Annotated in this window: 114 protein-coding genes, 1 other RNA gene and 2 pseudogenes (1 of these 117 running past the window's edge); 65 read left to right on the forward strand and 52 right to left on the reverse strand. The window is 65.2% G+C overall.

All coding sequences use genetic code 11. The features are described from left to right. The first annotated feature begins 81 nt into the window (after positions 1-81). Positions 82-1,116 (forward strand): sodium:calcium antiporter, encoded by a 1,035-nt coding sequence (locus U5S82_18755; protein MDZ7753623.1) that lies wholly within the window; start codon positions 82-84, stop codon positions 1,114-1,116. A 12-nt stretch (positions 1,117-1,128) separates the two neighbouring features. Here the strand turns inward: U5S82_18755 and U5S82_18760 are convergent, their stop codons facing one another. Beyond that, positions 1,129-2,406, reverse strand: coding sequence for a DUF4010 domain-containing protein (locus U5S82_18760; GenBank protein MDZ7753624.1), 1,278 nt, complete (start codon positions 2,404-2,406; stop codon positions 1,129-1,131). 138 nt (positions 2,407-2,544) lie between these two features. Here U5S82_18760 and U5S82_18765 point away from each other — a divergent pair, with 138 nt between their 5' ends. Both U5S82_18765 and U5S82_18770 read left to right on the forward strand, forming a co-directional pair. Beyond that, a complete protein-coding gene (locus U5S82_18765; protein ID MDZ7753625.1) occupies positions 2,545-3,165 on the forward strand; it encodes a hypothetical protein in 621 nt (206 codons plus the stop codon). After that, positions 3,149-3,610, forward strand: a complete 462-nt coding sequence (locus tag U5S82_18770; protein MDZ7753626.1) for a CYTH domain-containing protein — start codon at positions 3,149-3,151, stop codon at positions 3,608-3,610. Before U5S82_18765 ends, U5S82_18770 begins: the two co-directional genes overlap by 17 nt. A gap of 279 nt (positions 3,611-3,889) precedes the next feature. On the opposite strand, the gene U5S82_18775 is transcribed toward U5S82_18770, so the two are convergent. The 3 genes from U5S82_18775 to U5S82_18785 all read right to left on the reverse strand — a co-directional run bounded on the left by U5S82_18775 (position 3,890) and on the right by U5S82_18785 (position 4,565). Beyond that, positions 3,890-4,063 (reverse strand): CsbD family protein, encoded by a 174-nt coding sequence (locus U5S82_18775; GenBank protein ID MDZ7753627.1) that lies wholly within the window; start codon positions 4,061-4,063, stop codon positions 3,890-3,892. 95 nt (positions 4,064-4,158) lie between these two features. Continuing rightward, positions 4,159-4,374 carry a hypothetical protein gene (locus tag U5S82_18780; GenBank protein MDZ7753628.1) on the reverse strand — a complete coding sequence of 72 codons (216 nt, stop codon included), beginning with the start codon at positions 4,372-4,374 and terminating at the stop codon, positions 4,159-4,161. 44 nt (positions 4,375-4,418) lie between these two features. Continuing rightward, a complete protein-coding gene (locus tag U5S82_18785) occupies positions 4,419-4,565 on the reverse strand; it encodes a lmo0937 family membrane protein (GenBank protein ID MDZ7753629.1) in 147 nt (48 codons plus the stop codon). A gap of 230 nt (positions 4,566-4,795) precedes the next feature. Between U5S82_18785 and U5S82_18790 the strand changes: the two genes are divergently transcribed. From U5S82_18790 to U5S82_18815, 6 genes are all read left to right on the forward strand, one after another. After that, positions 4,796-5,524 (forward strand): Crp/Fnr family transcriptional regulator, encoded by a 729-nt coding sequence (locus U5S82_18790; protein MDZ7753630.1) that lies wholly within the window; start codon positions 4,796-4,798, stop codon positions 5,522-5,524. Between the two features lie 186 nt (positions 5,525-5,710). Further along, positions 5,711-6,433 (forward strand): Crp/Fnr family transcriptional regulator, encoded by a 723-nt coding sequence (locus U5S82_18795; protein ID MDZ7753631.1) that lies wholly within the window; start codon positions 5,711-5,713, stop codon positions 6,431-6,433. Positions 6,434-6,602: 169 nt separating this feature from the next. Beyond that, on the forward strand, positions 6,603-6,878 hold the full coding sequence (locus U5S82_18800; GenBank protein MDZ7753632.1) for a DUF1488 domain-containing protein: 276 nt from the start codon (positions 6,603-6,605) through the stop codon (positions 6,876-6,878). Between the two features lie 458 nt (positions 6,879-7,336). Then, a complete protein-coding gene (locus U5S82_18805; protein ID MDZ7753633.1) occupies positions 7,337-7,963 on the forward strand; it encodes a hypothetical protein in 627 nt (208 codons plus the stop codon). A 623-nt stretch (positions 7,964-8,586) separates the two neighbouring features. Continuing rightward, a complete protein-coding gene (locus U5S82_18810) occupies positions 8,587-8,784 on the forward strand; it encodes a hypothetical protein (GenBank protein ID MDZ7753634.1) in 198 nt (65 codons plus the stop codon). A gap of 554 nt (positions 8,785-9,338) precedes the next feature. Next, positions 9,339-9,650, forward strand: a complete 312-nt coding sequence (locus U5S82_18815; GenBank protein MDZ7753635.1) for a PilZ domain-containing protein — start codon at positions 9,339-9,341, stop codon at positions 9,648-9,650. Between the two features lie 69 nt (positions 9,651-9,719). Here U5S82_18815 and U5S82_18820 read toward each other — a convergent pair whose 3' ends face one another. The 6 genes from U5S82_18820 to U5S82_18845 form a co-directional block, all read right to left on the reverse strand. Next, positions 9,720-10,031 carry a BON domain-containing protein gene (locus tag U5S82_18820; GenBank protein ID MDZ7753636.1) on the reverse strand — a complete coding sequence of 104 codons (312 nt, stop codon included), beginning with the start codon at positions 10,029-10,031 and terminating at the stop codon, positions 9,720-9,722. A gap of 113 nt (positions 10,032-10,144) precedes the next feature. After that, on the reverse strand, positions 10,145-10,303 hold the full coding sequence (locus tag U5S82_18825) for a DUF3309 family protein (GenBank protein ID MDZ7753637.1): 159 nt from the start codon (positions 10,301-10,303) through the stop codon (positions 10,145-10,147). 61 nt (positions 10,304-10,364) lie between these two features. Then, positions 10,365-10,589, reverse strand: a complete 225-nt coding sequence (locus U5S82_18830; protein MDZ7753638.1) for a hypothetical protein — start codon at positions 10,587-10,589, stop codon at positions 10,365-10,367. Positions 10,590-10,685: 96 nt separating this feature from the next. After that, positions 10,686-11,120 carry a YqaA family protein gene (locus tag U5S82_18835; GenBank protein MDZ7753639.1) on the reverse strand — a complete coding sequence of 145 codons (435 nt, stop codon included), beginning with the start codon at positions 11,118-11,120 and terminating at the stop codon, positions 10,686-10,688. Between the two features lie 155 nt (positions 11,121-11,275). Further along, entirely contained in the window at positions 11,276-12,622 is a 1,347-nt protein-coding gene (locus U5S82_18840) for a class II fumarate hydratase (protein ID MDZ7753640.1), read from the reverse strand. 16 nt (positions 12,623-12,638) lie between these two features. After that, entirely contained in the window at positions 12,639-13,382 is a 744-nt protein-coding gene (locus U5S82_18845) for a flavodoxin family protein (GenBank protein MDZ7753641.1), read from the reverse strand. A gap of 413 nt (positions 13,383-13,795) precedes the next feature. Between U5S82_18845 and U5S82_18850 the strand changes: the two genes are divergently transcribed. Continuing rightward, the gene (locus U5S82_18850) at positions 13,796-14,020 is read left to right on the forward strand and encodes a hypothetical protein (GenBank protein MDZ7753642.1); all 225 of its coding nucleotides are present in this window, start codon (positions 13,796-13,798) and stop codon (positions 14,018-14,020) included. 102 nt (positions 14,021-14,122) lie between these two features. Further along, positions 14,123-14,572 (forward strand): ligand-binding protein SH3, encoded by a 450-nt coding sequence (locus U5S82_18855; GenBank protein ID MDZ7753643.1) that lies wholly within the window; start codon positions 14,123-14,125, stop codon positions 14,570-14,572. A gap of 54 nt (positions 14,573-14,626) precedes the next feature. On the opposite strand, the gene U5S82_18860 is transcribed toward U5S82_18855, so the two are convergent. Then, on the reverse strand, positions 14,627-14,752 hold the full coding sequence (locus U5S82_18860; protein MDZ7753644.1) for a hypothetical protein: 126 nt from the start codon (positions 14,750-14,752) through the stop codon (positions 14,627-14,629). A gap of 94 nt (positions 14,753-14,846) precedes the next feature. Here U5S82_18860 and U5S82_18865 point away from each other — a divergent pair, with 94 nt between their 5' ends. The 3 genes from U5S82_18865 to U5S82_18875 all read left to right on the forward strand — a co-directional run bounded on the left by U5S82_18865 (position 14,847) and on the right by U5S82_18875 (position 18,822). Continuing rightward, positions 14,847-16,787 (forward strand): AsmA family protein, encoded by a 1,941-nt coding sequence (locus tag U5S82_18865; protein MDZ7753645.1) that lies wholly within the window; start codon positions 14,847-14,849, stop codon positions 16,785-16,787. A 126-nt stretch (positions 16,788-16,913) separates the two neighbouring features. Beyond that, positions 16,914-17,405: a hypothetical protein gene (locus U5S82_18870; protein ID MDZ7753646.1), complete on the forward strand. Its 492-nt coding sequence runs from the start codon at positions 16,914-16,916 to the stop codon at positions 17,403-17,405. A gap of 421 nt (positions 17,406-17,826) precedes the next feature. Then, on the forward strand, positions 17,827-18,822 hold the full coding sequence (locus U5S82_18875; protein MDZ7753647.1) for an IS110 family transposase: 996 nt from the start codon (positions 17,827-17,829) through the stop codon (positions 18,820-18,822). 146 nt (positions 18,823-18,968) lie between these two features. On the opposite strand, the pseudogene U5S82_18880 reads toward U5S82_18875, so the two are convergent. The 4 genes and pseudogenes from U5S82_18880 to U5S82_18895 form a co-directional block, all read right to left on the reverse strand. Then, positions 18,969-19,523, reverse strand: a pseudogene (locus U5S82_18880) (DEAD/DEAH box helicase). A 127-nt stretch (positions 19,524-19,650) separates the two neighbouring features. After that, the gene (locus U5S82_18885) at positions 19,651-20,058 is read right to left on the reverse strand and encodes a type II toxin-antitoxin system VapC family toxin (GenBank protein ID MDZ7753648.1); all 408 of its coding nucleotides are present in this window, start codon (positions 20,056-20,058) and stop codon (positions 19,651-19,653) included. Positions 20,059-20,061: 3 nt separating this feature from the next. Continuing rightward, positions 20,062-20,304, reverse strand: coding sequence for an AbrB/MazE/SpoVT family DNA-binding domain-containing protein (locus U5S82_18890; GenBank protein ID MDZ7753649.1), 243 nt, complete (start codon positions 20,302-20,304; stop codon positions 20,062-20,064). A 377-nt stretch (positions 20,305-20,681) separates the two neighbouring features. Next, complete coding sequence (locus U5S82_18895) at positions 20,682-21,617, reverse strand: hypothetical protein (GenBank protein MDZ7753650.1); 936 nt, start codon at positions 21,615-21,617, stop codon at positions 20,682-20,684. A gap of 319 nt (positions 21,618-21,936) precedes the next feature. On the opposite strand from U5S82_18895, the gene U5S82_18900 reads away from it, so the two are divergent. Beyond that, entirely contained in the window at positions 21,937-22,491 is a 555-nt protein-coding gene (locus U5S82_18900; GenBank protein ID MDZ7753651.1) for a Slp family lipoprotein, read from the forward strand. 103 nt (positions 22,492-22,594) lie between these two features. Beyond that, positions 22,595-23,062, forward strand: a complete 468-nt coding sequence (locus U5S82_18905) for a Slp family lipoprotein (protein MDZ7753652.1) — start codon at positions 22,595-22,597, stop codon at positions 23,060-23,062. A 208-nt stretch (positions 23,063-23,270) separates the two neighbouring features. Here the strand turns inward: U5S82_18905 and U5S82_18910 are convergent, their stop codons facing one another. After that, positions 23,271-23,909 carry a hypothetical protein gene (locus U5S82_18910; protein MDZ7753653.1) on the reverse strand — a complete coding sequence of 213 codons (639 nt, stop codon included), beginning with the start codon at positions 23,907-23,909 and terminating at the stop codon, positions 23,271-23,273. Between the two features lie 351 nt (positions 23,910-24,260). Here U5S82_18910 and U5S82_18915 point away from each other — a divergent pair, with 351 nt between their 5' ends. The 8 genes from U5S82_18915 (at position 24,261) to U5S82_18950 (ending at position 34,054) form a co-directional block, all read left to right on the forward strand. Further along, positions 24,261-24,452 carry a CopG family transcriptional regulator gene (locus U5S82_18915; GenBank protein MDZ7753654.1) on the forward strand — a complete coding sequence of 64 codons (192 nt, stop codon included), beginning with the start codon at positions 24,261-24,263 and terminating at the stop codon, positions 24,450-24,452. 8 nt (positions 24,453-24,460) lie between these two features. Continuing rightward, on the forward strand, positions 24,461-26,920 hold the full coding sequence (locus U5S82_18920; protein ID MDZ7753655.1) for a type I restriction-modification system subunit M: 2,460 nt from the start codon (positions 24,461-24,463) through the stop codon (positions 26,918-26,920). Beyond that, positions 26,913-28,289 (forward strand): restriction endonuclease subunit S, encoded by a 1,377-nt coding sequence (locus U5S82_18925; protein MDZ7753656.1) that lies wholly within the window; start codon positions 26,913-26,915, stop codon positions 28,287-28,289. Before U5S82_18920 ends, U5S82_18925 begins: the two co-directional genes overlap by 8 nt. Continuing rightward, a complete protein-coding gene (locus tag U5S82_18930) occupies positions 28,286-28,993 on the forward strand; it encodes a DUF3800 domain-containing protein (GenBank protein MDZ7753657.1) in 708 nt (235 codons plus the stop codon). Before U5S82_18925 ends, U5S82_18930 begins: the two co-directional genes overlap by 4 nt. Next, positions 28,990-29,484, forward strand: a complete 495-nt coding sequence (locus U5S82_18935) for a hypothetical protein (protein MDZ7753658.1) — start codon at positions 28,990-28,992, stop codon at positions 29,482-29,484. Before U5S82_18930 ends, U5S82_18935 begins: the two co-directional genes overlap by 4 nt. A gap of 169 nt (positions 29,485-29,653) precedes the next feature. Beyond that, positions 29,654-32,734, forward strand: a complete 3,081-nt coding sequence (locus U5S82_18940) for an HsdR family type I site-specific deoxyribonuclease (GenBank protein MDZ7753659.1) — start codon at positions 29,654-29,656, stop codon at positions 32,732-32,734. Further along, on the forward strand, positions 32,724-33,452 hold the full coding sequence (locus tag U5S82_18945) for a SprT family zinc-dependent metalloprotease (GenBank protein ID MDZ7753660.1): 729 nt from the start codon (positions 32,724-32,726) through the stop codon (positions 33,450-33,452). The genes U5S82_18940 and U5S82_18945 overlap by 11 nt, the downstream gene beginning before the upstream one ends. A gap of 365 nt (positions 33,453-33,817) precedes the next feature. After that, on the forward strand, positions 33,818-34,054 hold the full coding sequence (locus tag U5S82_18950; protein MDZ7753661.1) for a ribbon-helix-helix protein, CopG family: 237 nt from the start codon (positions 33,818-33,820) through the stop codon (positions 34,052-34,054). 299 nt (positions 34,055-34,353) lie between these two features. Here U5S82_18950 and U5S82_18955 read toward each other — a convergent pair. The 4 genes and pseudogenes from U5S82_18955 to U5S82_18970 form a co-directional block, all read right to left on the reverse strand. Next, positions 34,354-34,641, reverse strand: a pseudogene (locus tag U5S82_18955) (YnfA family protein). Positions 34,642-34,656: 15 nt separating this feature from the next. Continuing rightward, on the reverse strand, positions 34,657-35,817 hold the full coding sequence (locus tag U5S82_18960; GenBank protein MDZ7753662.1) for an IS4 family transposase: 1,161 nt from the start codon (positions 35,815-35,817) through the stop codon (positions 34,657-34,659). Further along, positions 35,786-35,974 (reverse strand): hypothetical protein, encoded by a 189-nt coding sequence (locus U5S82_18965; protein ID MDZ7753663.1) that lies wholly within the window; start codon positions 35,972-35,974, stop codon positions 35,786-35,788. The genes U5S82_18960 and U5S82_18965 overlap by 32 nt, the downstream gene beginning before the upstream one ends. Continuing rightward, positions 35,971-36,384: a helix-turn-helix domain-containing protein gene (locus tag U5S82_18970; protein MDZ7753664.1), complete on the reverse strand. Its 414-nt coding sequence runs from the start codon at positions 36,382-36,384 to the stop codon at positions 35,971-35,973. Before U5S82_18970 ends, U5S82_18965 begins: the two co-directional genes overlap by 4 nt. A gap of 146 nt (positions 36,385-36,530) precedes the next feature. On the opposite strand from U5S82_18970, the gene merC reads away from it, so the two are divergent. Together merC and merA are read left to right on the forward strand one after the other, a co-directional pair. Continuing rightward, complete coding sequence (merC, locus tag U5S82_18975) at positions 36,531-36,953, forward strand: organomercurial transporter MerC (GenBank protein MDZ7753665.1); 423 nt, start codon at positions 36,531-36,533, stop codon at positions 36,951-36,953. Between the two features lie 79 nt (positions 36,954-37,032). Then, complete coding sequence (merA, locus tag U5S82_18980; GenBank protein ID MDZ7753666.1) at positions 37,033-38,472, forward strand: mercury(II) reductase; 1,440 nt, start codon at positions 37,033-37,035, stop codon at positions 38,470-38,472. A gap of 271 nt (positions 38,473-38,743) precedes the next feature. Here merA and U5S82_18985 read toward each other — a convergent pair whose 3' ends face one another. The 9 genes from U5S82_18985 to U5S82_19025 form a co-directional block, all read right to left on the reverse strand. Further along, positions 38,744-39,205: a hypothetical protein gene (locus tag U5S82_18985; protein MDZ7753667.1), complete on the reverse strand. Its 462-nt coding sequence runs from the start codon at positions 39,203-39,205 to the stop codon at positions 38,744-38,746. Positions 39,206-39,687: 482 nt separating this feature from the next. Next, entirely contained in the window at positions 39,688-40,665 is a 978-nt protein-coding gene (locus U5S82_18990) for an arsenic resistance protein (GenBank protein ID MDZ7753668.1), read from the reverse strand. Positions 40,666-40,783: 118 nt separating this feature from the next. Continuing rightward, positions 40,784-41,290 carry a GNAT family N-acetyltransferase gene (locus U5S82_18995; GenBank protein MDZ7753669.1) on the reverse strand — a complete coding sequence of 169 codons (507 nt, stop codon included), beginning with the start codon at positions 41,288-41,290 and terminating at the stop codon, positions 40,784-40,786. Beyond that, positions 41,287-41,565 (reverse strand): DUF1778 domain-containing protein, encoded by a 279-nt coding sequence (locus U5S82_19000; GenBank protein ID MDZ7753670.1) that lies wholly within the window; start codon positions 41,563-41,565, stop codon positions 41,287-41,289. Before U5S82_19000 ends, U5S82_18995 begins: the two co-directional genes overlap by 4 nt. A 610-nt stretch (positions 41,566-42,175) precedes the next feature. Further along, positions 42,176-42,508 (reverse strand): helix-turn-helix domain-containing protein, encoded by a 333-nt coding sequence (locus U5S82_19005; GenBank protein MDZ7753671.1) that lies wholly within the window; start codon positions 42,506-42,508, stop codon positions 42,176-42,178. Then, complete coding sequence (locus U5S82_19010) at positions 42,505-42,825, reverse strand: type II toxin-antitoxin system RelE/ParE family toxin (GenBank protein ID MDZ7753672.1); 321 nt, start codon at positions 42,823-42,825, stop codon at positions 42,505-42,507. Before U5S82_19010 ends, U5S82_19005 begins: the two co-directional genes overlap by 4 nt. Before the next feature lie 57 nt (positions 42,826-42,882). After that, on the reverse strand, positions 42,883-45,243 hold the full coding sequence (locus U5S82_19015) for a DEAD/DEAH box helicase family protein (protein MDZ7753673.1): 2,361 nt from the start codon (positions 45,241-45,243) through the stop codon (positions 42,883-42,885). A gap of 17 nt (positions 45,244-45,260) precedes the next feature. Continuing rightward, positions 45,261-46,175 carry a nucleotidyl transferase AbiEii/AbiGii toxin family protein gene (locus U5S82_19020; protein MDZ7753674.1) on the reverse strand — a complete coding sequence of 305 codons (915 nt, stop codon included), beginning with the start codon at positions 46,173-46,175 and terminating at the stop codon, positions 45,261-45,263. A 67-nt stretch (positions 46,176-46,242) separates the two neighbouring features. Beyond that, the gene (locus U5S82_19025; protein ID MDZ7753675.1) at positions 46,243-46,842 is read right to left on the reverse strand and encodes a type IV toxin-antitoxin system AbiEi family antitoxin domain-containing protein; all 600 of its coding nucleotides are present in this window, start codon (positions 46,840-46,842) and stop codon (positions 46,243-46,245) included. Between the two features lie 1,076 nt (positions 46,843-47,918). On the opposite strand from U5S82_19025, the gene istA reads away from it, so the two are divergent. The 7 genes from istA to U5S82_19060 all read left to right on the forward strand — a co-directional run bounded on the left by istA (position 47,919) and on the right by U5S82_19060 (position 52,499). Next, positions 47,919-49,433, forward strand: a complete 1,515-nt coding sequence (gene istA, locus U5S82_19030; protein MDZ7753676.1) for an IS21 family transposase — start codon at positions 47,919-47,921, stop codon at positions 49,431-49,433. After that, positions 49,430-50,197 carry an IS21-like element helper ATPase IstB gene (istB, locus tag U5S82_19035; protein MDZ7753677.1) on the forward strand — a complete coding sequence of 256 codons (768 nt, stop codon included), beginning with the start codon at positions 49,430-49,432 and terminating at the stop codon, positions 50,195-50,197. Before istA ends, istB begins: the two co-directional genes overlap by 4 nt. 2 nt (positions 50,198-50,199) lie before the next feature. Further along, positions 50,200-50,376: a hypothetical protein gene (locus tag U5S82_19040; GenBank protein ID MDZ7753678.1), complete on the forward strand. Its 177-nt coding sequence runs from the start codon at positions 50,200-50,202 to the stop codon at positions 50,374-50,376. A 409-nt stretch (positions 50,377-50,785) separates the two neighbouring features. Then, a complete protein-coding gene (locus tag U5S82_19045; protein ID MDZ7753679.1) occupies positions 50,786-51,019 on the forward strand; it encodes a hypothetical protein in 234 nt (77 codons plus the stop codon). Next, positions 51,016-51,441 (forward strand): type II toxin-antitoxin system VapC family toxin, encoded by a 426-nt coding sequence (locus tag U5S82_19050; GenBank protein ID MDZ7753680.1) that lies wholly within the window; start codon positions 51,016-51,018, stop codon positions 51,439-51,441. Before U5S82_19045 ends, U5S82_19050 begins: the two co-directional genes overlap by 4 nt. A gap of 382 nt (positions 51,442-51,823) precedes the next feature. Beyond that, a complete protein-coding gene (locus U5S82_19055) occupies positions 51,824-52,201 on the forward strand; it encodes a type II toxin-antitoxin system RelE/ParE family toxin (GenBank protein ID MDZ7753681.1) in 378 nt (125 codons plus the stop codon). Beyond that, positions 52,191-52,499, forward strand: coding sequence for a DNA-binding transcriptional regulator (locus U5S82_19060; GenBank protein ID MDZ7753682.1), 309 nt, complete (start codon positions 52,191-52,193; stop codon positions 52,497-52,499). Before U5S82_19055 ends, U5S82_19060 begins: the two co-directional genes overlap by 11 nt. 365 nt (positions 52,500-52,864) lie before the next feature. On the opposite strand, the gene ssrA is transcribed toward U5S82_19060, so the two are convergent. Together ssrA and U5S82_19070 are read right to left on the reverse strand one after the other, a co-directional pair. Next, positions 52,865-53,234, reverse strand: a transfer-messenger RNA (tmRNA) gene (gene ssrA / locus U5S82_19065). A gap of 66 nt (positions 53,235-53,300) precedes the next feature. Next, positions 53,301-53,753, reverse strand: coding sequence for an RnfH family protein (locus U5S82_19070; protein ID MDZ7753683.1), 453 nt, complete (start codon positions 53,751-53,753; stop codon positions 53,301-53,303). Between the two features lie 507 nt (positions 53,754-54,260). On the opposite strand from U5S82_19070, the gene U5S82_19075 reads away from it, so the two are divergent. The 14 genes from U5S82_19075 (at position 54,261) to U5S82_19140 (ending at position 67,431) form a co-directional block, all read left to right on the forward strand. Further along, positions 54,261-55,598 (forward strand): ABC transporter substrate-binding protein, encoded by a 1,338-nt coding sequence (locus U5S82_19075; GenBank protein ID MDZ7753684.1) that lies wholly within the window; start codon positions 54,261-54,263, stop codon positions 55,596-55,598. A gap of 825 nt (positions 55,599-56,423) precedes the next feature. Continuing rightward, positions 56,424-57,164, forward strand: coding sequence for an ABC transporter permease (locus U5S82_19080; protein ID MDZ7753685.1), 741 nt, complete (start codon positions 56,424-56,426; stop codon positions 57,162-57,164). Then, positions 57,161-58,045: an ABC transporter ATP-binding protein gene (locus U5S82_19085; GenBank protein ID MDZ7753686.1), complete on the forward strand. Its 885-nt coding sequence runs from the start codon at positions 57,161-57,163 to the stop codon at positions 58,043-58,045. Before U5S82_19080 ends, U5S82_19085 begins: the two co-directional genes overlap by 4 nt. Positions 58,046-58,132: 87 nt before the next feature. Continuing rightward, the gene (locus U5S82_19090) at positions 58,133-58,873 is read left to right on the forward strand and encodes a GntR family transcriptional regulator (GenBank protein MDZ7753687.1); all 741 of its coding nucleotides are present in this window, start codon (positions 58,133-58,135) and stop codon (positions 58,871-58,873) included. A gap of 33 nt (positions 58,874-58,906) precedes the next feature. Continuing rightward, entirely contained in the window at positions 58,907-60,652 is a 1,746-nt protein-coding gene (locus U5S82_19095) for a fumarate reductase/succinate dehydrogenase flavoprotein subunit (protein MDZ7753688.1), read from the forward strand. 11 nt (positions 60,653-60,663) lie between these two features. Beyond that, on the forward strand, positions 60,664-60,897 hold the full coding sequence (locus tag U5S82_19100; GenBank protein ID MDZ7753689.1) for a ferredoxin family protein: 234 nt from the start codon (positions 60,664-60,666) through the stop codon (positions 60,895-60,897). Positions 60,898-60,935: 38 nt separating this feature from the next. Next, positions 60,936-61,898, forward strand: coding sequence for a HEAT repeat domain-containing protein (locus tag U5S82_19105; GenBank protein MDZ7753690.1), 963 nt, complete (start codon positions 60,936-60,938; stop codon positions 61,896-61,898). A gap of 10 nt (positions 61,899-61,908) precedes the next feature. Next, complete coding sequence (gene fdxA, locus U5S82_19110; protein ID MDZ7753691.1) at positions 61,909-62,235, forward strand: ferredoxin FdxA; 327 nt, start codon at positions 61,909-61,911, stop codon at positions 62,233-62,235. A 76-nt stretch (positions 62,236-62,311) separates the two neighbouring features. Then, on the forward strand, positions 62,312-62,887 hold the full coding sequence (gene rsxA, locus U5S82_19115) for an electron transport complex subunit RsxA (GenBank protein MDZ7753692.1): 576 nt from the start codon (positions 62,312-62,314) through the stop codon (positions 62,885-62,887). Positions 62,888-62,894: 7 nt separating this feature from the next. Continuing rightward, positions 62,895-63,464, forward strand: coding sequence for an electron transport complex subunit RsxB (gene rsxB, locus U5S82_19120; protein MDZ7753693.1), 570 nt, complete (start codon positions 62,895-62,897; stop codon positions 63,462-63,464). Then, complete coding sequence (rsxC, locus tag U5S82_19125) at positions 63,461-64,996, forward strand: electron transport complex subunit RsxC (protein ID MDZ7753694.1); 1,536 nt, start codon at positions 63,461-63,463, stop codon at positions 64,994-64,996. Before rsxB ends, rsxC begins: the two co-directional genes overlap by 4 nt. Next, positions 64,993-66,057 carry an RnfABCDGE type electron transport complex subunit D gene (locus U5S82_19130; GenBank protein ID MDZ7753695.1) on the forward strand — a complete coding sequence of 355 codons (1,065 nt, stop codon included), beginning with the start codon at positions 64,993-64,995 and terminating at the stop codon, positions 66,055-66,057. Before rsxC ends, U5S82_19130 begins: the two co-directional genes overlap by 4 nt. Then, entirely contained in the window at positions 66,047-66,709 is a 663-nt protein-coding gene (gene rsxG / locus U5S82_19135; GenBank protein MDZ7753696.1) for an electron transport complex subunit RsxG, read from the forward strand. The genes U5S82_19130 and rsxG overlap by 11 nt, the downstream gene beginning before the upstream one ends. Beyond that, positions 66,706-67,431 (forward strand): electron transport complex subunit E, encoded by a 726-nt coding sequence (locus U5S82_19140; protein ID MDZ7753697.1) that lies wholly within the window; start codon positions 66,706-66,708, stop codon positions 67,429-67,431. The genes rsxG and U5S82_19140 overlap by 4 nt, the downstream gene beginning before the upstream one ends. Positions 67,432-68,013: 582 nt before the next feature. On the opposite strand, the gene U5S82_19145 is transcribed toward U5S82_19140, so the two are convergent. Next, positions 68,014-69,774, reverse strand: coding sequence for an adenosylcobalamin-dependent ribonucleoside-diphosphate reductase (locus U5S82_19145; GenBank protein MDZ7753698.1), 1,761 nt, complete (start codon positions 69,772-69,774; stop codon positions 68,014-68,016). A gap of 477 nt (positions 69,775-70,251) precedes the next feature. Further along, positions 70,252-70,725 (reverse strand): SsrA-binding protein SmpB, encoded by a 474-nt coding sequence (smpB, locus tag U5S82_19150; protein MDZ7753699.1) that lies wholly within the window; start codon positions 70,723-70,725, stop codon positions 70,252-70,254. Positions 70,726-70,895: 170 nt separating this feature from the next. On the opposite strand from smpB, the gene U5S82_19155 reads away from it, so the two are divergent. The 5 genes from U5S82_19155 (at position 70,896) to U5S82_19175 (ending at position 76,565) form a co-directional block, all read left to right on the forward strand. Continuing rightward, positions 70,896-71,048, forward strand: coding sequence for a hypothetical protein (locus U5S82_19155; GenBank protein MDZ7753700.1), 153 nt, complete (start codon positions 70,896-70,898; stop codon positions 71,046-71,048). A 12-nt stretch (positions 71,049-71,060) separates the two neighbouring features. Then, positions 71,061-71,546: a cupredoxin domain-containing protein gene (locus U5S82_19160; protein ID MDZ7753701.1), complete on the forward strand. Its 486-nt coding sequence runs from the start codon at positions 71,061-71,063 to the stop codon at positions 71,544-71,546. A gap of 54 nt (positions 71,547-71,600) precedes the next feature. Next, positions 71,601-73,220, forward strand: a complete 1,620-nt coding sequence (locus U5S82_19165) for a cbb3-type cytochrome c oxidase subunit I (GenBank protein ID MDZ7753702.1) — start codon at positions 71,601-71,603, stop codon at positions 73,218-73,220. Positions 73,221-73,222: 2 nt separating this feature from the next. Beyond that, complete coding sequence (locus tag U5S82_19170; protein MDZ7753703.1) at positions 73,223-73,897, forward strand: c-type cytochrome; 675 nt, start codon at positions 73,223-73,225, stop codon at positions 73,895-73,897. A 115-nt stretch (positions 73,898-74,012) separates the two neighbouring features. Next, on the forward strand, positions 74,013-76,565 hold the full coding sequence (locus tag U5S82_19175; protein ID MDZ7753704.1) for a heavy metal translocating P-type ATPase: 2,553 nt from the start codon (positions 74,013-74,015) through the stop codon (positions 76,563-76,565). Between the two features lie 492 nt (positions 76,566-77,057). On the opposite strand, the gene glp is transcribed toward U5S82_19175, so the two are convergent. From glp to mobA, 3 genes are read right to left on the reverse strand one after another with little or no spacing between them, the layout of a single operon-like run. Beyond that, positions 77,058-78,335 (reverse strand): gephyrin-like molybdotransferase Glp, encoded by a 1,278-nt coding sequence (glp, locus tag U5S82_19180; GenBank protein MDZ7753705.1) that lies wholly within the window; start codon positions 78,333-78,335, stop codon positions 77,058-77,060. Positions 78,336-78,339: 4 nt separating this feature from the next. Next, on the reverse strand, positions 78,340-78,903 hold the full coding sequence (gene mobB / locus U5S82_19185) for a molybdopterin-guanine dinucleotide biosynthesis protein B (protein MDZ7753706.1): 564 nt from the start codon (positions 78,901-78,903) through the stop codon (positions 78,340-78,342). Next, positions 78,890-79,528, reverse strand: coding sequence for a molybdenum cofactor guanylyltransferase MobA (mobA, locus tag U5S82_19190; protein ID MDZ7753707.1), 639 nt, complete (start codon positions 79,526-79,528; stop codon positions 78,890-78,892). Before mobA ends, mobB begins: the two co-directional genes overlap by 14 nt. A gap of 504 nt (positions 79,529-80,032) precedes the next feature. Between mobA and U5S82_19195 the strand changes: the two genes are divergently transcribed. Next, a complete protein-coding gene (locus U5S82_19195) occupies positions 80,033-81,421 on the forward strand; it encodes a sigma-54 dependent transcriptional regulator (GenBank protein ID MDZ7753708.1) in 1,389 nt (462 codons plus the stop codon). Positions 81,422-81,506: 85 nt separating this feature from the next. On the opposite strand, the gene U5S82_19200 is transcribed toward U5S82_19195, so the two are convergent. The 11 genes from U5S82_19200 to gspH all read right to left on the reverse strand — a co-directional run bounded on the left by U5S82_19200 (position 81,507) and on the right by gspH (position 93,169). Next, on the reverse strand, positions 81,507-82,424 hold the full coding sequence (locus U5S82_19200) for a helix-turn-helix transcriptional regulator (protein ID MDZ7753709.1): 918 nt from the start codon (positions 82,422-82,424) through the stop codon (positions 81,507-81,509). 7 nt (positions 82,425-82,431) lie between these two features. Beyond that, positions 82,432-83,334 (reverse strand): formate dehydrogenase accessory sulfurtransferase FdhD, encoded by a 903-nt coding sequence (locus U5S82_19205; protein ID MDZ7753710.1) that lies wholly within the window; start codon positions 83,332-83,334, stop codon positions 82,432-82,434. A gap of 579 nt (positions 83,335-83,913) precedes the next feature. Beyond that, a complete protein-coding gene (locus U5S82_19210; GenBank protein ID MDZ7753711.1) occupies positions 83,914-86,262 on the reverse strand; it encodes an HDOD domain-containing protein in 2,349 nt (782 codons plus the stop codon). A gap of 88 nt (positions 86,263-86,350) precedes the next feature. Then, on the reverse strand, positions 86,351-88,321 hold the full coding sequence (gspD, locus tag U5S82_19215) for a type II secretion system secretin GspD (protein MDZ7753712.1): 1,971 nt from the start codon (positions 88,319-88,321) through the stop codon (positions 86,351-86,353). 28 nt (positions 88,322-88,349) lie between these two features. Further along, entirely contained in the window at positions 88,350-88,901 is a 552-nt protein-coding gene (locus U5S82_19220; protein MDZ7753713.1) for a type II secretion system protein N, read from the reverse strand. Then, positions 88,898-89,416, reverse strand: coding sequence for a type II secretion system protein M (locus tag U5S82_19225; GenBank protein MDZ7753714.1), 519 nt, complete (start codon positions 89,414-89,416; stop codon positions 88,898-88,900). Before U5S82_19225 ends, U5S82_19220 begins: the two co-directional genes overlap by 4 nt. Next, positions 89,413-90,642: a type II secretion system protein GspL gene (gspL, locus tag U5S82_19230; protein MDZ7753715.1), complete on the reverse strand. Its 1,230-nt coding sequence runs from the start codon at positions 90,640-90,642 to the stop codon at positions 89,413-89,415. Before gspL ends, U5S82_19225 begins: the two co-directional genes overlap by 4 nt. Next, a complete protein-coding gene (gene gspK, locus U5S82_19235; GenBank protein MDZ7753716.1) occupies positions 90,639-91,613 on the reverse strand; it encodes a type II secretion system minor pseudopilin GspK in 975 nt (324 codons plus the stop codon). The genes gspL and gspK overlap by 4 nt, the downstream gene beginning before the upstream one ends. Next, positions 91,613-92,236: a type II secretion system minor pseudopilin GspJ gene (gene gspJ, locus U5S82_19240; GenBank protein MDZ7753717.1), complete on the reverse strand. Its 624-nt coding sequence runs from the start codon at positions 92,234-92,236 to the stop codon at positions 91,613-91,615. Before gspJ ends, gspK begins: the two co-directional genes overlap by 1 nt. After that, positions 92,233-92,625, reverse strand: coding sequence for a type II secretion system minor pseudopilin GspI (gene gspI / locus U5S82_19245; GenBank protein MDZ7753718.1), 393 nt, complete (start codon positions 92,623-92,625; stop codon positions 92,233-92,235). The genes gspJ and gspI overlap by 4 nt, the downstream gene beginning before the upstream one ends. After that, positions 92,615-93,169, reverse strand: coding sequence for a type II secretion system minor pseudopilin GspH (gspH, locus tag U5S82_19250; protein ID MDZ7753719.1), 555 nt, complete (start codon positions 93,167-93,169; stop codon positions 92,615-92,617). The genes gspI and gspH overlap by 11 nt, the downstream gene beginning before the upstream one ends. Positions 93,170-93,767: 598 nt before the next feature. On the opposite strand from gspH, the gene U5S82_19255 reads away from it, so the two are divergent. From U5S82_19255 to U5S82_19265, 3 genes are read left to right on the forward strand one after another with little or no spacing between them, the layout of a single operon-like run. Next, positions 93,768-95,153 carry a sodium-dependent transporter gene (locus tag U5S82_19255; GenBank protein MDZ7753720.1) on the forward strand — a complete coding sequence of 462 codons (1,386 nt, stop codon included), beginning with the start codon at positions 93,768-93,770 and terminating at the stop codon, positions 95,151-95,153. A gap of 35 nt (positions 95,154-95,188) precedes the next feature. Beyond that, the gene (locus tag U5S82_19260) at positions 95,189-95,626 is read left to right on the forward strand and encodes a type II toxin-antitoxin system RatA family toxin (protein ID MDZ7753721.1); all 438 of its coding nucleotides are present in this window, start codon (positions 95,189-95,191) and stop codon (positions 95,624-95,626) included. Then, complete coding sequence (locus U5S82_19265; GenBank protein MDZ7753722.1) at positions 95,613-95,960, forward strand: RnfH family protein; 348 nt, start codon at positions 95,613-95,615, stop codon at positions 95,958-95,960. The genes U5S82_19260 and U5S82_19265 overlap by 14 nt, the downstream gene beginning before the upstream one ends. Positions 95,961-96,025: 65 nt before the next feature. Here U5S82_19265 and U5S82_19270 read toward each other — a convergent pair whose 3' ends face one another. After that, on the reverse strand, positions 96,026-96,811 hold the full coding sequence (locus U5S82_19270) for an outer membrane protein assembly factor BamE (protein MDZ7753723.1): 786 nt from the start codon (positions 96,809-96,811) through the stop codon (positions 96,026-96,028). A gap of 83 nt (positions 96,812-96,894) precedes the next feature. Between U5S82_19270 and fur the strand changes: the two genes are divergently transcribed. Beyond that, entirely contained in the window at positions 96,895-97,320 is a 426-nt protein-coding gene (fur, locus tag U5S82_19275) for a ferric iron uptake transcriptional regulator (GenBank protein ID MDZ7753724.1), read from the forward strand. A 30-nt stretch (positions 97,321-97,350) separates the two neighbouring features. Here the strand turns inward: fur and U5S82_19280 are convergent, their stop codons facing one another. Genes U5S82_19280 through U5S82_19290 form a run of 3 tightly spaced genes read right to left on the reverse strand, consistent with a single transcriptional unit; the run spans position 97,351 to position 100,451 of the window. Next, positions 97,351-97,821 (reverse strand): RidA family protein, encoded by a 471-nt coding sequence (locus tag U5S82_19280; protein MDZ7753725.1) that lies wholly within the window; start codon positions 97,819-97,821, stop codon positions 97,351-97,353. A gap of 40 nt (positions 97,822-97,861) precedes the next feature. Next, positions 97,862-99,538: a DNA repair protein RecN gene (recN, locus tag U5S82_19285; GenBank protein ID MDZ7753726.1), complete on the reverse strand. Its 1,677-nt coding sequence runs from the start codon at positions 99,536-99,538 to the stop codon at positions 97,862-97,864. A 34-nt stretch (positions 99,539-99,572) separates the two neighbouring features. Further along, positions 99,573-100,451: an NAD(+) kinase gene (locus U5S82_19290; GenBank protein MDZ7753727.1), complete on the reverse strand. Its 879-nt coding sequence runs from the start codon at positions 100,449-100,451 to the stop codon at positions 99,573-99,575. Positions 100,452-100,780: 329 nt separating this feature from the next. Between U5S82_19290 and hrcA the strand changes: the two genes are divergently transcribed. The 5 genes from hrcA (at position 100,781) to dapB (ending at position 106,821) form a co-directional block, all read left to right on the forward strand. Continuing rightward, positions 100,781-101,830 (forward strand): heat-inducible transcriptional repressor HrcA, encoded by a 1,050-nt coding sequence (hrcA, locus tag U5S82_19295; GenBank protein ID MDZ7753728.1) that lies wholly within the window; start codon positions 100,781-100,783, stop codon positions 101,828-101,830. 240 nt (positions 101,831-102,070) lie between these two features. Then, the gene (gene grpE / locus U5S82_19300; GenBank protein MDZ7753729.1) at positions 102,071-102,706 is read left to right on the forward strand and encodes a nucleotide exchange factor GrpE; all 636 of its coding nucleotides are present in this window, start codon (positions 102,071-102,073) and stop codon (positions 102,704-102,706) included. 85 nt (positions 102,707-102,791) lie between these two features. After that, positions 102,792-104,744: a molecular chaperone DnaK gene (gene dnaK, locus U5S82_19305; GenBank protein MDZ7753730.1), complete on the forward strand. Its 1,953-nt coding sequence runs from the start codon at positions 102,792-102,794 to the stop codon at positions 104,742-104,744. A 122-nt stretch (positions 104,745-104,866) separates the two neighbouring features. Continuing rightward, positions 104,867-105,994, forward strand: a complete 1,128-nt coding sequence (gene dnaJ / locus U5S82_19310) for a molecular chaperone DnaJ (protein MDZ7753731.1) — start codon at positions 104,867-104,869, stop codon at positions 105,992-105,994. A gap of 20 nt (positions 105,995-106,014) precedes the next feature. After that, a complete protein-coding gene (gene dapB / locus U5S82_19315) occupies positions 106,015-106,821 on the forward strand; it encodes a 4-hydroxy-tetrahydrodipicolinate reductase (protein ID MDZ7753732.1) in 807 nt (268 codons plus the stop codon). 92 nt (positions 106,822-106,913) lie between these two features. Here dapB and U5S82_19320 read toward each other — a convergent pair whose 3' ends face one another. Continuing rightward, the gene (locus U5S82_19320) at positions 106,914-107,270 is read right to left on the reverse strand and encodes a Rieske 2Fe-2S domain-containing protein (GenBank protein MDZ7753733.1); all 357 of its coding nucleotides are present in this window, start codon (positions 107,268-107,270) and stop codon (positions 106,914-106,916) included. A 187-nt stretch (positions 107,271-107,457) separates the two neighbouring features. Here U5S82_19320 and carA point away from each other — a divergent pair, with 187 nt between their 5' ends. The 3 genes in view from carA to greA are tightly spaced (at most 7 nt apart) and all read left to right on the forward strand, a layout consistent with a single transcriptional unit that may run on beyond the window. After that, the gene (carA, locus tag U5S82_19325; GenBank protein MDZ7753734.1) at positions 107,458-108,603 is read left to right on the forward strand and encodes a glutamine-hydrolyzing carbamoyl-phosphate synthase small subunit; all 1,146 of its coding nucleotides are present in this window, start codon (positions 107,458-107,460) and stop codon (positions 108,601-108,603) included. A gap of 7 nt (positions 108,604-108,610) precedes the next feature. After that, positions 108,611-111,835, forward strand: a complete 3,225-nt coding sequence (carB, locus tag U5S82_19330) for a carbamoyl-phosphate synthase large subunit (GenBank protein ID MDZ7753735.1) — start codon at positions 108,611-108,613, stop codon at positions 111,833-111,835. Next, on the forward strand, positions 111,832-111,946 hold the beginning of the coding sequence (gene greA, locus U5S82_19335; GenBank protein MDZ7753736.1) for a transcription elongation factor GreA. It continues 362 nt past the right edge of the window; the window shows 115 of its 477 coding nt (coding positions 1-115); its start codon is at positions 111,832-111,834; its stop codon lies beyond the right edge, outside the window. Before carB ends, greA begins: the two co-directional genes overlap by 4 nt.

The following is a 111,946-nucleotide window of genomic DNA, read 5'->3' on the forward strand; positions in this document are numbered from 1 at the left end:
TAGGGCACCCGCAGCGCCCTGCAGCCATGCGCCACCACCCTCCATCGAACTCTTGGTCTTGACTGAGTCCGGGATGCCCGCGTGAACCTGTCGGCCTGGCCCCTGGCCGCCGTGGTGGCCCTGTTCCTGGCGGGGGCAGTGGTCATCGCCATCGCCGGTACCCGCATCACCCGGCTCGCCGATCGCCTCGCCGATGTCACGGGCATCGGGGAGGCCATCTTCGGGGCGGTGCTGCTGGGTGGCACCACTTCCCTGCCGGGCATCGTCACCTCGGTGACCACCGCCTGGCAGGGCCATCCGGAGCTGGCGGTGAGCAATGCCGTGGGCGGCATCGCCGCCCAGACTGCGTTCCTCGCCATCGCCGACATCACCTACCGCCGGGCCAATCTGGAGCATGCCGCCGCCTCCCTGGAGAACCTGATGCAGGGCGCCCTGTTGGTGACCCTGCTCACGCTCCCCCTGCTGGCCATGGGCGGGCCCGAGGTGACCCTGCTGGGGATCCACCCGGCGTCGGTGTTGCTACTGGCCGGTTACGCCTTCGGTCTGCGCCTCACCTATCAGACTCGCGCCACGCCCCAGTGGCTGCCCCGGCACACCCGCGAGACCCGTGTCGACACGGGGGCGGAAGGGAAGGGTGAGGATGACCGTGGTGTGGTGCGGTTGTGGCTCGCCTTCGGAGGCCTGGCACTGGCGTTGGTGCTGGCGGGCTACGTGGTGGCCCAGACGGGTCTCGCCCTGGCCGCCCGCACCGGCCTGTCGGAGACGGCGGTGGGCGCCCTGTTCACGGCGGTGGCCACCTCGCTGCCCGAACTCATCACCGTGATGGCGGCGGTACGCCAGGGCGCCCTGACCCTGGCCGTGGGTGACATCATCGGCGGCAACAGCTTCGACGTGCTGTTCCTGGCCTTCTCCGACGCCGCCTATCGCCAGGGCTCCCTGTACTATGCCATGGGGGACATGCAGGTGTTCATCATCGCGGCGAGCCAGGCCATGACGGGGATCCTGCTGCTGGGCCTGTTGCGGCGCGAGAAGAGCGGCATCGCCAACATCGGCTTCGAGAGCTTCCTGGTGCTGGTGTTCTACGGCACCGGCGTGGTCATCCTGCTGGCCGTGTGAGCGGGAGTCGCCTCAGGCCCACAGGGTGAGCCAGGCCGCCGCCAGGCCCACCAGTCCCGCCACGGCGAGGGCCGGTGCCACCCGCAGGCCCAGGGCCCGCCCCGCGATGGCCCCCGCCATGCCCCCCTTGACCAGGCCGTTCACCGCCGCCGCGATGATGATGCCGGTGGCGGCCACCGCGGGCGCCAGGTCGGCCCCGCCCATGCGGGCCAGGTACACTGTGGCGGCATCCATGTTGGCCGCCCCCGAGGCGAAGGCCATGGCCAGCACCCCGGCATCCCCGAACCACGCCTTGAGGGCCTCGGCGAGGAACACCACCGCGGCGAGCAGGGCGCCGAAGGTCAGGGCGGCCTTGAGTTCAAGTGGGTTCTTCATGGGCGCGGTGATCTCCTCGGTCTTGGGCGCCCGCCGCCAAGTCACCAGGGCCGCCGCGACGATCACCAGGGCCATGACCGCCGCCGGCACCACCAGCGGCAACACCAGGGCCGGGTCGAGCAGGGCCACTATGGCCACCATGCGCGGGATCATCACGGCACTGGCCAGCAGGATGCCGCCGGCCAGCACGGGGGCGGCCTGCGCGTCGCTGCGGGCGAGGCGCGAGAAGTGCATAGTCAGGGCCGTGGAGGAGGCCAGTCCCCCCAGCAGGCCGAGCATCAGGGCGCCCCGCCCGGCGCCCGCCAACTTGATGGCGAAGTAGCCGACGAAGGAAAGGGTGGCCACGAGGATCACCAGCCACCACAGCTCGTAGGGATTGAGGGCGTTCCATGGGCCGTAGCTGCGGTCCGGCAGGATGGGCAGCAGCACCACCGTGATCAGCAGCAGCTTCAGGGTGGCGTGCAGCTCCTGCCGCTCCAGGGCGTTGACCCAGCCGTGGAGCACCGGCTTGAAGCCCAGCAGCAGGGTGGTGACCACCGCCGCCGCCCCCGCGATGGCCACCTCGCCGAGGCCCGCCAGGGCCCCCAGCATGAAGGCCAGCAGCCCGGCCACCAGGCTGGTGATGCCCACCCGGTCGTTGCAGCGGAAGTCCGCCAGATAGGCCGCCACCATGACGCCGGCGACGGCGACGAAGGCGAGGCCGAGTACCACGGCACCGAGCTGCACCGCCACCATGGCGCTGCCACCCCCGAGGAGCCCGATGAGGGCGTAGGTCCGGACCCCGGCCACTCGATCGCCTTCTTCCAAATCCCGTTCCTTCCAGCCCCGCTCGAGGCCGATGAGCAGGCCCACCGCGAGGGCCGCGGCGAGCTGTAGGATGATGATCTGCTGGTCGGGATGAAGTTCCAGGCCCATGCTTGTCAGCCTTTTTGCCGGGTATGTCCAGAGCATAGCCGGGCGTTCCGGCCTTGCCCTGGCGCCCCGTCCCTGCTATCCAAACAGGTATAAGTGTATCAACCCGGCGACCCGCCAGTTCCGATGCCCCTGAGTCCCATGCAAGAGACCACACCACGATTCGAGTTCCGCATCTTCGGCGACGGCCTCCAGTTCATCGAGCAGCGCATGCGCCACCTTGCCCCCTGCGAAGCCATCGATGAGAGCCGCGAGATCTACATCCTCGGCGCCGCCGGCACGGACCACAACCTCAAGATCCGCCACGGTCGCCTCGAATCCAAGACCCTGGTTGAGCGGGACGGGGACCTGGAGCGCTGGCGGCCGTCGGGCCGCTGGGCCTTCCCGGTGCCGGGCGAGGTGCTCCAAGGACTTTCTCTGGAGCCGCCGGATATCGATGACCGCGATGCCGGTCCCGCCATCGAGCTGGACGGGCTGCTGGCCCGGATCCGGCCCCACCACGGCCTGTTCCGGGCCAATATGCACAAGCGCCGTTTCCGTTTCACCATCGCGGGCTGCGCCGCCGAACGGGACGAGGTCTGGGTCAATGGCGCCGCCACCCAGTCCCTGGCCCTGGAGGCCCCCGAGGCCGGGGCGGTGACCGCCCTGCGGGCGCGCCTCGGCCTCGGGGATGCCGAGAACGTGTCCTATCCCCTGGCCCTGTCCCGTATCCTCGGCCTGTGCCCGCTACCCGAGGAGAACACCTATGAGCAAAGAGATTGAGCGCAAGTTCCTGGTCATCGAGGACAGCTGGCGCACCAACGAGGGTATCCCTTATCGCCAGGGCTATCTGTCCACCGACAGGCACCGCACGGTGCGGGTGCGTATCGCCGGATCGGACGCCTGGCTGACGGTCAAGGGCATTACCCGGGGTGCCACCCGCGCGGAGTACGAGTACCCCATTCCGGTGGACGATGCCCGGGAGATGCTGGACACCCTGTGCCACCAGCCCCTCGTCGAGAAGACGCGCTACCGCGTGGACTTCGGCGGCCTGACCTGGGAGGTGGACGAGTTCGAGGGCGCCAACGCCGGCCTGGTGGTGGCGGAGGTGGAGCTGGAAAGGGAGGATCAGCCCTTCGAGCGCCCGCCCTGGCTGGGCCAGGAGGTCACCCACGATCCCAAATACTTCAATGCCAACCTGGTGGAGAAGCCCTATACCCGGTGGTAGGTGCTTGCGACCGGGGGCAGGGAGGGCGCCCCCGGCCGCACCGGCGCAGGATGACGCCGATCTTCGGCTCGTTGTCTCAGCACCGAGGCCACGCCTGGCCGGTATCAGTCGTCCGTCGGTATGCTGTGCTGCTCGTGATGAATGGTGATCCGTGGGGTGGCGGCCGGGACCTCGCCCGCGGCGTTTACCACCTGCCCCTGGAGGGTATGCGTGCCGCGGTCCACCCCCTCGAGGACGAAGTAGGTGTGAGTGCCGGGGCTGGCTCCCGGGTTGCGGCCATCAGCCGTCCTCGACGTCGCTCTTGACGTCTCCGTAGCCGGCTTCGACCTTGCCGGCGGCTTGCTGGATCTTCCCCTTGGTTTCCAGGGACTTGTTGCCGACGAGTTTCCCCGTGATCTCCTTCACCTTGCCGGTCGATTGCTTGATGCGTCCTTTGAATTGATTCTTGTTCATGATTCACGCTCCATGGAATGGACTTGTGCTTGATTTACAGCCAGCATGGATACCATGCCGCCGTTTACCGGATTTCCCCACCGCCCCGGGTGGCGCTATTTCCTCCCCCAGACCAGCAGGACGCCGCCGACGACGATGGCGCCGACCCCGGCCCAGATGGGGAGACTGACGTATTCCTTCTCATCCACCGAGAATTCCAGGGGCCCCAAATCCACATCGTGGGTGGCCTTGGTGTAGCTGAAGCCGCCGTAGGCGAGGGCCAGGGATCCGGCCACTATCAACAGTATGGCTGCGAGTTTCTGTGCGTTCACTCATATGCTCCGGCAGGCGATGCGGACCTGGTTTCGAGGGATGTTCAGATGGCCCGGCCCCGCAACAGGCGGAATAGAAGGATCACCACCGCCGCCACCAGGAGGATGTGGACCAGCCCCCCCAGGGTTGTGGATGACACCAGACCCACCAGCCACAGGATCAATAATAAGACGATGAGGGTTTCGAGCATGGCCATATCCTTTTCTATGCGTGGAAAAACGGGTGTTGCCTGAGACCGACAATGCCCCGCAATGGCCACCCGGGTCTGTACGATAGCGAACCCACTTCCCTTTTTTTGGGGTTTCCTTTCGTGTCGTAGCGAACCGACTTCGCGATACCCATAAGCCACGCTGCGATAGCGGATGCATCGCCGTATGAACCAGGCCGCGTCCTGGTCTATCCCCGCAGCAGGAGCATCGGATGTCGCTGAAACCCGAAAGCCCGCCTCCAGGACCCACTCGCGTGGTCAACCGTCTCATCGGCAGCCTGCCGCGGCAGGATGCGAGGCGGATGGAGGCGCTATGCGAGGCCGTCGACCTGGTACCGGGGTCGGTACTGTGTGAGGCCAACGAACTCCTTGAACATGCCTATTTTCCCTTGACGGGTTTCATTTCCCTGGTAACCCCCATGGCCGGTCATGAACCCCTGGAGACTGAACATATAGGGAGCGAAGGCATGCTCGGCGTAACCCTTGCGCTGGACATACCCTTCGCGCCCCAGCGGGGCCTCGTTCAGGGTGCGGGCAGTGCGTTGCGCATGACCGCCGGGCAATTGCGCTCCGCCACCCACGATAGCCCGGCGCTGCTGCGCCTCCTCAGGCGTTACCTTTATGTGGTTATGGTGCAGTTGTCGCGGACCACCGGTTGTGCCCGCTTTCATGAAGTGGAGGCGCGGTTGGCCCGGGGGTTGCTGATGATTCACGACCGGGCCCACGCCGACCATTTCCACCAGACTCACCAGTCCCTCGCCGATATGCTGGGCGTACAGCGGGGTGCCGTGACCATCGCCGCCGGCCATCTGCAGCAGAAAGGGGCCATCCACTATTCACGAGGGAAGATCACCATTGCCGATCGCAAGGTGCTCGAAGGAGAGTCCTGCTCCTGCTATGCCGCCGTGGCGGCGGATTACGCCCGCCTGCTGCCGGGTTGACGCGCCGGCACGGCCGCCGCACCACCCCCTGACGAGGGTGTCATCGCCCCATGAACTCCGCGCCACCTCCACGGGCAGGGCGTGTGGCCTTATGTGCGGTATCGTATGCTGATGTCATAATGATGGCCTATACTTCAGCCGCTGGGAAGATGGGCCTGCCGGCCCCCACGTCCAAAGGAACAACCGTTGCCCACCACCCCTACTACCCCTCCTGCGGAGCAAAACCGCCTGCTGGGCGCCCTGCCGTTGGAGGTGCGGGAGCGGCTCTTGGCCCATCTGGAGCCGGTGTCTCTTCCCCTCGGCAAGGTGGTCTACGAGTCCGGGGATACCCTGCGCCACGTCTACTTTCCCGCCGATTGCATCATTTCATTGCTCTATGTCATGGAGAGTGGTGCGTCGGCGGAGATCTCCGTGGTGGGCAACGAGGGCATTGTCGGCATAGCGCTTTTCATGGGCGGTGAAAGCACTCCCAGCCGCGCCATCGTCCAGAGTGCCGGGACCGCCTACCGGCTGCCGGGACAGCGCCTGAAGGACGAGTTCTACCGTCATGGCAGCCTGCAGGGGTTGCTGTTGCGCTACACTCAGTCGTTGATCACCCAGATGGCCCAGACCGCCGTGTGCAACCGTCACCATTCCATCGACCAGCAGTTGTGCCGCTGGCTTCTGATGTCCCTCGACCGGCTCTCCGATAACCACCTCACCATGACCCAGGAACTCATCGCGAACATGCTCGGCGTGCGCCGCGAGGGCGTGACCGAGGCCGCAGGCAAGCTGCAACGCCTCGGCGTCATCGAATACAGACGGGGCGATATCAGGGTACTGGACCGCCCCCTCCTCGAAAGGCTCTGTTGTGAGTGCTACATGGTGGTCAAGAAGGAAACGGACCGCCTGCTGCCCTACCTCGCCTGACCTCCCCCCCCCCCTCCCGGCGTAAGCCGACCTGGTTGAATCCAGGAGGGGCGCCTTCTGTACGCCAGCGAACGGAACCCCGCGCCACGGACGCGTATTTTGATGGAGACCAGCCTCCGTGCCTCGATCCGAAGTCGGGGCGCATTCCCCTAACTTGGAGCGTATACCCGTGAAACTGATCTTTCCCAACCCGAGTCGCAGTTTCGATGACAGTGCCCATCGGGTCCGCTTCTGGGGATACGACCGCGCCAGCGAGGTGGCCTTCTTTGTGGAAAGTGGGGCGCTCCGGCGTCTCCGTCCGAACCTGGAAGCCGCCGAGGCCGGGTTCCTGCAGGCCTTCGATGAGGCACGCAGCCGGATTGAGGAAGTGGCGGAAAAGGTCTATGGGCGCGGCAGTCGAGGCAAAGGTGGTTATGGCTACGTCCTGACGGCGGCCGACTTCTAAAGCGCTGGTATTCTCAGGGGTCCGATTCTCAGGGGTTGGCCCTTAAGGCGAAGCGGCGGCGATATCTTATGCCCCGGCTCGGCGATCGTGTGAGATGCTGCTCTAGCCCGGATGCTGAACAAAGCCGTCCGCGACTTTGTTCAGCGACGGTTGCGCGGCCCATGCCTGCGCTACCTCCCGCACGCCGTTGGTCGTTTACGAGACTGGCGCGGTGCCCCATCCCTGGGCCCTATGGGAAACACCGAATCGTTTGGCGTTTCCCGAGGATGGACAGCGCCCTCGCGTGTCTGTGGGGTCCTGGGCCTTTGTCATGTGGATTCCGGGATCACCCGGTCCACGGCGGGTCCCCTGCATGCACCTCCCCGCGGGGGTCACTACTGGCGACCACCCATCATGCCCGGGCCCTGGGGGCCGCCCATCATGCCGGGATATCCCTGGGGTCCGCCCATCATGCCAGGATGGCCCTGGGGTCCGCCCATCATGCCGGGATGGCCCTGGGGGCCGCCCATCATGCCCGGATGGCCCTGGGGGCCATCCATCATGCCCGGATAGTCCTGGGGTCCGCCCATCATGCCGGGATAGCCCTGGGGGCCACCCATCATGCCCGGGCCCTGGGGTCCGCCCATCATGCCGGGATGGCCCTGGGGGCCGCCCATCATGCCCGGATAGTCCTGGGGTCCGCCCATCATGCCGGGATGGCCCTGCTGGTAGCCACCCATGGGGCCCGGGTGACCCTGCTGGTAGCCACCCATGGGGCCCGGGTGACCCTGCTGATAGCCACCCATGGGGCCCGGGTGACCCTGCTGATAGCCACCCATGGGGCCCGGGTGACCCTGCTGATAGCCACCCATGGGGCCCGGGTGACCCTGCTGATAGCCACCCATGGGGCCCGGGTGACCCTGCTGATAACCACCCATCGGGCCCGGGTGACCCTGCTGATAGCCACCCATGGGGCCGGTGTAACCCTGGGAGTTGCCCATCATGGCAGGTTGTTCTTGGGACCTGCCCATGGCGTGCGGCCCACCTGGCGGTTTACCCGGCGCACCGGGACCAGCCTGGGCGACGCTTGGGCCATCGGTTTTTGAGGCGGCGGGCGCGGCTGCTTCCTGTGCAGCTAGAACCGGTGCAGCAAGAACGCAGGCTGCGATGGCTGCCGCGAGAATTGAGATTTTCATGATGGAGTTTCCTTTTGTCGGTGGTGGCTCTGAAACCAGAGCATTGACCATGCAATGCGCTCTTCAGAAGCAGTGGCGCGCTTGGGATGTTTTGTGAATCCTTTCCCCGGTGATGCTGCTGTTCCCGAGGGTACCTACAGAAAATACCATGACCAAGCGCGATGCCACCCTTGTACCGGCAGCCGTTCCAAACGTCGGTACGGTAGCGCACGGAAGGTCCATGCAGGTGATCTTCGTGGCTGGCACGAAGAGCAAGGCTCAGCACTTCAATTTCAGCGGATGCTCACATTCGGGGACAGACGATCGGACCCCCTTTGAAAAAAACTTTGGATCGATTCGCCGGCGGGAGAAAAGCACAACGGTTATGGCGCGAGGCCGAGATGCGCCAGCTCGCTGACCAATGTGCGGCGCCAGACAGACGGGGGCAAGGACCCTGCGTACCCTTACTCCTACGCAACCGATTCGGCACGCGCTCGGATCGGGCTTGCGCCTTCAATCCGAACATGCAGATGGAAATTACCTGGAGAGCTGTGATGAACAATGAATTTATCAAAACCGTCGGTGCGGCCATGGTCGCGGGTGCGCTGTTCGTTACGTTATCGGCCTGCGACTCGCAGGGGCCGGCGGAATCGGCCGGCGAGAAATTCGACGACGCGGTGGAAGACACCGGCAAGAAGATGGAAGAGGCCGGTGACAGTATTCGGGACGCGACGACGCCCGGAGGCAATTAGGTCCCTCAGGGCTCATACATGGTTTGAACCCGGGCCCGGCAGGGCCAGTTGGCGCGTCGCGCCGCCGGGTCCTTGTGCGACACCCCCGGGGCCGGGACCGGGCCAAGCGCAGACAGAAGTCGCTGCTTTGCACTGTGGCCAAGGCTGCAATCCGAACCCTTCGTGACGTCAGAAGCGGCACGGCTTTCCATGGGGTTGGGCCTCGCGGCAGTGCAATTAGGTGTGACAGCGTACAGATGGGCCGCGGCGGTGTGGGCAGTCTGTGCCTTCCCTGTGGATATTTCGCCCCGGCGCGGCATATTCGCTCGGAGGATCCATCAGTCGAAACGCAAAGTGGAAATCTTCCACGCCGCCGAGCAGATCAACGGTATGCGCCCTGGGGCGATTACGAGGAGGAGATGATCATCCGCCGCAATGTCAGCGGTGTGTTCCAGAGCCATGGGTATTGACCCCTGGTTTGAGCGAGTGAGCGGGCCTGAACCGTAAATCTTGGGCGGCGGCTGGACGACGCCGGCCGCGCTTCACTAATCAGGATTCGAAGACGACAAGCAATGATGGAAAGACGTCGAGTAGACGAACAACGACGCCGTGAACGCATAGCGGCAGCTTTCATGACCGAGGTGTTCGTGAGCCTCGGGCTGTCCGGGCGCTTCATGTCCCGCAACGTCAGTGCCGAGGGTATGTTCCTGGAGACAGGTTCCACCTTCCTGGCCTATGGTGACGAGATCGAATTGAATGTGGTGGTTTTCGGCGACAAATATCCCATGCGCGGCAGGGTGGTGCGCCATGGCTCGGGCGGTGTGGGCATAAAGCTGTCCCATGTGAATTCGCTCTACTACCGAGCCTTGACGTCCATGGTGGGATGAGTGTGAATGATCGCCTAAGGAGCTGAATCAGAAGGCGCTCGTTTCAGCACCTTCAGTTCCGGTTTGCTGTTACTTGGTGCGCATATCGTTCTTGACGGACTTCACGCCCGACACTGCGCGGGCGATCTCGACTGCCTTGTTGATGTCGGCCTGGGAGTTGACGAAGCCGCCGAGCTGCACTACGCCTTTGAAGGTTTCCACATTGATCTCTGCGGATTTCAAGGATGGCTCGTTGAAAATGGCCGCCTTGACCCGCGTCGTCACGACCGTATCGTCGATGTACTCGCCGGTGCTTTCCTGGTGGGCCGTACCCGCGCAGCCGACGAGTAAGGCCAGCAGAAGTGGCAGGAATATTGCCTGAAAGCGTCTGAGTCGTTTCATGTTCGGATTCTCCATGTGAAGGGTCAGGTGCCGCGGGTTCGCGGTAAAGCGCGACTCGGCGGGCGGTGGAGGCTATGGGCCGGCCTGCGGCGGGTAAGCATAGTGCAGTCGTGTTAGATCTTGCCTAAGAGCAACAGCAGGACGATTACAACCAGGATCAGGCCGAGAGCGCTGCTGGGGCCGTAACCCCAACTCCGGCTGTGGGACCAGGTCGGGATCACACCAAGCAGCATTAGAACCACCACGATGAGCAGGATTGTCCCTAGTGACATTTCAATTCTCCCTAGGCTCGGAGCAGCAAAATCAGAACGAGGACCAGCATTGTCCCTAGTGTCATTTCGTTGTTCCGAAGTATCTGAACGTCAACAACGTCGCCGGACGGCAATAGCCTTGCAGCACGGCGGCGACCTTTTGTCCAACCTCGATACAATGGCCGACGATTGAACTTTCACTGATCTCCGGGGTTTGGTCTGTACGCCAGCGCACATCAATGCCGAAGTCATCTTCCCGGAAGAACCTGGGACGCATCAGATAGTAATCCAGAGCAGTGTCCGCCATTGGGGCTCCGGTTGCAGGGTTGCCCGGTGCGAGAAGCGGTGGTGGGCACGACGATAGGCGGGGCTGGCAACGGTCCTCTATGGAACAGGCTCCGGCTCAGGGCGTGAGGCCGAACAAATCCACCAGGCCGAGGAGGACGGCATAACGCAGGCCCTTGCCGATGCCGGTGAGCAGGATGAAGACGTCGAAGCGCACCCGCATGAAGCCGGCGACGAAGGTCAGGGCGTCGCCGCCCACCGGGGCCCAGGCCATCAGCAGCGACCACACGCCGTAGCGCTGGAACCAGCGCTGGGCGTGGCCCATACGGTCGGGCCGGAACGGGAACCAGGGCCGGTCCTGGAAGTGCAGCAGGTAGCGCGCCAGGGCCCAGTTCACCGCCGATCCCAGGGTGTTGCCCGCGGTGGCCCAGGCCCACAGGGGCAGGGGCTCGTAACCGGCGGTCAGCAGGCCGGCGAACATCACCTCGGAGTAGGCCGGCAGAATGGTGGCCGCCGCCAACGAGACCAGAAACAGGGTGAAGTAGGCCTCCACGCCGGTCGCCGAATCCTCAGGCGCGCCCGAACGCCGCCGTCACCACCGCAGCGAACAACCGGCTGTATTCACGATTCACCATCCACCAGCCATCATCCGCCATTCACCATTCACCATTCACCATTCACCATTCACTATTCACTATTCCCCCACCCCTAAACCATCCCCACCGGATCCAGCAGCCGCTTCAGCTCCTCCCCCGGTATGTCCGTCTCCTCCAAGGCCACCTCCAGCACCGTCCGGCCCTCGTCCACGGCACGCCGGGCGATGGCGCCGGCGCGCTCGTAGCCGATGCGGGGGGTCAGGGCCGTCGCCAGCATGGCGTTGCGCTCGACGTGGCGGCGCAGGCTGTCCACGTCGACCTCCATGTCCCGCAGCGCGCGTTCGTCCAGGGCGCGGGCGGCGCCGGTGAGGAGTGCTATCTCCAGGTTCAGGTTGTAGGCGACCAGGGGCAGCATGGTGGCCAGTTGGAAGCGGTTGTCCCAGGCACTGGCGGCGATCGCGGCATCACAACCCACCACCTGGGCGCACACCATGGACACCGCCTCGGGGATCACCGGGTTCACCTTGCCCGGCATGATGCTGCTGCCGGGCTGGAGGGCCTTCAGGCGGATCTCCCCCAGCCCCGCCACCGGGCCGCTGTTCATCCACCTCAGGTCGCCGGCGATCTTCGCCAGGGTGGCGGCGGTGACCCGGAGCTGGCCCGACAGCTCGATGGCGGTATCCTGGCTGGAGATGGCGGCGAAGGCGTTGGCGGCAGGACGGAACTCGAGGCCTGTGCACCGTGCCAGCTCGGCAGTGGTCTCCAGGGCCAGCCGCGGGTGGGCATTGAGCCCGGTGCCCACCGCGGTGCCGCCCACGGCCAGCTGCAGCAGCCGTGGCTCCACATCCGCCAGGCGCGCGTGGTCGTTCCTGACCTGGGCGGCCCAGCCCGAGATCTCCTGGCCCAGGGTCAGGGGAGCGGCATCCATGAGATGGGTACGCCCGGTCTTCACCACGCCGTGGTATTGCTGGGCAAGCCCCTCCAAGGTTGCGGCCAGGGTCGCGAGGGCGTCCTTCAACTTCTGCAGGCCACGGGCGGCGCTGACGTGGATGGCGCTGGGAATGACGTCGTTGCTGCTCTGGCCGCGATTGACGTGGTCGTTGGGGTGCGCCTCCCTGCCGAGGCGGCGCGCGGCCAGGGTGGCGATGACCTCGTTGGCGTTCATATGGGTGCTGGTGCCGGAGCCGGTCTGGAACACGTCCACCCCGAACTGGCCGTCGTGGTGGCCGACGGCCACCTCGTCGGCGGCCAGGGCGATGGCCTCGGCCATGTCCGCGGGCAGCTCGCCGAGGCGGCCGTTGGCCCGCGCCGCCGCGGCCTTGATGAGCCCCAGGGCATGGATGAAGGCCGGTGGCAGGGTCAGGGCGCTGATGCGGAAGTTGTCCAGGGCGAGGCGCGTCTGCTCACCGTAGAGTATGTCTTCCGGCTGCGCCGCCGGGCCGGGGGAAGGGTCGGTCATGAGGCGCTCCGGGGCATCAGCGGTACTCTGGGTCGGGGGCATCGAAGCGGCAGCCGGCCTCCCAGGCCGAGCGCTGGTTGCCGTGGGCGGGGATGCCACCGGCCTCCTTCAGCATGCGCGCGAGGTGGAGCAGGTTCCAGGTCATGAAGGTGGTGTTGCGGTTGGTGAAGTCGTTCTCCGGCCCGCCGGAATCGGGGTCGCGATAGGAAGGGCCGGGGCCGGCCTCGCCGACCCAGGCGGCGTCGGCCTGGGGTGGCACGGTGTAGCCCAGGTGCTGCAGTGAGTACAGCAGGTTCATGGCGCAGTGCTTGGCGCCGTCCTCGTCGCCGGTGATGAGGCAGCCTCCCACCTTGCCGTAGGTGGCGTACTGGCCGGCGTCGTTGAGGTCGCCGGACTGGGCATAGAGTCGTTCCACCACCTTGGTCGCTACCGAGGATTTCTCTCCCAGCCAGATGGGTGTCGTGAGTACCAGGATGTCCGCCCGGCGTACCTTGTCGTAGAGTTGCGGCCAGTCATCGCGCTCCCAGCCGTGCTCGGTCATGTCGGGATAGACACCGGCGGCGATGTCGTGGTCCACCGGACGGATGAGTTCCGTCGCCACGCCGGCGCTGTCCATGATGGTGCGGCTGATGCGGATCAGCCCTTCGGTATGGGACATCTCCGGGGTCTTCTTGAGGGTGCAGTTGAGAAACATGGCCCGCAGCCCGGAAAAGTCCCAGGGGTGCTCATCACACCACTGCTGCTGGAGTTCGTTGAGCATGGTTCGATCCTCCCGATTGCCGGTAGTGAGGTTGCCTCGTTCCCCCTAGTGCTTCCGCGACCCTACGGCCCGCGCCGCCGGAGGCTCCTTCACATTTGATAAACTCCAAAGCCGCCCATCCAGTCAAGCATGAGACGCCGTGCGGCGTCGGTCCAGGAGAGCCCTGCCATGGCCTTTCATCTTAAAAGCAAGGAATCGGTGAAGAAGGGCGTACGCCGCATCGCCCTCGGCTAAAAAAAACGGTGTCAGGAACCGTTTCCCTCACAGCGGAAACGGTTCCTGACACCGTTTTTCGGCGCGCACCTGCCCGGCCGTGCGGGTCGCTGGCCGGGCCCTGGAACGATCCGGGTCACCGCGGGTGGGTTGAGGAGAGGTATGCCGGACGTTTGCCGCCAGCCACCGGAGGATCGATCATGGTCAGAGTACGCCATCAGGACCCCGCCGAGTTCGAGGGCGGCCACTCACGCTCCCCGCGCCGCGCTCCGCGCACCCGCGAGCGGGGCGGCTCCAAGAGCATGCACGAGGGCGTCGCCGTGTGGTGCGACTGCTGCAGCTGCGAGATGGAGCCCTACTGGGCCGAGGCGGCGGCGGAGATGGGCGTGGAACTGGTGAGTGACTACGAGGACGGGGAGGACTGAGGCACGATCTGAGACATGGCCCAAGGCCGTGTTCGTTCATGGAACTAATCCTGAGCAGAATAGTCAGTTATTAAGAATATTCTGAAAAACCGGAGGTTTATCATGAGCGGACTTATTGCTGACTTTCCCTACAACGGCGTGGTCACCGTCAACCGGGTGATCATCAGGCCGGAGTACACCGTGGACGATCTGCAGGAGCGGGTGGCCGAGCTGTGCGAGAACGTCAAGACCTACCACTCGGATACCGGCTTCGTGGGCGGTTTCGTGGCGCTGAACCGTGGCCAGATCTCCAACGAGGGTTCCACCATCGGCCAGCCGGTGGATGACGAACTCAAGGACCGCGAGGCCCTCATCGTCACCTTCTGGAACTCCTTCGAGGACCACGAGGCGTCCCATCGCAGCGAGACCTTCCAGCCCCTGTTCAGCAAGGTATTGGAGCTGTGCGAGAACGGTAACGAAGAGATCGCCTACGACATGCTGTGGTCGGGCAAGGCCTACAGCGCGGAGGAGGCGGCCGCGGCCCGCGAGGCCAAGGAGAAGTACGCCGCCTGATGCCGGTGGCACAGGCAGTTGACAGAGCGGGGCCCGCGGGCCCCGCTTTGCATTTCAGCCCTCGATACAGACCACCAGCCGCAACCGCGCCACGCTGCGCGCCAGTCCGGCGGGGTCGGTGGCTTCCACCGCCGCCGACACGTCCTTGTAGGCCCCGGGGCCTCCTCGGCAGACGGCCAAATCCCAGGGCGGGGCGGAATATGTCTGCTAGTCTCTTTCCTATGATATGGGTAATTCACCGGCAATGTCCGGCCGCCACCCGAGAGGACTTGCCATGAGCCGCCGTGGACTCATCATCGGCGGCGTCCTGGCCGTCGTGCTGCTGGCGGCCGCGGTCATAGGCTTGTGGCTGGCGGTGGATGCGGAACGTTACCGCGGTCGCCTGGTGGCGGCGGCGGAGCAGGCCGTCGGCCGGACGGTGACCATCGACGGCCCGCTGGAGTTCCGTATCCTTCCCTCTCCCCGCCTCGTCGTCAGGGGCGTGGGTCTGGCCAACACCGACTGGGGGTCGCGACCACAAATGCTGCGCATCGGACGCGTCGAGGCGGCGGTGGACCCCCTGGCCCTGATGGGCGGGCGAGTGGTGATCCGCTATCTCGATCTCGACGATACCGAGCTGCTGCTGGAGACATCGCCTCAGGGCCAGACCAACTGGCGCTTTCAGGGTGGTGGCCAGGAAGCAGGGCCGGCGGTGGCGCTGCAGGGCGACGTGACGGTGCGGGACTTCACCCTCATCTGGCGTGGCGCCGGCGGGCCCCTCGAGGTGATGGTCCGGCGCCTCGGGTTGACCGCCGCGGATCCCGGCGCCGCCCTGGAGCTGGACGGTGAAGCCGTCCTGCGGGGCGAGACCGTGAACTTTTCCGGCAGTCTCACGGATCTGGCGACCCTCACCGCCGGACGCGGGGTGGAACTGGACCTCGCCCTGGAGGCCCGCGACAGCGTGGTGGCGGTGGCCGGGCAGGTGGCGCGGCCGCTTGAGGCCGGCGGCCTCGAGCTGTCCCTGAAGGCCGCGGGGGAGGGCGTAGCCACCCTTTCGGCCCTCACGGATGCCGCCCTCCCAGCCATCGGTCCCTGGGAGGTGGAGGCGGAGGTCACGGATACCGACACCGGTCTGCGCCTCTCCGGCCTCCATGCCGGCCTGGCCGCTGGCTCCGTGACGGGCGAGATGGAACTCTCCGGCGGCGGCCCTCGCCCGCGCCTCAGCGGGCGCCTGCAGGCCACCGGGTTGCGTCTGCCCGGGCCGGCCGGGGCCGGCGCAGCGCCGGGGAAGCGGTTGTTCGGCACCGAGCCGCTGCCCCTCGGCCCCCTCGCCCGGGTCGACTTGGCCCTCGATATCACCGCAAAGGACCTCGGCGTCGCCAGCGTGATCCTCCGCCGGTTGGCGGGCACGGTGTCTCTGGAGGCCGCCAGGCTGCGCCTGGCCGGCGTGGAGCTGGAGCTGGCGGACAGCGCCTTCGCAGGTGAGCTGGAACTGGACGGCGATGCCGAGCCGCCGGCCCTGTCCCTGCGCCTCGTCTCCGAGGCGCTGGACATGGCGCGTCTGCAGGAACTCATCGCCGGGCACCATTGGTTGCGGGCCAAGGGCCGCATGGAGGTGGACGTGACCGCGCGCGGGCGCACGCCGGCGGCCTTGGCCGCCAGTCTGGACGGTACCGTGCGCCTGCTGGTGGAGCAGGGCGAGGCCAGTACCGAGGACATCGATGCCATGGTGGGCGGGCTCACCAGGCTGGTGGGGACGCTGGTGGCTGCCGACAAGGAGCGCGCCACCCTCAACTGTGCCGTAGCCGACTTCGAGGTGGAGCAGGGCGTGGCCACCGCCCGCGTGCTGCTCGCCGACACCGAGCATTCGACGGTCTATGGCGCGGGCACGGTGGACCTGGGCAAGGAGCGCCTCGACCTGCTGTTCACCCCCAAGCCCAAGGCCATCACCCTCAGCGTAGCGGTGCCGGTGGAAGTGGCGGGCCCGCTGATGGCCCCCAGCTACAACCTCGAGGAGATGGCGGTCACCCGCAAGGCGGTGGGAATCCTGGCGGCGTTGGGGATCATCTCCTTCCCTCCGGCCGCGCTGCTCGGTCTCGCCGAGCTGGGTACCGGGTCCGGGAACCCCTGCCTGGCCATCGCCCGGGAGCACGGCGAGAAGGCCGAGTCAGGGACCGGAAAGGGCGGTAATGCCCTCGACGCCCTGGGGGAGGGCCTGAGAGGCCTGTTCGAATGATGAGGGAGACGGTTCGCTCCGGGCGAGGGGGTGGGATCCGGGGCCGGGATCGAAGCCCCGGGACGGGGGTCTTCGGGCGCCTCATGGCATGACCGCCGTCGCCCGCGCAGCCATTGCGAATTCTCATTGTCCGGCCGCCTGGCGCTCGCTGCCGAGGACCATGGCGTGCGGGTCTGCATCAGCCGCACCGGCATCGTCATGGGCCGTGGCGGCGGCGCCCTGGCGGGCCTGGCGCCCATGTTCAGGATGGGTGTGGGGGCCGTGGCCGGCCGCGGCGACCAGTGGGTGTCGTGGGTCCACATGGAGGACTTGCTCTGCATGTTCGAGGACTTCATGGCCGACGACGCTCTGGCCGGCCCATTCAACAACACCGCCCCCAACCCGGTCACCAACCGCGACTTCTCCCGCGCCATCGGCCGTGTCCTCCACCGCCCGGTGTTGCTCAAGGCCCCGGCCTTCGCCATGCGCCTGGCCTACGGGGAGTTGGCTCACCGCGGCGAATTCTTCCGGCTCACCCAGCATGGTGGCTGGCAGCTGGAACTGCAGGGCATGTTCCTGGCCACCGCCGTGGCCCTGGTGCTGCTGGGGCCGGGTCGCTTCGCCGTCAACCGGCGCTGAAGGCGTGGCGCAAGGGCGGGCTGCGCGGTGGCCCTGAGGCGATCCCGTAGGGCCGATACGCCGCATGTGCGGCGGAACGAACTGACGGCCCTGCCGTCAACACTAATCTACAAAGCGAACCGTGGTGTCAGGGATCCACTCAAGTTTGAATGTCGGGATGAATCCCGACCTTGTATGTTGGAGTTATCTGGCATGTTAGGTTTTTTGCCAGACACCGGGGAAGCCGTCCCGACCTGGAGGCAGGAAGTTTCTGACCTCGCGCGTAGATGGGCTCCCCGCCTCATTGCCGATTTCGAGGAGTATCGGGAAGCCAGCCTGGCTGGACTTCGTATCACAAGGTCGAACCGGCAAGAAATGCGAGGTCGGGGAACCGGTGATCAGTGTGACGCAACCGACCCCAGAAGGGAAAGGAGGAACAACGATGAGCGTTTATATCGGCATTGATGTCGCCGCACGCTCCTTCGACTTGCTCTGCCGTCGTGACGGCAAGAACAGTAAGGTCTACACCTTCCCACAGACTGCCCAAGGTCACGCCCAGGCGATCCGCAAGCTGCAGGCGCTGCAACCGGCGGGCATCGTGCTGGAGGCCACTGGCATCTACTACCTGGACCTCGCGCTGGCCCTGCACGAGGCCGGGCTGCCGGTGTCCGTGATCAACCCGCGCAGCTTCCGGCATTTCGCCGAAATTACGCTGCGCGGCAGTAAGACCGACCCGCTCGACACCGCCCTGTTGGCCGAATACGCCGAACGCATGACGCCTAGGCGCTGGACCCCGCCGCCATCGACCTATCGGGCCCTACGCGACTTCGGCCGGCATCTCAACCGCCTAATGGACGCGCGGACCCAGGCCAAGAACCACCTGCACGCCCTGAAGGCGCAACGGGGCACGCCAGCCCTGCTGATCGAGGATGCCGAGGAAAGCATCGCTCAACTGGACCAACGCATCGAACGGGTGCAACAAGCGGCCCAGGACTTGATCCAGCAGACCCCCGAGCTGGCGCAACATCAGGCCCATCTCTGTGCCGCCACCGGCCTCGCGGCAGCCAGCAGCCTGGCTCTGCTGGCCGAGCTATCCACACTGCCCAGGGACCTGAAGGCCAAACAAGTCGCTCGTCATGCTGGGCTGGACGTGCGCCTGCATGAGTCGGGCTCTAGCGTCCATCGACCCGGGCGCCTAGCCAAGACCGGCAATGCCTACCTGCGTAGCGCCCTGTACATGCCAGCGATGGTGGCGATCGTGCATGACCCGTATGCCAAGGCGTTCTATAACGCTCTGGTGGCCCGGGGCAAAAAGCGGATCCAAGCCTTGTGCGCCGTCATGCGCAAGTACCTCACCGGAATCTGGGCCTGCATGCAGCATGATCAGCCTTTCGACTCCTCCAAGCTGTTTAGCGATCAGCATCTCCAAACCGCTTGACAGGAAACGGAGTATCTACATGTGTGCCCAAGGAATGGGCGGTGGGGGTGTCGCGTAGGTCGGGCTGTAGGTCGGGCTTCAGCCCGACACCCAACTTGGCGTTCGCCGTGAGCGCAACATTTACCCACAGATTCTGCGGACGAGCCAATCCATGCATGTCCACCGTTTCCCGAGCGCGATATCTCCAGTGAAACGGGTACGTTCAGTTCACGGCAGGACTGAACAATGGCTTTGGCGTCCTCGCGCCATTCGGCCTTGTCAAAGTCGATCGCGAGAAAATAGCAGCTGTTGTCCGGTAGGAGAGGATAGATGCCGATCGTCTTATCGCCGGCAAGGTGTTTGTAGATGACCGCATCCGATACGGGTATCAGCACCCGATTGCCGCAATCGGCGCACTTGATTCGCGGCTTATCGCAGATTCCGGGACGCCACTCGTTACCGCACGCCGGGCCATAGCCTGACCTGCCAGTTGTCGCGTTTTCCCAGCGCACAGAGTGCACATCAGTGCGCCCCCGGAATAGGCGCCGAAACAGCGCGACCTTCTCCGCTGATGAGAGATTAAATGGCTCGGGTCGTGGTGGCTCCGACGCGGATGCACTCGCCGGTGTGCGACGCCAGTCTATGCGATGGGATTCGAGCAGGGTGATCAGGCGCGCGTTTTCGGCTCGTAGCCTTCTCAGCTCATCGGATTCGTTCGACATCGAATTGGATTGCTTACCTGGAAATCGAAACGTTCGCGAACACCTTGATATGAATCCCCTGCCCCTAGGGTGTCAGCGACAAGGAGTCGTCTCAGTGGCGGGTTGGACTTGGGGCACGCTTGTGCATTCACGCCGATAACCAGTTCTCTACGCGCAGGGACGGCACGCGCTCGAATTCGCGCGTGTTTGCGGTGACAAGGGTCAGGTCGGCGGCCAGCGCGTGTGCGGCGATCAACAGATCGTTCGGGCCGATGGGGGTACCCTGCCGCGTGAGGTGGTGACGGATCTCTGCGTAGCGTTGATCTGCGTGCGCTTCCAGCGGCAGGATCTCCAGGGCGGATAGCAACAGGTCGACCCGTTCGGAAAGTTGTTTCGAATCCGATTTCGCTGCGCCGTAGCAGAGTTCCGCTGCCACGACGATGCTGGTGCAGATCGAATCCTCGCCGACCTCGGCGATCCGGCTGGCCACCTGGCCCTTTGGTCGTTGGACAAGGTCCGAGATGATGTTCGTGTCGAGCAGATAGCGGAGCGCCATGCGCTATAGTTCCGCGTCGTCCAGGGGCGCCAGGTCTTCGTCGACGTCGGGGAAGGCCTCTTCCAATGGCTCCAGCGATGCCAGCATTGCCAGCAGCCGACCCTTGCGAACCGGCTCGATGATCAGGCGGTCGCCTTCTTTGCGCAGGATGGCCTCTTCCCCCTCCAGTTCGAACTCGCGGGGAATGCGCAAGGCCTGATTGCGGCCGTTGCGGAACAGTCTGACGTGTCGTTCAGCTTCAACCATGGCGCGAACTCCGTTCGAGGCATATGCTTTAGCGTATGCCGAGTCTCCTGGATCGTCAATTGCGATGGTCGGGACCGTCCAATGGCATTGCGGTTCAATTCGGCGCCGGCATGTCGACTTCGAGGCGAAATCTGGTCAGAAGACAAGCTGGGGGCGATCTCGTATTGTTCCGGACTCTTCTGGTGCCCGTTGCTGCACATTTGAGCCGTTCGACGATGAGCCAAAGGGGGGCGGCTACACCAGCAGCGCGTAGAAATAAGCGGTGCGGAGCGCCTGAAGACTTACTCCACGACATGCAATGTAGTCGGAAGGTCAAAAGTACCCGGAAACCCCGGTTCCAGTAAGTTTTCCCAGAGACTGGCGCCGGATTTAAAGGGCTATGTTGGCCCGAAGGGCACGGGCTCCACCCGCACCAGCCAGCGCTCGCGTGCGGGGTCATGGCGGAAGACGAACATCTTGCCCGCGAAGGCCGGCCAGCGTCCGCCCCACGCCATGAAGCCGAACTCTTCATCGAAGAACAGGTTGGCCTGCAGCGCCTTCAGCAGGGGCGGGCCCTCTACCTTCACGTTGAGAATGTACTGCAGTTGCAGCCGCACCTCTTCGAGCAGCGCGGCGTGGGTCTGTTCACCGATGGGCACGACCCACCCGGTATCCAGGTAGTCCACCTCGAGGCGGTCCGTGTCCAGGTCTAGGTCCAGGTCCAGGGCCTGGGCCGCCGGGCCGCTCACGGCCAGCACCAGGGGCTCCGCCGCCGCCCAGGCCGCCGCCAGCTGGCGGCCGCGCTGGGCCAGGTGCTTTGCGCGCCGCTCACCCTCCGGCACCAGCCGGTCGTTGCCTCGATCCTCGTCGAGGCGGCGCTCGCTGGCTACGAAGGACTTCGTGGGCGGGTGATAACGGAGAACCAGCCGTCTGTCTTTTCCGGCGGCAAAGGCCAGGCGGCCCACCCAGTTACGGCGCAGGGCATCGAGCTGGGAAGCCAGGGCCGGCTGGTCCTCGAGGACGTCCCTAACCGCGGCCGGCTCCAACCCCGGAGAGGCCAGCGCAACGCGCCAGGATCCGTATTCCCCTCCCAGTGTCACGCCCGCCTGTCCACGCAGCCGCTGGTCAAGGGCATCGAGACCCGCGAGGGTGCGCCCGGCGAATCGGGACCGCGCGGCCTTGTCCCCCTGGGCCACGGCGTCCAGCAGCCCGTCGATGGCGACGCGTATATCCTCGATGAGTGCGTCCGTGGCCTCGATGACGACGTCCGTGGCGACCTCCCCGGCCCCTTCCTCCGCGGCGGGGGAACCTGCCTGCGAGGGGGCTATGGGCACGGTGGACGCCAGGAACGCTATGGCCGCAAGGGCATGTACTCTCATCGTGATGGACTGGGACACCGGCTTACTCTGGAAGAACCATATCTTCCCACCATTACGCCCCAGGGTGTCGCTCGGTTCAGGAACCCAAGGGCAAACGAGGGGGGCAAGCTGGAATAAGGGGATCAGGGTCAGGGCTTCCCTTTTACATTCCAAGGTATGTTGATTCTGAACACGCTTACACTGACTAAAGTTACCATGCGCGCCCGCGGCATGCCCGTGGAACTAATTCTTTGCGGCAGAATCTGCACATTCAATGGGTCAAAGGAGAGTGATCATGGCCGGCGAGTCTGTGGGTCTGGTGGCGCTGGCAGTCGTATGCGGCGGGCTGCTCGCGGCGTGCGCCAGCGCGGTGCCCCAAGGTTTGCGCGGTGAACTTCCCGATGGTCCCGAGCCGGGCGTGGTGCGGGCCGAGCCCCATCGCTACATCGGCCGGGAGGTGCGATGGGGAGGCAAGATCCTCGATGTGCGCAACGAGCCCGCGTCCACCGACGTCGAGGTCTACGCCTGGCCGTTGAGCGACAGCGGCGAGCCCAGGCCGGAGGACGGGCAAAGCGCCCGCTTCATCGCCCGTTTCGATCGTTTCCTCGACCCGGCGGAATACGCGCCGGACAAGCGGCTGACCGTTCGTGGTGAGTTGGTCGAGCCGGTCACCCGGCCGGTCGGTGAATACCCCTATCGTTATCCGGTGGTCGAGGTGGGTGTGCATCATCTATGGCCCGAGTACCTGCCGCCCCACGAACCGGGCTGGTTCCACGACCCTTTCTATGATCCCTGGTGGCCCTGGCGACCATGGGGATCTTACCGACACTGGCCGTACGGGTGGTACTAGTGTCCTGTCCTGCGAGAATCATTCAATTCCTGCGGCTTCGCGCCGCATCGGGCACGACTTCATGAACATGCTCAAGGGCCCAGCACAGCGGATGAGGTGGGTCATGCTGCTAATGGTCGTCGTGGCGGCCCTGTCCACCGCGTGCACCACCGGTGTGAAGCGCGCCGACACGGGGCCGACGCCGGCCGAGGTGATGGCCGCCGGCGAGGCGAGGGGGGCGGTGCACTGGGGTGGCCGGATCGTCAGAGTGGAGAACCTACGCACCCGCACGCGAATCGAGCTGCTTTCCCTGCCCCTCGACAGGGAGGGCAGACCGCAGACCGATGCCAGGCCCCAGGGCCGCTTCATCGTCGAGCACCAGGGCTTCCTCGAACCCCAGGAGTTTGCCCCCCAACGCCTGCTCGAGGTGTACGGCCAGCTCGACGGCTTCATCAGCGCTAAGGTCGGTGACACCTCCTACCGGTATCCCCTGGTGAGGGAAGAGAAACTGGTGCTGTGGGACCGGCCGGAATATGTAGCCCCATCCTCGCCGCGCATAAACTTTGGCATTGGTGTCGGCATCGGTTTCTGAGCCCATCCTCGGCGCCGTCAGCCTGAACGCTGTCGCGATCCGTGAAGGGGACGTCGCAGTTGCGGTGGTGCTTTATCTGACTCCCCTGGGTGGCAGCGGAAAGAAGTAAACTCTCCCCCCAACGGGCTGTTCACTCGAGTAACCAGTTCTCGACGCGCAGGGTCGGGACGCGCTCGAATTCGTGCATGCCCCTTTGCCGTATGGCCACTCATACGTCTTCGCCAGTGTCCGCGGGATCCTTCCCGTTGGAAAAAGAGATTCCGGATTGGAGCTGCTCCCGGATACGCCTTATGTCACGCCAATTCTCCAGCTTGGCGATGAGCACTTCGGCGAAGAGGTAGGCGCCGAAGAGCACGAAGCCCCCCGCCGCCAGGCCGGCAATGGGCCACAGCAGCGCGGTTAACGTGGCGAGCCCATAGGTTGCAGGCCCGACAATGTCCCCTCGAAGGTCCAGCCAGGTCACGGCAGTCTGCGCGGCAGGCTCCGCAGCCACCAGGGACGCGATGGAAAATGCCAGGGAGCTGAGCACAAACAGGATGGCGATCAATTCACCCAGCAGGCGCATGCATGCCGCGGTACAGGTCATCACAGGATAGTCCTTCGCGACGAGACCCCGCAGCATGCCGGCGCGACGCCAGATCAGCCAGACCCAGGCGACGATCGCCACCACGAAGAGGATCTGCAGCAGGATGACAGCGGAGAGCGGCCAGGGAAGTGGTGGCGTCTGCCAATGGAACACCCAGTAGATTGTCGATGCGAGGATGCCCCCGACGAGGATCATCACCGCGAAGGCCCGGAGCCCGGCGGCGGCGAAACGCTGGATGGGGATCGCCTGATCAGGATCCATGGTGCTGATCCGATCCAGGTCCGTCGCCGGGGCTGTGAGCACCAGGGATCACCAGGGACAGGGGCGATTCCGGACAGCTATGGACCACGCGTGCCATCACCGGCCGCCCCTGCCTGTAATGGGGGCGGTGGAGTTGGTCACAGGACTGGCAGGCGAAGAGTTTCATGGTATTCCAGGGGGCAAAGGGCGATCACGATGGCATCAAATATAGCGGAAGAAGCTCATTCTGGAGTAGTGCCGGGCCGTGATTGTGTTCCTTGTCGCCACCGCCTCGCGTAGCATATCCGCAGTACATGCGACAGCCTGCCTGCGTGCGGACATGCGAAGACAGGCGCCATCCGGGAGCCCGCCGTGAAAGCAGCCAAGACCGAGACCACCACCGTGCGCATGGAGCCGGCCGTCAAGGCCGGGCTGAAGGCCATGGCGGAGCGAGAACGGCGCAGTCTGGCCAATATGATCGAGGTGATGATCCGGGACTATTGCGGGCGGGAGGGGGTCGAGATCGGTGATGACCTGCCGGCTTCACGAGGGCAAAAGGGGTAATTGGATTCATGGCATTAAAAAAATCCCAGCTCTACAACTCCCTCTGGCAGTCCTGCGACGAGCTGCGCGGTGGCATGGATGCCTCGCAGTACAAGGATTATGTCCTGACGCTGCTGTTCATGAAGTACGTCAGCGACAAGCGGGATTCGCTGATCGAGGTCCCGGAGGGCGGGAGCTTCCAGGACATGGTCGCGCTCAAGGGCGACAAGGAGATTGGCGACAGGATCAACAAGATCATCGGCTGCCTGGCCGAGGCCAATGATCTGAAGGGCGTCATCGACCAGGCCGACTTCAACGACGAGACCAGGCTCGGCTCCGGCAAGGACATGCAGGACCGGCTGTCCAAGCTGGTCGGCATCTTCGACCAGCTCGACCTGGGCGCCAACCGCGCCGACGGTGACGACCTGCTGGGCGATGCCTACGAATACCTGATGCGCCACTTCGCCACGGAGTCGGGCAAGAGCAAGGGGCAGTTCTACACCCCGGCCGAGGTCTCCCGCGTGATCGCGCAGGTGGTGGGTATTGGTCCGGACACGCGCCAGGACCAGACGCTCTACGACCCGACCTGCGGCTCGGGCTCCCTGCTGCTGCGCGCCGCCTACGAGGCACCCACCGGCATGAGCATCTACGGTCAGGAGAACGACAACGCCACCTGGGCGCTGGCCAGGATGAACATGATCCTCCACGATTATCCAACCGCCGAACTGTGGCGGGACAACACCCTGACCCGCCCCAATTTCAAGGACTCGTCCAAATCTGGCGACGGCGGCCTCAAGACCTTCGACTTCGCCGTCGCCAATCCGCCGTTCTCCGCCAAGTCCTGGACCAACGGCCTGGACCCGGCCAACGACGAGTGGGGCCGCTTCGAGTACGGCATCCCGCCGGCCAAGAACGGCGACTACGCCTTTCTGCTGCACCTGATCAAATCGCTCAAGTCCACCGGCAAGGGCGCCATCATCCTGCCCCACGGGGTGCTGTTCCGGGGCCACAAGGAGGCCGACATCCGCCACAACCTGGTCCGGCGCGGCCTGATCAAGGGCATCATCGGCCTGCCGGCCAACCTGTTCTACGGCACCGGCATCCCGGCCTGCATCCTGGTCATCGACAAGGAAGACGCGGATCGCCGCCAGGGTATCTTCATGATTGATGCCAGCCGCGAGTTCATGAAGGACGGCAACAAGAACCGCCTGCGCTCGCGCGATATCCACAAGATCGTGGACGTGTTCAACAATCAGCGCGAGGTCCCACGCTATGCCCGCCTGGTGCCGCTGGCCGAGATCGCAAGTCCGGCCAACGACTACAACCTCAACATCCCGCGTTACATCGACGCCAGCGAGCCGGAGGACCTGCACGATCTCCACGCGCACCTGAACGGTGGCACACCTAAGCGCGACGTGGACGCGCTTGAGCCCTACTGGTCCGTGCTGCCCGGCCTGCGCGAGGCGCTGTTCCGGGACAATGGCCGCCCCGGCTACCTGGAGCCCAAGGTGGAAACGCGGCAGGTCAAGCCCACGGTGCTGGAACATCCCGCGTTCAAGGATTTTACCGCCACCGTGGCCGAGGTGATCAACGGCTGGCAGGCCGCCCACCGCTCCGCCCTGCTGGTCCTGAAGCAGGGCGACAAGCCGCGGAAAGTGATCCACGCCCTGTCCGAGGATCTGCTCCGGCGCTTTGCCGGCGTGCCCCTGCTGGACCGCTACGCCGTCTACCAGCGCCTGATGAACTACTGGGCCGATGTCATGCAGGACGACGTCTACCTCATCGCTGCCGACGGCTGGCAGGAGGCGGCCCGGCCCCGCGGCGTGATCGAGAACAAGGAGCGCAAGATCAAGGAAGAGCCGGACCTGGTGATCGGCAGCGGCAGGAAGGCGAAGAAATACAAGCTGGACCTGATCCCGCCGGGGCTGGTCATCGCCCGCTTCTTCGCCGACGCGCAGGCCCGGCTTGAAGCCCTACAGACTGAGCACGAATCAGCCATCCGCGAGCTGGAGGAGTTCATCGAGGAGCAGGACGGCGAGGATGACCCGCTCAGCGAGGTCAGGAACGACAAGGGCAAGGTCACCAAGACTGAGATCCCCAGGCGTCTCAAGGCCCTCGAGGGCGAGCCGGAGGCCGAGGAGGAGATCGCCGTCCTCAAGCAGTGCAAGACGCTGATGGACGCCGAGGCCGATGCCAAAAAAGCCGTCAAGGACGCCGAGGCCGAGCTCAACCAGGCCGTGCTGGCCCGCTACGGCGAGCTCACCGAGGACGAGATCAAGCGACTCGCCGTGGGCGACAAATGGCTGGTCGACATCCGCGCCGCCATCGAGGCCGAGGTGGAACGGATCACCAACCGCTTGGCCTCCCGCGTGCGCGAGCTGGAGGAGCGCTACGCCGAGCCGCTGCCCGCCATCGAGCGGGAAGTGGTGGAATTGGCCGCCAGGGTGGCCGGGCATCTGGAGAAGATGGGGGTGCGGGCCGATGTCTGAGTGCAGTCAGGCAATCAAACAGGACGCTGTGCGGGATGCCGCGCCGGCGTATCGAGTCAATGCACCTGAAGTTGCGCAGAACGAAGTGCCGCCGGGCTACAAGCGGACTGAGGTGGGAGTGATTCCAGAAGATTGGAGCGTAAAAGCACTTGCGCACTTTGTTAGTGCCCTTCAAGCGGGGGTGAGCGTCAACTCAATTGCATCGGACCAACCGATAAATGACACCCCGTCGGTTTTGAAGACGTCATGTATCCAGGCCGGCACCTTCTTTCCAAATCAAGCAAAGCCAATTTCGGCTAAGGACCACGATCGGGCAAAGCTTAGTCCTAAGGCCGAAACAATACTGATTAGCCGGATGAACACGCCGGACCTGGTTGGCGAGTCCGGCTTCGTCGAAAAAGATTACGAGCATCTTTTCCTACCAGATCGAATCTGGATGACCATATTTAAGCAAGCTGTTAGGTTTTCGCCTAGGTGGCTTGCTTATATCCTGAGCAGTCCAGTTTATCGGAAGCACCTAAAAGAGTTTGCCACTGGAACAAGTGGCAGCATGAAGAACATTGCAAAAGGCAGTTTGTTGAATCTAAAGGTTCCTTGTCCTCCAGACAATGAGCAAAGCGCCATCGCCACCGCCCTATCGGACGCGGACGCGCTAATCGAATCCCTCGATCGCCTGATCGCCAAAAAACGCGCCATCAAACAGGCCGCCATGCAACAACTCCTCACCGGCCAGACCCGCCTGCCGGGCTTCACCGGCGAGTGGGAGACTAAGCAGTTGGGGGAAGTCGGACGATTTCGTGGTGGCAGTGGTTTCCCAACGATGCTCCAAGGCGAGACGTCTGGTAGGTATCCCTTTTTTAAGGTCTCAGACATGAACAACGAAGGGAACGAGACTTTTATGGAAGTCGCCAGCAACTATATTAGCGAGGTAACCAGGAAGCAGCTAGGAGCTATCGCTTTTCCAGCGAAGAGTATCGTCTTTGCAAAGGTTGGTGCAGCCGTTTTTTTGGAAAGGAAAAAAATCCTATCTAAGCCAGGCTGCTTGGATAACAACATGGCCGCTTTTGTGATCGAAGACGCTGCTGCAGATTTTCGGTTTATACATTACGTTTTACTCAGTACAAAGCTGGGAAGCCTTGTCAGCACCACCGCGCTGCCGTCCCTTAATGGCAAGGTGCTCGCTGGCATTGAGTGTCGCCTTCCCTCGCTCAATGAGCAGCAGGCCATCGCCACCGTCCTCTCCGAAATGGACACCGAAATCGAAGCCCTGAAACACCGCCGCGACAAGGCCCGCCAGATCAAGCAGGGCATGATGCAGCAGCTTCTCACCGGGCTGGTCCGGCTGGTGACGCCGGAGGCGGCGGCATGAGCGATCAGATTCATATCTATTGCGATGAGTCCTGTCATCTGGAGCACGATCACCAGCCCGCGATGGTATTGGGTGCCATCTCTTGCCCGGCCGACAGGCGGCAACGGCTCGGGCGAGCCATCAAGGCGCTGAAAGCACGGCACGGTATTCCGGCAAAGCGCGAGATCAAGTGGACGCAGGTGGCCCCGTCAACGCTGGCGTTTTATCGGGATCTGGTGTCGGTGTTTTTTGATGAGCCATCGCTGGGCTTTCGCGGCGTCGTGGTACCGGACAAGCAGGTCCTGGACCATGACCGCTTCGATCAGGACCACGATGATTTCTACTACAAGATGTGGTGGCAGCTGCTAACCCGGTTGATCGACGATCAACACACCTTTCGCGTTTTCGTTGATATCAAGGATACCCATAGCAATACAAAGCTGGGCAAGCTGCAAGAAGTGCTGTGCAACACGCACTACGACTTCAACAATGAGCGAATCCAGAGCATCGAGGCCGTACGGTCGCACGATGTGCCGCTGGTACAACTGGCGGATGTCCTGACGGGCTTGCTATCTCACCATTTCCGGGGCATCGAGGGCAGTCAGGCCAAGCAAGCACTGATTCAGCAACTGAGGGAGCGTAGCGGTTTGGGGTTGAATCGGTCCACGCTACCCGGTGCCCGGAAGTTCAATCTGTTCGTCTGGCGCGCGCGGGAGGCGGCATGACGGAGCCGCCCGAGCGGTTGCCGTTCGACGGCGACTGGCTGAATTATGTGGAGAGGGTATACGAGGCATTTGTCGAGTCCTTCGTCCGGCCTGAGGTCCGGTTTAAGGGGTGCCGCGTGACTGCGCCCTACAGGCCGGAAAGCCAAGGCAAGCATTTCAGCTTCTGGCACGTCATTTCGGAAGCACCGCACCCCGGTAACCGTAGGGAGGAAGACCGCATACCCGATCTCGCCCGCTGCGAGCGGATTCGTTGGATTGCGTGGGCCGTACGACAGGCTGACGCAGGTGAAGAAGGAGTGAACTGGTGGGAGAATGCGCGTGGGCGTGATACTCACGTCGTCATCTGGGCAGAAAAGCACGACTTTGCCGTTATCCTGGGCAAACGCCGGGATTACTACGTGCTGAAAACGGCCTATTGCAACCTTAGGTCGGGCCGCCGGAGGGCCTTCGAGAAGGAAAAGCAGAAATTTTGGAGGGGCCAGAGAGGCTGAAGCCCCGCGACATTACTGCCGAAGGGCTTCGGATGCTCCTTCCGCTAAAGGCGGATGAGACGACGAGTATTATAGGTCCGGAGGCGAGCAGATTCAATCCCACCGATGCCGGCGGTGCAGCTTCTTGGTGGTGATTTGCAAAACAGTTAAAGAACAGATGGTTATGGAAATTTCCACGGTCGGTCAACGCGAACGTCTCACCCAGGCGCAGGTGCTGAAGTTCTTTCAGGAGCACCTGGGTTATCGCTATCTGGGCGACTGGAAGGATCGCGATGGCAACAGCCATGTCGAGGCGGATCTGCTGCGCGACTGGCTGAGGCGGCAGGGCTTTGATGAGCGCATCATCAGCCGCGCCCTGCGCGAGTTGGATCAGGCAGCGGCCATTTCCGGCAGCAAGACGCTGTTTGATGCCAATCGCGCCGTCTACGAAAAGCTCCGCTATGGCGTACACATCAAGCCCTCTGTGGAAGAGCAGACGATCACCGTCTGGCTGATCGACTGGGATAACCCGGAGAACAACGACTTCGCCGTGGCCGAGGAGGTCACGCTGGCGGGGGTCAACACCAAGCGCCCGGACTTGGTGCTCTACGTCAACGGCATCGCCCTGGGGGTGCTGGAACTCAAGCGTTCCACGGTGGCGGTGGCCGAGGGCATCCGCCAGAACCTGGACAACCAGAAGCGCGAGTTCATCCAGCCCTTCTTCGCCACGGTGCAGTTGCTGATGGCCGGCAACTCCACCGAAGGCCTGCGCTACGGCGTGATCGAGACGCCCGAGAAGTACTGGATGGAGTGGAAGGAACCTTCGGAGATGGAGGACCCGCTGGAGCGCGGGCTGGACCAGCTCTGTAGCAGGCAACGGCTGCTGGAGCTGGTCCACGACTTCGTGGTCTTCGACGCCGGGATCAAGAAGACCTGTCGGCACAACCAGTACTTCGGCGTGCGCGCCGCCCGGGACTACGTGCAGGGCCGCCAGGGCGGCATCATCTGGCACACCCAGGGCAGCGGCAAATCGCTGACCATGGTCTGGCTGGCGAAGTGGACCCGCGAGCATGTCACCGATGCCCGGGTGCTGGTGATCACCGACCGCACCGAGCTCGACGAGCAGATCGAGAAGGTCTTCAAGGGCGTGGACGAGCAGATCTACCGCGCCAAGAGCGGCGCGGACCTGATCGCGGTGCTGGACCGCAGCGAGGAGTGGCTGATCGCCTCGCTGATCCACAAGTTCGGTGCGTCCGAGGAGGGCGATGTCGATGCCTTCATTCAGGACATGGAGAGCCACCTGCCCAGGGGCTTCCGGGCCAGGGGCAACCTGTTCGTGTTCGTGGATGAATGCCATCGCACCCAGTCCGGCAAGCTGCACGAGGCCATGAAGGCCCTGCTGCCGGCTGCCACCCTGATCGGTTTTACCGGCACGCCGCTGCTGAAAAAGGACAAGAAGAAGAGCGTCGAGGTCTTCGGGCCCTATATCCACACCTACAAGTACGACGAGGCGGTGCACGACGGCGTGGTGCTGGACCTGCGCTACGAGGCGCGCGACATCGACCAGCACATTACGTCACAGGAGAAGATCGACCAGTGGTTCGAGCTCAAGACCCGGGGCCTGAACGACTACGCCCGGGCCCAGCTCAAGAAACGCTGGGGCACCCTGCAAAAGGTGCTTAGCTCCCGGGACCGGCTGGAGAAGATCGTCTCCGACATCCTGTGGGATATGGCCACCCGCGACCGGCTGTTGAGTGGCCACGGTAACGCCATGCTGGTGGCGGGCAGCATCTACTCGGCCTGCCGGCTGTTCGAGATGTTCCAGGCGACCGAGCTCAAGGGCAAGTGCGCCATCGTGACGTCCTACGTACCTTCCACCGCCGACATCAAGGGTGAGGCCACGGGCGAGGGCGAAACGGAGAAGCTGCACCAGTATGGGATCTACCGCAAGATGCTGGCCGAGCACTTCAATGAACCGGAACAAACGGCCGTGCACAAGGTGGAGAAATTCGAGCAGGAGGTGAAGAAGCGCTTCATCGACGAGCCCGGCCAGATGAAGCTGCTCATTGTGGTGGACAAGCTGCTCACCGGCTTCGACGCCCCGCCGGCCACCTATCTCTACATCGACAAGCAGATGCGCGACCACGGCCTGTTTCAGGCCATCTGCCGGGTCAATCGGCTGCACACCGAGGACAAGGAGGTCGGCTACATCATCGACTACAAGGACCTGTTCAAATCCCTGGAGCAATCTATCCAGGACTATACCGGCGGCGCCTTCGATGCCTTCGACGCCGAGGATGTGGAGGGTCTGCTGGAGGATCGCCTGAGCAAGGCGAGGGAACGCCTGGAGGAGACCCGGGAAGCCGCCAAGGCGCTATGCGAGCCGGTGGAGCCGCCCAAGGACAGCCCGGCCTACCGCCGCTATTTCGTGGGCCCGAGCGACGCGCCCGGGGTACAGAAGGACAACGAGCCCAAACGTGTGGCCCTGTACAAGCATGTGGGCGCCTTCCTGCGTGCCTACGCCAACCTGGCCAACGAGATGGACCAGGCCGGCTACAGCGAGGCCGAGGCGGCCAAGATCAAGGCCGAGGTCGAGCACTACGAAAGGGTCCGGGAAGAGGTTAAGCTGGCCAGCGGCGACTACATCGACATGAAGCTCTATGAGCCGGCCATGCGGCATCTGCTGGATACCTATATCCGCGCCGAGGAGAGCGAGAAGCTCTCGGCATTCGACGATATGACCCTGGTGGATCTGATCGTCACCCGGGGTGAGGAGGCGGTGGACAGCCTGCCGTCTTCGATAGCGGGCGATCGGGAGGCCATGGCCGAGACCATCGAGAACAACGTGCGCCGGCTGATCGTCGACGAGACGCCGGTCAACCCGAAATACTACGAGAGGATGTCCACCCTGCTGGATCATCTGATCGAGCAGCGGCGCAAGGAAGCGCTGGAATACAGGGAATATCTGCGCCGCATCGTGGAGCTGACCCGGCAAGTTGCCAGGCGGGAAGAGGAGAGCGCGTATCCGCCGGGCATCGATACACCGGCCCGTCAGGCCCTCTACGACAACCTGGGCGAGGATGCCTCGCTGGCCCTGCGGCTCGACGAGAAGATACGGTCCGTGAAGAAGGCCGACTGGCGGGCCAACAAGTTCAAGGAGCGCGAGGTGCGAAACGCCATCGCGTCGGTTCTGCAGAGCCAGGTGCGGGATACGGATTTGCCGGACGTAGACGCGGTATTCGAACTCGTGAAGAACCAGAATGGCTACTGAGCACAGCCATATCGAGGTCAGCGGCATCCCCGTCGAGATCTGCCGCAAGGCGATCAAGAACCTCCACGTCGGCGTCTACCCGCCAAACGGCAAGGTTCGCGTGGCCGCGCCCCTGCACCTGGATGACGAGGCCGTCCGCCTGGCGGTTGTTTCCCGGCTGGCCTGGATCGAGCGGCAGCGGAAAAGCTTCGGGCGTCAGGAACGTCAGTCCGCCAGAGAAATGGTGACCGGAGAAAGCCACTACTTCGAAGGCAAGCGGTATCGCTTGAATGTGGTGGAAGGGCCCGGCGTACCCCGGGTTCGCCTCGTGAACAACAGCACGCTTGTGCTCAAGGTGCCGCCCGGTACGGACCGTGCGGCGCGCCAGCAGGTCCTCGACCGCTGGTACCGGCGCCGGCTGAAAGCCCGGATTCCAGAGCTGCTCGGACGCTGGGAGTCCGTCGTCGGTGTTAATGTTGCCAATTGGCGTATAAAGAGAATGAAGACCCGATGGGGAAGCTGCAATATCGACGCCAGACGCATCTGGCTGAACCTTGAGCTGGCGAAAAAAGCGCCTGTCTGCCTGGAATATCTGCTTGTGCATGAAATGGTTCACTTCCTCGAGCGCCACCACAACGACCGCTTTCGCCAGCTGATGGATCAGCTCATGCCGGACTGGCGCCTGCGCCGGGACGAGCTGAACCAGGCTCCACTGGCACATGAGAACTGGACGTATTGATCGAACTGCTTATTCGCCAGATGGAGCTGATGGCAAGGTGACGAGGCGGATTTGTAGATGGCTGTAAAAACCGGCGCATATCTGGCGAAGGATTGATTGTGAGGCCGATCAGTCGCTGCACCGGCAGGTGGGCGGCGGCGGGTGGTAGACGGTGTTCGATGCTTGATATCAGGTGCACTTGCCCCAGCGGCGGGCATCTTTGAGAGCAGCAAGAGTTGCTGCTCGCGCAGCGGCGAGGCGATGAAGCTGAAGCGACGCTCAGAAACTACGCGTGATGTTTTGGTGCATTGGTGTCTATGTGCCAAGCTGTGGCGGGCCGATTTAAGAGAGGTTTGGCAAGTGAGGTTTAGCAGGGGAGGCTTGGTATGAGTCGTTTGACAGTTATTCTCGATGACGATTTGCACCGTGCCCTGAAAGAGACGGCGGCACGGCAGGGGCGTTCCATTGCCTCAATCATCGAGGAGAGCCTGCGCCTGCGCGGCATACAGGACCAGGCAAGTGCCCGTGCATTGGTAGCACAGGCTCGCAAGCGAGCGGGGCTCGATGCGGATGCGGCATTGGAGTTGGCGCTCGAGGAGACGACCATCCTTGGGCTCTGTTGAGCGCCTATTCGGGAAGCATCCTGGTCACTGGTGATCGCTTGCTGCTGGAGAATCCTCCGACAAGAAATTCGGTGATCACGCCCAGTACCTGGCTTGGCGATTTTGCCGGCAGTGGAGGTCGCGCACGGTAGGACCTACGCGGTGCCGCGGCTTTTGTCTGGAGGCGGCGACAATCACTCCGGCTTATAAATCAGTTGGTTGCGTTGCTAAGCGCCTGAAATGCCCCCATAAATACCCTCAAGTGAATTCACTCTCTTCTGGTGCCAGTTGCTGCACATTCGAGCCGAATGACGACCATGTTACGCGGGCCTTGGCCCCCATAGAATCACAGCGGCCCCGCTGAGGCATATCACTCCGCCGATGATATCCCATCGATCGGGTGTCTGGTCCTCGACCAGCCATAGCCATGCCAGTGACGAGGCGATGTAGACCCCTCCGTATGCGGCGTAGGCCCGGCCGGCGAAGTCACTGTCGATCCAAGTCAGCAGAAAAGCGAAGGCCGCAAGGCTGAACATGCCGGGCACCAGCCAGATGGCCGACTTGTCGAGACGTAGTCAGGCCCAAAACGCAAAGCAACCCTTAGGCATCCCCTCATTTTTAACTCAAATAATACCGAAGGCATCGCGGAACACGCGTTGCTCGTGGAGGAGTTCGGTGAACTTCTCGAATAACGGGCGCAATCGCTCCTCAGGCCAATTCGGAATATGTTCGTAGAGCATCAGTCCCTGGCGAAACAGCGAGTGGGTACGCCGCTTAACGGTATTTGCCTTCAGCCAGCGATCGTAGCCCAACGCCTCTCCCGCGGCACCGAGCAGCGACAGCAAGGCGATGGCCAGTGCACTGATCAGCAACAACCGGTCGCGGCGCTCCGGGCGACCGATCCGCAGCGAGGACATCCCCATGCCGAAGCGCAGATCCTTGATGTCGCGGAAGCTCGTCTCAATCCCCCAGCGCTTGGCGTAGTAACCGATGAGCGTCTTCGCCTTCGCCTCGCGGTCACTGGCAGCCAGGCACCACGGCTCCTTCATGTCCTTGGCCTGCACACACACGACCGTGGCCACGGGCAGGGCTTGGGAGTCGGTCAGCGTCGCATCGCGCAACGTGCGCGCCCGGCCATGGGTACCCACCCACTTCGCTGCCTTGCGCCGCTCGCCCTTGGCGTTGGTGATGTAATACTGGCTGCGCAACCGCACCACATAGCCGAAACCCAACTCCTCGCTCAGCAGCTTCAACAGCTTGCAGTCCGCAAAGCCCCGATCGGCCACGATCGTCACCGCCACCCCCGCCGGCAGCACCTCATAGAGCCGACACAGCAACGCATCCTCGTAATCCGTCTGCCGGCCCTTGAGGGTGGCAGCCTCCACCGTCTGCCACAGCAACGGTGTGGCACGACCATGACGGGTCAGCATCGACAGCACCAGCGTCTCGTGCCCGTCATTGGCAAAGCTCGTCCAGTCCAGCGCCACCACCACCTTGGTACGTGCGCCGATAACATAGGGCACCCAGCACGCAAAGAACCTAGCGAGTTTGATGCCGCGGTTGCTCAGCAGCCGGTCCACCTGCTTCACACCATGCTTGCTCAGCGTCCCCTGGGCATGCGCCAGACCCTGACCGATGGCGTGCACTGCCAGCGAAGCGCTGGCCAGCACTCCCCAAGCCGCGTTCGCCAGCGACAACACGCGCTTGGCGTGCAAGTCGCCGTCGAAAAGCGTATCAATGAACTCGATGATGTCATCCTGCCGAAGCGCCTGTGCTGCTTTCATCGCCGGTCCTCATGGTGATTGTGAGGACTCCAAGAATGATCTTCAGATCAACAAGTTGCAAGCCATTGTTGAGATTAAAAATGAGGGGATCCCTGAGAAAGCAACCCGCGATTTCGGCTACCGCAGCACCCATATAAACAGCTACCGACGCGATCATGAGGCCAGCGCCTCGAGGATTGGGCACTCGGGAACCGCATCGCCCGAGCACTGCTTCGCGGTCCGCGCAAGGACACGCTCGATGCGCTCGAGATCCGCAATCCGGGTACGGACATCGGCAAGGTGTCTCTCGGTGCGCGTCTTCACTTCGGCGCAGGTCTGGGTACCGCCGTCGACCAGCTCCAACAGACCGCGGATGTCCTCGAGCGAGAACCCGAGTTCGCGGGCGCGCAGGATGAAACGCAGGCGCGCTACGTGGTGCTCGCTGTAGAGACGGTAGCCCGCTGCCGAACGTGGCGGATCCGGCAGCATGCCGACTTTTTCGTAATAGCGGATCGTCTCGATGTTGCAGCCAGAGCGGCTCCCCAGTTCAGCGCGCTTGAGCGGTCCCGGCTTTCCCGTCGCCCCCATGGTTCACGGCCTCTTGACTCTGTAGTCACTACAGAGTCTACGCTCTATGTTCATCGGAATCGAGGCAAGGCCATGATGAGTACTAAAGATGTCGAGGCAACGGTGACGGACAGGGAAGGCGACGGCCGCTTGGAGGAACGCAGGCGATGAACAGTCTGCTCGACTGGTTCACTCGTGTCGCCGACAAGTCCGGTGCCGTAGGCGCTGTCGTCTCGACCATGGGCTGCGCCATGTGTTTTCCCGCCGCGGCCAGCATCGGTGCAGCCATCGGCCTGGGATTCCTGTCGCAATGGGAAGGCCTTTTCATCAACACGCTTTTGCCGCTGTTCGCCTGGCTCGCCCTGGGCGCCAACGCCTTAGGATGGATCAGTCACCGTCAATGGCATCGTAGCCTCGTCGGGGTGGTCGGCCCAGTGATCGTGCTGCTCAGCCTCTACCCCTGGTTCCAATACGCCTGGAGCACCTGGACGCTGTACGGCGGGCTGGCTGTGATGCTCGGCGTCGCCACCTGGGACCTGCTCGCGCCCGCCCACCGACGGTGTGGCCCCGAGGGTTGCGACGTCCCTTAGGTCGGCCAGGAAAGGACCTGACGGCGCTCGAAGCCGGGATGCCAGAAGCTCCATTTGGCCAGCACAAGCAGAGGAACTCATGATGAACGATTGCTGCGCGGTACCACCCGGCGGTCCGGGAGCGCGCGATTACGACCTCGCCGTGCTCGGTGCCGGCTCGGCCGGCTTCTCGGCCGCCATCACCGCCTCCAATGACGGCGCGCGAGTGGCGTTGATTGGCCACGGCACGATCGGCGGCACCTGTGTCAACGTCGGCTGTGTGCCGTCGAAGATCCTGATTCGTGCCGCTGACGCCGTGCATGCCGGGAGATGGGCGGGGCGCTTCCCGGGCATCACCGGGGCCGCGAGCGTGACGGACTGGTCGGCGCTCATGGCGGCCAAAGACGCGCTCGTCACCACCCTGCGTCAGCAGAAGTACGCCGATCTGCTGCCAGGGTACGAGACCATTGACTACCTTGAGGGACAGGCCTGGTTTGCGGGCGGCGCGTTACTCGTCGACGGTGTGCCACTGCGTGCCGCCAAGACGATCATCGCTACCGGCGCCGCACCCGCGTTGCCGGACATCCCTGGTATCAATGGAATTCCGTTCCTGACCAGCACCAGCGCGCTCGAACTGCCGGAGCGCCCCGACTCACTGCTGGTGATCGGGGGCGGCTACATCGGCTGCGAGCTGGCTCAACTCTTCGCGCGCTTGGGTTCGCAGGTGGCTCTGGTGACACGCAGCCGTCTGCTGCCGGAGGCCGAGCCGGAGGTGTCAGGCGCGCTAACCGGATACTTCCGCGACGAGGGCATTACGGTCTGGGCCGGGCTCCGGTATCGAGAGATCCAGCAGACGGCGGCAGGCGTGGCCCTGAGCATGGACGTGGATGGCCGAGCCGAACGACTCGTTGCCCGGCACGTCCTGGTGGCGACGGGCCGCAAGCCGAACACGGACGGCCTAGGGCTCATTGAAGCCGGTATCGCGCTCGATCAGCGGGGCGCGATCATCGTTGATGACCAGATGCGGACCTCCCTGGCGGGGGTCTACGCCGCCGGTGATGTCACCAACCGCGACGCCTTCGTATGCATGGCCGCGCACGGCGCCAAGATCGCCGCGCGCAATGCGCTCACCGGTGACGATTCGTCCTATGACAATCGCGCCATGCCCTGGGTGGTGTTTACCGATCCGCAGGTTTCCGGTGTGGGCCTGACCGAGGCTGCGGCCCGTGCCGCCGGATACGACGTACTAACGTCGAGCATCACCCTCGACCAGGTGCCGCGCGCACTGGCGGCGCGCGATACGCGCGGGCTGATCAAGCTGGTGGCCGATGCGCGCACGAACGTGATCCTTGGCGGACAGATCGTGGCGCCCGAGGGTGCCGATGCCGTGCAGACGTTGGTACTCGCCATCAAGCACGGCATGACGGTGGGCGCGCTCGCGGAGACGCTTTTCCCCTATCTCACGACCGTCGAAGGGGTGAAGCTCGCCGCGTTGGGGTTCAACACCGACGTTGCCAGACTTTCCTGCTGCGCGGGGTAGGATCGCCAACAAGAACCCTGCACGGGGGTGATACAACTCCTCGGAATTCAGCATCCAAGGTACGACGTTTTCTTTCTGCCGATCAATGGGGCAAAAGTGCCGTCGTTGCTGGGTTTGCGCGTTCCCACCCCTATCCGGGAACGGTTTTGGCCGGGAACGCTGGAAACTCGCGCCGGCCTTAGGTTTTGCGTTCCCGCCCGGCGCTGCGTTTCCGGTTGGGAGCCGGGAAGCCGGGAACCGATGCCTCCTACGGGAATGCTCATCCCTGGTCCTACCGGCCCGCGCTCGCGCGCTTCAGGTGTCCGGTGACGAAGGAGGCTTGGCCACTGGCCATGGGTCCATCGGGCACGTCCAGCCACTTCACGAGTTTTGAGCCGTCGACCATGGCCATGATCAGTTCCTCGCGGTCGAGCAGGGTGCCCACCCAGTCAGCCAGGCGGTGCTTGCCGATGCCGTGGAAGGCTTCCGGCAGTTCGTGCCGACGCTCATAGACGCCGTTGCCGCCGGTCTTGGTGTAGGGCTTGCCCTCGGCGGCGGCCCGCGCGATTGCGGTCTTGAGGTCGGGCAGCAGATCGACGGCGGTCTGCCGGGCGCGGACCAGGGCCTCGCTGCGATCGACCAGCAAGCCACGGCTGCCGCGCAGGAAGGTGCTCATCCGCAGATTGGCGCGGCCGTTGGCCTTGACCATGCCGCCCATCACCACGCGGCCGCGCTCGAAGGGTTCGCCCAGCACCTTGCAAAGGGGGTCACCTCTCGGGCAAGTGCCAGCAGCAGGAAGGACTTGCCGACGCGCTGCATGAGCCTGCTGTGGTTCCAGCGCAATCCGCTGCCACTGGACTGGATCGAGCAGCGGCGGGTGACCGACGGGTTCGATGCGTAGTGGTTTGACCGCGAATCGGTGGGCATGGCTGACCACGAAAAGGCCGCGCCAAGTCCTTGTAAATGCGGGCTTCGACGCCGCGACTACCCGCAGGGCAAACAGAGGAAAGAGACTGGACTGGCCGGGAAACGGGGCATTTCGTCCCATCCAAGCGCGGTGCCACCCGCAGGGCAAACGGCCAGAACGCCGCGCCACGCGGGGATTTCAGGCAAGAAAAAGGGCCCGGAGATTATCCGAACCCTTCAATTATGGTGGCCGAAAGGGAAGATGAAGTCTCGTTCGGAAGGATGCGGATTCCTGCGGTAACGTGAGGGTTCCTGCGAATCCGTGCGGCCTCATGCCTCGGTCTTCATCGGTTCCCGGAACAGATGGCCGGGCACCCACCAGAGATAGAGCACCATGCCGAATAATTCCACCAACGACTGGAAGACGATCACGACCACGGTGGTCTCCCAGCCGGCCGGCAGCGCCAGCGCGAATGGCAGCACGACGAATGAGTTGCGGGTGCCTAGGCTGAAGGCAAGGGTCCGACCGGCGTCCATCGGCAATCGCAGCCAGCGAGCGAGCCCACGCGCCATCAGTGCAGCAATCAGCAGAAAGCCGACGAACACCGGAAGCACGGCCAGCAGGACCAGCCCGGCATCGAGCACCGTGCCGACTTGTGCGCTGGCGACCAGGAACACCACCGCCGCCAGCAGCGGTACCGGCCACCAGCCGAAGCGATCGCGCCAGACGGCCCGTTCAGGCCGGGCCTCGACCCAGCGCTCGGAGAGCGCGGCAGCCACCAGCGGCAGCCCGATCAACAAGAGCGCGGCGGGCAGCATTTCCTCGGTCTTCAGCGTCGTGCTGAGATCGGCTGCCGGCAGCATCAGCCAGAGGTAGACCGGCAACAGCGCCAGTTGCAGCAGCAGGTTGAGCGGCGTGACCGCGATCGCCCGCGCGGTGTTGCCCCGGCCGAGTTGAGTGAACGTGATGAACCAGTCGGTGCAGGGGACCAGCAATACCAACAGGACGCCGAAGTGCAGCGCCGGATCGTCCGGTAGCCATTGCAGGAGCAGCCACACCAGCAGCGGGATGAGCACGAAGTTGCCGAGCAGAATGGCCAGCACGAAGCGCCGATCGCCGAAGGCATCGCGCACGTGCAGCAAAGGCACCTGCACGAATGTGGCGTAAAGCAGCAATGCCAGCACTGGCCACAACAAGGCCTCAAAGCGCGGGCCGATCCCGGGTACCGCGCTGCCCAGCAACAGTCCGCAGACAATGGCAGCGAGGTAGATCCAGACCTGACGGCGTTCGAGGGTCAGGCGGTCCATCGGCTAGCGTCACGGATGATGGTCGGCGACGCCCCGGCGGACGCGCGGTGTGTGGCGTTCAACTGACACCCTCCGCAGGAAAATAAGGTGGCCAACCGCCAGGGCAACCGGCGCGCCACTATTTGCTCAACATGGCCTTGAGATCCTTGAGCATCAGAAACAGGTGATACGGATCGGTCGGGCTGGGCTCGAATTCCCACGATTCGTACCAGTGCCGCGCCACATCGTCCTTGGCATGCACCAGCAGGCAGCGAATACCGGCGATGTCGGCAGCCTGCGCCGTGCGCAGCAGTGCGTCCTTGAGCAAGGCCTGGCCCAGCCCCTTGCGCTGATGCTCCTTGTCCACCGCGAGCCGGGCCAGGATCATGACCGGCACCGGGTGACGCGCCAGCCCCTTCATCACTCTTGAGGGCACGACTTCGGGATCGACACTGCCGACGGCCAGGCTGTAGAAGCCGACCACCACCTCACCTTGGCAGCAGACGTAGGTCTGCGCGCTGTTGGCCTTCTGGTTGACGAGCGCGTAGCGCTGCAGAAACTGGTTTAGGGCTGCCTGGCCGCAGTCGAAAGCATCGACCTGATCCGTTGCGGCCAGCTTGCGAACGGGTGCGTAACCACTGCTCAATCAAGCACTCCGGGTTCACGCAGCAACTTCTTCATGCGAGGCTTGGCTGTGACCGGCCGATCCAGCGCTTCCTGAAACGCCTGCCACTGCGTCTCGTCCAGCACGAACTGGCGACGATCCGCTAGCGTTTGCGCTGCCGCCGTCACGCCTGCGTCGAGCAGGAACTCGCTGACGTTCTTGTGGCAGGCGCGTGCGGCTTCTTGCAGCAGCTGCTTGACCGGCGTGCTTGCACGAACGTCAATGCGTTCAGTCTTGGAAAGATTCAGGGTGCTCATGGTGCCCCTCCGGATTTTGGATGCTCTCATTGTATTGTCCGGACGATGTCCTGACAAGTGATTTCTCGTCTGCCCTCAGCCATGCACCTGCATCCATCCGTGTTGCAATGTGTCGGTACTGGTCGATAACTGCCGACAAAACGCAACGACGGTGTTTCCCTCGCCACCCCATGCTGCAATCCAACCACTTGATTGGTCTGCGCGTAACATGTGGATTTACAAGGCGCACGATTCAGCCGTTTGCGGACTTCGGGCCATTCGTGGCGAGCGACGTTGGAGCGAGGAATCGCCAGGAGAGAGCGGAATGTGGGCCGGAATGGCCAATTCGGGCGGCTACCGAAGTCCGCAGGCTTCCGCAGGAACCCCCAACAACCGCGGGAACTGGCGCAAACAGACAAGAAAAAACCCCAACCGAGAACGGTTGGGGTTTCAATATTGATGGAGGCGGCGACAATCACATTACCTTGTAAAGCAATGGCTTAAAATGCGAAAGTTTCGAAATGCCCCCGAAAATACCCCCACGCTACCCGTGTTAGGAATTGTGAACTTGAGATAGCCAATCTGGCTTGCCGTCGTTCCCAAGAGTGGTCCTTTGCGCGGCCCCATGCGTTCATGCCGCCCGGTTGCCCAACTCGCTGAGTTTCTCCAGCGTATCGGGAAACTTCCTCACCATCAGTATCAATGCCGCGGCCTGGGCATTGGGCCGCGCTCGACCTTGCTCCCAGTTCTCCAGGGTACGTGTCGATACGCGCAGGCGGCGGGCAAACACGGCACGGGAGACGTGCATACGTTCGCGCGTGTCGCGGATGAGATCCGCGTCCACGTCGAGCGGGGGTAGGTCCTCGACCTCATGCGAACGCAGGGTGATCTTTCCCTCGCGCTGCTGCTGCATGGCATCGACGCCTTCCATCAGTTCATCGAACAACTTGCGCTTTTGTTTCATGACTTTCGTCTCCCAGCCTCCAACTCGGCCTGGATGGTTTTCTTCAATACTTTCTTCTCTTCGGTCGTCAGGTCGGCGGGTTCATCCTTGTCATAAAGAGTGAAGAACCAGATCTGGCGATCGGCCGTCAGATAGTAGTAGATGACCCTCAATCCACCTCGCTTGCCTTTGCCGCGACGGGCGTCTTCCCAACGAACCTTGCGAAACCCGCCGGTGCCGGGCATCACGTCACCCAGTTCCGGATTCTCCATCAACGCGCGCTGCAATTCGCGGTAGCTCTCGTCGGTTAGATAGTCTCCGAGGAGGCGCGTGAACAAAGGGGTTTCCAGGAAAACCAGTTTCTTTGGCGAAGTATACGCAAGTTGCGTATACGTTCAAGCCGAGGGTTCCGCGATGCGGTAGCCCATCGCGCGGTAGCCGCGCTGGCGTTTCTCCCACATTCGGAGCAATGCGGGATGGCTGGCGTCGACGAAATCGATGATCCGAACGTCGGTCTTGTTGGCGTGTTCCCGATGCAAGCGGCCGGCGTACTGCTGCAATGTGCCTTTCCAGGATATCGGCATGGCCAGGACCAAAGTGTCGAGTGGGGGATGGTCAAAGCCTTCCCCGACGAGTCTCCCGGTTGCGAGTAGGACCCGCGGTGAGTCGGGCGCCAGTGCATCGAGTTCGGCGATCAGATTCGCACGCTGCTTTTTCGACATGCGTCCGTGCAGCACGAAGGGTTCCAGATTGTGTTCATCCATCGAGCGCTTGATGTTGTCGAGATGATCGGTGCGTTCGGTCAGCACCAGTACCTTGCGACCGTCTTCGACGGCACATCTCGCCTCATCGGCAATCGCGGCTGTGCGTTCTTGGTCCTCGGCCAACGTCCGGAATATGTCTTGAATCCCGGCGTCGTCTGGTATTGACGTCGGTTGGGAAAGGGTTCGCGGAACAACTTCGAGATCATGCGGCGCGCTGGCCGGCGATGCCGCCGTATGTCGGATCGGCCCACACTGCATGAAGATAATCGGCTGTTGACCGTCCCTTCGGATCGGTGTTGCGGTGAGTCCAAGGATGTAGCGTGCTTTTACACGCTTGAGGATGGCGTCGAACGAGACTGCGCCGACATGATGACACTCGTCCACAATCACCTGACCGTAGTCCTCGACCAGCGGATCAATCTCGCTCTTGCGTGAAAGCGACTGCATCACGGCGATGTCGATCTTGCCCGTGGGTCTGCGCCTACCACCGCCGATGATGCCGACGACCCCTTTTCCAATGCCGAGGAACGCGTTCAAACGTTGCTGCCATTGCCTAAGCAATTCCGTTCGATGCACCAGGATCAGCGTGTTGACGCGACGACGGGCAATGATGGCGGCCCCTGTGACCGTCTTGCCGAACGCGGTCGGTGCGCAGAGTACGCCGATATCGTGAGGCAGCATCGCGGCAACGGCGCCTTCCTGATCTGGCCGCAAGGTTCCGGCGAACTCCACGTCGACAGGCATGCCGTCTATTCGTTCGTCATGTATGTCGCAGCGTATGCCGTTGGTTCGCAGCAGTTCCATTGCGGCGTCCAGGCAGCCGCGCAGAAGACCGATGTGTTGGGGGAAGTTTTCAGCACAGCCGATGACTCGTGGCTTGTCCCAAACCGACATGCGCATGGCCTGCGCCCGGTAGAACTCCGGGTTCTGAAAGGCCGCAAGGCGAATGAGGCGGTTGGTCAGTGGTTGAGTCAGTTGTGCCTTCTCGAAATAAACGAGGTTCGCCAAGGTGATACTTAGTGCCTGAGGTAATGGTCCGAGTAGCGATCCATTGTTCGGGGCCGGACGTCTCCAAGGCGTTGCGAGGTCCTCGTCGTCGATGAACGTGACGTCGAGCGGGTGCATGGGTCCGGTGGCCCGCAAGATCGCCGCCTCGATATCCAGCGGTGGAATCGACTCGATAGATGCCAGGAAGGCCCATTGATCGGGATGCGCTATGAGGGCGTCATCGACGAAAACGCTGTGCCCGGCGTCGCGGGGCTTCTTCTGCAGGGGCAGGGCAATCAGATTGCCGACCCCCCCCTTGGGCATGGTGTCCTGGTTTGGAAAAAGCCGGTCGTAAGAGGTCAGGCTCAGTTGCCGGGTACGGCTGCAGGCGTGGCTGATGATGGCCGTACCCAAACGCCTGGCATCGCGCGCCGGCACCGCAGTCGTGAAGAAGATCCATGCATGCGCCCCGTTGCCCGAGCGCGATATCTCCAGTGCGACGGGCACATCCAACTCACGGCAGGATTCAACGAAGGCTTTGGCGTCCTCGCGCCATTCCGCCTTGTCGAAGTCGACCGCGAGAAAATAGCAGGTGTCGTCCGGAAGGAGAGGGTAGACCCCGATCGTCTTCTCGCCGGCAAGGTGGCTGTAGACGACCGCATCCGTTACGGGTATCAGCGAACGATTGCTGCAAGCTGCGCATTTGATCCGTGGCTTCTCGCAGATACCGGGGCGCCACTCGTTGGCGCACGCCGGGGCATAGCCTGACCTGCCGGTAGTCGCGCTGTTCCAGCGCACCGGATACACATCGGTTCGACCCCGGAACAGGCGCCGAAACAGCGCAACCTTTTCCGCTGTCGAGCGGGTTGATGGCTCGGGTGGTGGTGCGGATGGGGTGTTTGGCGCCGGATTGTGCCGCCAATCTATCTGGTGAGATTCGAGCAGGGCGATCAGGCGCGCATTTTCGGCTCGTAACCTTGTCAGCTCATCGGATTCGTTAGACATCGAGCCAGTTCACTTTTTCAGCCCGCTGCTGGAGCCCAGGGGCCACCAGCCGGCCAGAGTTTCGGGAAGTAGATGTCAGCGTCCGCTGCAGCGATTGCAGGAAGGAGGAAATCCCGAAGCGCTGCCACAAGCACCTCGAGTTCAAGCGCTTCGAGTCGGTTCTTCCCAAGAAACGCCTGCCACTGCGTCTGCTTCTGCGGGTCTTGTGCGAATTCGTCGGTCAGGCCAAAGGGGACGCCTGGAGGCAACTCTGTCTTGCGGCGATCGAAGGTCGCCCGGATCGCGCGTCGCAGGGTGTCGCCGTCGAACTCTGTGTGGTGGGCCAGTATCCAGAGATCGAAAAAATCCTTCATGCGGCTGTTGGCGATACCGAGCGTGGCGATTGCCTCCAGCTTTTCCGCCACCACGGTATAGCGCGGATAGACACGCAACTTCGGCGCATCGAAATCCGGGAGCATCACGGGGTACTGGACCTCCACCGGCCCCGGCGTGACGGCATCGCCGAAACCGATGTCGATCTGGATCGGGCAACGCGCGCCGTCGATCAAGCCGAGCAAGATAATGCGTACGCCGGCGTAGTTGGCGTCCTTGCGAATCTCTGCCGCCTGGATTGTGTCCGGTCTGAACGTCACCCCGTCCTCGGTGTCCATCATGCAGACGTCCCTGAAGATAGTTTCGAGGTGAGGCAACTCGCCCGAGCCAAGACCCAGGAAATCCGCGTCACGGGTGGGGCGATGTGGAATGTCGAACCACAGGTCGAACAGCAGCGCCCCTTTCAGCAGGAACTGATCGGCGTGGGGGGTGATGCTGAGCCGGTACAGCAGGCGTTCGAGGGCATAGCGGGTCAAGATGAGATTGAAGTCCTGCCGGGTCTCGCGAGCGCGGTTGAGCAGGCGGGCCCGCACGGAAGCCGCCAAGTTTCGTCCGTTCATGGCGCACATCCGTGTGCGCCACCCTTCGGGCAGTTTCGCTGTGCAAAACATTCATCCTGATGTTTTGTCATGACAGGCTTTCCATGTACGGGCGCATCACGTTGGCCACCCGGCAGAGCGCGGCGTAGTGCCAGAGCTCGTCCATGCTGACGCGTTTGGCACGCCATGCCTCCTGTAGCGCCTCGAGTGCGACATCGAGGCCGATTTTGTTACGGAACTTGAAGCAGTCAGCCACCGTGCGAGCGACACTGGTCACGCGCACCGGCACGCCATCGATGACATGGTCCTCGACGCCAACGGTCAGTGCCTCGCCTGAGAGGCGCACCATGCGTAGTGGGGGATAGTCGATCTTTGGCGGACGTGCCTTGTTGGGGATGGCCAGCCAGACCTCGAACGGCGACTGCGTCGTGAGGTCGTGGAAGCGCAGCGCCGACAGCAGGCAGACGATGGCATACGGGTGTTTGCGCGCCACCTCGGCCAAGGCGTTGTGTTCCGAGACCAGTCGATCCGGAAGTGCGTACAGGCCACGTCCGACGCGCTGGAGCCGTCCTTGTCGCACCAGCCGCGTGAGGGCAACAGTGGGCAGTCCGCGCTCAGTCAGATCGAGTGGTCGGATGAGGCCGCGCTCTGCGGCGAGATCCAGGATGGCTTTATGAGAAATGCCCATGTGGCCATGGTGTTGTGAAATGCCGGTAATAGTCAATAACTACCGACAAAAAACAACAGCATTCGTCGCTGCACTCTGGTCGGCAGGCGATCGCCGGCCGGCTTCCGGCGTCGGATGGGGGTATTTTGGATGCGGGCGCGAAAGTGTCCCTAAAAATACCCCCAGATTGAGTTGTTAGGGGAAGGTGGGATTCGAGAAGCGCAGGTAACAGGATTTCGCTCGCCCAGGACCCGAAAGCAACGAAAACGCTTTGAATCAGGCCGAATCTTCGGCCGATCGGGAATTGAACTCAGAATTATCGTTATTAGTTGTAGATGGCTATAAAAACCCGCGCATATCTGGCGAAGGATTGATTGCCAGGCCAACCAGTCGCTGAGCCGGCTGGCGGGCGGCCGCGAGCAACCGGTGACAAGAGTGCCGGAATCGGGTAGATGAAGCGGGGCCGTTGAGACAGGTGCGATACCGGGTCTAATTGACTTGGCGGTCGATCCCGGTATCGCACCCCGGGCCGTGCAGAGCACGAGCCCAAACACTATTTCTCGTTTTCCCCTGACAATCAAGTCCTCATCGGCCTGGATCGCCGATGGAGAACTCTGCACGCCTGTACAACTGCGCCCGTTGTCATCGTCAGGTGATGATCTGCAGTGGCTGTGACCGCGGCAACATCTATTGCCCTGAGGGGTGTGCGCAGGTGGCACGAAGCGCGTCTCTGCGGGCCGCCGGCTGGCGCTACCAGCAGAGCCGCCAGGGCCGGCACAAGCATGCCGAGCGGCAACGCCGCTACCGGGCGAGAAGGCAGAAAGTGACGCATCAGGGTTCCCCGGCCCCGCCCCCTCATGATCCACTACCCCCCGTTCCGGCGAGGCCGGCTGGCCGCCGCGGTGCGGATGGCGCGCCGATGATGGCGCCCATTCGCTGCCACTTCTGCGGCCGTGAGTGCGGACCTTTCCTGCGTACCGGCCCGCTTCATCGCGCCACCGCCGCTGCTGCGCTTGGAACAGTCACCCGACAGGGGCCACCAGGCGCCCGGGCTCAGCCCCCTTGAGCCGGCCGGCCACGAGATGAGGAGAAACGCATTGGCCATCAGCAAAGAACAAGAGGCGCAGATCCTGCGCTATCACTACGTCGAGAAGTGGCGGGTGGGCACCATTGCCAGCCAGTTGGGCGTACACCACAACGTCGTCAATCGGGTGCTCTCCCAGGCCGGCATGCCGAAGGTCGAGCGGGCTGCGCAGCCGTCGATGATCGATCCTTATCTGCCGTTCATCACCGACACCCTGGCGCAGTTCCCCACGCTCACCGCCAGCCGCCTCTACGGCATGGTGCGTGAACGGGGCTACCCCGGCGGCCCCGACCACTTCCGCCATCAGCTCGCCTGTTACCGGCCACGCCCCCGGCCCGAGGCCTTTCTGCGCCTGAAGACCCTGCCCGGCGACCAGGGACAGATCGACTGGGGCCATTTCGGCAAGCTCACCATCGGCCGCGCAACCCATGCCCTGATGGCCTTTGTCATGGTGCTCAGCTACTCCCGGCGCATTTTTTTGCGCTTCTTCCTCGGTGCCAAGATGGCCAACTTCCTGCGGGGCCACGAGGCGGCCTTCACTGCCTGGAACGGCCTGCCCAAGGTCCTGCTCTACGACAACCTCAAAAGCGCCGTGCTGGAGCGCCAGGGTGAGGCCATCCGCTTCCATCCCACCTTGCTCGAGTTCGCCGCCCACTACCGCTTTGAGCCCCGTCCGGTGGCGGTGGCCCGGGGCAACGAGAAGGGGCGGGTGGAGCGCGCCATCCGCACGATACGCGATAATTTCTGGCCGGCCCGCCAATGGACCGACATCGATGACCTCAACGCCCAGGCCGAGGCCTGGTGCAACGGCTGGGCCATGGACCGGCCCTGCCCGGAGGACCGTGCCCTCTCGGTGCGCCAGGCCTTCGAGCAGGAGCCCCTGCTGGCGCTGCCCGATAACCCCTATCCCACCGACGAGCGGGTCGAGGTCCACATCGGCAAGACCCCTTACGCGCGCTTCGAGGGCAACGACTACAGCGTGCCCCACACCCATGTGCGGCGCACCCTCACCGTCTCGGCCTCACCCACCGAGGTGCGGATCCTCGACGGCGGAGACGTCATCGCCCGCCACCCGCGCAGCTACGACAAGGGCCGGCAGATCGAACAGCCGGAACACATCGAGGCACTGGTCCAGCTCAAACGCCAGGCCCGACATCATCGCGGCCAGGACCACCTGGCCCAGGCCGCACCGGCCAGCCGGCAGTTACTGATACAGGCCGCTGAGCGTGGCGACAACCTCGGCGCCATCACCGCCGCCCTGCTGCGCCTCCTCGATGCCTACGGCGCCCCCGAGCTGGAAGCGGCCATCCAGGAGAGCCTGGCCCACGGGGTGGCTCACCCCAACGGCGTGCGCATCGCCCTGCAGCGTAGGCGCGAGGCGAGAAACCAGCCGCCCCGGGTGGGAGTGCGCATCGACCACGCGCGCGCCAGGGGGCTGGTGGTACGCACCCATGATCTGGGCGGCTACGACGCCTTGCAGTCCACCCCGCCCGAAACCGAAGACGACGCCCAGGAGGAGCCCCAATGATCCCTAACCCATCCCTGAAAGAACGGGCCACGGCCCTCAAGCTCCATGGCCTGCTGAGCCATTGGGAGGAGCACGCCGACGATGGCTGGGTCGAGTCCCTGATCCAGTGGGAAGAGGAGGAACGCGCCCACCGCAGCCTCGAGCGGCGCATGAAAGGGGCAAGGCTGGGCCGCTTCAAACCCCTGGCCGACTTCGATTGGGGCTGGCCCGGCCGCTGCGACCGGGAACTCGTCAGTGAGCTGATGCGCCTCGACTTCCTCACCGAGGCGGTCAATATCATCCTGGTGGGACCCAACGGGGTCGGCAAATCCACCCTGGCCCGCAACATCGCCCATCAAGCGGTGCTGGCCGGCCACAGCGTCCTCTTTACCAGCGCCGGCCAGATGCTCAATGACTTGGCCGCCCAGGACGGCGACAGCGCCCTCAAGCGGCGCCTCGCCCGCTACGCCCGCCCTCAACTGCTAGCGGTCGACGAGGTGGGGTATCTCGCCTACTCCAATCGCCATGCCGATCTGCTGTTCGAGATCGTCTCCCGCCGCTACGAGGAGAAATCCACCCTGGTCACCACCAACCGACCCTTCGCCGAATGGGGTGAAGTCTTTCCCAACGCCTCCTGCGTGGTCTCCCTCGTGGACCGGCTGGTACACCGCTCCGAGATCCTCACCATCGAAGGTGAATCCTACCGGCTCAAGGAGGCCAAGGAGCGACAGCAGCAACAGGCGCAGCGGCGCCAATCCGCAGCCAAATCCAACAAAGGAGCCTAACCATGACCCATCCCCCGATACCGGACGACTGGACGCCAGAGCAGGCATTAACGATCTATGACTTTATCGACGAACTCCGCGATGCCATCTGGAGCCGATACGATCGGCAGCTGGTCGAACTCATGCAACAAGACCGCATAACGACCTTTGAAGTCGACGACGATGACTTGACCTTCTGAGCCGACTCTTAAGCCCACCCCGGCGGCGTGACCTGGCTTGAGTCGAGGCGACCTATCCGCGCTGAGGCCGCGTCACGCCGCCCGAACCCGCGACTGCGACCTTCGCCATTTATGCGCGGATTTACTCAGCCGCTAACATTAGTCAATGGCTTACGAGTTAGAAATTGGTGGAGGCGGCGACAATCACATTGCTTTAAAAATCAATTGCTTAAAATGCGAAACGCCGATTGTGCCCCCACAGATACCCCCAAATCGATTCGGCTGATTAACTGCCTGAAATCAGACCGGTTTTATCGCCCCATCGGTGCTCGCAAGGCCTCGCAAAACGGCAGCCGCTATCGTGTGCAAGCAATGCCGTCATGTGCTAGCATTGGTTCAGCTTTGGCCAAGTCAAGTTCTGGAGTCAACTATGCCCAGTTTGAGCGTCAGAAAACTCGACGACGATACGCTGTCGCGCTTGAGGATCCGCGCCGCGCAACATGGTGTGTCGATGGAGGAAGAGGCGCGACGCATTCTAAGGGATGCGGTTAGCCCACCGGATCACCTTGGTGATCTCGCGCTTCGGATATTTGGTCCGAAGCACGGTATCGATCTACAACTACCTGAAAGGACACCACATGAGCCTCTGGACCTGTCCGAATGATCCTTTTGGACACGAACGTCGTTTCAGAGGTGATGAAGACACGGCCGGCGGAAGCCGTCGTAAAGTGGTTTAACGGTCAACACTCGGAGAAGCTCTACGTTTCCTCAATCACCATCGGCGAGATTAGCTACGGGCTGCGAATCTTGCCTGATGGTAAACGCAGATCAGGGCTTCGCGAACGGTTTGAACGATTCGTCGCCCTGGCCTTCGACCAGCGTGTACTTGCCTACGATGAATCCGCCGCCCGCATCTACGGTGACCTGATGGGCGACCGCAAGGAACTCGGGCTTCCGATGAGCGTACCCGATGGGCAGATCGCCGCAATTGCTCGTCTCAACCACTTGGCGGTGGCGACTCGGAATGTCGCCGACTTTGAGAACTGTGGTATCGATGTAGTGAATCCTTTTGCGTCCGCCCTTTGATGTGCAGACCTGTTCCGTGGCGGAGTTTGCAGCATTTGTCGGAGTACGCGAGGAAGCTGGAATTCCCACACGATAAGTTTGTAACTCCTTATTTTTACGAAATAAAAAGGCCGTGATATATCACGGCCTATCTGGGGTTATCTGGTGGAGGCGGCGACAATCACATTGCCTTATCAGTCAATGACTTAAAATGCAAAACGCCGATTATGCCCCCAAAAATACCCCCCGTATGATCTGCTATGAACCGATAGGAGATGAGATGGTAATCGGCGCCTCGTGGGCGAGTACTCCACAAACCGATTGATCAAGTCTTCACTCCAGCTGTCGAAAGAGGATCTTTGGTACAGATATGGCACTAAGTGCTACACTTCGTGCCAATACGATGCGTATTTTCAAGACCAAGTGGGTCCATCGCTGGGCCGCCAAGGAAGGGCTAAACGACGCCAGCCTTCGTGCGGCAGTCGATGAGATGCGGCGTGGCTTGGTCGATGCCAATCTGGGCGGGTACGTGTTCAAGAAACGCGTGGCGCTGCCTGGAAGAGGCAAGAGCGGAAGTGTACGGACTCTGCTTGCGTTCAAGCAGGGCCATCACGTGTTCTTCGTCTATGGCTTCGCCAAGAGTGTGCGCGCCAACATTTCCGATACCGAACTGAAGGCGCTTCGGCAATTGGCGGACGAACTGCTCAATTACGGAGACATGCGGATAGACAAAGCGCTTGGGGCGAAAGAACTGATCGAGGTAATGACAGATGACGAATAAGACCATCCTGGATGCTATGCACGAGACGGCGAAAGGCTTGCACAAGGCGGGCGCTATGGATGCGACCACAATGCGTGAGTTCGACGCCTTGTGTCTGCCACCTGTCAAACACTACAGTGCCGGGCAGATCAAGAAGCTGCGGCTGCGCTATAAAGCGAGCCAGGCTGTGTTCGCCGCATTCTTGAACACCAGCCCGTCTACCGTTCAGAAATGGGAGCAGGGTAAAAAACAACCGAACGGTCCATCGCTGAAGCTGCTCAATATCGTCGATCAGAAAGGTCTCGACGCGCTTGGCTGACGCAAGCTCGGCAAGCTGACTGGTGCCAACATGGTCTTAGTTAAAGTCCGTAGCTGACAGCCAAATGTCGTCGTGGTGGCTGCTTGGGGGTATTTTCAGCCCTGCTCATTTCATACCCCCCATTTGTACCCCCATTTCGGTGTTGCAGGAACAACGTTCCCTGGCGAACGGGGCAGTGTGGCACCGAGAGGCTACGATGAACTCGGAAAACCAGGAGAGGGCGATGAGCGGCGAATAAAGTTAGGATTTCAGTCGCTTGGAACGGTGGAGTGTGATTCCCGCATGCACAATCACACTCGGCGGTTTTATTATTCAAGTGATGCTTTACAAAGGCAGTATAAGCCTATGAAAAATAACGTGAATATTGGTGGAGGCGGCGGGAATCGAACCCGCGTCCGCAAGCCTTCCGCCGTCGGCTCTACATGCTTATTCCGTCAATTGATTTAACTGGCCGCTACCCGACGGACAGGGAAGACGGACGGCGATTCCGGTAGGTTTTAACGGCTTGGCCCCGGACGAGCCTTACCGCGATCCCATGAGAGTCGACCCCTGAGTGCCCTTGCGGGCCCGGACGCATAGGCACGGCTCCGGTCAGAGGCTAGCCGGGTTAAGCGGCTAGAGCGTAGTTGTCGTCGTTCGCAACTAAGTTGTTTGCAGCACAAGATTTACGAGGCCTGCTACGTCCTCGGCATGCACCTCGGGTTTTAGCACCCACGTCGAATCCAGGTCGCCCCCGATTCGTACAGATACATGGACAGTGTACCCGCGGGAAAGGTTCCCCGCCAGCGGTGCGACGGCTGTTCAGCCGGTGGCCTCCACGGGGCGGTAGATCTCGATGCGGTCGCCTTCCCGCACCTGCTCCTTGAGGGGTTTGACGGCGCCGTGGATGCCCACCCGGGCGGTGGCCAGTTCCACCTCGGGGAATTCCTCCAGCACCTGGGACACCAGGATGCAGTCCTCGAGGGTGGCGCCGCGGCACACCTGGATGGGCTTGACCACCTGGCGCTCGCGGGTGGCGTAGGCCACTTCCACGGTCAGCAGCCCGGGGTCGTGGAGTTCCGCCAGCATGTTCTGAAACTGCTCCTCCGACAGGTTGGCGTAGGCGTCCTCGGTGACGTCGATGGCCTCCCGCAGGCGTTCGTTGAGGGCGTGCAGCTCCCCCTGGATGGTGGCCCTGCGCTTCTCCAACTCGTCCAGCTGGCGGCGGTACTGGCGGGCCTGGGTGATCATCTCGGCGAGGGGGGTGTCCTGCATGATGGCGGTGCCTCCGGGTTGGCTTTGGATGCGGATTGTCATGCAAACCGGGGTCCACCTGGCGGTGCGCCGGGGCCTTGCGTACAGGCGGCAGGCACGGCGCCGGCCCGTGCCCCCGGCGGGGTGGCGGCCGGCGGCGGCGCGGCCTGCGGAATAACAGGGACTTGTACTAGCAGCGGGCACCCGGCAGGCCCCCGGACCCTCCCGCCCCTAGTGCGTGCCCCGGGAGATCGCACCATTAACAGGCAACGGGGGAAGCAGCCACGGTGGGTGCGCGGCTTCGGCCCGCCGCGGAATCCCCCGTGAATACATGGGGATAAGCAGGAACACGGCGGCCATGGCACGCAACCTGCTACTTCCCATGGCAGCGACTGGCATTGGTTATAACAGGCCATGACAAGTCGTCAAACGTCTTCCCGGCAGGCCCGGTGGGGACGGACTTGATGGAGAAACTTCTGACTTCGTTGCTGGCTGAAATCATTATTGAGGAGCATGAATATGCACGACATGAAGCATTTACTGGCGGGGGCCGTGGCTCTCTCCCTGGTGCCCCTGGGGGCCCTTGCCGAGACCATCACCATCGGCATCGGTCACCAGAGCACGGTGACCAACACGGTGCCCGGTGGGATCATTCTCGAGAAGCTCGAGCTACTGGAGAAGCATCTGCCGAGGGACGGCAAGTACAAGGACGTGGACTACGAGATCGTCTACAAGGACTACACCTCCGGGCCGCCCATCACCAACCAGATGCTGGCGGGCAAGCTGGCCTTCGGCGTCATGGGGGACTACCCCCTCATCGTCAACGGTGCCAACTTCGAGAAGACGGGGCGCGGCGAGAGCCGGTTAATCCTGGTTACCGGCTACAACCTCAAGGGCACGGGCAACGGCATCGTCGTCCCCGCGGACTCCGACGTCTACGCCCTGGAGCAGCTGGCGGGCAAGTCCATCTCCACCCCGGTGGGCAGTGCGGCGTGGGGCATGACCCTCAAGGTGCTGCGGGATCACGATCTGATGGACAAGGTGGAGCTCAAGAACCAGAGCCCGCCCGTGGGCGTGACCAACATCGCCCAGGGCAAGATCGACGCCCATTCGGATTTCTGCCCGTGGTCGGAGGTGATGGAGTTCCGCGGCACCGGCCGCAAGATTTATGACGGCAGCGAGGCGGGTATCCCTACCTTCCACGGCACCGTGGTGGCCAAGTCCTTTGCCGACGAGTACCCGGAGATCGTCCAGGCCTACGTGAACGCGAGCCTGGAGGCCCAGGACTGGATCCACGCCGATCCCGTGCTGGCGGCCACCAAGGTCTCCGAATGGACGGGTGTGGAGAAGGAGGTGCTGTACCTCTACTTCTCCGACGGCGGTATCTCCACCTTCGAGGGTTCCATCAAGCCCCAGTGGGTGGAGGCCCTGAAGTACGACCACGACCTGCTGGTCAAGGAGAAGAATGTCCCGCCCCTGACCTTCGATCGCTGGATAGACCACACCTTCGTCAAGGCGGCCTACGAGGCCCGGGGCATCGACTACGAGTCCCTCAAGCGCTCCGTTGTGACGTCCAACATCACCCATCCCACGGTGCCCGCGGCGGAGCTGTGGCTGGCTGACGAGGGCATCAAGGCCTTCAGCAGCGTGAAGGCCATGACCGAGGCCCTGGCGGCGGCGGAGAAGGCGGGCAAGAAGGTCAACGCCTCCTACGTCTACGACAAGGCCACCGGCCTCAAGCTGTTCGGCCATGTGGCCTTCTACGTGAAGACGCCGGCCGGCGAGCTGGTCACCTTTATGAAGAAGGGCGACGCCGAGGCCTTTGCCGCCGAGGGCACCCTGGTGGCGTTCGCCGATGTGTTCTAGGACGTAGTCCAGAGAGTATGCGGGTTCCGGCCATCGATGGCCGGGACCGGCGCAGAGACACTCGTGGGGGAGTGTTTGGGTGGCGGGTTGCCTTGGCGGCCCGCCACTTTTTTTTGCCTGCCATCCGGGGCCGCGGGCACGTGGAGAGGAACCGGGGGCGTCCCTGAGGTGGGATCGGGCCACTTGTATTCGATCCCGCGCCGTGCCGTCGCCCCTCGGCTGCCGCTATTGGTGCCACCCCGGCCCGCGTGCACCAGGGGGGCGCAGGGGCGCCGGCCGTGGGGTCTGCGAGGCATGGCGGGGAGATTTATGAAAGTTATTTAAAAACAGCAACGTAGAGCTATTTTTTGCGGCGGGCTACGCGCTGGCACGCCCCATGCAGGACCTAGGGCAAGTGTTCATAACCGGTTATGACAAGTGAGGCCGCCGGCCTGCGCATACCGCCCTGGACACCCTGACGTGACGCGCATGGTGCCCCCGGAGCAAGCCCCGGGGCCGCCCTGCCGGAGTTCATTCGCCAGCGCCAGAGGCGCCCTTATCAAGGGTGCCATCGGCGAAGGCGACACCAGCAAAAGCCTACCAAAGGCCCACGAAAGGCAGAGAACAGTCATGACCATGGAGACCAACGCAGCGATCCTCACCGGGGACCAGGAGGACGGGCCGGTGGCCCGCGGCACCCCGCCACCGCGGGCCGCCCTGCGCCAGGTGCAGCCGGCGGTGGCGGAGGCCGGGGCCGGGACGCCCGTCGAAGATGACACCAAGCCCCTGTTCGACAGCTTCCTGGAGGCCCTGCCGGGCCTGCCCTGGGACCGCTACCTGGTGCGCATGGCCGCCATCGTGGGGGCGGTGATTATGTGGCACGTGCTGTCGGTGAACCAGGTATCCGTCATCATTAATTTCGCCAACATCCCCAACCCGGTGGTGGTGAGGAAACAGTTCTTCTATCTGTTGGGCACGGAGGAGTTCTACCGCCACATCTTCGTGAGCCTGGAACGCATCGTCCTCAGCTTCGGTATCGCCGCCGTGCTGGGCATCGTCATCGGCATCCTCATGGGCCGCTCCCGGGTTTTCTCGGACATCATGATGCCCTATATCGAAATCCTGCGGCCCATCCCCGCCGTGGCGTGGATTCCCCTGGCCATCCTCATGCTGCCCACGGAAGAGTCCAGCATCATCTACATCACCACCCTGGGGGCCTTCTTTCCCATCGTGCTCAGCACCCTGCACGGCGTGGAGCAAAACTCCGAGGTCTACGTGCGGGCGGCCAAGTCCCTGGGGGCGGGGCGCTTCGCCATCCTGTGGCACGTGGTGCTGCCGGGGGCCCTGCCCAGCATCATGGCCGGCCTCGCCATCGGCATGGGGGTGGCGTGGTTCTCCCTGCTGGCGGGGGAGATCATCAGCGGTCAGTACGGCATCGGCTACTTCACCTGGAACGCTTACTCCCTGGTGCAGTACGAGCACATCGTCATCGGCATGCTGGTCATCGGTTTCCTCGGCACCCTGTCCACCTGGCTGGTCAAGCAGGCATCGAAGCCGGCCCTGCGCTGGCAGGAGAGCGAGACATGAACCCCCAGACCCTTACAGAAGAGACTGTGGCCCTGCCGGATGTGGACGAGGCCGAAAAGCTGCCGCCGCTGGGCGCCACCCATACCAACCGCCTGCGGGCCGAGCAGGGGCGCGTCGATATCGCCGGCGTGACGGTGGACTTCGGCGGCATCGTGGCCGTCAGCGACGCCTCCTTGCACATCGAGCCCGGCGAGTTCGTGTGCCTGCTGGGGCCCTCGGGCTGCGGCAAGTCCACCCTCATGAACACCGTGGCGGGTTTCGTCGAACCCACCGCCGGTGTCGTCACGGTGGACGGCATCACGGTGGACAGCCCCGGCCTCGACCGCGGCATGGTGTTCCAGCACCACTCCCTGTTTCCCTGGAAGTCGGTGTGCGACAACGTGGCCTTCGGCCCCCTGATGGCGAATCAGGGCAAGGACCAGGCCCGGGCCACCGCCCGTTCCTTCCTGGAGATGGTGGGCCTGAGCGCCTACGCCGACAAATACCCCGGCGTGCTCTCGGGGGGCATGAAGCAGCGGGTGGGCATCGCCCGCGCCCTGGCCAACTATCCCAAGGTGCTGCTGATGGACGAGCCCTTCGGTGCCCTGGATGCCCAGACCCGCCTGGTGATGCAGGAGAACCTGCTGCAAATCTGGAGCGAGTTCGGCATCACCGTGATCTTCGTCACCCACGACATCGACGAGGCCGTGTTCCTGGCGGACCGGGTGGTGGTGATGAGCGCGAGCCCCGGGCGCCTCATCGCGGACATCCCCGTGGAGCTGGAACGGCCCCGCAACCTGTCCATGACCAGCGGCGATGTCTACGTGCGCACCAAGCAGCGCTGCATGGAGCTCATCCGTACCGAATCCAAGCGGGCCTTCGAGCAACAGCGGGGCGGCTGACGGCCGCCGGCCTTGGGCCGCGGGCCACGGTACACGAACGGAACCACATGTAATGACATGTCATAACGACTCCACGCGAGAGCAGCCATGAAAGCCACCCTGGGCACCATCGAGAGCGGTTCCACCCAGCCCCTGTATATGCAGATCAAGACCGCCCTGGCCGGGCGCATCATGGACGGCGACTACCAGCCCCATGAGCGGCTGCCGTCGGAGAGCGAGCTCATGAAGGTGTTCGGCGTGAGCCGTATCACCGTGCGCCAGGCCCTGCGGGACCTCCACCGCGAGGGCCTGGTGTTCAGCGTCCAGGGCAAGGGCACCTTCGTGGCCAAGCCCAAGGCAGTGCAGAGCGTGCAGCGGCTCCAGGGCTTCGGCGAATCCATGATGCCCCAGGGCTACGAGACCTCCACCCGGGTCATCGACCTGCGGGAGACGCGCCCGCCCCAGGACGTGGCGGAGGCCCTGGACATCAAGCGCAGCGACGCGGTGACGGAACTGAAGCGTGTGCGCCACCTCAACAGCGAGCCCGTATCCATCGACCACAGCTTCTATCCCCAGTCCATCGGGGCGCGGCTGGTGGGCGAGGATCTGACCCAGGATGTCTTCCCCCTGCTGGAGAACCGCCTCGGCGTCCAGCTCTCCCACGCCGAGCTCCACATCGAGGCGGTCACCGCGGGGGAGGCAGAGGCCCGGCTGCTGCGCTGCGAACTGGGGGAGCCCGTCCTCAGCATCCGGCGTGCCGTATTCGACGGCGCCGGCAACCGTGTCGCCTTCGAGATCCTCTCCTACCGCGGCGAGTCCTTTCAGTACCACCTCACGGTCTGGCGTTAGCCGTCAACCCTACAAAGCCTCAAGGAGGTTCCCATGCCAAGCAACAGTAAAGATATCGAGACCATGGAAGTGGACGTGCTCGTCATTGGCGGCGGCACCGCCGGTCCCATGGCCGCCGTGCGCGCCAAACAGGCCGATCCCAAGCTGCGGGTGGCGGTGCTGGAGAAGGCCAACGTCAAGCGCAGCGGCGCCATCAGCATGGGCATGGACGGCCTCAACAACGCCGTCATCCCCGGCCACGCCACCCCCGAGCAGTACGTCAAGGAGATCACCATCGCCAACGACGGCATCGTCAACCAGAAGACGGTGATGGCCTACGCCACCCGCAGCTACGACATGATCAACCAGCTCGACGAGTGGGGGGTCAAGTTCGAGAAGGACGAGACCGGGGAGTACAACGTCAAGAAGGTGCACCACATGGGCACCTATGTGCTGCCCATGCCCGAAGGGCACCACATGAAGAAGATCCTCTATCGCCAGCTGCGTCGCCACCGCATCCAGGTGATCAACCGCTACATGGCGACGCGCCTGTTCAACGGCGCCGACGGGCGCATCGCCGGGGCCATGCTGCTCAATACGCGCACCGCCGAGACGGCCGTCATCCGCGCCAAGACCGTCATCCTCTGCACCGGGGCCGCCGGGCGCCTCGGCCTGCCGGCCTCGGGTTATCTCTTCGGCACCTACGAGAACCCCACCAATGCCGGCGATGGCTACAGCTTCGCCTATCACGCCGGGGCCGAGCTCTCCGGCCTCGAGTGCTACCAGATCAATCCCCTCATCAAGGACTACAACGGCCCCGCCTGCGCCTACGTCACCGGCCCCATGGGGGGCTACACGGCCAACGCCACGGGCGAGCGCTTCATCGAATGCGACTACTGGAGCGGCCAGATGATGTGGGAGTTCCATCGCGAGCTGGAGGGCGGCAAGGGGCCGGTGTTTCTCAAGCTGGACCACCTGGCCGATGAGACGGTGGCGGAGATCGAGGAGATCCTCCACTCCAACGAACGCCCCAGCCGCGGCCGCTTCCACGAGCAGCGCAGCACTAACTACCGGGAGAAGATGGTGGAGATGCACATCTCCGAGATCGGCTTCTGCAGCGGCCACAGCGCCTCGGGGATCTGGACCGACGAGCATGCCCGCACCACGGTGCCGGGCCTCTACGCCGCCGGCGACGTCGGCTCGGTGCCCCACAACTACATGCTCGGGGCCTTCGTCTACGGTGCCCTGGCGGGGGAGGACGCCGCCGCCTACTGTGCCGACCATGAAATGCCCGCCATCGCCCTCGGGGACATCGCCCGGGAGCAGGAACGGATACTGGCCCCCCTGGAGCGCCAGGACGGCATCCCGCCCCATCAGATCGAGTACAAGCTGCGGCGCTTCGTCAACGACTACCTGCAGCCCCCCAAGGTCACCCGCAAGATGGAGATCGGCCAGGAGCGCTTCGATGAGATCCGCGCCGATCTCCAGCACATGAGGGCCGCCGACGGCCACGAGCTCATGCGCGCCAACGAGCTGCAGTTCATTCTCGATTGCGCCGACATGGCGGCCGCCGCCTCCCTCTACCGCACCGAGAGCCGCTGGGGCCTCTACCACCATCGAGTGGATCACCCGGACACCGACAACGACAACTGGTTCGTGCACGTCCAGACCCGGAAGGGGGAGGACGGCATGCCCGTCAATTTCAAGCGCGACATCGACCCCTACGTGGTCGAGCTGGACGACGAAGAAAAGGTGGCCTACCAGCAGCTGCGGGTAGGCTCCGGTCAGGCCACTTCCTGAGGAGATTCACCATGCCACTGGCAAGCTTGAGCAACAGCGTTCCCGTAACGGTGAACGAAGAGGCGTGCATCGCCGACAAGGGATGCACGGTGTGTGTGGACGTGTGTCCCCTGGACGTGCTGTTCATCGACAAGGAGCGGGGCACCGCCTTCATGAAGTACGACGAGTGCTGGTACTGCCTGCCGTGCGAGAAGGACTGCCCCACCAACGCCATCACCGTCAGCATTCCTTATCTGCTGCGCTAGGCCCACAAGCAACACCGAGGACTGGAGGGTCCAGAACAATGACACTGACATTCGACGAAGCACCGGACCTGGAGGACATCCGCGAGCGCTATGGCAGCGCCGACGCCGCCGTGCGGCGGGTGGCCATCATGGACCTCATCGATGCCGGCGAGGACGAGGAGGGCATCGCCCTGGCGGTGAGCGCACTGTCCGATGCCGACCACAGCGTGCGTGCCGAGGCCGCCATGGTGCTGAACGAGTTCCAGGGCGAGGCGGTCATCGCCGCCTTGCTGGAGGCCCTGGGGGACGAGGATGCGGGGGTGCGCGAGGCCGCCGCCGAGAGCCTGGCGGAGAACAAGGACCCGGCGGCCGGGCCCGCCATCCTCGCGCGTCTGGACCACCCCGATGCCTTCATCAAGGCCGCCTGCCTGCGGGCCCTGCGTGACCTCAGGCTGCCCGAGGGCCAGGGCGCGGGGCTGGCGGGCCTCGGCCACGAGGACCCGGCGGTGCGCCGGGAGGCGGTGGGGGTGCTGGCCTACCTGCGCAGCGACGAAGTGCTGCTGGCCCTCATGGATGCCGCCCGCAACGACCCGGACCCCCACGTGCGCCGGGTAGGGGTGGGCTCCCTCATCTACAGCCGCACCGGTCAGGCCGCCCAGGCGGTGGTGCACGCCCTGACGGACGACAACTGGCAGGTGCGGGAGGAGGCCGCCTTCATCGCCGGCAAGGTGGGAGACGTAGCGGCGGTGCCGGCCCTCGTGGAGGCCATGGGCGACGACTACTGGCAGGTGCGGGTCAAGGCCGCCGCCAGCCTGGGGGTGTTGAAGGACCCGGCCGCGGTGCCGGTGCTGGGCCAGGCCCTGTCCTTCAACATCAGCAACCTGCGCAAGGAGGCTGCCGCCGCCCTAGGCGAGATCGCCAGCGAGGACGCACGTCCCTTCCTGGAGGCCGCCAGCAAGGACGTGGACCCGGACGTGCGCAAGGTGGCGCGCTGGGCCATCGGCCGCATCGACGCCGCCTGAGGAGACCGCCATGACCTATGTAGTGGGAGAGAACTGTATCCGTTGCAAGTACACCGACTGCGTGGAGGTGTGCCCGGTGGACGACTGTTTCCGGGAAGGGGAGAACTTCCTGGTCATCGATCCGGAGACCTGCATCGACTGCTCCCTGTGCGTGCCCGAGTGTCCGGTGGAGGCCATCTATGCCCTGGACGACGTGCCGCCCGGGCAGGAGGCCTTCATCGCCCTCAACGCCGAACTGGCGCGCTCGTGGCCGGGGATCAGCGCCGCCGGCGACCCCCTGCCGGACGCCGAGACGTGGGCGGACGTGCCGGACAAGCTCCAGTACCTGGCGCGCTGATGGCACCGGTACGCCGCTTTATGGGCGGGGCCCCGGCGCCTGGAACGGCCCGGGGCCATGTCGCAGGAGGGCCGTCGTGGCGGAATACCTGACCCTGCTGTTCGGCACCATCTTCGTCAATAACCTGGTGCTGTCCCGCTTCCTCGGCCTGTGTCCCTTCATGGGGGTGTCGAAGAAGACCGAGACGGCCCTGGCCATGGGCATGGCCACGGCCTTCGTGCTGACCCTGTCGTCGGTCACCAGCTACCTGGCCAGCACCTACCTGCTGGTGCCCCTGGGGCTCGAGTATCTCAAGACCGTGGTGTTCATCCTGCTTATCGCGGTGGTGGTGCAGTTCACCGAGATGGTGCTGCACAGGACCAGTCCATTGCTCTACAACGTGCTCGGTATCTACCTGCCCCTCATCACCACCAACTGCGCGGTGCTCGGGGTGGCCCTGCTCAACGTGCAGCAGGGCCACGACTTCGTGGCCTCGGCCCTCTACGGTTTCGGCGGCGCCGTGGGTTTCACCCTCGTCATGGTGTTGTTCGCCTCCATCCGCGAGCGCCTCGAGGTGGGGGATGTCCTCCCTTCCTTCCGCGGCGCCCCCATCGCCCTGGTGACCGCCGGCTTTATGTCGGTGGCCTTCATGGGCTTCGCCGGCATGGCCTGAGGCCGCCATGGAAGCCGTAACCCTCCTCACCCTGCTGGCCCTGGTGTTCGGCCTCGGCCTCGGCATCGCCGCCATCCGCCTGCGGGTGGAGCAGGACCCGGTAGTGGACCGAGTCGACGCCATCCTGCCCCAGACCCAGTGCGGCCAGTGCGGCTACCCCGGCTGCCGACCCTACGCCGAGGCCCTGGCGGCGGGGGAGGCGGACATCAACCAGTGCCCGCCGGGAGGGGATGCCGGCATGCGCGCCCTGGCGGACCTCCTGGGCAAGGATCCCAAGCCCCTGGCGGGCGCCGACGGCGAGGTGGGGGCCGCCGATCCGGTGCCCATGGTGGCGGTGGTGGACGAGAGCACCTGCATCGGTTGCACCAAGTGCCTGCAGGTCTGCCCGGTGGATGCCATCGTCGGGGCACCCAAGCACAAGCACACCATCATCGAGGCTTACTGCACCGGCTGTGAGCTGTGCCTGCCGCCCCTGTGCCCGGTACCGGAATGCATCGTCATGGTGGCGGTGGCGCCCACGGCGGCCACCTTCAAGTGGTCCTACCCCCTGACGGCGGCGGGGGGGCGGGTGGCATGAAGGGCTTGTGGCGCTTCCCCGGCGGCCTGCGGCTGGCCGGTGCCAAGGGGTCGTCCGGCGACGGCCCCATCCTGCCCCTGGCCCCGCCGCCCCGGGTCTATCTGCCCCTGCGCCAGCATGTCGGGGCCCCCGCCCGGCCGGTGGTGGAGGTGGGGCAGGCGGTGGCCCGGGGGGAGTTGGTGGCGGAGGCCGGCGCCTTCGTGAGCGCCGCGGTTCACGCATCCATCGCCGGCCGGGTGGTGGAGATCGGCGACCACGAGCTGCCCCATCCCCCGGGGGTGGCCGAAACCTGCGTGGTCATCGCGGGGGAGGGCGGGGAGGAGGAGGCCAGAGCGGAGGTGCCCCTGGATCCGGACGAGGCCACTGTAGAGACCCTGCGGGAACGGGTGCGGGCGGCGGGCATCGTCGGTCTCGGCGGGGCCGCCTTCCCCTCGGCGGCCAAGCTCAAGCCGTCCCGTCCCATCCACACTCTGGTTATCAACGGCGTGGAGTGCGAGCCCTATATCACCTGCGACGACGCCCTCATGCGCCACCGTCCCGAGGCGGTGATCCGGGGCGCCCTGGTGCTGCTGCGGCTGGTGGCGGCTGAACGCTGCCTGGTGGCGGTGGAGGACAACAAGCCCGCCGCCGCCGCCGCCCTGCGGGAGGCCGTGGCGGCGCTGGCCGCGCGGTCCCCCGAACCCGTGCCGGATATTGCGGTGGTGGAGGTGCCCACGCGCTTCCCGGCCGGCGGCGAGAAGCAGCTGGTGTGGACCCTTACGGGCCGCGCCGTGCCCCGCGGCGGCCTGCCCTACGAGGTGGGGGTGGTGTGTCTGAACGCCGGCACCACGGCGGCGGTGGACGCCGCCGTCCACGACGGCCGGCCCCTGGTGTCCCGCGTCGTCACCGTGACCGGCCCTGGCATCCGCCGGCCGGGTAACTTCGAGGTGCCCCTGGGCACCCCGGTGCGGCATCTGCTGGAGGCCGCCGGGGGTACCACGGCGAAGGCGGTGGAGCTGGTGATGGGGGGCCCCATGATGGGGCGCCGGCTGGAGACCGCGGACACCATGGTGGTGAAGGGCACCAACTGTATCCTGGTGACACCGCGCCCGGATATCGCCCCGCCCCGGGTCATGCCCTGCATCCGCTGCGGCCGATGCGCCGCCGCCTGCCCCATGAACCTGCTGCCCCAGCAGCTCTACTGGCATGCCCGCGGGCGCACCTTCGACAAGCTCGAGCCTTACGGCCTGAAGGACTGCATCGAGTGCGGCTGCTGCGCGGTGGTGTGTCCCTCCCATATCCCCCTGGTGTCCTTCTTCCGCTACGCCAAGACGGAGCTGGCGGACCGGGAGCGCCGGCGCCACCGGGCGGAGGAGTCGCGGGCCCGCACCGACGCCCGCAACGCCCGCCTGGAACAGCAGCGCCAGGAGCGGGAGGCGCGCAAGGCCGCCCGCAAGGCGGCCCGCGCCCGCCCCCGATCGGCGCCAGCCAGTGACGAGGCAGTGGAAGACACCGACGCGGCACCGCCGCGGGCCGCGGGCGGTGCGTCATGAAGGCGCACGATCCCCTGCGCGTGGATGCGGCGGGCGCGCCCTATATCACCCCGGCCCCCGGGGTGGGGCGGGTGATGGTGCTGGTGGTGGCGGCCCTTGTGCCCGGCATCGCCGCCCACGTGGCCCTGTTCGGCTGGGGACTGCTGGTGAACATCACCCTGGCGGTGGCCGCGGCCCTGGTCTTCGAGGCCCTCATGCTGGCCATCCGCGGGCGCCCGGTGGTGTCCTTCCTGGCCGACGGCAGCGCCGTGGTCACCGCCGTCCTGCTGGCCCTGTGCCTGCCCCCCATGGCGCCGTGGTGGCTGCCCGTGACCGGCGCCTTCATCGCCATCGTCGGGGCCAAGCAGTTGTACGGGGGACTCGGCTACAATCCCTTCAATCCGGCCATGGCGGGCTATGCGGTGCTGCTCATCGCCTTCCCCCTGGAACTCAGCACCCGGACCCTGCCCCTGGCGCTGCAGCAGGCGCCGCCCGACCTCGCTGCCACCATCGCCTACAGCCTCGGCGGGGGCGGCGCCGCCGGCCTCGATGCCATGACGGCGGCGACACCCCTGGACCGCCTGCGCACCGGCGTGGGGCTGGGGCAGGCCATGGCGGAGATCCGCGCCGCACCCGTGTTCGGGGCCCTGGCGGGCCGGGGCATGGAGTGGGTGAACCTGGCCTTCCTGGCGGGCGGCGTGGTGCTGGTGGCGCTGCGCATCATCAGCTGGCACATCCCGGTGAGCATGCTGGCGACCCTCGCCGCCGTCGCCGGCATCGCCCACCTGGCGGGGCCGGAGCACTACGCCGATCCCCTGTTCCATCTCCTCGGCGGGGCCACCATGCTGGGGGCCTTCTTCATCGCCACGGATCCCGTCACCGCGGCCACCACCCCGGCCGGCAAGCTGGTCTACGGCGCCGGCATCGGTCTGCTCATCTACGCTATCCGCGCCTGGGGCGGCTATCCCGACGGTGTGGCCTTCGCCGTGCTTCTCATGGGCCTCACGGTGCCCCTGCTGGATACCTACCTGCGGCCACGGATCTTCGGCGCCCGGCGCGCCCGGGTGCGGGATGGTTCCTGAGGGGCGGGGGCCCCTGGTGGCCGGGGGCGTGCTGGCGGCGGCGGCCTTTGCCGGGACCCTGCTGCTGGCGGTCACCGACAGCCACACGGCCCCCTACATCGCCGCCAACGAATACGCCCGCATGCTGCGCCAGCTCACCGCCGTGATGCCCGCCGGCGGCTACGACAACGATCCCGTGGGAGACACCCGGGCGCTGCGCGACCCCGACCTCCTGGGCACCCCGGAGGCGGTGAAGGTCTACCGCGCGTGCCGCCAGGGCAGGCCCGTGGCCGTGGCCTTCGCCGTGGTGGCCCCGGACGGCTATGGCGGGCCCATCCGGCTCATGGTGGGCATCAGCGCCGCCGGGGTGGTGTCGGGGGTGCGGGTGCTCCATCACCGCGAGACGCCGGGCCTCGGGGATGACATCGAGACCCGCCACAGCGACTGGATCGAGTCCTTCCGCGGCACCTTCCGGGGCGCCCCTCCCGACAAGGACTGGAAGGTGAAGCGGGACGGCGGCGTCTTCGACCAGTTCACCGGTGCCACCGTGACCCCGCGGGCGGTGGTGGCCGCGGTGCACCGCGCCCTGGTGTTCTTCCAGCGCCATCGTGACGAACTGCTGCACGGCGATCCCCCACCCCCACCGGCGACCACCCCAGGAGACCCGTCATGACCGAATCCACCCATGGCCGGCTCATGCGCCAGGGCCTGTGGCACAACAACCAGGCCCTGGTGGCCCTCCTCGGTCTGTGCCCCCTGCTGGCGGTGACCTCCACCGTGGTCAACGGCCTCGGCCTCGGCCTCGCCACCCTGGCCACCCTGGTGACCACCAACGTCATCGTGTCCGCGGGGCGGCCCTGGATCCGCAAGGAGGTGCGCATCCCCATGTTCGTGCTCATCATCGCCTGCGTGGTCACCACCATCGAACTGCTCATGAGCGCCCACATGGAGGCCCTGTTCCTGGCGCTGGGGATCTTCCTGCCCCTCATCGTCACCAACTGCGCGGTCATCGGCCGCGCCGAGGCCTTCGCCTCCCGCAACCCCGTGGGCCACGCCGCGATGGACGGCTTCGCCATGGGGCTGGGTTTCCTGGCCGTGCTGGTGGCCCTCGGGGCCCTGCGGGAGCTGGTGGGTCACGGCACCCTGATGCGGGACGCGGATATCCTCCTCGGACCCTGGGCGGCCCACCTCGAGGTACGGCTGTGGGCGGACTACCGCGGCTTCCTGCCGGCGGTGCTACCCCCCGGGGCCTTCGTGGGCCTGGCTCTGCTTATCGCCCTGAAGAACAAGCTCGACCGCCTGGCGGCCCGGCGCCGCGCCGGCGGCCGCGGGCCGTTCGCGGTCTGGCGCGGCCTCGACCGGGCCCCAGCGGCCGAGAGGATCATGACCGATTAGGTCTCGATGTCCGATTGAAACCTGCAGTCGGCCGGATGTCGGGATGAATGCCGATCTACATCCGTGCCGCTGGAACCGGCGGTGGTGTATCCGTAGGTCGGGCTGTAGGTCGGACTTCAGTCCGACAGCCCGCAGGAGGGTTCCGATCCGGCCCGGGATGCGTGCGGCGCGGTTTGGATGTCGGGATGAATCCCGACCTACATCCGAGCCGCTGGAACCGGCGGTGGTGTATCCGTAGGTCGGGCTGTAGGTCGGACTTCAGTCCGACAGCCCGCAGGAGGGTTCCGATCCGGCCCGTGGTGCGTGCGGCGCGGTTTGGATGTCGGGATGAATCCCGACCTACAGTCGTGCCCCGGGAACGGGCGGTGGGGGATATTTGTAGGTCGGGCTGTTGGAACAGGGGGTGGTGATGTCTGTGTCGGGCTTCAGGGCTGTAGGTTGGGGTGAGCTTGCGAACCCCAACGATTGGTAATCGCATTCACGGTTATGTTGGGGTTCGTTCCTCACCCCAACCTACATTCGTGCCGGTGGAACAGGGGGTGGTGATGTATCCGTAGGTCGGACTTCAGTCCGACAGCCCGCTCAATCGGCCTCGCGCTCGATGGTGCAGCAGTGGCTGCCCTCCAGGCACGCCGGTTCCTCCTCGTTCCCGGCGTGCTCCAGCACCGCGCCGGTGATGGCGTTGGGGCGGTAGGTGGTGCAACCCTTGAGGCCCTGGCGGTAGGCGTGGCGGTAGAGTTCCTTGAAGTCCGCGAAGGGATGGTCGGGGGCGATGTTGACGGTCTTGGAGACGGCGTTGTCCACGAAGGGCTGGACGGCGGCCTGCATGGCGATGTGGGCGCGCGGCGGCAGCTGGTCGGCGCGCACCAGTACGTCATTACCGAGGGCGGGGCTGCCGGCCGCCCGCCACAGGGCGAAGGCGCGGTCGGTGACGTCGTAGACGCCGTGGCTGCCGTCGGCCTGGAGTACGCGGCGCCGGCCCTCGAAGGAATAGACGGGCTCGATGCCCCCGGACACGTTGTCGGCGAGCAGGGAGATGGTACCCGTGGGGGCGATGGTCACCAGGTGGCTGTTGCGGATGCCGTGGCGGGCGATGCCGTCCCGCACGTCCGCCGGCAGGCGGGTGACGAAGGGAGCCGCCAGATAGGCCTCCCGTTCGAAGGCCGGGCACGGGCCCCGTTCCGCCGCCAGGTCCACCGAGGCGCGGTAGGCGGCATCCCGCAGGCAGGTCATCACGGCGGCCGCCAGGGCGCGCCCGGCGTCGCTGTCGTAGGGGAGGCCCACCATGATGAGGGCGTCGGCGAGGCCGGTGATGCCGAGGCCGATGCGGCGGGTGCGTTGGGCCTGTTCCTGCTGGCGGGGCAGGGGGAAGCGGGACACCTCGATGACGTTATCCAGGAAGCGCACGGCCGTGGGCACGGCCGCCGCCAGGGCGTCCAGGTCGAGGCGGGCATCGCCGGAGAAGGGGGCGGTGACGAAACGGGCGAGGTTCAGGGCCCCCAGGTTGCAGGCGCCGTAGGGCGGCAGGGGGATCTCGCCGCAGGGATTGGTGGCGCTGATGTCCTCGCAGTAGCCCAGATTGTTCTCGCGATTGATGGTGTCCAAGAACAGCACGCCTGGCTCGGCGGCGTCGTAGGTGGCGCGCATGATGTCGTCCCACAGGGCGCGGGCCGGCACCTCGCGATGGATCTCGCCGCCGGGCCCGGGGAAGCGCAGGGCCCAGGGGCGGTCCGCCTCAACCGCCGCCATGAAGGCATCGCTCACCAGCACCGAGAGGTTGAAGCGGGTGAGGGCGTCGCCCCCCGCCTTGGCGTGGACGAAGGCCTCGATGTCCGGGTGGTCGCAGCGCAGGGTGGCCATCATGGCGCCGCGGCGCGCGCCGGTGGAGAGCACCGTGGCACACATGGCGTCCCAGATATTCATGAAGGCCACGGGGCCCGAGGAGACGGTGCCGGTGGCGTGGGCCACGGTGCCGGCGGGGCGCAGGGTGGAGAAGTCGTAGCCCACGCCGCCGCCCTGCTGCATGGTCAGGGCGCCCTCCTTGAGGCCCTGGAAGATCCCTTCCATGGAGTCCTCGATGGTCCCCATGACGAAGCAGTTGAACAGGGTGACCCGGTTACCGGTGCCGGCGCCCGCCAGGATGCGCCCGCCGGGGAGAAAGCGGAATCCGCGCAGCAAGTCCACGAAGCGTTGTCGCCATGCCGCCCGGTCGCGGGGTTCGGCGGCGGCGATGGCAGCCGCCACCCGCTGCCAGGTGTCCGTCACGTCCTCCTCGCCGGCGTGGCGGTACTTGGTCCGCCAGATGAGGCGGGCGATGGGGGTGTCGATGGTCGGTTCGGTCATGGTGGGGTACCGTGGTAACGGTCGCAGGGTCTTCGCCCCCGGGGAACGTCAGGGCGCCGGGGCCGGTCTATGCCCAGGAGGAGCCGGCGGTGAAGTTCGGAGATTTGAAAGTATGATCGGGGCATGTACCCCCGCTTTCAAAGCATAGAACATGGGGGTTCGACGGCGGACGCAGTCCAGCGCAGCGGCACGGGCTGCAGGGCGTGGAGACGTAGATGGCTGTTCAGAAATGTCGATCACCGAAAGTCCGGGTGGTGTTCGCAGGCAACCGGTAATCCCTTCCGGCACATCGCCGTGAATACCTGCTGCGCTTCGCAGTCCTGCGACCCTTGCAGGCCCGGCCCACGGCATCCTGCCGTGGGCGCGCGCCGGGCTGCGAAAGTCCACTGATGGCAGGAGAGAAACGAGGCGCCGCCACCACTGTGCGCGTCCAGGATATGCATTGCGGCGCCTGCGGGGCCCCGGGGTGCCTCCCGATCAGTTAACCTTGAGGATGCGCTGCTTGTCCCGCTGCCAGTCCCGTTCCTTCTCGGTGGCGCGCTTGTCGTGGAGTTTCTTGCCCTTGGCCAGGGCAACCTCCACCTTGGCTCGGCCCTTCTTCCAGTACATGCGGGTGGGCACCACCGTGAAGCCCTTGCGGTCCACGGCGCCGATGAGGGTATCCAGCTGGTTGCGGTGGAGCAGCAGCTTGCGGGTGCGGTCGGGCTCCGGCTTGATGTGGGTGGAGGCCGTGGGCAGGGGCGTGATGTGGGCCCCCAGCAGCCAGGCCTCGCCGTCCTTCACCAGCACGTAGCTGTCCCGCAGCTGGGCCCGCCCCGCCCGCAGGCTCTTCACCTCCCAGCCCTCCAGCACCAGCCCCGCCTCCAGCTTCTCGGTGAAGCTGTAGTCGTGGCCCGCCTTCTTGTTGGCGGCGATGAGGTTGCCGGGGGCGGCTTTCTTCTTGGTGGCCATGAATGGACGAGGGAATTGGAAAACGGACTACTATACACACCGAGTCTGGCAGTTGCCTATGGACGGATGCGTCCTTTGACCGACCAGAGTCATCAACTATACTGCCCGCCAAGTCTGCGTTTCGCGCCGGCTCCCACCAGACGCATATTGACACGGAGGAGGTCATACCCATGAGTGAGCTGAGTCCCGAAGAAGAGAAGGCCATCCTGGAAAGCCCGCCCAAGGGTACCTTCGCCATCATCGTCCTTTACGCCTTCGTGTTCGGGGCAGCATGGCTGGCGCTGTACTTCGGCCGTTTCCTGGCTCACGGCCCGGTCAACTAGGGAGGCGTCGTCATGCACGTGGATCCGCTTGAAAAGATCTGGATCGGCATCGTCATCCTGCTGACCGCAGTCATGTTGGGTTCCATCTTCTATACCGCTTTCGCCGGCAGTGTGCACCCGCCCAGCAACGTGGAGGTAGTGGATTCCACCGCACTCCATCTCACCGAGGAGTTCGCGGAGGACAACCTCGGCGTCAGGGATAACGAGGACGGCAGCGTCACCGTCACCATGGTGGCCACCCGCTACGGCTTCTACCCGCAGCATGTGGAGATTCCCGCCAAGACGCCGGTGACCTTTCGCTTCGCCACGCCCGACACCTTGCACGGGCTGCACATCCCTACCACCAACGTGGACACCATGGTGATTCCCGGCTACGTCTCGGAGGTCAACACCGAGCTCCAGTCCACCGGCACCTTTCCGATGTACTGCAACGAGTATTGCGGCGTGGGCCACCACGCCATGTGGAGCAGGGTAACCATCGTCCCCCCCAAGGGATAAATCCGTTCGTTCACGGACGGGAGCCGCTACGAAAACAATACCAGGAGGCGCTTCATGAGCGAGACGGACAAGCCCGATGGCCTCGCGCTGGGCCACATGTGGGTGGCCTTGGCCACCTTTCTGTTGGCGTCGGTGCTCGGGGCCTACCAGGTGCTGGAGCGGGCCGAGCTGATCCCGCTATGGGCGGAGGGCTATTACACTTCGGTGACGGCCCACGGCGTGATCATGGCCTACGTCCTCACCACCTTCTTCATCGCCGGTTTCGGCTACTACTGCGCCTCGGCGGCGCTGGATCGCCCGGTGTGGAACAAGCCGCTGGCCTGGGGCGGATTCGGGATGATGGTGGTGGGGGTGCTGATGGTGGTGTATGCCCTGGTCACCGGCCAGGCGATGGTGATGTACACCTTCTACCCGCCGCTCACCGCCCACTGGACCTTCTACGTGGGGGCGGCATTGCTGGTGGTGGGTTCCATCGCCTGGGTGGTGATCATGATCGTCATGCCCATCCAGTGGAAACGGGATAATCCCGGCCAGCCGCTGCCGCTGATAATGTTCTCCACCACCGCCAACGCCACCCTGTGGTTGTGGACGCTCATCGGCGTGGCGGTTGAAGTGGTGTTCCAACTCATCCCCCTGTCCCTGGGGTTGGTGGACACCGTGGACGTGGGCCTCGCCCGCACCCTGTTCGCCTGGACCCTGCATCCCATCGTCTACGTGTGGCTGATCCCTGCCTATCAGGCCATGTACATGTTCGTGCCGCAGGTGGCCGGCGGGCGCCTGTTCAGCGACGAGATGGCGCGGGTGGCCTTCATCATGCTGCTCGTCTTCAGCCTGCCCATCGGCTTCCACCACCTCTACGTCGACCCCTTCCAGGCGGCCGGCTGGAAGCTGTTCCATGGCTTCGGCACCTTCATGGTGGCCATCCCCACCCTCATTACCGGTTTCACGGTGATCGCCGGCATGGAGATCGCCGGCCGGCTGCGGGGCGGCAGGGGGCTTTTCGGCTGGCTGCGCACCCTGCCCTGGCACGAGCCCATGGTGCTGGCCGCCGGCCTGGCGCTGCTGATGCTGACCCTCGGAGGCTTCGGCGGCGTGGTGAACGCCAGCTATGCCATGAACACCATGGTCCACAACACCATGTGGGTGCCGGCTCACTTCCACCTCATCTTCGCCGGTACCACCATCATCATGTACTTCGCCATCGCCTACCATCTATGGCCCAAGATGACGGGCCGGGAGCTGTTCTCCCGCCGCCTGGCGACCACCCAGCTCTGGCTGTGGTTCATCGGTATCGTGGTGCTTACCGTGCCCTGGCACTATGTGGGGCTGTTGGGCATGCCCCGGCGTACCGCCGCCATGCCCTACGACCCGGAGTTCGTGGCTCCCTGGCAGTCGTCGGCGGTGCTGATGGCCGTCGGCGGCATCATCATGACGGTATCCGCCGTACTGCTCATCTACAACCTCGTCATGACCCATGCCGCGCGCACCCCCGCCGCAGAGCGTGAGCTGCGTTTCGCCCAGGCCATCCAGCCGCCCCTCAAGTTACCGAAGCCCATGAACGGCTTTGCCCTGTGGAACTGGATCCTGGTGGTCTACATGGGAGCCGGTTTCGGCTACCCGTTGCTGCAGTTTTTCATCCTGGACGTCCAGCCCGCGCTGGCATGGGGGTGGTGACCATGAGCAAGGCTCTGAGTGTATTGTTTCTCGCCGCGGGACTTTCCATGGCCGCTCATGCGGCGCCATCGTCCAAGGTGGCGTGGACCGTCGAGACCATGGCCCTCATCAAGTCCGGGGACGGGGATCGTGGCGCCACCTTAACGGAGCGCTGTGCGTCCTGCCACGGCGAGGATGGCGTGAGCCGGTCCGAGAACTGGCCCAGCCTGGCCGGCCAACTGGCCCCCTACATCTACAAGCAGCTCAAGGACTACAAGGATGGGCAGCGTCGCCACGGTGTCATGCGGGCGCTGTCTCGCGGGCTCTCGGATCAGGACATGGCCGACATCGCCGCCTATTATGCGGCTCTGCCGGTACCCGAGCCCAGCGAGCCCAAAGGCGGCGGTGAGGCGGCCGAACGATTGGCAAAGCGGGGCGACGGCGTACGTCTGATACCCGCCTGCCAGAGCTGTCATGGCCGCGATGGCCGGGGTAATGCCACCGGCGGTGTGGGCATAGCGGTGATGCCGTCCCTGGTGGCTCAGTATCCCACCTACATCGCCGAGACCCTGAGGGATTACAAGAACGGCAAGCGTGCCAATGACGTGTACAGCCGCATGCGCAGCATCGCGGCCGAACTCAGCGACGACGAGATCCAGGCCCTGGCGGACCATTACGGCACCCTCACCACGGAATAGCCCCGGTTAAGGTGTCACGCAGGATGGCCGGTCACCGCCGACATGGAACGCCCCGGCCCCTCCACCGCGGGGCGCTCGCACCGCTCGTGGTTTTGGAGCCGCAGGGCGGGCTCCGGTGAGCCAGCCACAGCCAGCCTGCTTCCACTGCGGTCTGCCAATTCCCGAGGATGGTCACTGGGAGCTGGACGTGGCCGGGGAGCGGCGCCACTTCTGTTGTGCCGGTTGTCAGGCGGTGGCCTGCACCATCCTGGATAACGGCATGGCGGACTACTACCGTCATCGCACGGCGCCCGGCGGGCGGACCGATCCGGAGGCGATGCCGGAGCTTCTGGAGCGTTTCGAACTCTATGACCACCCCGACGTGCAACGTGGCTTCGTGCGTAGCGGGGGGGACTGGCGGGAGGCCTTCCTGATCCTCGAAGAGGTGCGCTGCGCCGCCTGTCTGTGGTTGAACGAGCGCCATCTGCGGGCCCAGCCGGGGGTCCTCGATGTGGACGTGGACTTTACGAGCCAGCGCGCCCGGGTGCGCTGGGACCCCTCCCGCACCCGCCTCAGCACCCTGCTGGCCGCCATCGCCGCCATCGGCTACGTGGCTCATCCCTACGATAATGCCCACCGCCGCGAATTGGATCGTGACCAGCGGCGGCGCAGCATGAGCCGCATCATCTTCGCCGCGGTGGTGGGCATGCCGGTGATGCAGTTCTCCCTCGCCACCTACCTCAGCGACCTGGACGTCCACGGTCCGCTACCCCTGTGGGTGGAGTTGGGGCGCTGGTGCATGCTGCTGGCTGCTACCGCCGTGCTCGCCTACGCGGGCCAGGAATTCTTTCTCGGCGCCTGGCAGGACCTGCGCCGCCGCCGCCTCGGCATGGACGTGCCCATCGTCGCCGGCCTGTCGGCCGCCTGGCTGGGCAGTCTGTGGGGCACGGTGCAGGCCACGGGCGAGGTCTACCTCGACTCCATCGTCATGTTCGTGCTGTTCGTCCTGGCCGCCCGGGCCTATGAGCTGCGGGGCCGGCGCACCGCGGCGGCGGCCATCGACCGCGTTGCGCGGGTCACCCCCCAGGTGGCCCGGCGTCTCCACGGTGATGGCAGCGAGGAGCGGGTCCCGGCGGTGGAGCTGGCGCCGCGGGAGCGCATCCGCCTGCGCCCCGGGGAGGTCTCCCCGGTGGACGGAGTGGTGGCGGCGGGCAGCTCCAGCTTCGACGAATCGCTGCTTACCGGTGAGGCCCGGCCGGTGATGAAGGAGCCGGGGGCGCGGGTGGTGGCGGGAAGCTGCAATCGGGAGCAGGCGGTGGAGCTGTGGGTCGAGCGGGTAGGGCAGGACTCCACCATCGGCGAGGTCAGCAGCCTGCTGGAGCGGGGTCTTGCCGCGCGGCCCCGCTACGCGGTTCTGGCGGCGCAGGCGGCCCAATGGTTCGTGGCGGTGGTCATCGTGGTGGCCGGTGTCACCGCGGGCACCTGGCTGTGGCTGGATCCCGCCCAGGCCCTGCCCAACACCATCGCCGTGCTCATCGTCACCTGCCCCTGTGCCCTGGCTCTGGCGACTCCGGTGGCGGTGGCCATGGGGGCGGGGCGTTTCTCCGCCGCCGGCGTCCTGCCGCTGGATATGAGCGCCCTGGAGCCGTTGGCACGGGTGGACGCCGTGGGCCTGGACAAGACCGGCACCTTGACCGACGGTGGCTTCGCGGTCCGCCGCAGCGAACTGCTTGAGGCGGGGGCAGATGCAGGGGCACTGCGGTCGGTGGTCGCGGCCCTGGAGCGGGATTCCAGCCATCCCCTTGCCCATGCCTTCCGCCAGGAGACGACGCCTGCGAGCGGGCTGTCGTCGCTGCGCACGGCGGCGGGCGAGGGTGTGGAGGGCATGGCGGGAACCGTGTGCTGGCGCCTCGGCACCTGGGACTACGCCACGGCCGGCGCTCCCCTGCCGCCGGCGCTGGCGAGCCGGCTGCAGGCGTGGCGCGGCGAGGGTCTGACGGTCTGCGTGCTGGCGCGGGATGGCCGGCCGCTAGCGGTGTACGGCCTCGGTGACCGCTTGCGGGAGGGCGCCGCGGCCATGGTAGCGGGATTCGCGGCGATGGGTATCCATGACATCACGGTGCTGAGCGGCGACCATCAGGAGGCCGTGGCCGAGGCCGCCGCCGCCGCCGGCATCGCTGTCGCCCATGGCGGGCTGTCACCCGCCGACAAGCTGGCCTGGATCCGCGAACGCCAGGCCGCCGGCCGGCGTGTACTGATGGTGGGTGACGGCATCAACGATGCCCCCACCCTGGCCGCTGCTGACGCGTCCATCTCCTTCGCCGAGGCCACCCATCTGGCCCAGTACCACAGTGACCTGTTGCTGCTGGCCCCGGACCTCGCGGTGATTCCGCGGGCCCTGCGTCTGGCCCGGTGCACCCGGCGCATCGTCTTTCAGAACCTGGCCTGGGCCGGCGGCTATAACCTCACGGCCATCCCCCTCGCCTTCATGGGCCTGGTGCCGCCGTGGGCGGCGGCTATCGGTATGTCCCTGTCCTCACTGCTGGTGGTGGCCAACGCCATGCGGTTGCGACGGGGAGCGCGGGCGAGAAGCACCACGCCCACCATCCCTGGCGATTCGCTACCGGGTGGTGAAGGCGCATCGTCCGTCCGTCTTTCTGGCGTGCATGGTCCCCTCGAGCGGTTCTGAGGCGGGGTTCTGGACGAGAGATTCTGGCAGGACGCCATGGGTGCCTGCGGCGGGCTTTAATGTCGGGATGAATCCCGACCTACAAAAAGCGTAACCGGGAAAGACGCGAAAAGGGAGAAGGACAGAGGCGTAGGTCGGCTGCTCCTGGCAGCCGACGGAAACTCGGCGCTTTGTGGGCGCGGATGTCGGTTGCCGAGAGCAACCGATCTACAGACTGCTTGACAGGAAACGGAGTATCTACAAAAAGCGTAACCGCGAAAGACGCCAAATGACGCGAAAAGGGAGAAGGTCAGGGAGGAGTGGCAGTTTGAAAAGGCGCAGCGGATCCACCGTTTCGGCGTCAGCAGAGCGGACGCACGGGTGGTAATCTTTTACCCATTTCCCATTTCCCATTTCCCATTTCCCATTTCCCCCGGGAACAAGCGACGGGGATGCGCCTGCAGGTCGGCCTGTAGCTCGGGCTGTAGGTCAGGATTCAGCCCGACAGCCAAATCAGATCAGGGCGGCGAAGGGCGCCACGGTGACCGTGTCCCCCGGCTCCACGGTGGCCCGGGACTCGGGGAGGAGGATGAGGCAGTCGGCGCGGCTCATGGAGGTGAGCAGGCCGGAGCCCTGGCTGCCGGTCGCCGCCACGCTCGGGCCGCCGGCCATGGTGTGGTCGAGGATGCCGCGGGTGCATTCGAAGCGCCCCGGGCGCTTGCGCAGGCGGTCGGTGCTGGTGGCCTCCAGGGTGAGGGGCTCCTGCCAGCCGGCGCCGGCCAGTTGACCCAGGGTGGGCTGGACCAGCAGGTAGAAGGTGACCATCACCGCCACCGGGTTGCCGGGCAGGCCGAAGAACAGGGTGTCGCCCAGGTGGCCAAACGTGAAGGGCCGGCCGGGCTTCATGGCCAGCTTGCGGAACTCCACCCGCCCGAGTTCCCCGAGTATGGCGGCGATGTGGTCCGCCTCGCCCACGGAGACCCCGCCCGAGGTGATCACCACGTCGGCCATGGCAGCGGCCCGGGTGAAGGCGCGGGCCAGGGCTTCGGGGGAGTCGCGCACCACGCCGAGGTCCAGGATCTCCACCCCCAGGCGCGCGAGCATGCCGTACAGGGTGTAGCGGTTGCTGTCGTATACGTCCCCCGGCCCCAGGGGGTCGCCCACGGCGCGCAGTTCGTCGCCGGTGGAGAAGAAGGCCACCCGTACCGGGCGCCGCACCGTGACCTCGCCGAGGCCGAGGGAGGCTATGACCCCCAGGTCCGCCGGTGTGAGGCGGCGCCCGGCGGGCAGTACCACGCTGTGGGCGGCGATGTCCTCGCCGGCCTGGCGCACGTTCTGGCCCGGGCGGTGACGGTCGTCGATGCGCATGCGCCCGTCCCCCGCTGTATCGACGTGTTCCTGCATCACCACCGTGTCCGTGCCGGCGGGCATGGGCGCACCGGTCATGATGCGCACGCACTCGCCGCTGGCGCAGGGATCCGTGAAGGGGGCACCCGCCATGGCGGTACCCGCGACCCGGAACTCCCGGGTGCCCGATGGCGGCAGCTCCGAGCCCGCCAGGGCGTAGCCGTCCACGGCGGAGTTGGTGTGATTGGGGACGTCCTGGGGGGACACCACCTCGGCATCGAGCACGCGCCCGAGGGCGCTGCGCAGGGCCACCCGCACGCCGCCGGTGACGGGGGTGGCGGCCGCCGCGATGCGCCGCCGGGCCTCGTCCAGCCCGAGGGCGCCGGGATCCGAGGGATCGGCGCAGGAGGGGGTGGCGTTGCGAATGGTATCGGAGGGGGACATGGCTTCAGGCCCTGGGGTTGGTCGATGGGGCGCGCGGGGTCAGGCCGAGGTGGGCGATGATGAAGACGGCGATGTCCCCGGGCTCGTTAAGGGGCAGATGGGGAATGCCATGGCCGGCCGGGGGCGCCTCCTCGTCCGTGGCGATGGCCACGATGGTGGGGTCATAAGGGTAGAGCAGGGGTTTGCCGAGGGCGGGACGGTGCAGCTCTATCTTCGGGAAGGCCTCGTGCTTGAAGCCCTCCACCAGCACCAGGTCGAGGCCCCGCGGATCCATCATGGCCAGGGCATCGGCCAGGTAGACATCGTCCCGCCGCTCGGGCTGCTCGACGATGAGGGCCATGCGATGGCGGGAGGCTACCAGGATGCGCTCGGCACCGGCCTTACGCAGGGTGTGGCTGTCCTTGCCGGGGTGGTCGATGTCGAAGCGGTGATGGGCGTGCTTGACCACGGCGATGCGCAGGCCATGGGCCCGGAGGGCCGGCAGCAGGCGGGCCAGCAGGGTGGTCTTGCCCGTGCCGCTGAAGGCCGCGAAGCCCATGAGGGGAATCGGATACTCAATCGGCGCCATGGCCAGCACCCGGTATCGTCGCGCCGTCGGGGGCGGCGCCCTCGAGGCGCGCCCGCTCCTCCGGGGTATTGACGTTGGTGAACTGCTCCGGGAAATGGGAGAAGTCCGCGCTGACGGTGTGGTGCCGTTCATACCACAGGTCGATTTTACGGTCGCCGGCGGCCAGGAAGGCCTCGAGGCTCGGCAGCAGGGCGCAACGGATGAGGGCGTAGACGGGCTGCATGCGAGTACCGTCATGGGCCACTGCGATGTCCGCCCCCGACCCTTCCAGGGCAACGGCGAGGCGCGCGGCCAGGTCCGGCGCCACCATGGGACCGTCGCAGGGCAGGGTGAGGAGCAGGGGAGTGTGGCTCGCCGCCATGCCCACGGCGAAACCGGCCAAGGGGCCCTGGTAGTCCGTGAGGGCGTCCGACACCACGGGCCAGCCGAAGGCGGCATACCGATCGCGATTGCGGTTGGCGTTGATGAGCACCTTCTCGACCTGGGGGGCGATGGCCTCCACCACGTGAGCCACCAGGGGGCGTCCCCGGAGTTCCACGAGGCCCTTGTCCCTGCCGCCCATACGGCGGCCGCGCCCACCCGCCAGCACCAGGGCGGTGATGCCGTTGGTCGAGTCCCGGGTCATGGCGCGGACACTCTGTGAACGCCGGGAGACACGGCGCGCGGGACAGGGGCGTGGCGCCCCACACCGGGCTGGAGCGACGGTGAGGCTGCGGGATGCGGGGGGGCGATGCAGGACATGGGAATCAATGGTGTGGTTACCAAGCGTCGCAACATGATGACACGGATCGGGGCGATCGCTGCATAGCAATACCGATGCCATCCTTACCCCCGAGCCGGGATACCGGGCCGTTACCGGGAAGGCCGACCCTCCGGCCCGGGTGTGGCAAGGGGCAGGGGCGTTCCCAGGGGGACGGAACGAGATCCATCATGCTACTTTTCAGTAGGGGCAAAATGACCCACTCGGCCTTGAATATCCAGGACAGAATGTCCTATTTCCTTACCGCAGAAGGGTACACCATGGCCTTTCCGACCAGTGTAATGGTGTTTCTGTCACCAGCCTCGGAGTCTGTATGTTGGACGCGGTACCCAGGACAACATGCGGTGTGACCGTCGGACCGGGATACCCGTGGCGGACAGCGTGACCGACGCGGCAGATCACCGGTCCGGCGCCGGTCCCAACGTGCGTCTCAGTTCCGTCCTCGTGGTGGACGACGACGCGGCCACCACGAACCTCCTGCGCAAGGGGCTCGCCTCACGCTTCAGTCTGGTGGAGGCGGTGAATGACAGCGAGACCGCCGACGAACTGCTGGCGCGTTGCCATTTCGACCTCATCATCGCCGCCGTGGGCCTGCCGGGTCGCTCGGGCGTGGCCTGGGTCTATGAGTTGCGAGCCCGCGATTGTGGCACGCCGGTGATCTTCATGGCTGCCGACGCGGACGTGAAGACGGCCATCGAGGCCCTGCGGTCGGGGGGCTCGGACCTGATCCTCAAGCCCTTCACCATGGACCACATGGAAGACGCCTTGACGCGCACTTTGGAGCGCCGGCGCCTGCAGCGGGAGAACTATGCCCTGCGTCGCCAGGTGGAGCACCACTACGACAGCAGCGGCATGGTGGGTTCCTGTGAGGCGCTCAAGGACATATGCGACATCATCAAGCGGGTGGCACCCATGCCGTCCACGGTCCTGCTCGAGGGCGAGTCGGGCACCGGCAAGGAGTTGGCGGCCCGCGCCCTGCACCACTGGAGCGGCCGGTCGGGGGCCTTCGTGCCGGTGAACTGCGGCTCCATGAATGGTGAACTGCTGGAAAGCGAGTTGTTCGGCCACGTCAAGGGGGCCTTTACGGGGGCGACCCAGGCGCGGGAGGGCCTGTTCTCCTACGCCGACGGCGGTACCCTGTTCCTGGACGAGATCGGCGAGATGCCGTTGGCCATGCAGACCCACCTGCTGCGGGTGATGGAGGAGCGGGCGGTGCGGCCCATGGGGGGCAATTCCCAGGTCACGGTGGACGTCCGGCTGGTGGCCGCCACCAACCGCCAGCTCAAGCAGGAGGTGGAGCAAGGCCGGTTCCGCGAGGACCTGTTCTACCGCCTCAATGTCCTCGGCGTGCGGATGCCCGCCCTGCGGGAACGGGTGGAGGATCTGCCCGATCTGGTGCGCCATTTCTGTAATCTGTTGTCCTCCGATTTGGGGGTGGAGCCCCCGGCCATCGGCGAGGCCGAAATGGAACGGTTGGCCCGCTATGAATGGCCGGGCAACATCCGGGAACTGAGGAACGTCATCGAGCGTGCCCTGCTGCTGAACAGCCAGCCTTCCCAATGCCTGTCAGGGTTTCGGGACACCCCGGCGGTGGTGGTCGCGGTAGATGAGGACGACCTGTTGCTGGAGAGTGTGGAACGCCGCCATATCCTCAAGGTCCTGGCCATGGAATCCGGCAACAAGTCGGCGGCGGCGCGGCGCCTCGGGGTCTCGCGTAAGACCCTCGAGCGCAAGTGTCAGGCGTGGGCGAACTCATAAGAAGCGCCGGGAAAAGTATGATTTTCTCTTTGGTTTCACTTTCAACCACGAAAGACGCGAAAGAAATAAGCGTTCAATGGCAGCCCTATTCGTGGGCCCACACCAGCTCCCCCGTATCCTTCATCTCGTAGCCCCCAAGGCTATCCGCCAGGCGCCGCCCCTCGCCTGAGGTGAGGCGTGACAGCAGTTCCTGGAACAGCCGCCGGAACCAGATGTTGCGGGGCAGGGCGAAGTCGAAGGATTCCCAGCCGAAGGATACGAAGCCGAGCCCGGCCTCGTTGGCGGCGGCCCGCGAGCCGGGGGCGATGTCCGCCTGATCCATGACGATGGCGGTGGCCGCCTCGCGTTCCGACAGGGCCGTGGTGGTGACGTTGAGACCGTGGGGACAGGCGCCCGGCTGGTTGTACATCTCCATGAGAAAACGCTGGGCGCCGGAGCCGGACTGGCGTTGCACCCAGCGAAAGCGGGATGCGGCGAGTTCCGTGGGGTCGCTGGTCTGGCGCAGTACCGAGGGCCGCGCCATCAGGCCCTGCTCCCTGGAGAAGGCGCGGATCAGCACCCAGTTGCGGTGCTGGGAATACTGGCGCAGCAGGGCGGGATGGCGGGTATGGCTCTCGGCGCCGGGGCCCCAGTGCAGTCCTCCCACGTCGATGCGCTGGGACTGGAGCAGATCCAGACCCAGGCGCGTGCCGGTGGGGGTGTAGCTGATCTGGGCATGGGCCTTGAGGTCACGGGTGAAACCGGTCACCACCCGGTAGAGCAGGGGGTCGTCGCTGCCGGCGATGGCGAGACGGTCCACCAGCAGGCCACCGTGGGCGGAATCCAGCATCCAGCGGTCGATGAGTTCCCGCGGGAACATCCACTTGCCGGTGATCTTGGTGGCCGGGATCCGTCCCTCGCTGGCCATGGCGTAGATCTTCTTCTCGTTGAGGTGGAGATAGCTGGCCACCTGCTTGACGTTCATGAAGACGGCGGGCGAGTCGGTGGTCATCACGGCGCTCATGGCGTCTCTACCCCGCGTCGGCGGTGCTCCGGCGCCGTACACCGCTGCCACCCGCCTGCCGGGCCGGCGGCTTGGCATCGAAGGTAATGTGCTCGGCGCCATTGTAAACGAGAAAATGCCGACCCTTGGCCCGGGCGATCATGGTGACGCCGATGGTGCGGGCGAGTTCGAGGCCCTTGAAGGTCACGCCGGAGCGGGACAGCAGCACCGAAATGCCCATCTGGGCCACCTTGATCACCATCTCCGAGGTGAGGCGCCCGGTGGTGTAGAAGCACTTGTCCCGGCCGTCCACGCCGTTCAGCCACATGAAGCCGCTGATGGCGTCCGCGGCGTTGTGACGTCCCACGTCCTCGACGAAGAGGTGGATACGCGGGCCGAGCCGCGGGTTCACCTCACACAGGGCGCAGCCATGAACCGCGCCGGCCTGCTTGTACACCTCGTTGTAATCCGTCAGATGTTCCAGCAGGGCGTAGATCTCCGATTGGGCGATGGGGCGCGGGCTCAGGCGGATGTTCGCGATCTGCTCCGCCATGCGCCCGAATACGGTGCCCTGACCGCAACCGCTGGTGACGGTGCGGTGTTTCATCTTCTCCTCCAGGTCGCTGATGCGTTCGAAGGTGTCCACCTTCACGACGGCCTCGTCCCAGTCCACGGTGATGGCATCCACGGATTCGAGGCAGGGCACCAGGCGCTGGTTCAGCAGATAGCCCAGGGTCAGGAGTTCCGGGTGGCTGCCGAGGGTCATGAGGGTGACCACCTCGCGGTCGTCCAACCTTAGGGTGAGGGCGCGCTCCCCTGCCACGAAGCCGGCCCGCGGCGTGCCGTATTCGTCGATGGCCACGACCTCGTGGGAGGGACGAAGGCCCGCCTCGCTCATTTCCGGCACGTAGCGGGGTGGGGTGTCTTTCATTGGGAATACTCCTGGGAAGAACCACCGCCGCATGCTGCGGCGGCCTCCTGAAGGCAAGGCAAAAACCATTCCCATTGGGCTGTTTCGGCCGCAAGAACCGCAGTTTTGCGGCCACACTGGCCCGATCGGTCAACGCGAGGCGCCTGACGATGCCACATTTTGTCCCTTTGTTCCGTGAGAATAGGACAATTTGGGCCACGGCGATGAGCTTATTGGCGTTTTTTTTTGGATTCCCTTGCCGCGCCGAAGGAGGCCATGGGTCTTAAAGGCTACTGATACCTCGAAGAAATTATGGCTCTTCAGCAGAATTCGTGGGCGCAGAAAGGAGAGTATCCTCTCGCTAAGACCAAGTAGGTCGGGCTGTCGGGCTTCAGCCCGACACCCAACGCTGGCGGGTGGTACCGACCCGGCGCGAGGTATGCGCGGCGGGTTTGAATGTCGGGATGAATCCCGACCTACATCCGTGCCAAAGGAATGGGCGGTGGGGGTGATGTGTAGGTCGGGCTTCAGCCCGACACCCAACGCTGGCGGGTGGCGTAAGCGCAACATTTACCCACAGATTCTGCGGACGAGCCGAAATTATGATCTTTGCCGGATGGCCAGGGCCGCCTGGTTGCGCAGGGTGTTGAGGTAGTTGCGCTCGGTGGTGGTGATGGGGCGGTTGCGCTCGTCGCGGTCGGCGTAGATGAGGCCGAGGCATCTGTTGCCGATGACCACGGGGTAGAGGGCGAAGGTGCTGGGTGAGACCAGTTGGCGATGCCAGTCCGGGACGTCCTTGGCCCGCGGGCCCTGGGGCTGGATGATGTCCTCATGTTCGCGCACCGCGCGGCTGAACATGTCCTCCGCCCCGGTGGTGGAGAAGCTGAGGCGGGGCAGGAGCTTGTCGATGTCACGACCGAGGCCGAAGCGGGCGTTCATCTCGGCCTGGCGGGCGTTGTTGATGAACAGTACCACCCGTGTGAAGCCGAGGCCCCGGAACAGGGTCTCGAGGATCATGATGAGGATGTCGTTGATGCTGTAGTTGTCCAGCAGGGCCTGGCTGATGTCCTGGATGCCACTCAGCAGGGTGGTCTGGGGCGATGGGACATCGCCTTCGCCGCTGGCCTCTGCGCCGGGATCATCTTGCTGGTCTCCCTCCTCGGCCCCCTCTTCCTGTCGCCCCAGCCGGCGCGCGTTGCGCAGGATGGCGTTGTCGCCGAGGTCGATGGCGGCGGCCCGGGAGAAGCGCCGGATATCCTCCACGCCCTCGCTGATCACCTGTTGCATGCGCCCCGGCGCCAGCCGCACCGCCTGGCCGTAGCGCTGCTGCAGTTGCTCCAGACGCTCATGGCAGGCCCCGGGGTCGTCACCCCCCATGGCCGTGGCCACCTCGTTGGCGAAACAGGACAGCAGGCGCATGGCCTCCCGCGGGTTGGCGGGGCGTCGCGGCGTCTCGCCGGCGCTCAGGGTGCGCATGCCTTCCAGGAGTTCGGAGGGCAGATGCCACTCCCGTCCCACGCCGGTTCCGAGGGCCTCGAAGGTGAGTCCCAGCACCGCTACGGCGGCGGCCTCTTCGGACAGGCCCTGGTTGTCCATGAGACGGCTGATCTCCTCGTCCTCGTCGGGAAAATAGTAGGCGGACAGATAGCGTCCCAGGGTGTGGAACATGGCGCTTACGAAACCCTGCTCGGCATCGGCGTGGGCCATGTCGGCGGCCAGGCGGCGGCTGATGAGGCCGCTGAAGAAGGCCTGTCCGCCAATTTCTTTCAGCACCGGCACGTTGGGCTTGTCGGCGATGTGCTCGAACAGCAACAGGCTCAGGGCCGCCATGCGTACCTGGTTGAAGCCGAGGATCACCACCGCGCGGGATATGGTGCTGATGGAACCGCCGTACTGGCCGTAGTACGAGGAGTTCACCAGCCGCAACAGTTTGCTGGTGAGGGCGTAGTCCTCCAGGATCAGGTTGGTGAGTTCGTCCACGGAGGCGCGGTCGATGGCGGCGGTCTTCTGGCTGATCTCCGAGATGTGGCGACCGATGGCCGGGAAATCCGGCTTCTGGCGCATGCGCCGCAGCAGGAAGTTCAGGGTCGACTGGCGGCGTTGCTCGTGTTCGTGCACCTGGGGGTCGGCGAATACCGCGAGCGCATCCCGCATCTCGCCGGCATTGGAGTAGCGCGCGTCGGGGGCCTTCTGCAGGGCCCGGGACACGATGCCGTCGAGGCCGGGGGCCACCTCGGGGCGGATGGATGACGGTGCCGGCACCGGCCGGTGGGCGATGTGGTACATGGCCGCCATGGGGTCGTCCTCGGTGATGGCGCGCCGGCCGGTGAGCATCTCGAACAGGATGAGCCCGAGGGAGAAGATATCCGTGGCCGCCGTGGCCCGCCCCTTGTCCACCATCTCCGGCGCCAGGTACTGGAAGGTGCCCCACAGGCCCTCGATAACCTTGGTCTCGGTGCCGCTGGGGAGTGCGATGCCGAAATCCAGCACCCGCGGGGTGTCGTCCTCCTGAATGACTACGTTGGCGGGCTTGATGTCGCGATGCACCACCTGCTGGCCGTGGGCGTACTCCAGGGCGTCCAGGATGCGGGTCATCCAGGCCACGATGCGGGGCAGGGGCAGGCGGGGCTCCTCCTTGAGCACCTGGTCCAGGGTGCGGCCGGTGACGCGCTCGTAGACCACGTAGGGCACGTCCCCCAGGCGTCCGGCGTCGTACACCGGCACGATGCCGGGGTGCTTCATGCGCCCCACCAGTTGGGCCTCCTTGAGCAGGGTGGCGGCGTCCTGGGTGCGCCGGGTCAGGGTCTTGATGGCCACTTCCCGGTCGAGCTCCGGATCCGTGGCCAGGTAGACCACGCCCTGGGCGCCGCGGCCCAGGATCCCCTTCACCACATAGCGCCCGATGCGCGTGGGGTGCTGGCGGGGTCGGGGGGCGGGTCTGGCGGGCATGGCGGCATCGGGATGGCAGGTATCCATCATAGCGGCCCGGGGCGCCGCGGCTTGACGGGCGCCTTATGCCGGCGGGGGCACCGTGACCTCAGTCGTACTCGAAGAGAGACCTGGGCTCTTGCTGCGGGGCAGGGGCCTTTTCCTGTGGGGCAGGGGATTCCGAGGTCTCTGCGAAGGGGGCCAGCAATGGCACTTGCATGGCCGGCTTGAACGGCACTCCGTACCCTGGCTGTTCCAGCTGCTTGGCCCGCAGGAAGTTGTACTTGCTGCTGGTGATGTGGGCGATATCCGCGCGGTTGCGGACGATGGTGGGCTTGATGAACACCATCAGGTTGTTCTTCGTGGAGTCCGTGCTGGTGCTGCGAAACAGGTTGCCCAGCACTGGGAGGTCCCCCAGCAGGGGCACTTTCTGTTCCGTGGTCTGAAAGTCGTCGCGGATGAGTCCTCCCAGTACCACTATCTCTCCGTCGTCTACCAGCACGGTGGTGTTGATGGAGCGGGTGGTGGTGATTAGGTCAACGGCCTGAGCGCTGTCGTCGATGCTGGAGACCTCCTGGGAGATCACGAGGGACATGGCGTCGCCCTCGTTGATCTGGGGGGTGACGGTGAGTTCCAGCCCCACGTCCCGGCGCTCGATGGTCTGGAAGGGATTGTCCGGGGTGGTGGCGTCGTTGGTAAAACTGCCGGTGAGGAAGGGCACGTTCTGACCCACCACGATGGCGGCCTCCTCGTTGTCCAGGGTGAGGAGCGTGGGCGTCGCGATGAGATTGGTGTCCGAGGAGGTGGCCAGGGCCCGCAGGAGGCCGCGGATGTCACCATTACGCACCAGGCCCAGTGTCAGTCCGGAGAGGGTGGAGGCGGCATCGGCCCCGACGAAGGGGCTGTTAGGGCCCTGGGGATTGGTGATCACGAAACTGCCGTCGCTGCCGCCCACCAGGTCGCGTAGCTGTACGCCCAGTTCGGCCGCGTTCTCGCTCCGCACCTCGGCGATGATGGCCTCCACCAGCACCTGGGCACGGCGGATATCCAGCCGCGAGATGACCTGACGCAGGGAGGCATAGGCCTCGGGAGGGGCCGTGATCACCAGGGCGTTGGAGGCCTCGTCGGCGCGGATCCCCACCTCGTTGGCGCGCCGGTTGTTGGCGCCGCCGGCGCCCTGGCCACCCCCTTCGTCCTGCTGGATGTCGCCGCTGATGTCCGTGAGGACACTGGCGAGCTCGGCTGCCCGGGCATAGCGCAGATAGACCACGTGGGTGTTGCCGGTGGTCTCCAGGGGGGTGTCCAGGTGGGTGATGAGGGCGCGGACGCGCAGGCGGGCGAGCTGGTCGCCGCTCATGAGGATGCTGTTGGTGCGCTCGTCGGCCACCAGGCTGGGCAGGCTCAGGCTGCCCTCCAACACGGCCTGGCCCTGGGCCGGCCGCTGCAGGGCGGTGATGATCCGCACCACCTCGGCGGCTGCCGCATGCTGCAGGTTGATGACCTCGATCTCGGCGTCGGTCTTCTGATCGATGCGGGCGATGATCTTCACCAGCCGCTCGATGTTGCCGGCCCGGTCGGACACCACGAGGACGTTGGTGGCCGGATAGGCCGCGAGGTGGCCCTGCTGGGGCACCAGGGGCCGCAGGATGGGCACGAGCTGGGCGGCGGAGACGTTCTTCACCTGCACCACCCGGGTCACGATCTCGTCTCCGACCCCGGGGGCCTGGTCGCTGGCGAAAGGGGTATCGATATGCTTGGCGTTGGCATCGGGCACGATCTTGATGACATTGCCCGACGGCACGGCGGCGAAGCCGTGGACCTCGAGGATGGACAGGAAGACTTGGTAGAGTTCCTCTTTTTCCATGGCCATGGAGGAGACCACACTGACCTTGCCCTTCACCCGCGGGTCGACGACGAAGTTGCGTCCCGTGACCTCGGATACCGTGGCGATGAGGGTGCCGATCTCCGCCTCCTCGAGGTTGAGGGTGACGGGTTCCGCCCGGGCCATGGGGGACAGCAACGCCGTGCCGGCGTGCAGCAGCAGGAGCAGGGCCGGGATCGTGGCTTTCAGGTTACGCATGGTGGTCGGACCTTCAAAAGTGTTGGTATCAGTCATCGGGCAATGCACGGGCGCCGGCGGGCCGGCCGGGGGGCGCGGCGCGGCGGGTGCTGGTGTCGGCGGCGGCCCCGTCCTCCCGCGCCAGGGCCAGGGTCTCGAAGCGGCCGTTGCGCTTGAGCAGCACGTGGTCCCGGTGGATGGCGGCCAGCTCGGCCCCGGCGGGTACGGTGTCACCGAGGCGGTACTGGCGATCCGGCACCCCCGGGGCACCGATGATGGCCCGGGCGTCGAGGCGATCGTCTGAGGCCAGCACCCCCAGCAGCTTCAGGTCCAGGCGGGTGGCCGGTGCATCCACGGGTTGGGGTTCCGGTGGCGGCGCGGCCCGCCGCGTCGGGTTGCCGAACAGGTGCCAGGTGGCCACATCGGCAAGCCGCCGTTCCGGGCCGGCGGGGCTGGGCCGGTTCGCCGCCATAGGGGATGCGGGCAAGTCCGGCGGTGGTTGGGTGAGGTGCCGGTAGCCGCTAAAGCCGCGCCAGCCCATGGCCGCCAGCAACAGCAGGCTTGCTGCCGCCACCAGCAGGCGTTTGTCGCGGGTTCTCATGGCGTGGGGCTCCCATCGTTCGCCGGGGTGGCATCCCGCTCCAGGGTCAGCCGGGCGTTCACCCGGCCCGCGGTGTCCCGGCCGTCCACGCCCGCCTGGCGGGCGTGGATGCCGTGGCCCTCGGCGAGGGCCACGAGCCAGCCCACCATGGGATCGAAGGGAGCCTCCTCCAGCCACAGTCGCACCGCCCCCTGGCCATCGGGCTCGATGCGCTTGATGTGAGGGCCGAGGCCCGCCTGCCTGGAGGTCTGGTCCACCGTGGCGAGGAGGGAGCGGTTGCCGTCGCCCGGCGGCGGTGGGGCGCGGTCGCCTTCCAGGGCCTGGATTTGGGCCGCCGTACGGATCATCCAGGCCGCGAGTTCCTGTTTGCCGGCCACCGCGCCCTCGAGTGCCAGGTACTGGTCCCGGAACGGCGCCCATACCAGGGCCCACATCAGCAGCCCCACCAGCAGGGCGGCGCCGGCCAGGACGACGCGCCGTTCCCGCGGCGCGAGGCCGTCGAACCAGGCCCTCATGGTCTGCCCTCCCGGAGTACAATGCGGGCACGCACGCGGCCGCCCTCGGACGAGGCGTTCTGGATCTCGACCGCGCGGCCGGTGCCGGCGAGGGACGATTTCAGCCGCTCCAGGCGCTGCAGGCTGGGCAACTGCAGATCCAGGTGGAGGGCATCGCTGCGGTAACTGAGGGCCGTCAGCTTTATATCGCTCTCGTTCCTGAGGACGTCGCCCGCTGCGTGGAGCAGGGGTAGCAGGCCCATGGCGCCGCTCTCCCGTCCTTCCAGGAAGGCCAGCCGGCGTTCCATCTGGACCCGGGGATTGACCATGCGCGTCGCGCCGGGCAGGGCGTCCCGGAAGGCGGCCGCGATGCGGGTATCGAGGCGGGCCTCCTGCTGTTTGAGGCGGGAGAAATCCGCCACCTGGAGGGCCCCCTCCACGGCGAGCCACAGCAAGGCCAGAGTCGCCACCACCAGCCACGGGCGCCAGCCCTCCCGGTCCTCGGCCCCGGGGGCGTAGTCGCCCTGGAGCAGGTTGATGGTGGTGCGCCGGTCGTAGCCCGCCGCGGCCCGGGCCAGCAGGGGGCGCGGCGAGTCGTCCACCGTGATCTCCAGGCCGGCGGCGGCGACGGCGAGGTCCAGCGCCGGGGCGGGCCCGTCATCTGCCCGTACGTCATCTGCGAGCACCATGAGCCGTGCCGGTCGGCGGTCGTCGTGCTCCTCGAGGGCGAGGGCGAGGAGGGTGGGCAGGTTGTCCTCGTCGGCCATGAAACCGGCGTTGGCGGCGGTGCGCACCAGGGAGTGGCCGTTGACCCGGGCCACGGTCCACGAGCCCTCGGCGAGGGGCAGCACGAGGGCGTCGGGCACCAGGGCGGCGGGCCGGATGCCGGCCTCCCTGAGGGCCGCCGTCCAGCCATCCATGCGCTCGCGGTCCGCCACGCATACGGGCAGGGGCGTGGTGCCGGCTCCCGCGGGCAGGGCGAAGTGACTATCCTCCACGTCCCGAGCCAAGTCGTCTTCCATGCTGTAGGGCACGGCCCGGGCCCGCTGGGCGCGATGGCGTCCCGGTACCCGGGCGGCGGCCAGCAGGACCTGCCCGGTGGGTACCAGCACCACCACCTCCCGTTGCCCGACGACGGCGGCGGCCTCTTCGAGGGTCCCCGTGCCGACGGTTCCCGTGGCCGCAGGCCACCAGGTCACGGGGTCTTCGCTGTGAGAGGCGAGTCGGATGAAGCACAGTTCGCTCATGGGCTGCCGTTGCCGTAATGACGGTAGCGTATCAGCACAACGGGGCTGGCCCCGGCCCGGCGTTGCAGCAGGCCGGTGAGGCGGGCCTCGGCACGGCCCACGGTGACGGTGCCGTGGACGGCGAAATGATCGCTGGCCACGCCGAGGCCTTCTGCGGCCAAAGTGGTGCCTGCCAGGGCGGGGTGGCGCAGGAAGCTGTCCACGTCCAGGAAAGGCTGCTCGCGCCGGGCCTCCACCAAGGCCTCCAGATCGGCCTCCACGAGGTCGTCCGCGAGGGTCATGAGCAGCGCTACGGGGGCGCTGTTGACGTTGATGGTGGTGGCCCCGGGCAGGGTGGTGACGTAGGGCCGCAGGGTCTGGTAGACGGTCTCTTCGAAGCCCTTGACGAGACGTAACTCCGATACCGCCACCATGGGGCGATCGGCGGGGCGATAGGGGGGCGTGAGGCGGCTATAGTAGTCGTCCTCGGCACCCCCCGGGAAACGGATCGATTGGTCCCTGTCCAGCCAGTCCAGGAGCGCGGGGGTGAGGCTCGCGGGCAGGTCCAGGTAGGCCAGCAGCCGTTTGAAGCGCTCCAGGGCCACGGCGTTCACCTGGCTGTCGTCACCGATGAGGCCGTTGATGTTGAAGCGGCCCTGCAGATCCTCGATACGACCCTCCGCGTAACCGTTTTCCAGTTCCGTGGGGGGCAGGGCGCGCGCCCAGTCCTCGCCGCCGTGGTCGGCGGGACCGCCGGCCTCGAGGTCGGCCACCAGTTGCCCCAGGGCCCATCCTTCCACCCCCGACAGCAGGACCACGGCCTGCTCCCCGTGGAGTAGGTTCTCGGTACGCCGCAGTTCCACCATGAGCCTGGAGGTCATGCCCACCATCGCCACCGTGGTCACGGCGACCACCAGCAGCGCCGTGATCAGGGCCACGCCGGCCTGGCGACGGGCCCTGGCCGACCGCCGGCGAAAGACGGTCGTCGCCATCAGCCCGCCACCCGGAACACGCGCCTCACCGGGCCCCAGTCGTCGAGCTCCAGCACCACCTCCACCGCCAGAGGCAGGGCGCCCGCCGTGCCGCCGGCGGGTGGCCAGGCGGGGCCCCATTGCCGTTGCCCATCGAGATAGCGCAGCGCCAGATTTGCAACTCCGTCCACCAGAGTCTCCGATGTGGGCTCGCTGCCCTGGACCCGGTCGAGGCTCTCCCAGGTCAGCCGTTCCAGGCTGCCGCCCGTCACCCGGTAGGCCACCCGACGCAGGTTGCTGCGGGCCAGGCCCTGGGGATTGTCCCAGCCGCCGCGGGTGAACTCCAGTGCCCCCGGGGGGCCGGCGCTGCCCACCAGGGCAGGCCGGGGATCACCGAAGGCGTCGCGGATTTCCCGGGGGGCCATCTGGCTCATGTCACGGCCCATGAACCACAGGGCGGTCTGCAGATCGGCCAGCCGGGTGCCGGTGTCGCGGGATGCGGCCTCGGTGTCCAGCACGCTGCGCAGGCCGCCGAAGGCCATGAGGGAGAGCAGGGCGAAGATCCCCGTGGCGACGATGAGTTCCAGCAGCGTGAAACCGCGTTGGCCCTGGGGGCGATGGCAGGAAACGCGAAGACTCGTCATGGCGCGGTCCCGGCGCGGGCCGTGGTGAAGGCCGTGATGCGGGCCAACACGGCCTCGGGCGAGGCGGCAGGGGCCACCGCCACCTCCAGGCGTCGCACGCCGGCATCCGGTGTCTGGTTCACCTCCACCGCCCAGCGCCATTCACGGTGGGTCATCTGGGCCGTGCCGGAACTCGCGCCGAGGGCGGGCCAGGGGTCGGCCACCTGGAGTTCCGCGATGCGGTTGAGGGCCACCCAGTGGGCGATGGTTTTGCTCCTCAGGTGATCCGTACTCTCGACATGGCTGCCGGTGCCGCTGATGGCCGCGCCGAGGGCGAGGGCCACGACGGTGAGGGCCACCAGGATCTCCAGCAGGGTGAATCCACCCGTGCGCCGGCCGTCAGCTGTCATCGCCTGCCTCGATGGTGATGCGTCCCATGGCCCCGCCGTGAATACGTTGAACACCACGCCCGTCCAACCCAGCGATGGAGAGTTCGAAGGGCGTGGCCTCGCCGCCGGGGCCAAGGATCACCTGGGGCGGGGGCTTGTCGCTACCTTCGGCCCGGCCGGCACGGGCTCCCCGGGCCACGCCGTGGATGGCGAGGCGCAGGTGCTCGGGCAGCCGGCGTTCGCGGAACACGGTGTCACCCTCCATGTCGCGCCACTGGCCGGCGTCGTACACCGCGAAGCGGTAGCCATCGGGTGCCAGGCGCAGGCCCATGGAGCGGGCCCGCACGATGGCCTCGTCGCGGGCCAGCCGGAGGAGGGCGCCTAGACGTTCGGCCTCCCGTCGGACCTGGGCGGCATCGTCATCGGTGGTCAGCCGCACCATGCCGAGGCTGACGATGACGCCCACGATGATGAGTACCACCATCATTTCGATGAGGGTGAAGCCGTCGTGACGGCGCCCCAGGGCGCCGCCCCGTGGCGCGTAGATGGGGGCCGTATAGGGCATGGTAATTGCTGGCAGTGTCTCTCGCGGGATTTCCAAAGTTAACTCTCATGGCGATACGCGCCACCCGAAAGGATGAAAGAGGAGCGCGTATCGCCATGTTCGTTCCCTCACCCCATCCCTGTACTCCGGGCATCCTGCCCTTCGCCCTGCGGGCCGCGCCAAGGCGCGTTCAAATCCGTTCCCGACGGATTTGTCCCAAAAGTAGAGGGGGAGATGATGCTACGCGACTTTCACATTAAAGAGCGCAATGGTAATCCCTTTCAATGACCAATTCATTGCGCGCCACGGAGGGCCGGATCTCATAAGAATCATTGAGTTATACTGCGCCCCTTGAAGTGGGTGCCGGGGTGTCCGATGTTGCCCTTGCGACCCTTGACTTCCCATCGCGTCGTCGCCTAAGCGATTGATTTGCCGAGCCCGGCTCTCCTCCGATTGTCGGAGCTGGCGGTGACTGGGGCGTTGATGGGGTGGCGGCAGGCCCCGGGGGAGGGATGGCTGATTTTTTGGGGCGGTTGGGGCTGATTCGCTTCAGCATGGAGAGCATAGGCGCTTCCGGTCCAGCGGACGAGTGCAACGGGATATGGGAACAGGTACGGGTATGACGTCAGAGAGAAAATCCATTCACGGCCAGTGGTCGTCGCGCCTCGTGTTCATCCTCGCCGCCACCGGCTCGGCCGTGGGGCTGGGGAATATCTGGCGTTTTCCCTACGTGGCAGGGGAGAACGGCGGCGGTGCATTCGTTATCGTGTACCTGCTATGTGTCGCGCTTATCGGTATTCCGATCATGATTTCCGAGGTGATGCTGGGGCGGCGGGGGCGCCGCAGTCCCATCAACACCATGCGGGCCCTGGCCCGGGACGAGGGTCACAACCCGCGTTGGGAGTACCTGGGATGGCTGGGGATCCTCGCCGGTTTCATGATCCTGTCTTTCTACTCCGTGGTGGCGGGTTGGACCCTGGCCTATGGTTTTCGCACCGCCTCGGGCATGTTCGCCGGCATGGACGCGGAGGCCATCAGCGGGGCCTTCGATTCCCTGGTGGGGGACCCGGAGCGGCTGCTGGCCTGGCACACGGTGTTCATGATCATGACCACGGTGGTGGTGGCGCGGGGGGTCAAGAGCGGCCTGGAGCAGGCGGTGCGTTTCCTCATGCCGGCCCTGTTCGTGTTGCTGGTGGCTATGGTGGGATACGCCATGGGCAATGGCGAGTTCGCCCGCGGCCTGGAGTATCTGTTCTCTCCCGATTTCAGCAAGCTGACGCCGGCCGGCGTGCTGGAGGCGGCGGGCCAGGCCTTCTTCAGTCTGAGTCTCGGCATGGGAGCCATCATGATCTACGGCTCCTATCTGTCATCGAAGGCCTCCATCCCCCGCACCGTGGGGATCATCGCCATGGTCGATACCCTGGTGGCGTTGATGGCCGGCCTGGCCATCTTCCCCATCGTCTTCGCCTCGGGGCTGGAAGCGGCCGGCGGACCGGGCCTCATCTTCAAGACCCTGCCGGTGGCCTTCGGTCAGATGCCCGGAGGCGCGTTCTTCGGCACCCTGTTCTTCGTGTTGTTGTTGTTCGCCGCCTGGACCTCGGCCATCTCGTTACTGGAGCCCATCGTGGCGTGGCTGGTGGAGAACCGCGACGTGAATCGCATCAAGGGTGCGGCCATCGGCGGCGGACTGGCCTGGTTGCTGGGGGTGCCGTCGTTGCTGTCCCTCAACCTGTGGTCCGACTACACCCTGTTCGGCAGGGGATTTTTCGATCTTATGGACTACGCCACGGCCAATGTGATGCTGCCGCTGGGCGGGCTGCTCATCGCCTTGTTCGCGGGCTGGAAACTCGCTCGGGCCGCGAGCGAGCAGGAACTCGCCCTGGGTGCCGGCGCAATCTACGAGGTGTGGCGTTTTCTCACCCGCTACCTGGTGCCGGTGGCTATCGTGCTGGTGATGCTGAACGTCACCGGCGTGCTGGGTCTGCTGTCGGGAATGGGGGGCTGATCTGACATGATGAATCGCGGAACGGAGTAGTTCCCATGGCCAAAGTACACAAGACCGCGCTGGTGCCCTACTCGGCATCCGCCATGTATGAACTGGTGGAAGACGTGGATTCCTACCCCGGTTTCCTGCCCGGTTGTCGGGCCGTGAAGGTACTGGAGCGCACCGACGAGGAGGTGAAGGCCAGTATAGAGATGGCCAAGGGACCGATGCATCGCTGGTTCACGACGCGCAACCGCCTGTTTCCTCAGGAGCGCATGGAACTGTCCCTGATCGAGGGGCCCTTCAGTCATCTGGAGGGGATCTGGCACTTCAATCCCCTCGGTGACCAGGGTTCCAAGATCACCATGGATATCGAATTCGGCTACGCCAGCCGCCTGGTGGAGCGCACCGTCGGCGGCCTGTTCAACGGCATGATCAACCATCTCGTGGACGCCTTCGTGGAGGAGGCCCACCGGCGCTATGGGGGACGCTGACACCATCACCGTGGAAGTGGCTTATGCCTTGCCGGAACAGCAGTGGTTGCTGGAATTACAGGTTCCCGAGGGCACCACGGCGCGCCAGGCGGTGGAGTCATCGGGGCTGTTGGAGGCCTGCCCCGATTTGGATCTCGACAACAGTCGTCTGGGGATCTTCGGCAAGGCCTCCAAGCCGGACCAGGTGCTGCGGGCCCGTGACCGGGTGGAGATCTACCGGCCCCTCATCGCCGATCCGAAGGAGGTGCGCAGATTGCGGGCCAAGGAAGGCAAGCGTATGAAAAAGGGGGGTGGCGACCTCGAGTCTGCGGCGTCGTCTGAACCACCCGATTGACGCGGCCCTGGGCCTTTTGCGGCCCCGGGGCCCGCAATCCCTTCCGAGACACCTTCCGTGACCCGCTACTCGGCCTCGTCTGCGGTCTGGAGACGGGATCCCGAGGGGCCAGGTGCGAAGGCCTGGTCGGTGGTGTCACTCCCGAACCTGAACTTCCAGCCCTTGCTGCTGCCATCGTCGGGTGTGGTTGCTTCCCCGCCGCTTCCGCCGGCGGGCGCCGGGGTTTCCTGGGCGGAGTCCGCCGGGTTGCCGGCGCCGATGTCCTTCTCCTCGAGGCTGAACTTTCGCATCGTGTCCTTGCCGTCGCGCGCCGAGGCCGATGTTTCGGGCGCCGGCCCGGCCGAGCCACCGTCCTTCACCGTGGTTTCCTCGGCGTCGCCAGACCACGGATTCAGGCCTTTGAAGCGGTCGATCACACCCTGGAGAATGCCACCGTCGTCGTAGCCCGCACCCACGCCCTCCGGGACCTCCACCGAACGGCTCGTGCCTTGGGCACTCCGGACGGCGACGGGGGTTTCGCTGATGACATCCACGTCGCCGCTCACCCGCACCAGGGCATCGTTCTCGAAGCCGAGGGCGAGCTGACGCTGGACCCGCTCCCCGGACCCTGGCTTGAAGCTGTAGAGGTAGATCCACTGCTCCTGGTTGAATACATCCACCAGCATGGGCGAGCCCATGATATAGGTGACTTGGCGTTTGGAGAGTCCCGGTTCCAATTTCTCCACCATGTCCTTGGTGACCACGTTGCCCTGGGGGATCTCGATGCGGTGAACGAAGGGGATCTGGGTGTTGCTGCAGGCGCCCATGAACACGCTTGCGCTGAGGAACGATATGATGAGAAGCTTTTGCATTAGGTCATTCATTATATTAGCGCTTGGGCATAGATTGGCATCATACCCCTTGCGTCCCATTACATGCACGGCTGAGGAACCCAATGGACCGTCATGATCTCAAAAAGGCCGGGCTCAAGGCCACCCTTCCGCGTATCCGCATCCTCAATATCCTCGAACAGTCGGAAAAGCGCCACGTCAGCGCCGAAGATGTCTACCGGGCGTTGCTGGATGCCGGCGAGGAGGTGGGTCTGGCGACCGTATACCGCGTGTTGACTCAGTTCGAGACGGCAGGGCTGGTGGAGAGGCATAACTTCGAGGGCGGTCAGGCGGTCTTCGAACTCGACGAAGGGAGGCACCACGACCATATCGTCTGTAACCAGTGTGGTTACGTCGAGGAATTCGTCGATCAGATTATCGAGAAACATCAACACACGGTGGCCAAGAAGGCGGGTTTCAATATCACCGATCACTCCCTGATCATCTATGGTGACTGTACCCGCACCAAGTGCCCCCATTACGAGGGTTAGGCCAGCCCTGAAGTCCGCTTTCCTTATGATTCAGGGCATTACCATGAATATCCCTTCTACCTCCACGGCGGACCCCAGGGGCAGGGCCGAGCAGCCCACGGCGGCACGGGCATGGCGGCCGGCGTCGCCCAGGACCTCCACCAGCAGGTCCGAGGCGCCGTTGATGACCTGTCCCTGAGCGGTGAAGTCCGGCCCGCAACTCACGAAGCCCCCCACCCGCACCACCTGGACGATGCGATCCAGATCGCCGTCGAGGGCGGTCTTCAGCTGCGCCAGCATGTTGATGGCGCACAACCGTGCGGCGGCCTGACCCGTCTCCACATCCAGGTGGATCCCCACCTGGCCGCTGTAGCGGATCTCGCCGCCGGCCATGGGTACCTGTCCGGCCACGAAGGCGAGACTGCCGCTGATCTGGACGGGGACGTAGTTGAACTGAGGGGCCGGGGTGGCCGGTATCTCGATGCCCAGTTCGGCGAGTCGCCGGTCGATGTTGCCTGGCATGGGGGTTCTCCTGTGAATTTCCGGGACGGGGTGGAGGGGGTCATGGGCCCCCGATACGCTGAATCATTTCTTTGGCATGGGCGCGGGTGTGGCGGGTGATCTCCAGTCCCCCCAGCATGCGTGCCACCTCCTCGACGCGATGGGTGCCCTCCAGCGGGTCTACGCGGGTGGTGGTGGCCCCGTTGTCCGCCGCTTTCACCACGCGCAGGTGCTGGTGACCCTGGGCGGCCACCTGGGGCAGATGGGTGACGCACAGCACCTGGCGGTTGGCGGCCAGGGTGCGGAGCTGGTTACCCACCATCTCCGCCACGGCGCCGCCGATCCCCACGTCCACCTCATCGAATATCAGGGTGGAGATGCCGTGGTCCCGGGAACCCACCACCTGGATAGCCAGGCTGATGCGGGACAGTTCCCCCCCGGAGGCGACCCTGTTGAGGGGGCCGGCGGGGCGGCCGGGGTTGGTGGTGACCAGGAATTCCACACGGTCGCGGCCGTGGGCGCTGGCCTGGTGGTCGGGCAGGGGCGCCACCGTGACCTCGAGGGCGCCCTTGGCGATGCCGAGGCGGTGGAGATCCGCGGTAACGGCCTCCGCGAGGCGCCGGGCCGCCTGGGTGCGGGCCTGTGTCAGCCGCCGGGCATGGCCGTCGTAGTCCTCCCTGACCCGGTCCAGGCGCGTTGCCAGCTCGCTGCGTCGCTCACCACTCTCCTCCAGCCGCGCCAGACGCGCCGTCAGGCCATCGAGCAGGGCGGGCAACTCGTCGGGCGTGACCTGGTGCTTGCGGGCGGCCTGGTGGAGAGCATCGAGCCGCTGCTCCACCGTCGCGAGCCGTTGCGGGTCGAGGGCTACGGCCTCGATGTACTGGCGAAGCTCGCGGTCACATTCGGCGAGTTGGATGGCGGCCTCGTTCAGCTGAGTGCCGACGGGTCCGAGGGTCGTATCGGATGCGGTGAGGGCCTCCAATTGCTTCACCGCCGCCTGGAGCGCCTGCAGAGCGGCCCCGTCATGGTCGCCGTACAGGGCCTCATAAACCGCCCCCGCACCGTCCCGCAGGCGTTCGGCATTGGCGAGGCGGCGGTGCTCCTGGTCCAGGCCGGCCACCTCGCCCGGCGTCACTGCCAGGTCCGTGAGTTCGCCGATGTGAAAGCGCAGCAACTCGATCTCGGCATGGCGCCGGGCCGGGTCGCCGCCGGTGTCCGCGAGTTCCCGCTCCAGCCGTCGCCACTCCTGGTGGGCCTCCCGCACCCTGGCCATGAGATCGCGGTGGTCGCCGAAGTCGTCCAGCAGCGCCCTTTGCACATCGGGCCTCAGGAGGGCGTGGTGGGCGTGTTGACCATGGATGTCCACCAGCAGTTCGCCGAGGGCCCGGAGGTCCTGGAGGGCCACCGGACTGCCATTGATGAAGGCGCGCGAACGACCGTCCGTGCCGATGACCCGGCGTATCACACACTCCTCCGGGGGATCCAGGGCCCGCTCGGCGAGCCAGCCCCGGGCTTCCGGGACCGAGTGCAGTTCGAAGCAGGCACTCACCTCTGTGCGCTGCCCGCCATCACTCGGTTTGGCGTTGTTGGCCCGTTGCCCCAGGGCCAGGGCGAGGGCGTCCACGAGGATGGATTTGCCCGCGCCGGTCTCCCCCGTGAGCACCGTCAGGCCGGCGCCGAACTCCAGGTCCAGGGCGTCGACGATGGCGAAGTTCCTGATATGCAGACTGGTGAGCATCGAGACGGAACCGTTGAGCGGCCCTCAAGCAGCCTCAAGTACCGTAGAACTCCTGACCCCAGTGGAGCTTGGTGCGCAGGACGGCGTAGTGATCGTGACCCGCGGGATGGATCACGCGCAGGCGGCGTGTTGCGGCGGACACCGCGATTTCGTCCAGGTGCTTGAGGGGATCGCTGTTGCGGCCGTCACAGGTGAGCATCGCACTGTCCCGATCCGGGCTGTGCACGATCATCTCCACGCGGCTGGCGGCCGCCACTACGATGGGGCGGTTGCTCAGGGTATGGGGACAGATGGGCACCAGGACTAGGGTATCGAGGGTGGGGTGGAGTATGGGACCGCCGCCGGACAGGGCATAGGCCGTGGAGCCCGTGGGCGTGGCGATGATGATGCCGTCCGAGCGTTGCCGGTTCACGAAGATGCCGTCGATGTACATCTCGAACTCGATGAGGCGGGCGAACTGCCATTTGTGCACCACGGCATCGTTCAGCGACGTGCACTCTTCGACGATGGCCCCGTTGCGCCGCACCACGGTGTCCAGCATCAGACGGGGTTCCTCCAGGAACCGGCCATCCAGGATCTCGTCCAGGCGCTGTTCCATGTCGTCCGGGAGTACATCCGCCAGGAAACCCAGCCGGCCGAGGTTGATGCCCAAGAGCCGGACATCGTGATCGACGAGGGCACGGGCGGCCCTCAGCAGAGTGCCGTCACCGCCCACCACGATGGCCAGGTCGCATTGGGTGCCGAGGGTTTCGTAGTCCACCGTGGGGGCGGTGCCCGGCGGCATCAGATGTTCGCTACCCGCCAGAGCGAGGAAGGGCATGCCGCGCCGGTCCAGGTAGGATACCAGGGCCCCCAAGGTGTCATGGGCCCTGGCGTGGTTGGTCTTGGCGATGAGCCCGATGCGTTTGAACACGGTGATACCTGGCTTAGATAGGTCAATGGTGTGGCGAAAGTAGCATGGGGCCCACGCGGCGCCAACCGGTGATGCAGGTGCGGCAAGAGGAGGCTTGTCTTTTGTAAAGAATTACCCAATTCTAGCCCCCTGTGGTTCGACCCCGTCGCAGGGGTTTCCGGCGGCGAGGCAGAAGGCGTTGAAGGCCTTCTGGTTTATACGACATTCTTGCAGATGACCCTGCGGTGGGCGGTGCCGGGTCGGGACCTTCGGGTCTGCGCCCGGCACGGGGCTCCTACCGATACCCCCGGCGGGGAGAACCGCCCCACTGTTACGGACGCGGAAGACCTATGGGCGAAGTATCCAGTCAGCACGACATCGATGAGCGGGCGCAACGCCTCCTGCGGGTGCTCATAGAGCGCTATCTGCGGGAAGGCCAGCCGGTGGGGTCGCGCACCCTGTCGCGGGATTCCGGACTGGAACTCAGCCCGGCCACGGTGCGCAACGTCATGTCGGACCTGGAGGATATGGGACTGGTGCGCTCCCCCCACACCTCCGCGGGGCGCATTCCCACCAGCCAGGGATTGCGGTTATTCATCGATTCCCTGCTCACCATTCAGCCCCTGGACAGTTTGGAGGCCGAGCGCCTGCGGGCCAAGCTGGCCTCCGACGTCCCCATCCGGGAACTCGTGACCAGCACCTCCAATCTGCTGTCGGAGTTCACGCACCTGGCGGGGCTGGTGACCCTGCCGCACCACGACCGATTGCGGCTGCGCCAGGTGGAATTTCTGCCCCTCTCGGAACGCCGGGTGCTGGTGATCCTGGTGGTAAACAATTCCGAGGTGGAGAACCGTATCATCACGGTGGATCGGGACTACGCGCCCGCCGAGCTGGAACAGGCCTCCAATTACCTCAATTCCACCTTCGCCGGTCACGATTTGTTCGAGATCCGCCGGCGAGTTCTGAGCGAGATGCAGAATACCCGCGATCACATGGATGAGCTCATGCGGGACGCCATCGAGATCGCCGACAAGGCCCTGGCCACCGCCGAGGAGAACGATTATCTGCTGGCGGGTCAGACCAACCTCATGGGGCTGGCGGAACTGGCGGACACCGAGAAGCTGCGCCAGTTGTTCGAGGTCTTCAACGAAAAGAGCCAGATCCTGCATCTGCTGGACGGGGCCATCAGCGCCGACGGCATCCAGATCTTCATCGGTGAGGAATCGGGTTACGAGGCCCTGGACGACTGCAGCGTGGTCACCGCGCCCTACCGGGTGGACGGCCAACTGGTGGGCGTACTCGGGGTCATCGGACCCACCCGCATGGCCTATGATCGCGTGATCCCCATCGTGGACGTGACCGCACGGCTGCTGGGCGCGGCACTCCATCAGTCCCACTGAGCCGGCGGGCGGTACCGCCGTGGCGCGGCGGTAGTGGCCGAACCCCGTTTGTTCTGCGGATGTTAAATCCCTAGAATCGCCCCATTCCGCGCCATCGTTGACGCACCCTGGGCCGGGGTTGATTTCAGGCCGCCCGCTCCCCACCTAGGCACTACAAGCAGGCACAGGATTTTCGCGTTCCACCCCCGTAACCATGGTGGGTGGTTCTGGTAAGCATTTGATTCGAGGAAGTTTATAGATATGAGCAGCAATGAGGCCATGAATCAGAGTGAGGACGGGTCACAACCCGCCGACAATCCCGCGGAGGCCACGGAAAGTATGCCGGAGAGCGGTGCCGAGGGCTCGCGGGCCGACAACGCGCCGGCATTCCGAGGGCAGCCGGCGCCCGAGGAGACCCATTCCCCGGAGGATTTGCGACTGATGCTCGAGGATGCCCGTAGCCGGGCGGACGAGCACTGGGATGCCCTGTTGCGCACCAAGGCCGAGATGGACAACCTGCGCAAGCGTGCGACGCGGGACGTGGAACAGGCCCATAAATACGGGGCCGAGCAATACATCGCCGAGATCCTGCCGGTGTGGGACAGCCTCGAGATGGGGCTCAGCGCGGCCTCCGAGGAGGGCGCCGATCTCCACAAGGTCCGCGAAGGCATGGAACTCACCCTCAAGATGCTGGCGGGGGCCCTGGAGAAGATGGGGGTGCAGCAGATCGATCCCGCGGGCGAGGCCTTCGATCCGGAACGCCATCAGGCCATGACCATGCAGGAGACGGATGCGGTGCCGCCAGGCACGGTGACCACGGTCGTTCAGAAGGGGTACACCCTGAACGACAGGCTGATGCGTCCCGCCCTGGTGATGGTGGCCAGGAAACCCCAGTGAACCGGTTGAATTGGGTTCCCGTGGCCCCATATGAAACAGCTAGAAGTCTTTCAGTAACAGATTCATACCGTTTTTGGAGAAAACAATGGGCAAAGTGATCGGCATAGACCTCGGGACCACCAATTCATGCGTGGCCATCATGGAAAGCGACAAGACCCGCGTCATCGAGAATAGCGAGGGCGACCGCACCACGCCGTCCATCGTGGCGTTCACCAGCGACGACGAGATCCTGGTGGGGCAGTCGGCCAAGCGCCAGGCGGTGACGAATCCGTCGAACACCCTGTTCGCCATCAAGCGTCTCATCGGCCGGCGCTTCGAGGACGACGTGGTGCAGAAGGACATCTCCATGGTGCCTTATAAGATCGTCAAGGCGGACAACGGTGACGCCTGGGTGGAGGTGAACGGCAAGAAGATGGCCCCACCCGAGATCGCGGCGCGGGTGCTGCAGAAGATGAAGAAGACCGCCGAGGATTACCTGGGCGAAGAGGTCAAGGAGGCGGTGATCACCGTGCCGGCCTATTTCAACGACTCCCAGCGCCAGGCCACCAAGGACGCCGGGCGCATCGCCGGTCTCGACGTCAAGCGCATCATCAACGAGCCCACCGCGGCGGCGCTGGCCTACGGCATGGACAAGAGGCGGGGCGATCAGAAGATCGCCGTATATGACCTCGGCGGTGGCACCTTCGACATTTCCATCATCGAAGTGGCGGATGTGGACGGCGAGCACCAGTTCGAGGTGCTGTCCACCAACGGCGACACCTTCCTGGGGGGCGAGGACTTCGACCTGCGCCTCATCGATTATCTCGCCGACGAATTCAAGAAGTCGAGCGGCGTGGATCTGCACAACGATCCTCTGGCCCTGCAGCGCCTCAAGGAGGCGGCGGAGAAAGCCAAGATCGAGCTCTCCTCCAGCCAGCAGACGGAGGTGAACCTGCCCTATATCACCGCCGACGCCAGCGGTCCCAAGCACCTGAACATGAAGATCACCCGGGCCAAATTGGAGTCCCTGGTGGATGACCTGGTGAGCCGCACCATAGAACCCTGCCGCGTGGCTCTCAAGGACGCCGGCCACAGCGCGTCCGAGATCGACGAGGTGATCCTGGTGGGGGGCCAGACCCGCATGCCCAAGGTTCAGGAGGCGGTGAAGACGTTCTTCGGCCGTGAACCCCGCAAGGACGTCAATCCGGACGAGGCGGTGGCGGTGGGTGCCGCGATCCAGGGCGGCGTGCTGTCAGGCGAAGTCAAGGACGTGCTGCTGCTGGATGTCACCCCCCTGTCCCTGGGTATCGAGACTCTGGGGGGTGTGATGACCAAGCTCATCGAGAAGAACACCACCATTCCCACCAAGGCCAATCAGGTGTTCTCCACGGCGGAGGACAACCAGACGGCGGTGACGGTGCATGTGCTTCAGGGCGAGCGCGAGATGGCCTCGGCCAACAAGTCCCTGGGCCGTTTCGACCTCACCGATATTCCGCCCGCTCCCCGGGGCGTGCCCCAGGTCGAGGTCACCTTCGACATCGACGCCAACGGTATCCTCAACGTCTCCGCCAAGGACAAAGCCACCAATCGCGCCCAGTCCATCGTCATCAAGGCCTCCTCCGGCCTGTCGGACGACGAGATCGACAAGATGGTCAAGGACGCCGAGGCCCATGCCGACGATGACAAGAAGTTCCATGCCCTGGTGGATGCCCGCAACAAGGCGGACGGTCTCATACACGCCACCCGCAAGTCCCTGGCGGATTTGGGGGATCAAGTGGAAGCCGGTGAGAAGGATCAGATCGAGTCCGCCATCGGCGCCCTCGAGGAGGCCATGAAGGGAAGCGACAAGGATGCCATCGAGGCCAAGACCAACGCCTTGTCCGAGGTCTCCGGCAAGCTGGCCGAGCGGGTCTATCAGCAGCAGGCGGCCTCCGGCACCGCCGGGGGCGCAGCGGCCGGCGGTGCCGCCGGCGGGGCGGAAGGTAAGCAGGGTTCCGGCGGAGCCGACGACGATGTGGTCGACGCGGAGTTCGAAGAGGTGAACGACGACAAGAAGTGAGCGCCGGCCTGTTGGCCCAAGCCGGTGAAAGCGAGCGCGGGCACGGCCCGCGTTTCGCGTTTGTTCCTGGTCACGCGCCGGCCAGGGGTGCCGCATCCCCGACCACTGACGAACGATAAATAATGTCAAAACGCGACTACTACGAAGTCCTGGGCGTGAGCCGCAATGCCAGCGAGGCCGACCTCAAGAAGGCCTATCGCCGGCTGGCCATGAAGCATCATCCCGACCGCAACCCCGGCGATATGGAGTCCGAGGCCCTGTTCAAGGAGGCGAAGGAGGCCTACGAGGTGTTGGCGGATGCCCGCAAGCGGGCGGCCTACGACCAGTTCGGTCATGCGGGGGTGGAGGGCGCCGCGGGCATGGGCGGAGGCGGCGGAGCCGGTTTCCGGGACATCTTCGACGAGATGTTCGGGGACATCTTCGGCGCGGGCGGCGGCCGCAGTGGCAGCCGTGTCTATCGTGGTGCCGACCTGCGCTACGACCTGGAACTGTCCCTGGAGGAGGCGGTGGCGGGCACCACGGCCTCCATTCGCATCCCCACCACCGAGACCTGCGAGACGTGTGGCGGTTCGGGGGCCCGCAAGGGCTCGTCGCCCGTGACCTGCTCCACCTGCCACGGCGCCGGCCAGGTGCGCCTGCAGCAGGGCTTTTTCTCGGTTCAGCAGACCTGTCCCACCTGCCGCGGGCGGGGCACCATCATCGAAGACCCCTGCACGACCTGCCGTGGCGCGGGGCGGGTGCGGAGCGAGAAGACCCTGTCGGTCAAGGTGCCGGCCGGGGTGGATAGCGGTGACCGCATACGCCTGGCGGGAGAAGGGGAGCGGGGCGAGAACGGCGGACCCAGTGGCGACCTCTATGTCCAGGTCAACATCCGTCCCCATCCCATCTTCACGCGGGAGAAGAACAACCTCTACTGCGAGGTGCCCATCAGCTTCACCACGGCGGCCCTCGGTGGCGAACTCGAAGTGCCCACCCTCGACGGCCGGGTGGTGCTGAAGATCCCCGCCGAGACCCAGAGCGGCAAGCTCTTCCGCATCCGCGGCCGCGGCGTGCGCTCGGTGCGGGGGGGGTATGAAGGCGACCTCATCTGTCGGGCCATCGTGGAGACGCCGGTGAACCTCAACAAGAAGCAGAAGGCCCTGCTGCGGGAGTTCGAGGAGACCATGACCGATGGCGGTGACCGCCATTCGCCCCGGGCCTCGTCGTGGCTGGATGGGGTGAAGAAGTTCTTTGAAGACATGAAGAGCTGATGACCGGGGGACCCATGACGATGATCAGACTGGCCATAGCGGGTGCCGCCGGGCGCATGGGACGGACCCTGGTGGAAGCGGCGACGGCGGATCCCGCCACGGAGGTGGTGGCCGCGCTCGAGCATCCGGGCTCCGCCTTCGTGAGCAACGACGCCGGCGAGGTGGCGGGGATCGGCCGTATCGGGGTTCCCGTGCGAACGGGTTTCGACGGCTTGGCGGGCGCCTTCGACATCCTCATCGATTTCACCTCGCCCGAGGTCACCGTGTCCAATCTGGAGGCCTGCCGGCGCCTGGGGGTGGGCATGGTGGTGGGTACCACCGGCCTGGATGGGGCCCAGAAGGCGCTGCTGGAAGAGGCGGCGGCGTCCATGCCCGTGGTCTTCGCCCCCAACATGAGCGTGGGGGTGAACCTGTGCCTCCGGCTCATCGAGACGGCGGCCCGGGTCCTCGGGGATACGGTGGACGTGGAGGTGATAGAGGCCCATCACCGCCACAAGGTGGACGCCCCCTCGGGCACGGCCCTGCATATGGGTGAGGTGGTGGCGCGAGCCCTGGGTCGCGACCTGGAGCAGTGTGCGGTCTATGGCCGGCACGGCCGCACCGGGGAGCGTGACCGCCGGACCATCGGTTTCGAGACCATCCGCGCCGGCGATATCGTCGGCGAGCACACCGTCATGTTCGCCGCCGAGGGCGAGCGGGTGGAGATCGTCCACAAGGCGTCCAGTCGCATGACCTTCGCCCGCGGCGCCATCCGCGCCGCCACCTGGCTGGCGGGCAAACCCCACGGCCTTTACGACATGCAGGACGTGCTGGACCTGCGGGATTGACGCCGGGTGTCCTGCCGGGTCCCCGTGGAGGGGGGGCGCGGACCCTGTAGCCTCCCCGGGGCCTTCAGGCTCGCCGGCGCCCGGCCATCGGGTCAGGAGAAGGCTGGCGGCGGTAGTGCCACCAGGTAGATGTCGCCGTCCCTGATGCCGATTTGGCAGGCCCGCAGAGCGCGCCCGACGCAGGGTCCCGCCACGCAATGGCCATCCTCCGGCCTGAACAGGGCGCCGTGGGTCTTGCACTGGATATGCTCACCCCCGGCGTCGAGAAAGCGGTGGGGGAGCCACTCCAGGGGGACGCCGGTGTGGGGGCAGCTGTTGACGTAACAGTGTACCTGGAGACCTCGGCGATACAGGAAGATACCGGTGTCGAGCCCGCCGAAGCCGGCCTCGATGCCAAGACATCGACCGTCGGCGATCGTCTCCACGGCCGCCAGTCTGAGGGGCAGCACGGGGGTGCTCGAAGGGGCGCGGCCGGGATCCGTCATGGACAGGTTTAAGCGATTTCTTATAAGATCGGGCTCGACTGAAGGGGTCCGGAGCCGCCGCGCAAGCTCGCAGTCCCCGGGCCGGAGACCACATTCAGCGGGAGTTTAACCCATGAGGGGTTGCTCCCGCTTTCCTTATCAGGAGGGGCGTTTGCGTAAGCCTGCCATACTCGTACTCGCCGACGGCACCGTGTTCAGGGGGGAGTCCGTGGGCATCGAGGGGAGCACCGTCGGGGAGGTGGTCTTCAATACCGCCATGACGGGCTATCAGGAGATCCTGACGGATCCCTCCTATGCCCGCCAGCTCGTTACCCTGACCTATCCTCATATCGGTAACACCGGCGTCAATGCCGAGGACCAGGAGTCCGATCGCGTCCAGGCCGCGGGCCTGGTGGTGCGTGACGTTCCGGCGCTGCTGAGCAGCTGGCGCTCGGAGGGCTCCCTGGAGGATTACCTCAGGCGGCAGCGCGTGGTGGCCATCGCCGAGGTCGATACCCGGCAGCTGACCCGGGTGTTGCGGGAGGGCGGCGCCCAGAACGGTTGCATCGTGGCGGGGGACGATCCCAACGTGGATACCGCCGTGGCCCAGGCCCGGGCCTTTCCCGGCCTCGCCGGCATGGATCTGGCCCGGGAGGTGAGTATCGCCGAGCCCTACGCGTGGAGCGGTGGCGAGTGGAGCCTGGCCGAGGGTTACGCCGCGCCCACTGCCGGCGCCGCCGAACTCCACGTGGTGGCCTACGATTTCGGCACCAAACGCAACATCCTGCGTATCCTGGCTTCCCGCGGCTGCCGCATCACCGTTGTGCCCGCCCGCACCAGTGCCGCCGATGCCCTGGCCCTCGAACCCGACGGCATCTTTTTATCCAACGGTCCGGGCGATCCGGGGCCCTGCGATTACGCTATCACCGCCATACAAGAGTTCCTGGAGGGCGGCATTCCCACCTTCGGCATCTGCCTGGGTCACCAGTTGCTGGCCCTCGCCAGCGGTGCCCGTACCATGAAGATGAAGTTCGGCCACCACGGTGCCAATCATCCGGTGCTCGATATCGCCACCGGGCGGGTCATGATCACGAGCCAGAATCATGGTTTCGCGGCAGACGAGACGACCCTGCCGGACACCCTGCGGGCGACCCACCGTTCCCTTTTCGATGGCACCCTGCAGGGCATCCATCGCACGGACAAGCCGGCGTTCGCGTTCCAGGGACACCCCGAGGCGAGCCCCGGGCCCCATGATGCGGCGCCGTTGTTCGACCACTTCATTGAACTGATGCGGGCGCACCGCGCGCCGGCCGGCTGATCCCTCCATGCCCAAAAGAGAAGACATTCACAGCGTACTCATCATCGGCGCCGGCCCCATCATCATCGGCCAGGCCTGCGAGTTCGATTATTCGGGGGCCCAGGCCTGCAAGGCGCTCAGGGAGGAGGGCTTCCGCGTCATCCTGGTGAACTCCAATCCCGCCACCATCATGACGGATCCCGGCATGGCGGATGCGACCTACATCGAACCCGTGGTGTGGCAGACGGTAGCGAGGATCATCGAGCGGGAACGTCCCGACGCCCTGCTGCCCACCATGGGCGGTCAGACGGCCCTGAACTGCGCCCTCGATCTGGCCCGGGAAGGGGTGCTCGAGAAATATGGTGTGGAACTCATCGGTGCCAGTCGGGACGCCATCGACAAGGCCGAGGATCGGGAGCGCTTCCGTGTGGCCATGAACTCCATCGGCCTGGAGACGCCCAATTCGGCCTTGGCCCACAGCATGGAGGAGGCCAACCAGGTTCAGGCCAGTATCGGCTTTCCTACCATCATCCGGCCGTCCTTCACCCTGGGCGGCAGCGGCGGCGGCATCGCCTACAACAAAGAGGAGTTCACCGAGATCTGCGAGCGCGGCCTGGACCTCTCCCCCACCAACGAGTTGCTCATCGAGGAGTCGGTGTTGGGCTGGAAGGAGTTCGAGATGGAGGTGGTGCGGGACAAGAACGACAACTGCATCATCGTCTGTTCCATCGAGAACGTGGACGCCATGGGGGTCCATACCGGCGATTCCATCACCGTGGCGCCGGCCCAGACTCTGACGGACAAGGAATACCAGATCATGCGCGATGCCTCCATCGCCGTGTTGCGCGAGATCGGCGTGGAGACGGGCGGTTCCAACGTCCAGTTCGGCATCAATCCCGATGACGGGCGCATGGTCATCATCGAGATGAACCCCCGGGTGTCCCGTTCCTCCGCCCTGGCCTCCAAGGCCACCGGTTTCCCCATCGCCCGGGTGGCCGCCAAGCTGGCGGTGGGCTATACCCTGGACGAACTCGAGAACGAGATCACCGGCGGCGCCACCCCGGCCTCCTTCGAGCCCACCATCGACTACGTGGTGACCAAGATCCCGCGTTTTACCTTCGAGAAGTTCCCCCAGGCCCAGGCCACCCTCACCACCCAGATGAAGTCGGTGGGGGAGGTGATGGCCATCGGGCGTAACTTCCAGGAGTCCCTGCAGAAGGCGTTGCGGGGCCTCGAGACGGGGGCCGACGGCCTCACCCCCAAGATGTCCGGCGAGCCGGGCAAGGCGGTCCACGACCAGTTGCGCAGCTTCCTGCGGGAACCCGGGCCCGAGCGCATCTGGTACGTGGCGGATGCCTTCCGCTATGGCTTCTCCCTGGCGGACGTCTACGAACTCAGCTTCATCGACCCGTGGTTCCTGGCTCAGGTGGAGGACCTGGTGGCCGCCGAGCAGGCCCTGGCCGGGCGCGCCCTCGCGGATGTGGATCGAGTGCAGTTGCGGCGCCTCAAGCGCCAGGGCTTCTCGGACCATCGTCTCGCCAGTCTGGTGGGGTGCCGTGAAGATGAGATGCGCAAGCACCGCTGGGCGCTGGAGTTGCATCCCGTTTACAAGCGGGTGGACACCTGCGCCGCCGAGTTCGGCACCTCCACCGGCTACATGTACTCCACCTACGAGGAGGTCTGCGAGGCCGAGCCCACGGAACGCCAGAAGATCATGGTGCTCGGCGGTGGTCCCAACCGCATCGGCCAGGGTATCGAGTTCGATTACTGCTGCGTGCAGGCGGCCTTCGCCATGCGCGAGGACGGCTATGAGACCATCATGGTCAACTGCAACCCGGAGACGGTTTCCACGGACTTCGATACCTCGGATCGGCTCTATTTCGAGCCCCTGACTCTCGAGGATGTGCTGGAGATCATCGAAGTGGAGCGTCCCACTGGCATCATCGTCCAGTATGGTGGCCAGACCCCCTTGAAGCTGGCACGGGATCTGGAGGCGGCCGGCGCACCCATCATCGGCACCTCGCCGGACTCCATCGACCTGGCGGAAGACCGCGAGCGCTTCCAGCGCCTCGTTCAGCAACTGGGATTGCGGCAGCCGCCAAACCGCACCGCCCGTGACGCCGACGAGGCGGCGCGACTGGGGGCCGAGATCGGCTATCCTCTGGTGGTGCGACCCTCCTATGTGCTGGGCGGCCGGGGCATGGAAGTGGTGTACAGCGAGGAGGACCTCATGCAGTACATCCGCGAGGCGGTGGCGGTGTCCAACGAATCCCCCGTGCTGCTCGACCGCTTTCTGGAGGATGCGGTGGAGGTGGACGTGGACGCCGTGTGCGACGGTAGCGACGTGGTGGTGGGCGGCATCATGGAACACATCGAGCAGGCGGGCGTGCATTCGGGGGATTCGGCCTGTTCCCTGCCGCCCTACAACCTCTCGCAACACAGCCAGGACATCATCCGTCGCCAGACGGCGGAACTGGCCAGGGCCCTGAAGGTGGTGGGGCTGATGAATATCCAGTTCGCCATCCAGGGGGAAGACGTCTACCTGCTGGAGGTCAACCCGCGGGCATCCCGCACCGTGCCTTTCGTCTCCAAGGCCACGGGTATCTCCCTGGCCAAGGTGGCCGCCCGCTGCATGGTGGGCACGACCCTGGTGGAACAGGGGGTCACGGAGGAACGCGTGCCGCGCTATTTTTCGGTCAAGGAGGCGGTGTTCCCCTTCGCCAAGTTCCCGGGTGTCGACCTGTTGCTGGGCCCTGAAATGAAATCCACGGGTGAGGTGATGGGCGTGGGTCGCACCTTCGGCGAGGCCTTCGGCAAGGCCACCCTGGCGGCCGGCGACAAGGTTCCCACCAAGGGCCGGGTATTCCTGAGCGTGCGGGACATGGACAAGCCCCAGGTGGTGGAGGTGGCCCGCGACCTCCAGAATCTCGGCTTCGAGCTGGTGGCCACCGGTGGCACCGCGTCCGTGATCGTGGCGTCGGGCATCAACGTGGCCCGCGTCAACAAGGTGACCGAGGGACGCCCCCATATCGTGGATATGCTCAAGAACGGCGAGATCAAGTTGATCGTGAATACCACCTCCGGCAAGGAGGCCATTGCGGATTCCTATACCATCCGCCGCACCGCCCTGAAGCACAAGGTGATGTATACCACCACCATGGCTGCGGCCAAGGCTCTCGTGATGGCCATGAAGGCCCCCCACACCCAAGAGGTCAATCGCCTGCAGGACCTGCACGTGGAGGCCGGCGCATGAGCAAATCCCCCATGACGGTGCGCGGCGCCGAGCGCCTGCGCGAGGAACTCAAGCGCCTCAAGCAGGAAGACCGGCCGCGGGTCATCAAGGCCATCGCCGAGGCGCGGGCCC

Source organism: Gammaproteobacteria bacterium (assembly GCA_034522055.1).
Lineage (GTDB): Bacteria > Pseudomonadota > Gammaproteobacteria > JAABTG01 > JAABTG01 > JAABTG01.

Bases quoted from the DNA above. Each gene is read 5' to 3' on its own strand.
- U5S82_18760 (MDZ7753624.1), bottom strand. From the start codon at position 2,406: ATGGGCCTGGAACTTCATCCCGACCAGCAGATCATCATCCTACAGCTC.
- U5S82_18765 (MDZ7753625.1), top strand. From the start codon at position 2,545: ATGCAAGAGACCACACCACGATTCGAGTTCCGCATCTTCGGCGACGGC.
- U5S82_18770 (MDZ7753626.1), top strand. From the start codon at position 3,149: ATGAGCAAAGAGATTGAGCGCAAGTTCCTGGTCATCGAGGACAGCTGG.
- U5S82_18775 (MDZ7753627.1), bottom strand. From the start codon at position 4,063: ATGAACAAGAATCAATTCAAAGGACGCATCAAGCAATCGACCGGCAAG.
- U5S82_18785 (MDZ7753629.1), bottom strand. From the start codon at position 4,565: ATGCTCGAAACCCTCATCGTCTTATTATTGATCCTGTGGCTGGTGGGT.
- U5S82_18790 (MDZ7753630.1), top strand. From the start codon at position 4,796: ATGTCGCTGAAACCCGAAAGCCCGCCTCCAGGACCCACTCGCGTGGTC.
- U5S82_18805 (MDZ7753633.1), top strand. From the start codon at position 7,337: ATGGCCCTGGGGTCCGCCCATCATGCCGGGATGGCCCTGGGGGCCGCC.
- U5S82_18810 (MDZ7753634.1), top strand. From the start codon at position 8,587: ATGAACAATGAATTTATCAAAACCGTCGGTGCGGCCATGGTCGCGGGT.
- U5S82_18815 (MDZ7753635.1), top strand. From the start codon at position 9,339: ATGGAAAGACGTCGAGTAGACGAACAACGACGCCGTGAACGCATAGCG.
- U5S82_18820 (MDZ7753636.1), bottom strand. From the start codon at position 10,031: ATGAAACGACTCAGACGCTTTCAGGCAATATTCCTGCCACTTCTGCTG.
- U5S82_18825 (MDZ7753637.1), bottom strand. From the start codon at position 10,303: ATGTCACTAGGGACAATCCTGCTCATCGTGGTGGTTCTAATGCTGCTT.
- U5S82_18830 (MDZ7753638.1), bottom strand. From the start codon at position 10,589: ATGGCGGACACTGCTCTGGATTACTATCTGATGCGTCCCAGGTTCTTC.
- U5S82_18840 (MDZ7753640.1), bottom strand. From the start codon at position 12,622: ATGACCGACCCTTCCCCCGGCCCGGCGGCGCAGCCGGAAGACATACTC.
- U5S82_18845 (MDZ7753641.1), bottom strand. From the start codon at position 13,382: ATGCTCAACGAACTCCAGCAGCAGTGGTGTGATGAGCACCCCTGGGAC.
- U5S82_18850 (MDZ7753642.1), top strand. From the start codon at position 13,796: ATGGTCAGAGTACGCCATCAGGACCCCGCCGAGTTCGAGGGCGGCCAC.
- U5S82_18855 (MDZ7753643.1), top strand. From the start codon at position 14,123: ATGAGCGGACTTATTGCTGACTTTCCCTACAACGGCGTGGTCACCGTC.
- U5S82_18865 (MDZ7753645.1), top strand. From the start codon at position 14,847: ATGAGCCGCCGTGGACTCATCATCGGCGGCGTCCTGGCCGTCGTGCTG.
- U5S82_18875 (MDZ7753647.1), top strand. From the start codon at position 17,827: ATGAGCGTTTATATCGGCATTGATGTCGCCGCACGCTCCTTCGACTTG.
- U5S82_18885 (MDZ7753648.1), bottom strand. From the start codon at position 20,058: ATGGCGCTCCGCTATCTGCTCGACACGAACATCATCTCGGACCTTGTC.
- U5S82_18890 (MDZ7753649.1), bottom strand. From the start codon at position 20,304: ATGGTTGAAGCTGAACGACACGTCAGACTGTTCCGCAACGGCCGCAAT.
- U5S82_18900 (MDZ7753651.1), top strand. From the start codon at position 21,937: ATGGCCGGCGAGTCTGTGGGTCTGGTGGCGCTGGCAGTCGTATGCGGC.
- U5S82_18905 (MDZ7753652.1), top strand. From the start codon at position 22,595: ATGCTGCTAATGGTCGTCGTGGCGGCCCTGTCCACCGCGTGCACCACC.
- U5S82_18910 (MDZ7753653.1), bottom strand. From the start codon at position 23,909: ATGGATCCTGATCAGGCGATCCCCATCCAGCGTTTCGCCGCCGCCGGG.
- U5S82_18920 (MDZ7753655.1), top strand. From the start codon at position 24,461: ATGGCATTAAAAAAATCCCAGCTCTACAACTCCCTCTGGCAGTCCTGC.
- U5S82_18925 (MDZ7753656.1), top strand. From the start codon at position 26,913: ATGTCTGAGTGCAGTCAGGCAATCAAACAGGACGCTGTGCGGGATGCC.
- U5S82_18930 (MDZ7753657.1), top strand. From the start codon at position 28,286: ATGAGCGATCAGATTCATATCTATTGCGATGAGTCCTGTCATCTGGAG.
- U5S82_18935 (MDZ7753658.1), top strand. From the start codon at position 28,990: ATGACGGAGCCGCCCGAGCGGTTGCCGTTCGACGGCGACTGGCTGAAT.
- U5S82_18945 (MDZ7753660.1), top strand. From the start codon at position 32,724: ATGGCTACTGAGCACAGCCATATCGAGGTCAGCGGCATCCCCGTCGAG.
- U5S82_18950 (MDZ7753661.1), top strand. From the start codon at position 33,818: ATGAGTCGTTTGACAGTTATTCTCGATGACGATTTGCACCGTGCCCTG.
- U5S82_18960 (MDZ7753662.1), bottom strand. From the start codon at position 35,817: ATGAAAGCAGCACAGGCGCTTCGGCAGGATGACATCATCGAGTTCATT.
- U5S82_18965 (MDZ7753663.1), bottom strand. From the start codon at position 35,974: ATGATCGCGTCGGTAGCTGTTTATATGGGTGCTGCGGTAGCCGAAATC.
- U5S82_18970 (MDZ7753664.1), bottom strand. From the start codon at position 36,384: ATGGGGGCGACGGGAAAGCCGGGACCGCTCAAGCGCGCTGAACTGGGG.
- merC (MDZ7753665.1), top strand. From the start codon at position 36,531: ATGAACAGTCTGCTCGACTGGTTCACTCGTGTCGCCGACAAGTCCGGT.
- merA (MDZ7753666.1), top strand. From the start codon at position 37,033: ATGATGAACGATTGCTGCGCGGTACCACCCGGCGGTCCGGGAGCGCGC.
- U5S82_18990 (MDZ7753668.1), bottom strand. From the start codon at position 40,665: ATGGACCGCCTGACCCTCGAACGCCGTCAGGTCTGGATCTACCTCGCT.
- U5S82_19000 (MDZ7753670.1), bottom strand. From the start codon at position 41,565: ATGAGCACCCTGAATCTTTCCAAGACTGAACGCATTGACGTTCGTGCA.
- U5S82_19005 (MDZ7753671.1), bottom strand. From the start codon at position 42,508: ATGAAACAAAAGCGCAAGTTGTTCGATGAACTGATGGAAGGCGTCGAT.
- U5S82_19015 (MDZ7753673.1), bottom strand. From the start codon at position 45,243: ATGTCTAACGAATCCGATGAGCTGACAAGGTTACGAGCCGAAAATGCG.
- U5S82_19020 (MDZ7753674.1), bottom strand. From the start codon at position 46,175: ATGAACGGACGAAACTTGGCGGCTTCCGTGCGGGCCCGCCTGCTCAAC.
- U5S82_19025 (MDZ7753675.1), bottom strand. From the start codon at position 46,842: ATGGGCATTTCTCATAAAGCCATCCTGGATCTCGCCGCAGAGCGCGGC.
- istB (MDZ7753677.1), top strand. From the start codon at position 49,430: ATGATCCCTAACCCATCCCTGAAAGAACGGGCCACGGCCCTCAAGCTC.
- U5S82_19040 (MDZ7753678.1), top strand. From the start codon at position 50,200: ATGACCCATCCCCCGATACCGGACGACTGGACGCCAGAGCAGGCATTA.
- U5S82_19045 (MDZ7753679.1), top strand. From the start codon at position 50,786: ATGCCCAGTTTGAGCGTCAGAAAACTCGACGACGATACGCTGTCGCGC.
- U5S82_19050 (MDZ7753680.1), top strand. From the start codon at position 51,016: ATGATCCTTTTGGACACGAACGTCGTTTCAGAGGTGATGAAGACACGG.
- U5S82_19055 (MDZ7753681.1), top strand. From the start codon at position 51,824: ATGCGTATTTTCAAGACCAAGTGGGTCCATCGCTGGGCCGCCAAGGAA.
- U5S82_19060 (MDZ7753682.1), top strand. From the start codon at position 52,191: ATGACGAATAAGACCATCCTGGATGCTATGCACGAGACGGCGAAAGGC.
- U5S82_19070 (MDZ7753683.1), bottom strand. From the start codon at position 53,753: ATGCAGGACACCCCCCTCGCCGAGATGATCACCCAGGCCCGCCAGTAC.
- U5S82_19075 (MDZ7753684.1), top strand. From the start codon at position 54,261: ATGAAGCATTTACTGGCGGGGGCCGTGGCTCTCTCCCTGGTGCCCCTG.
- U5S82_19080 (MDZ7753685.1), top strand. From the start codon at position 56,424: ATGGCCGCCATCGTGGGGGCGGTGATTATGTGGCACGTGCTGTCGGTG.
- U5S82_19085 (MDZ7753686.1), top strand. From the start codon at position 57,161: ATGAACCCCCAGACCCTTACAGAAGAGACTGTGGCCCTGCCGGATGTG.
- U5S82_19090 (MDZ7753687.1), top strand. From the start codon at position 58,133: ATGAAAGCCACCCTGGGCACCATCGAGAGCGGTTCCACCCAGCCCCTG.
- U5S82_19095 (MDZ7753688.1), top strand. From the start codon at position 58,907: ATGCCAAGCAACAGTAAAGATATCGAGACCATGGAAGTGGACGTGCTC.
- U5S82_19100 (MDZ7753689.1), top strand. From the start codon at position 60,664: ATGCCACTGGCAAGCTTGAGCAACAGCGTTCCCGTAACGGTGAACGAA.
- U5S82_19105 (MDZ7753690.1), top strand. From the start codon at position 60,936: ATGACACTGACATTCGACGAAGCACCGGACCTGGAGGACATCCGCGAG.
- fdxA (MDZ7753691.1), top strand. From the start codon at position 61,909: ATGACCTATGTAGTGGGAGAGAACTGTATCCGTTGCAAGTACACCGAC.
- rsxB (MDZ7753693.1), top strand. From the start codon at position 62,895: ATGGAAGCCGTAACCCTCCTCACCCTGCTGGCCCTGGTGTTCGGCCTC.
- rsxC (MDZ7753694.1), top strand. From the start codon at position 63,461: ATGAAGGGCTTGTGGCGCTTCCCCGGCGGCCTGCGGCTGGCCGGTGCC.
- U5S82_19130 (MDZ7753695.1), top strand. From the start codon at position 64,993: ATGAAGGCGCACGATCCCCTGCGCGTGGATGCGGCGGGCGCGCCCTAT.
- rsxG (MDZ7753696.1), top strand. From the start codon at position 66,047: ATGGTTCCTGAGGGGCGGGGGCCCCTGGTGGCCGGGGGCGTGCTGGCG.
- U5S82_19140 (MDZ7753697.1), top strand. From the start codon at position 66,706: ATGACCGAATCCACCCATGGCCGGCTCATGCGCCAGGGCCTGTGGCAC.
- U5S82_19145 (MDZ7753698.1), bottom strand. From the start codon at position 69,774: ATGACCGAACCGACCATCGACACCCCCATCGCCCGCCTCATCTGGCGG.
- smpB (MDZ7753699.1), bottom strand. From the start codon at position 70,725: ATGGCCACCAAGAAGAAAGCCGCCCCCGGCAACCTCATCGCCGCCAAC.
- U5S82_19155 (MDZ7753700.1), top strand. From the start codon at position 70,896: ATGAGTGAGCTGAGTCCCGAAGAAGAGAAGGCCATCCTGGAAAGCCCG.
- U5S82_19160 (MDZ7753701.1), top strand. From the start codon at position 71,061: ATGCACGTGGATCCGCTTGAAAAGATCTGGATCGGCATCGTCATCCTG.
- U5S82_19165 (MDZ7753702.1), top strand. From the start codon at position 71,601: ATGAGCGAGACGGACAAGCCCGATGGCCTCGCGCTGGGCCACATGTGG.
- U5S82_19170 (MDZ7753703.1), top strand. From the start codon at position 73,223: ATGAGCAAGGCTCTGAGTGTATTGTTTCTCGCCGCGGGACTTTCCATG.
- glp (MDZ7753705.1), bottom strand. From the start codon at position 78,335: ATGTCCCCCTCCGATACCATTCGCAACGCCACCCCCTCCTGCGCCGAT.
- mobB (MDZ7753706.1), bottom strand. From the start codon at position 78,903: ATGGCGCCGATTGAGTATCCGATTCCCCTCATGGGCTTCGCGGCCTTC.
- mobA (MDZ7753707.1), bottom strand. From the start codon at position 79,528: ATGACCCGGGACTCGACCAACGGCATCACCGCCCTGGTGCTGGCGGGT.
- U5S82_19200 (MDZ7753709.1), bottom strand. From the start codon at position 82,424: ATGAGCGCCGTGATGACCACCGACTCGCCCGCCGTCTTCATGAACGTC.
- U5S82_19205 (MDZ7753710.1), bottom strand. From the start codon at position 83,334: ATGAAAGACACCCCACCCCGCTACGTGCCGGAAATGAGCGAGGCGGGC.
- U5S82_19210 (MDZ7753711.1), bottom strand. From the start codon at position 86,262: ATGCCCGCCAGACCCGCCCCCCGACCCCGCCAGCACCCCACGCGCATC.
- gspD (MDZ7753712.1), bottom strand. From the start codon at position 88,321: ATGCGTAACCTGAAAGCCACGATCCCGGCCCTGCTCCTGCTGCTGCAC.
- U5S82_19220 (MDZ7753713.1), bottom strand. From the start codon at position 88,901: ATGAGAACCCGCGACAAACGCCTGCTGGTGGCGGCAGCAAGCCTGCTG.
- U5S82_19225 (MDZ7753714.1), bottom strand. From the start codon at position 89,416: ATGAGGGCCTGGTTCGACGGCCTCGCGCCGCGGGAACGGCGCGTCGTC.
- gspL (MDZ7753715.1), bottom strand. From the start codon at position 90,642: ATGAGCGAACTGTGCTTCATCCGACTCGCCTCTCACAGCGAAGACCCC.
- gspK (MDZ7753716.1), bottom strand. From the start codon at position 91,613: ATGGCGACGACCGTCTTTCGCCGGCGGTCGGCCAGGGCCCGTCGCCAG.
- gspJ (MDZ7753717.1), bottom strand. From the start codon at position 92,236: ATGACGAGTCTTCGCGTTTCCTGCCATCGCCCCCAGGGCCAACGCGGT.
- gspI (MDZ7753718.1), bottom strand. From the start codon at position 92,625: ATGACAGCTGACGGCCGGCGCACGGGTGGATTCACCCTGCTGGAGATC.
- gspH (MDZ7753719.1), bottom strand. From the start codon at position 93,169: ATGCCCTATACGGCCCCCATCTACGCGCCACGGGGCGGCGCCCTGGGG.
- U5S82_19255 (MDZ7753720.1), top strand. From the start codon at position 93,768: ATGACGTCAGAGAGAAAATCCATTCACGGCCAGTGGTCGTCGCGCCTC.
- U5S82_19260 (MDZ7753721.1), top strand. From the start codon at position 95,189: ATGGCCAAAGTACACAAGACCGCGCTGGTGCCCTACTCGGCATCCGCC.
- U5S82_19265 (MDZ7753722.1), top strand. From the start codon at position 95,613: ATGGGGGACGCTGACACCATCACCGTGGAAGTGGCTTATGCCTTGCCG.
- U5S82_19270 (MDZ7753723.1), bottom strand. From the start codon at position 96,811: ATGCAAAAGCTTCTCATCATATCGTTCCTCAGCGCAAGCGTGTTCATG.
- fur (MDZ7753724.1), top strand. From the start codon at position 96,895: ATGGACCGTCATGATCTCAAAAAGGCCGGGCTCAAGGCCACCCTTCCG.
- U5S82_19280 (MDZ7753725.1), bottom strand. From the start codon at position 97,821: ATGCCAGGCAACATCGACCGGCGACTCGCCGAACTGGGCATCGAGATA.
- recN (MDZ7753726.1), bottom strand. From the start codon at position 99,538: ATGCTCACCAGTCTGCATATCAGGAACTTCGCCATCGTCGACGCCCTG.
- hrcA (MDZ7753728.1), top strand. From the start codon at position 100,781: ATGGGCGAAGTATCCAGTCAGCACGACATCGATGAGCGGGCGCAACGC.
- grpE (MDZ7753729.1), top strand. From the start codon at position 102,071: ATGAGCAGCAATGAGGCCATGAATCAGAGTGAGGACGGGTCACAACCC.
- dnaK (MDZ7753730.1), top strand. From the start codon at position 102,792: ATGGGCAAAGTGATCGGCATAGACCTCGGGACCACCAATTCATGCGTG.
- dnaJ (MDZ7753731.1), top strand. From the start codon at position 104,867: ATGTCAAAACGCGACTACTACGAAGTCCTGGGCGTGAGCCGCAATGCC.
- dapB (MDZ7753732.1), top strand. From the start codon at position 106,015: ATGATCAGACTGGCCATAGCGGGTGCCGCCGGGCGCATGGGACGGACC.
- carB (MDZ7753735.1), top strand. From the start codon at position 108,611: ATGCCCAAAAGAGAAGACATTCACAGCGTACTCATCATCGGCGCCGGC.